Source organism: Sphingomonas yantingensis, from assembly GCF_014199325.1.
In the GTDB taxonomy this organism is placed as follows: Bacteria; Pseudomonadota; Alphaproteobacteria; order Sphingomonadales; family Sphingomonadaceae; genus Sphingomonas; species Sphingomonas yantingensis.
The window spans coordinates 1,000,409-1,112,883 of sequence record NZ_JACIJJ010000001.1 but is presented as its reverse complement, the minus strand read 5'-3'; the positions used below and the strand labels follow the sequence as shown (position 1 = coordinate 1,112,883).

The window sequence follows — 112,475 nt, the reverse complement described above, 5'->3', positions numbered from 1 at the left end:
GCGATCATCGCGAGGCCGAGCGCCAGCGCGCCCTTCTCGAACAATTCGCCCGACACCTTGCCCGACACGGCCTCGACCGATCCGACCTTGGCGCCCGGATAGGCCTGTTCGAGCGTGTTGCGCAGCTTTTGCGCGGCCTGGCTGGCCGATTGCGGTGTCTCGTTCTCGGGCACCGGCAAGCGGATGGCGATGTCGCGTGGGGACCCGAACTGCTGGATCGTCGATTCGCCGACGCCGAGGCTGTCGACCTTCGCGCGCAGCTGCTCGATCTCGACATTCTGCGAGAAAGTGACGCGGACGAGCTGGCCGCCGACGAAATCGATGCCGAAATTGAGCCCCTTGATCGCCAGCAATGCGATCGAGGCGATGACCATCACCGTCGAGATGACGGCGGCGATCTTTCGGAACGACATGAAGTCGATGTTGGTGTTGTCGGGAACGAGCTTGAGGGGACGCATGAGATTGTTCCTCAGATCACCAGCTCGCGCGGGCGCTTGGCAAGCCAGTTCGCGACCATCAGGCGGGTAAAGGTGACGGCGGTGAACACCGAGGTGACGATGCCGATGATGAGCACGACGGCGAAGCCGCGGACCGGGCCGGCGCCGAACACGAACATCATCACCGCGGCGATGGCGTTGGTGACGTTGGCGTCGAAGATCGCGCGCGTCGCTTCCTTGTAGCCAAACTCGACCGACGAATTGACGCTGCGCCCGCGCCGCCGCTCTTCGCGGATACGCTCGTTGATGAGCACGTTGGCGTCGACCGCCGCGCCGATCGTCAGCACGAAGCCGGCGATGCCCGGCAGCGTCAGCGTCGCGTTGAACAGCGCCATGACGCCGAGGATCATCAGCACGTTCACGACGAGCGCGATGTTGGCGTAGATGCCGAAGCGCAGATAGGCGAACAGCATCAGCACCGCGATGGCGAGCGTGCCGATCACGCCGGCGACGACGCCGCGCTGGATCGAATCGGCGCCGAGCTCGGGGCTGATCGTCGATTCCTCGATGATCGACAGGTCGACGGGCAGCTTGCCCGAGCGCAGCGCGATCGCGAGCTGGTTGGCGCTGTCGACGGTGAACCCGCCCGAAATGCTCGCCGCACCGCCCAGGATCTGTTCGTTGATGTTGGGGGCCGAGATGACCGAATTGTCGACGATGATCGCGAACGGCTTGCCCGTATTCTCCTGCGTCACGCGCGCGAAGCGGCGGCCGCCCTCGGCGTTGAAGCGGATGCCGACGATCGGCGCGCCGGTCTGGGGATCATATTCCTGACGCGCGTCGGCGATCTGGTCGCCCGAGATGATGACCGAGCGCTTGACCGCGATCGGCCCGCCGCTGGTCGGATAGGGAAGCACCTGGCTGCCGATCGGCGCCTGGCCGCGGGCGAGCTGAGCCGGATCCGCGCTGGTGTCGACCAGCTTGAATTCGAGCCGCGCGGTCTTGCCCAGCAATTCCTTCAGCGCCTTCGGGTCCTGAAGGCCCGGGACCTGCACGACGATGCGGTTCGATCCCTGGCGGATGATCGTCGGCTCGCGCGTGCCGAGCTCGTCGACGCGGCGGCGGACGACTTCGGTCGCATCGACCATCGCCTGCTCGGTCGCCTGGGCGATGCCGGCATCGGTCGGCGTCATCGTGACGGTGTTGGTGTCGCGGACGGCAATGTCCCAGTCGCGCTGGCCGGTGAGGCCCGCACCCGCGGTCAGCGGCAGAAGCCGCTCACGCACCGCGTCGATCTGGCTGGCGTCGCGGACCATGAAGCTGATCTGGCCGCCGCGCGTCGAAATGTCGCCGATGGCGATGCGGGGGGCGCGGCGCATCTCGCCGAGGATCGTATCGCGCATCGTCTCGAGCCGCTGGTTGCGCACGTCGCTCGTCTGCGCCTCGAGCAAGATGTAGCTGCCGCCGGCAAGGTCGAGGCCGAGATTGACCTTGGTCTTGTTCATCCAGGCGGGAAGCTGCGGCCTGATCGACGTGCCCGACAAGAGCGTCGGCACCGCCAGCAGCACGCCGACGATCACGGTGGCAAAGGTCAGCCACTTCTTCCACGAAGGAAAGTCGAGCATCAGTCGTTGGCCGGCTTGCCGCCGAGCGGCGTCACTTCGGCGATCGTCGCCTTGACGACGCGGACGCGCACGTTCGGCGCGATCTCGACCTCGACATGCCGGTCCTCGACGCGCGTCACCTTGCCGACCAGGCCGCCCGCCGTGACGACGGTGTCGTTCTTCTTGATGTTCGCAAGCGCGGTTTGAAGCACCTTCATCCGCTTCTGCTGCGGGCGAATCATCAGGAAGTAGAAGGCAATGAAGATGAGGACGAGCGGCGCGATGCCGAGGATCTGGCCGGCGACGCCGGGCGCCGAGGCGCCGGCGGACTGAGCAAAGGCAGGAGTTGCGAACATGATCGGGTCGGTTGCGCCTGTGTTCGGGGGCGGGGCGACACGCCCCGGTTCCAAGCGGCGCGCGCTATCATGCGGCCCGTCCCCGCGCAACACTCGCCGCGGGGCTCGCGATGGCGCTTGCACTCCCCGATCGATCCGCGTAGAGGCGCCCGCTCGGTCGGGACGTAGCGCAGCCTGGTAGCGCATCACACTGGGGGTGTGGGGGTCGCAGGTTCGAATCCTGTCGTCCCGACCAACTTAATCGAACAGCATCGGAACGCTTCGGCGGGGCCTTGTGGCACCGCCTGCATCGGCATAGCCTCTGGTTCGTCCGGGCAAGGGAGTGCGCCGATGAAGAGGATCGCCCTGGTCGCGTCGCTCGCGGTGCTGCCGCCGGCCGCCCTGCCCGCGCATCCGCCCAAAGCGGTGACGAGCTGGGGCAAGGCGGGCGTTGCCTTCGACACCTATCGCGCCGACGCGGTCGAATGCGGGCGCGAGGGCTATTTCGCCGACGTGTCAGATACCGAAGCGGCCAAGGTGTTCAAGGACGCCTCGAGGCGGCTGGAGAACAACGAGACCGCTTTGAGCATGGCCGCGCAGACCGGTGACATCAACCGCGTGGGCAACATCAACGCCATGTCGCAACACATCGTCAGCAGCACCCGCCCCCGCGAACGGATGCGCGAGGTGGCCGGGGTGCTGAACGGCACCGTGGCCGATTGCCTGACCAAGCGCGGCTATGTGCGCTTCACGCTGACCGAGGCGCAGGAGAAGGCTCTCAAGGCGTATCCGGCGGGGACCGAAGCGCGGCACCATTTCCTCCATTCGCTGGCGAGCGATGCAAAGGTGCTGGCGGCGCAGGGGAGCCCAAGCGCGATTTAGGCTCCTGAACGTCCGCTATGGGCAGGAAAGCGGACCGTCCGGTTGAAGCTGTTCGGGCCATAGCCGAGGCGCGTAAGGAAATTAAATCGCCTACCTGGTTCCCACTCCTTGTCGGCGAACAAATGCGCGCCCTGCAAACCAGATTGGCGGCCCTCGCGTGGATTGATATAGCCAAGCCAGTCGGTCGGACGCGGAATGCTGTCGAATGCCATTAATGTGCCCCCCCGCCCGCCGCGCCTAAGCGTCTTGCTTCTTGTTTATTGCAAAGCCGGTCAGCTCAGCTTCTATCATAGCTTCGCCAAAGACATTGGAACTCCGAACGACCTCACGCGCCCAATATGGATCACGCCACAGGTGCCGGTCGCCGATCGCCGCAAGACTGTAAGCCGGAACCGGGGGTGGGCTGACATTGTGATCATAGCGCCAGAATCCTCGACGGAAACCGTCGTCCATGTGCTCTTCGTAGTCATCGCCGTCCCACGCCAGTGTCGTACGATCGGGATCGATGCTGTCGATCAGCTGGCAGCAGACGAACCAGTAGAAGGTGTCGAACGGCGCCTCGCCCTTCTTGTGCACCATATCGACGGGCAGGAACTGATGAACGTCCGGCTCGAACCGTTCGACCAGATCGCGGAACCGGCCCGACACCAGCATGATTTCATTGTTACCAAAAGCATAATCGGGTGGCGGCAGCCGCCTGCTGGACCATAGCACCGTCTTCGGCGCACTGTCCGGCACGACGGGGTAGCCATAGCGCATCAGCGGATAGCGCCGCGCCCGCGCGATCCGATCGACCCGGTCCGGACGAAGAAACTCGACCTTCGCCCAGGCCTCGCCATCGACCACTTCGTGGCGGGGATCGGTATCGTAGGGACTCTTCTTGCCCAGCGAATAGACCATGAGTTCCCCGTCGCCTTTCAACGCCTTGCCGCCATTATCCGGTATGATTGCTACCAATGAACGACCGGTTTCCAGAGATGGTCTTGCAAGCCCGGATTGCCGGAACTGGATGGGAGCGGCCATTCGGTCAGTCCCGCAAACGAACCCGGAGTGGGGGGCGTGACCCGCCAATCGCGCCGTAAGCGGACAGGCTACTTACGCTGCCACCCTACCCGAACAACCGCCCCACGCTCCGCTCCAGCATCAACAGCTGCCACAGCGTCCGGCCGTGATCCGCGCGCCCGCTGCGATGCTCGCTCGCCAGCGTTTCGATTGCCGCCGGCTCGAACCATGACGCAAGGATCGGCGAGCGGGCCAGCGCCGCCGCCTCGCCCGCCAGCGCACCGCGGAACCAGGCGCTGACCGGGGTCACGAAGCCCATCTTGGGGCGATAGAGGATGTCGCGCGGCAGGTACGGCTCCATCGCCTTCTTCATCAGCCACTTGCCCTGCCCTGAGCGGATGCGCATCGCGGGGGGCAGCGTCGCAGCGAACTCGATCAGGCGGTGGTCGAGCAGCGGCTCGCGCGCCTCGAGGCTGACGGCCATGCTGGTGCGGTCGATCTTGGTCAGGATATCGCCGGGCAGCCAGTGCTTGAAATCGGCGTACTGCGCGGCATCGAGCGCATCGCGGCCGGGTGCGGTCTTCATCGTCCGCCAGTAGCGCACCTCGGCGGCATGATCGCCGAGCGCGCGCATCATCGCATCGGTATAGAGCCGCGCGCGAAGCTCGGGCCGGGTGACGCCGACCCCCTTGGCATAGGCGGCCGCGCCGTCCTCGGCGAGCGCGAGCAGCGTCGTCTTGGCGCGGAGCGGCCGGGGGGCCCAGTCGGCCTTGGGATAGACCGCGCCCAGCGCGCCGGCCGCGCGGCGCAGCGGGCCGGGCATCAGCCCCCTCACCCGCTCCTCGCCCGCATGGAAGCGATAGCGGCGATAGCCGGCCATCGCCTCGTCCGCACCGTCGCCCGATAGCGCAACGGTGACCTCGCCGCGCGCCAACTCGCACACGCGATAGGTGGCGAGTGCGGAGGCATCGGCGAACGGCTCGTCGAAGGCGGCGACGAGCGTGTCGATCAGCGCGAAGTCGTCGGCGGCGACCATGCGCTCGCGGTGGTCGGTGGCGAAGCGGCGGGCGATCGTGGTGGCGTAGGACCGCTCGTCATGCCCCGCCTCGTCGAAGCCGATCGTGCAGGTCTTGACCGCGTGCTTCGACACCTCCGCCATCAGCGCGACCACCGCCGAGCTGTCGACGCCGCCCGACAGGAACGCGCCAAGCGGCACGTCGGCGACCATGCGGCTGCGCACGCCGGCGCGCAGATGCTCCGTCAGTTCGGCGGCGAGGTCGGCGGTGCTGCCCTTGGCGCGTTTCGAGAAATCGACGTCCCACCACTGGCGGGGCGGCGGCACGGGCTTGCCGCGCTCGATCAACAGGAAGTGACCGGCGGGCAGCTTCCGTACCCCCGCAACGATGCAGGCGTCGTCGGGCACGTAGCCGAGCCCCATGAAATCCTCGATCGCGGTCGCGTCGAGTTCGCGCCGGACGAGCGGATGCGCGAGCAGGCCCTTCAATTCGCTGGCAAAGGCGAGTCCCCCGTCGGCGATCTCCACATAATGAAGCGGCTTCACCCCCATCCGGTCGCGCGCGAGGAACAGCGACTGCGTCCGCGCATCGTGGATCGCGAAGGCGAACATGCCGTTGAGGCGCGGCAAAAGGTCCGGCCCCCAGGCGCGCCAGCCGCGCAGCAGCACCTCGGTATCGCCCGCCGTCCGGAACCGCGCGCCCTTGGCCTCCAGCTCGGCGCGGACCTCGGCGAAGTTATAGATCTCGCCGTTGTAGGTGACGGTGATGTCGCCGTCGTCGGTCGCCATCGGCTGACGCCCGCCGGCCAGGTCGATGATCGACAGCCGCCGATGACCGAAACCGACGCCGGGCGCGGTCCATATGCCCGATCCGTCGGGGCCGCGATGCGCGAGCGCGTCGCACATCGCAGCGATGCGGCCGGGTTCGACGGGCTTGGGCGTGCCGGGGTAGAACAGCCCCGCGATGCCGCACATACTCTAACGACGCCCGGCGGCGCGGTCGGCCAAGGCCTCGATTGGGCCGAGCGCGCCTACGAACCGCTCGATCACCCTGCGCGTGTCGGTCGACCCCTGCTTCTCCGCCGCTACCAGCACCGCGACCGCGGCCTGGTCGCCCCCCGTCAATTTCACGCGCAACGTCTCCAGCTTCACCCGCTTCGGGTCGCCGGTCAGGATAGAGCCGATGCGCAGCCACGTCACCACTTCGCGCTCGACCGGGCCGGCATGGACGATCCGCATCGCCGCGCCGCCGTCAAGCGGGGCGAGATCGGCGACGCGCAGCCACTGCCCGTGTTCGACGATCGGGCCGATGTCGAAGCCGACGATCTCCTTGCCCTCGCGCTGGCTCGCCTGCACCGCGATCGCGAGGTCGACGGTCGCGCCCGACGCATCGGCATAGCGGCCGATCAGGAAATGGTCGGCGCCGGGATAGCTCGGCGTCCAGGGCGCGAGCGGGTCGATCGGCACGCGCCGCCAGCCGGGGACTTGCGGCAGCTCGATCCGCGCCGGGAGTGCGGCGGCGCGCACGTCGATGGCGTGCGCCCAGCCCGCCGCCGCCACCGCGATGCCGAGCGATGCTCCGGCGACCGGCAACAGCGCGGCAGCGAGGCGCGGCGCTGCCTGCAAGCGCGCCGGATCGAACCACGGCGCATCGGCGTCGCGATCGAACCACGGCCAGGCGAGCGCAAGGACCGCCGCCATCACGACGCCGAAGAAGATCCAGCCATAGACGATATGGTCGAATCCCGTCGCCGCCTCGAGCGAGGTCAGGTGCGCGGCATAGATGGTGCCCCATGCGCGCACGCCGTTGGCGAGCACCGGCGCTGCCAGCGCGAACGCCACGAACGCGATCCGCCGCGGCCACGTCCTGAAACAGACATTCGCCGCCAGCACCGCAAAGGCGAGCATCGCCAGGACGAAGCGCGCGCCCGAACACTCCTCCGCCACCTCGAACACGCCGTCGGGGGTGACGATCAGCACGCCGTCATAAGTGGCGGGCACGCCGGTCAGGTGAAGCAGCGGCATCACCTGTCGCACCGTGAGATCCTGAAGCGGCGCCTCGATCGACTGGCCGAAGGGCACGAGGAAGAACAGCCACGCGAGCGGAAAGGCGAGCGCACGGGCGATATTGGGGCCGAGGATGGCGATCGCGCTCCCCTGCACCATGACGACGAGGCCGAGGTGCCGCAGCACCGCCACCCCTGCCGCCGCACCGATCAGCCAGCACAGCGCCCCGCCGCCGACCACGGCGAGCCCCGGCCACCAGCCGGTCGGCGCAAGCTCCGCCAGCCCTTCGCGCCGCTGCCGCACCAGCCAGCCGAAGATGGGCAGGACGAGCAAGCAATGGCCGAAGGTTTCGGAGTGCCAGTAAATGCCGCCGAGATCGGCAACGTCCCGGTGAAAGAGCAGCGCAAGGCCGAACACGACCAGGCCGAGCAGCATCCCGTGCCGCCGCCATCCGGCATCGAACAGCATGGGCCGCGCGATCGCCGCGGCGGTCATGCCGCCATTGCCTTGCCATGCGGCCGGTCGAGGATCGCATCGAGCGCGGCGAGGCGCGCGGCCCAGCCGTAGCGGTCCTCGACACAGGCGCGCGCCGCCCTGCCCTGCGCCTCGGCCGCGTCACGATCGGCGAGCAGCGCGGCGATCCGGTCGGCGAAGGCATCCGCATCCGCGGCGACCGACAGCGTGCCGCGATGCTCGATCCCTTCGGCAGCGACGGCTGAGGCGACGATCGGGCGCGCCATCGCCATCGCTTCCAGGACCTTGTTCTGCACGCCTCGTGCGGTGAGCAGCGGCGCGACGACGAGCCGCGCGGCGGCGAGCCAGGGGCGGACGTCGGCGACCTCGCCCGTCACGCAGACATGCGGACCGGCAAGCGCCTGCACCGCTTTCGTCGCCGCGCGGCCGACGATGTTGAAGGGCAGGTCGATGCCACGCGCGGCAAGACGCGGCATGACTTCGCCCGCGAACCAGCATGCAGCCTCGACATTCGGGGCGTAATCCATCTGGCCGGTGAAGGTGAAGCCGGGCACCGCCGCACCGCGGTCGAACGCCGCGTCGGGGTCGAAAAAGGCGGTGTCGATGCCGTTCTCGACCACCGACACGCGCGGCGCGGGGCCGCCGGCGCGGAACAGCGCGGCTTCGGCTTCGCTGACGAACAGGCTGGCGTCGACGCGCGTCGCCACGTCATGCTCGAACGCGCTCAGCAGCCGCGCCTCTCGCGCCATCACCCAGCCCATCGGCGGGCCGGCGATCTCGGCGTAGGAAGCGAACTTCGCACTGTCGACGTCGCAGAAGTCCATGACGACGCGTGCGTCGGCCCGGTTGGGCAGATACTGCGCCATCTGGCCGGAAAAGACGAAGATCGTGTCGATGCCCCCGCGCGCCAGCAATTCGCGGACCCGCGCCGCGATGCCGGTGTCGGCGAAGGCGGTGAGCGAAACCGGCTGGCCGCTCGCCAATGCCTCAAGCCCCGCGCGCCATTGCGGCTTGCCGCGCCAGGCGACGTGGTGGCTGGCGCAGACCTCGCCCAACACCGCGCCGTGATGCAGGTCGCGGGGCTCGTCGGCAAAGGTAACGAGATGCACTGGGCCTCTGGCAGCCAGATGCCTGAGCAAATGCCAGCCGCGGATCTTGTCGCCGCGATCGGGGGGATACGGCACCCGATGCGCAAGGAACAGCGTGGCGCCCATCACCCCAGTCCGCGCGCGATCCACGGCCCGATCAGATTGGCGACGGGCAGCGGCAGCTTCTTCCACAGCTCGGTCTTGCGCGCATATTTGGGGTCCAGCGGATTGACCGTGCGCGGTGCAGCGCCGTCCAGCGTGCGGCGCCAGTAACCCAACGGACGCGGCAAATAGCCGAAGTTCTTCTTGAACGCCGCCGGTCCCGTCCCCGCCTTCGACCTGCCAAGGTCGAGCCGCCTGCACCCCCGGTCGAGCGCGTGGCAGGCATAGGCGTAGAACATGCGCTCGTTCCCGCGCAGCGCGCGCGCCTCGCGCACGCCGCCGCCCCAGAAGGGATACATCGTCCCCTTCCAGTAAAGGCTGAGCGTGGAGCCGATCGGCCGCTCCCCCTGCCAAACCGTCAGAATGTCCGCGCGCTCGCCCATGTCGGCGAGGATCGCGCGGAACAGTGCGCGCGGGAAGATCGGCGTCCCTAGGTTGCGGACGGACTCGGAATAGACGCGGTAATGCGCGGCTAAGTCGCGGTCGCCCCGCCCCACCGTCACGGTCAGGTCGTTGGCGAACGCCTTTCGCACCTCGGCGCGCTGTTTCTTCGGAATTGCGAGCAGTTCGCTTTCATGATCGGCGGTCAGGTCGCGCGCGAAGTCGAGATAGGTCGTGTCGTCGAGGTGCCAGCTCTCCCCCGACACGCGCCCGCCGCGCAGCTCGAAGGTCGGCGTGCCCAGCCGCTGCGCCAGCGCCCAGCCCGCCGCCTCCAGCGCGGTGTGAGTGATGTCGTCGTCGGCGAGGATCCCGCCCTCGACCCCGAACCCGACCGACGTCAGCGAGCGACCGACGACCCGCGAGCGAATGTCGATCAGCGGCAGCACGCCCGCGACGATCCCGCCGCGCTCGGCGATCAGGTAGTGAGGGCGCTGGCCGCATCCGCGCTCGATCGCGCGGCTCCAGCCCGGCAGGTGAAATGGCGTCGAGTCGCTCGCATCGGCGAGGAACGCCTCGATCGCGGCACTGTCGCGCGGGTCGGAAAGGTCGGCCTCGCGGATCGTCGCGGCGGGGGGCACGAAAGGGGCGTTCACGCCAGCGCCGCCGCGGCGCGCGCGGCAACCGTATCGGCGCGCCCCCACGCGTGATTGCCAGCAAGCCGCTTGAGCTTGCCTGCCATCGCGCCCAACCGGCTGTAATGGCGGAGGCGCGATTTGAGCGGCGCGCCCCGCACGCGCGGCTGGTCGGGATCGATCTCCCAGGGATGGAAATAGAAGATCGCCGGGTCGCCCGCGGCGTTGGTACGCACGATCGCCTTTTCGACGACGCTCGACGGCAACAGCCGGAAGAAGCCGCCCCCCGCGGTCACTTCGCGGCCCAGCACCGTCGCGACCGTCACGGGCAGCTCGACCAGCGGGCTTTCGGCGAGCGGCCGGAACGCCCGGCGGGGGGCGTCCGGCCAGCCATAATGATCGTGAGCCAGCGGCGCGATCGACGAGGAATAGGCATAGCCCGCCTCCGCCAGCACCGCATGTGCCCAGGGGGTGCGCGCATCGAACGAGAAGCTCGGCGCGCGATAACCCGTCACCGCCTGCCCGCCGGCATCCTCCAGCGCCGCGCGCGCGCGGGCAAGGTCGGCGCGGAACGCGTCGGGCGTCATGGTGAACACGCGGTCGTGATCCCAACCGTGGCTCGCGACCTCGTGCCCGGCCTCTGCGATCCGGCGGATCAGCTTTGGGTAATGATGCGCGACCCAGCCCAAGGTAAAGAACGTCGCCCGCACCCCCGCCGCCTCGAACAGCGCGAGCACGACGTCGGTATTCGCCTCGACCCGATGTTGCAATCGCGGCCAGTCGGCCTTGTCGATCACGCGCTCGAACGCGCCGACCTGGAACCAGTCCTCGACATCGACGGACATGACGTTGATCGGCCCGGCCCCGAGCGCGCGGTCGTGATACATCTGAAGCCTATCCCGCTCATGCGGCCGAACCGCGCAGCATCGCCTTTTCCGGCCGCGTGTCGTTTTCCACCCAGTCGACGAGCAGCGTCAAGACGCGGCGTAGCGCCGCATCCTGTGCCTCCAGCCGATCCTCGAGCTCGGCGACGCGGCGTTCCAGCATCGCCTCGGTGGCAAGCGGCTGCGACGGCGGCGGGGGCGGTCCCTCGGGCCGGATCGGGCGCGCGGCGGCGGCAACGTCGAGCGGGCGGACCACCGGCTCGGGCAACGGTGCGGGCGGGGCCATGTCCGCATCGAGCTCGGCGGTCACGTCCTCGACATGCCGCGCCTCGAAGCGCTCGACATTCTCGATCGCGCCGTGGAGCATCAGCCGGGCGGCCAGCTGGTTCAGCCGGCGCGGCACGCCGCCAGACCAGGCATGGAGCGCGACGATCGCGCCCTCGTCGAACGACGGATTGCCCGTCCAGCCGACGACCTTGAGCCGGTGGGTCAGATAGGCCTCCACCTCCTCGACGCCCATCGGCTCGAGGTGGTGCATCGCGATGACGCGCTGGCGCAGCTGCTCGAGGCTGCCCGCACCGTGCAGGACGTGGCGAAACTCGGGCTGACCGAGCAGGAAGATCTGGAGCAGCGGATAGCCGCCCGCCTGGAAGTTGGAGAGCATCCGCAGCTCCTCCAGGCTCTGAACCGGCAGCGACTGCGCCTCGTCGACGATCAGAAGGGTGCGCTTGCCGCCGCGTGCGACCGCGTGCAGCCCGCGCTCGATCGCGGTCAGGAGCTGCGCCTTGGGCTGGTTCGCCGCGATGCCGAGGCCGGCAGCGACGAGGCCGAGCAGGTCGGCGGCATCCACCTGTGTCGAAACGATGTGGATGACGTGCAGCCGCTCGCGGTCGATCCGGCCCATCAGGTGGCCGACCAGCGTCGTCTTGCCCGCGCCCGGATCGCCGGTGATGACGATGAAGCCCTCACCCTGCGCCAGGCCATAGCCGAGATAGGCCATCGCCTTTCGGTGGGTGGCGGTATCGAACCAGAAACCCGGATCGGGCGTCAGCTGAAAGGGCCGTCCCGTCAGCCCGTAATGCGTGTCGTACATCGCAGCCCCCGTCAGAACCGATAGCCGAGGCCGATCAGCGCCTGTGCCACCACGTCCGCGTCGCTGAGCGACTGGTCGGAGACATAGACGCCCGCCGACGCAGTCGCGTCGAGCCGGCCCCAATTGTGATAATAGGCGCCCGTCGCGCCCGCGCCCTGCGTCTCGAACCCGCCCAGGCCGCCGCGATACCAGTTGTAGAAGACGTCGCCCGTCACGCCCGAATTGCCATCGAGCTGGCGGCTGGCGAACGCCTGGACATAGGCGCTTTCGTCCTCGATCCCCTCGAGGTTCACGCCCGCCGTGTTGCCCGGCGCAAAGAAGCGCCGGTTGGCATAACCCGCACCCGCACCCAACCGCAGTCGTCCTTGCGTGACGGCATAGACCGCGTCGATGCCGCGCGCGCGATAGTTGGCGGTCGATACCGACTGGAACACCGAATTGAGGCAGCCGCCCGCCGCGCCGCCCTCGGTGCCGAAGATGCACCCGTTATAGGCGTTGCCCTGGCCGGTGAACGGGTTGTTGAAGCTGGTCGGCAGTGCCGAGATGCCGTCGCCGAGCTGGCGGCCGAAGCTCTGCACGCTGTCGTAAACGACGACCTGAAGCGCGTCGGTCTCGTTCATCTGCCAGTTGAGGCTGCCGGTGCCGCTGAACGTGCCGTACCGCTCGCCCAGATGCACTTCGACCGTCGTGCGCGGGCTGGGGCGCCAGACGACGCCCGCGTCGTAGAACACCCCGTCGATGTCGTAGGCGAGCCGCCGCGGCGACGCATCGTCGGTGACGAACCGGCCGTTGCCGTCGACCACGACGTTGCCGCCCGCATCGAGCAGCGCGTCGCGCTGGCTGATCTGGATGCGCTCGTATCCTACGCCCGCGGTCAGCGCGAGCGTGCCCGAGACGGGCAGCAGCACGTCGCCGCGCCCGAACCACCCCTCGTAACGCTGGTCGAGCTGGCCCGCATCTTCGCCCTCATACTGGCCCGACAGCGTGACGCCGACGGGCAGGATCGTATCGGCGCGCGTACCAATGCTGGCGGTGACGAGATGGCTGAGCGAGTCGTCGTAATAGTCGAGCCGCGGCTGCCCCGCGACGAGGCCGACGCCGCTGTCGGGCACCTCGACCTTGGTATAGCCGATGCGATAGGCCGCGTTGAGCGCGAACTGGTCGATCTGCTTGGTAAACGTCGGCCCGCCATAGACGCCGTAGAGCTGGCTGATGTTGGCGACGTTGCCGACCAGCAGGCCGGGCGCCGCGCCGCGGATGTCGCTGCGCGCGCGCGTCGCGATGCCGCCGACCTCAAACCCGATGCTCGGCGTCAGCTGCATATTCACGCGCGCCAGGCCGCTATGGATGCTGGTGTCGTCGAGATTGTCGTCCCAGGCGAAGCGATGCTCGTAATTGTAGCTCAGCTGCGCCTGCGTGCGCCGCGTCTGCACCGTCGCGTCGATGCCGGCCTGCACGCTCGAATAGGTCAGCACATCGTTGCCGTTGCTGAGGTCAGCGACGAGCACCTGGCTGAGATTGATATAGGGCGACACGTCGACGCGCGAGCCGCCGCCGCGCGCGGCGGGGCTGCCCGCCGGCAGGTCCTGGGCCGCCGCCGGCAGCGCTAGGCCGCAGGCCAGCGCCGTCGCGGCGAGAAGGGTCGCGCGCATCACGCCTCACTCCCGTAAGCATAATAGTCGCCGTAGCGGTTGCCGCCCGGCCGCAAGGAAACCGAATTGAGGACGAGCGACACGCGCTCGCACGCCGCCAGCTGCGCCACCGCCTCGCGAAGATCGCCCTCGCTGGTCCGGTCGGCGCGCACGACCAGCATCACCTGCCCGACAAGGCCGGCAAGCACGCCCGCGGGGCTGGCCGCCAGCACCGGCGGCGAATCGAACAGGACGATGCGGCGCGGATTGGCGCGGGCGAGCCCGCCGATCACCTGCCGCGCGCGGGTCGAGGCGAGCAGCTCGGTATCGGCATGGCCGCGGGTGCCCGCGCGCAGGATCTGAAGCTGTGGGATATCGGTGTCGAGGACCAGGCTCTCCACGTCCAGCGACGGATCGCCGATCGCATCGAGCAGGCCGGGGCCATGCTCGAAGCCCAGCACGCGTGGCACGTCGGGCTTCGCCACGTCGGCATCGACCAGCAACACCTCGACATCGCGCTCCGCCGCCAGGCTGAGCGCGAGGTTGGCGGCGCTGAACGTCTTGCCATCACCCGGCCGCGCCGAACAGACGAGGATCGCGCGCGCCTTGACGCTGTCGCTTTTGGCGACCTCGTCGGCAGCGATCAGCAACTGGCGCTTGATGAGGCGGAACTCTTCGGCAAGCGGCGTCACCGCCGCGCCGGGGATCAGCATGCCGCGGCCGGCCAGCATCTCGCGGTCGATCGACACGCGCTCGCGGTCCACGGGAAGCGGCACGAACGCCGGCTCCTCGGCCAGCGGCGGCGCGGCCTCGAACGGCGGCGGCACGGGGTCGTGCCGCGGCGCGCTCGCGGGCGGCGGCGGGGCGTAGTCGAACCAGTCGCTGGCCCGTTCGAGCAGCGAGGCGCGCGGCGGGCGATGGGGATCGACGGCGGTCATCTTCTCGTTCTCCGTCACGCCACCAGCCCGCGCTGGAGGAACTCGATGCTCATCAGGATCAGGAAGGCACCGGCGAGTGCCCCCGCCCCGCCCGCGAACAGCTTGAGCTGGCGGCGGCGCGCGGTGCGTACGGTATCGCTCACCACCTCGCCGATGCTGCCGAGCACCGTCATGCCGCTCGCTTTTTCGAGGCGCTGAACCGTGGGATAGGTGGTCTGGAGCTTCGACAGCCCCCAGGCCGCCGCCGCGCCGCCGCCCAGCCCGACGATGAGCACCCCGAAAAGCAGGAGCGGCCGGTTGGGCGCGGTCGGTTTGCGCGGGGACGTCGGCGGATCGATCACGCTGATCTTGACGCTGTCGGCCTCGTTGTTCGCCTGCGCGCGGATGCGCACCTGCTCGCGGCTGGCCAGCAGCTTGTCGTACTGGTCCTTGAGGACGAGATAGTCGCGGTCGATCGACGCCTGCTCGGCCGCCACAGCGGGCTGTGCGCCCATCGTGCCGTCGAGGCGCGAGAGATCGGCCTCGAGCTGGCCCTTACGCTGGGTGAGCGCCGCAACCTGGGCCGCGCGGTCGGCCTGCATCGAGCGCAGGCTGAGGTAGAGCGGATTGGGCGCGCCGCCGTCGCCGCCCGCCATCGGCTCGCCGCGCGCGGCGGCATTGGCGATGGCAAGCTGGTTCTTGAGCGCGATCACGTCGGGATGGCTGTCGGTCCAGCCGCGCCCGCGCGCTTCGGCCAGCTGGCCCTGGATCGTCGCGACGCGCGCGCGCGCCGGCCCCATCGCGCTGGCGGCGGTACCGGGCAGCGAGGGCTGCGTCCCCGCCATCTGGCCGTTGACCGCGGCAAGCCCCGACTGCGCGGCGGCGAGGTCGGAATTGACCTGCGCCAGCTGGTTGCGCGCCGCGGCGACGCGCTCCTCGAGGCTGCCGGTGCCGGGCAGTGAGCCCATGTACTTGGACTGGAACTCGGCCTTCTTGCCCTCGGCGTCCTGAAGCTGACGCTGGCGCTGGTCGATCTGCTCGTCGAGGAACTTCAATGACTGGCTCGCCTCGTCGCGCGTACCGGCCAGGTTGGTTTCGACGAAGATGTCGATCAGCTTTTGCACCACCTCGCGCGCCAGCTTGGCGTTCGAGGCGTCCGACGCCCCGCCATTGGCGATCGTCGCCGACACCTCGAAGATGTTGGTGTCGGGCTGCGCAGTGATCTTGATCGCCTTTTGCAGCGCGGCCACGCGATCGGCGACGTCGCGGTCGCTCGACACCGAATTGGCGATCGAGGTGCCGCGCACGACCTTTTCGAGGTTCACTGCCGAGAGCAGCGTCTGGCGCACGCGATCGACGTCGCGCTGCTGGTCGACCTGCGCCATCGGGTTGTCCTGACCGGGCAGCACGCTGCGAAGCTGTACCGACACCCGGGCGGAGGAGACGTACTGGTTCGGGATCTGCGACACGACGAGCCAGCCCGCCAGGCAGATGCCCCAGGCGATGGCGAGCGCCAGCCAGCGGCGACGCCAGACGGCGTGCAGTCCGACCCTGATCTCGTCGTAAATCGCGTCCATCAGAACATGCTCTGCGGAATGATGATGACGTCGCCGGCCTCTAGCCGGACGTTCGCCGAAGTATCGCCGTCCTTCAGTAGCTTGCCGAGGCGGACGGCATATTCGCGCTGCTTACCCGTCTCGCGGTCGAAGCGCACCAGCCGTGCCTTGTTACCTGCCGCATATTGGGACAGTCCGCCGACCGCGATCATCGCGTCGAGCAAGGTCATGTTGGCGCGATAGGGGATCGAGGCGGGCTTCTCAGTCGCGCCGACGATGCGGATCTGCTGGCTGAACGTCCCTTGGAACTGGTCGACGATGACTGAGACGATCGGGTCCTTGATATATTCCTTGAGCGCGATCTTCATGTCGTCGGCGAGCATCGACGGCGTCTTGCCGACCGCGGGCATGTCGGCGATCAGCGGCGTGGTGATGCGGCCGTCGGGGCGCACCTGGACCTTCGCCGACAGCTCCGGATTGCGCCAGACGAAGATCTGGAGCGAATCGAGCGGGCCGATGACATATTCCTCGCCCGGCCCCTCCTTCGACGCGACGAACTGCGCGGGCGGAAGCTCGGGCCGGCTGCTGGAGGTACAACCCGACACCAGCACGGCGGCGGCACCCGTCATCAGCGCCGTCTTGGCCTTCACGCGAACACGCATCGATCATCTCCGTCGGCGCGCCGGCCGCGCGGACAAGGGTCCACGCGCCGGTGCAGAAACGAGGATGCTATGCGGGGTGAGAGGTTAAATTAGCGTTCAGCGTGGCACCGCAGCACGACGCCGCAGGGGATCAGAGCGTCGCCAGCGCCTGCTCGACGCCGTCCATCGTGAACGGCTTGGCCAGCACCGGGCGGTCGGCGTGCGCGGGCGCCAGCGTGTCACCGCCGGTCGCGAGGACGAAGGGGATGCCCCGCTCGGCCAGCGCATCGGCGACGGGCCAGCTCTTCTCGCCCCCGCGCAGGTTGACGTCGAGGATCGCGGCATCGACGCCGCCCTTGGCGACTTCCTCGAGCGCGGTCGACACCGTCTCGGCGGTCCCCGCCACGTCCTTGCCCAGCGCATCGAGGAAATCCTCGAGCATCATGGCGATCAGGGGCTCGTCCTCGACGATAAGGATACGCATGCGCTCGGTCATCGGGCCGTCATAAGCACGCCCCGCGCAATGCGCCAAGCCCTGATTACGCCGTGCCCATCACACCGCCCACCGCTTCGGTCAGTTGCTGCACCGAAAACGGCTTGGGCAGGAAGGCGACGTTGTCGAGGTCGATCGAGCGGCGAAGCTGTTCCTCGGCATAGCCCGACATGAACAGGATCGGCAGGTCGGGATAGCGCTCGCGCACTTTCGCGACCATTGTCGGCCCGTCCATCATCGGCATGACCACGTCGGAGACGAGCAGGTCGGGCCGCTCGCACCGGGCGATCAGCTCCAGCGCCGCCTCGCCATTCTCGGCGGTCAGCACCTTGTACCCCTGCCGCACCAGCGCGCGTTCGGCGACGGCGCGGACCATTGCCTCGTCCTCGACCAGCACGACGGTGCCCGTGCCCCAGCCGGCGGGGCGCTTCGGCGCCTTGGGCGCGACCTTCGGCGCCGGCGCCTCGGCCGAGGTGTTGACGGGCAGGTAGATGGTGAACCGCGCGCCCTGCCCCGGCGGTGATTCGGCGAAGATGTAGCCGCCCGACTGCTTGACGATGCCATAGACGGTCGAGAGGCCGAGGCCGGTGCCCTTGCCCACTTCCTTGGTTGTGAAGAACGGCTCGAAGATCTTGGGCAGGATTTCGGGCGGGATGCCGGTGCCGGTGTCGGTGATGCGAAGCACCGCGTAGTCGCCGACCGGCAGCACGTCGTCGCCCATCCGCTTCACCGCCGCGCGCCCGACCGCCAGCGTCTCGATCGTCAGCGTGCCGCCGCCCGCTGGATTGGCCGCGACCATCGCGTCGCGGGCGTTGACCGCCAAATTGACGATCACCTGTTCGAGCTGCCCCGGATCGGCGCGCACGCTGCCCAGGCCGCGGCCGTGCTTGACCTCCAGCCGTACCGTCTCGCCGAGCAGGCGGGTGAGGAGGTTCGACACCTCCGACACCACGTCGGGCAGTTGGAGGACCTGCGGCCGCAGCGTCTGCTGGCGCGAGAAGGCGAGCAGCTGGCGGGTCAGCGCGGCGGCGCGGTTGGCGTTGGCGCGCACCTGCTGGATGTCGTCATGGTCGCTGTCGCCGGGCGAATGGCGCATCAGCATCAGGTCGCAATGCCCGATGATCGCGGTCAGGATGTTGTTGAAGTCGTGCGCGACGCCGCCCGCCAGCTGGCCGACCGCCTGCATCTTCGTCGCCTGCGCCACCTGCCGCTTGAGCTGCCCCTCCTCGCCGGTTTCCTTGAGGCAGAGGATCACCGATGCGTCGCCCAACCCCCGCGCACCCGCGAGCGTCAGCGCGACCGGCTCGTCGGGCCGCGCGGCGAGGCGCACCTGCATGTCGGCGACATGGCTCGCCCCGCCGGAGAAGCGGCGGATCGCGTCGGCGAGCGCGGCCTTGTCCTCGCGCACCACCAGGTCGCCGGGATAGAGCGGCGGTGCGGCGGCGTTGACCGCGGTGGCCGAGGCAAAGGCGGCGTTGATGTGGACGAAGCGCCCGTCGCGATCGACCATCGCCAGCCCGATAGGGAGCAGGCCGACCAGCGCGCGGACATGCGCCGCCACATCGTCGCCCAGCCCCACGGTGAACCCCGCATCTTCCTCGTCGATCAGCGCCAGCACGATGGGCGCGTCGGCGCTCTCACCCAGCGGCAGCTGGATCAGACGCAGCGGATTGCCGCCGCCGCCCTCCCGCTCGAACCGCACATGGCCGGTCGGCTCGGCCAGCATCAGGCGGGCGAAGTCACGGCCCTCGACATTGGCCTCGGCGCTGCCCGTCGCGCGCGCGGCGAAGACGCGGTTCGCCGCCTCGATCCGGCCATCGGGCTGGATCGCGACCGCCATCACGCCCGCGGCGCCCAGCCGCTCGCCGACCGGCCCGGCGATCGCGGAGATCGCGGCGGGCAGCGGATTGGCGGCGCCCGTGCCGCCCTCCCCGCGCGCGGCAACGAAATGCCAGAGGAGCATGTCGTCGCCCGCGCGCGCGATCCGCGCATCGAGCGTGCGCCCGCGCCGCGCGAGCGCCGCGACCTGTCCCTCGCCATCCCGCCATGCGGTGCGCCCCGCGGCACCCAGCCGCGATTCCCCGTCCCCCTCGAACGGAAGCGACGGCGGCGTCGGCAGCCCGTCGAACAGCCGGCGATAGGCATCGTTGGCACAGACCAGCCGCCCCGAACGGTCGGTAACCGCCAGCGGCCCGTCGCTCGCCTCGGCCAGCGCGTGGGCGAGCGCCCAGTCCTCGTTCGCCTCGGTCGCGGCGGCGCTGCGCGACAGGCGCCAGAAAGCGAGGAGGCCGCCCGCGATCAGCAGCGCGGCGGCAAGGAAGCCGGCGGCCAGCTGCCAGTCGCCGATCAGCCCTAGGATGACGAGCGCGGCGGCCACGCCGCCGGCGCCGGCGATCAGCATCGACCGGCGGGGGGCATCGTTTCGGGGGGGCGACAGGGGGGACGTGGCCATGGCGATGCTGTCGGCGCACCTCGGGCCATCGTCAAGCATGTCCCCTCCGCCCAACGGGCGATTGAGCCGGCCCGCGCTTTGCGTTAGGCGAGCGGCATGGATCGTCGCCCGTTCGAGCCCATCGCATGAGCGCGACAACCGCGCCGGCACCGCGCAGCGCCACGATCGCGCTGGTCGACGACGACCGGAACATCCTGACCTCGGTCTCGATCGCCCTTCAGGCCGAGGGGTTCCTGACCCGTGTGTATTCGGACGGAGAGGCAGCGCTGAAGGCGCTGATCGACAATCCGCCCGACCTGGCCGTGCTCGACATCAAGATGCCGCGGCTCGACGGGCTGGAGCTGCTGCGCCGCCTGCGCGAGAAGTCGGCGATCCCGGTCATTTTCCTAACAAGCAAGGACGACGAGCTCGACGAGGCTCTCGGCCTTGCCATGGGTGCCGACGACTATATCGCCAAGCCATTCAGCCAGCGGCTGCTCATCGCCCGCATCCGCGCGATCCTGCGCCGAACCGAGGCGGCGGGCGGCGGCGGCGAAGCGGGCGAGGAGCCGCCCGCTCCCGTGCTCGACCGCGGCCGGCTGTCGATGGACCCCGCGCGACACAAGGTGACGTGGGACGGCGCGAACGTCACGCTGACCGTCACCGAATTCATGATCCTCGAAACGCTGGCGCAGCGCCCCGGCATCGTGCGGACGCGCAACCAGCTCATGGATGCGGCCTATCAGGACGACATCTACGTCGACGACCGCACGATCGACAGCCACATCAAGCGCGTCCGCCGCAAGTTCCGGCAGGTCGATCCGAAGTTCGACGCGATCGAGACGCTGTATGGAGCGGGCTATCGCTTCTCCGACGAGTGAAGAAGCCGCCCTGTCGCGCAGCGACGATACGGCGCTTTCGCTGCGCTGGTCGGGGCGGATCAGCCTCACCCCGCGCATCCTCGCGGTCAACAGCATCGCGCTCGCCATGCTGGCGGGCGGGTTCTTCTATCTCGACAGCTATCGCACGCGTCTGATCGACGACCGGCTCGAACAGGCGAGCCGGGAAGCGCGGCTGATCGCACAGGCGCTGATGGCGACGCGGATGAGCGACGAGGAAGTGCTCGTCACCCGCCTCGCCCGCCAGACGGAAACGCGCATCCGCACCTATGCCCGCGACGGGAACGAGCGGAGCGACAGCCGCCGCCTCGGCGTCGCCAATTTCCGCCTGCGCGATCCCGACAAGCAGCCGGTGGGACAGGCAATCGGCCGGTTCCTCGACGCCGGCATCGACACCGTCGTCGGCGCCGACCGCGCGCCCCTTTATCGCGAGCGCCCCCGCAATCGCGGCTTTCGCTGGCCCGACGTCGCCCGCGCGGTGACGACGCACGAGGCCCCGGCGACCCTTTGGCGCGCGCCCGATCGCACGCCCGTCATCACCGCCGCCGCGCCATTGGGCGCGCGCGGCGCGCTGATGACGACGGTCAACGCCGCGGACATCACCTCGGTCGTGCGCGCCGAGCGATGGCGGCTCGCGATCGTGCTGGCGAGCGTATTCCTCGCCTCGCTCCTCCTGTCGCTGTTCCTTGCACGCACGATCGTCCGGCCGCTCCGGATGCTGGCGCGCGCCGCGGTCCGCGTCCGCCTCGGCCGCGCGCGCGAGGTGGTGGTGCCGCGCCTGCCCAGCCGGCGCGACGAGATCGGCATGCTCGCGCGCGCGGTTTCGGACATGAGCCAGGCGCTGCGCGTCCGCATCGACGCGACCGAGGCGTTCGCCGCCGACGTGACGCACGAACTCAAGAACCCGCTCGCCTCGCTCCGGTCGGCGGTCGAGAGCCTCGGTTCGGTCCGCGACCCGGCGCTACAGGCGCAATTGCTCGACATTGTCCGCGACGACGTCCGCCGCCTCGACCGGCTCATCACCGAGATATCCGACGCCTCGCGCCTCGACGCGCAGTTGAGCCGCGCGGCGTTCGAGCCGCTCGACATGGCCGCGATGCTCGGCGCGATCGTCGACGGGCGGCGCGCGCGCGACCTGCCGCGCGGCATCCGCCTCCGGCTCGACCTGCCGGGTGCCGAGCCGCTGGTCGTCAACGCCGACGGATCGCGGCTGGCCCGGGTGTTCGAGAACCTGATCGACAACGCGCTTTCCTTCTCCCCCGACGATGCGGTGGTCAGCGTGGCGGCTAGCGACGGCGGCCCGCTCGTCACGATCCGTGTCGAGGACGAGGGGCCGGGCGTGCCGGATGCCGCGCGCGAGGCGATCTTCCGCCGCTTCCACTCGATCCGGCCGGAGGGCGAGGCATTCGGCGCGCATTCGGGGCTCGGCCTTGCCATCGCGCGGACGATCGTCGAAGGCCACGGCGGTACGATCCACGTCGAATCGCGCGAGGATCGGGTGAGCGGCGCGCGCTTCGTGGTGCGCCTGCCACGGGCAATCGGGGACGGGAACCGGATCGAGCCATGACCGCGCTGTCTTCCGAAACGCTGCACGCGTCCTGCGTCGCCATTGGCGGCCGCGCCGTGCTGATCGAGGGGCGATCGGGCTCCGGTAAGTCCGACCTAGCGCTGCGCCTGATCGACCGCGGTGCCTCGCTCGTCAGCGACGACTACACGCTGCTGCGCCGGTCGGGCACCGCGCTCCTCGCCTCCGCGCCCGCCACGATCGCCGGGCGGATCGAGGTGCGCGGGCTGGGGATCGTCGAGATGGCATGCGCCGCCGACGTGCCGGTCGCGCTGATCGTCACCCCCGACCCGGCGCCCGACCGGATGCCGCTCGACGCGCGGGTGCGCCGCATCGCCGGGATCGACATCCCCTGCGTCGCGCTGGCCGCGCTTGAACCCTCCGCCCCGATCAAGGTCGAGCTGGCGCTGGCCCGGACGCCGGCGCGATGACCGCGCCGCGCCGCATCCTGCTCGTCACCGGCATGTCGGGCGCGGGCAAGTCGACGACGCTGCGCACGCTCGAGGATTTGGGCTGGGAGATCGTCGACAATCTGCCGTTGAGCCTGCTCGACGCCCTGCTCGAGATCGCCCCCGCCGCAGGCGGTGCCGCCGACGACCGGCCGCTGGCGATCGGCATCGGCATTCGCACGCGCGACTTCGATCCCGTCCGCATCGCCGCGATGGTGCAGGAGCGGAACCAGGGCGGGCAGGAAGTGTCGCTCCTCTATCTCGACTGCGGCGGGACCGAGCTCGAGCGCCGCTATTCGGAGACGCGCCGCCGCCATCCGCTGGCGCAGGATCGCCCCGCCACCGACGGCATCGTCCGCGAGCGCGAACTCCTCGAACCGCTGAAGCGCTGGGCCGGGCGGCTGATCGACACGACGACGCTGTCCGCGAACGCGCTGGCGCAGGAAGTGCGCGATCTGTTCGGCGGCAAGGGGCTGGGCGAGCCCACGCTGTCGGTCATGTCGTTCGGCTTCGCCCGCGGTATCCCGCGCAGCGCCGACCTTGTCTTCGACATGCGATATCTGCGCAACCCGCACTGGGTGCCCTCGCTGCGCCCCGGCACCGGCCTCGATCCCGACGTGGCCGATTATGTCCGCGCCGATCCCGCCTATGCCGCGTCGGTCGAAAGCATCGAGAATTTGCTGCTGATGCTGCTTCCGCGGTACCGGGCGGAGGGCAAATCCTATGTCACCGTCGCGTTCGGCTGCACCGGCGGCCGGCATCGCTCGGTCCACGTCGCCGCGCGGGTGGCCGCACGGTTGCGCGACGAGGGTTTTTCGCCCACGGTGCAGCATCGCGACCTCGGCACCGCGCCGCAGGACTCGCTGGAAGGCGCGCCCGCCAAGACATGAAGGTTATGACGGAAAATCCCCTGATCGGTCTGGTCCTCGTGACCCATGGGCGCCTGGCCGAAGAGTTCGTGGTCGCGATGGAGCATGTCGTCGGCAAGCAGCCGGCGATCGCCACCATCTGCATCGGCCCCGAGGACGACATGGAAGAGCGCCGCGCCGACATCGCCCGCGCGATCGGCGAGGTCGATGACGGCCGCGGCGTGATCGTGCTGACCGACCTGTTCGGCGGCACGCCGTCGAACCTCGCCATCTCGCTGCTGGAAACCGGCCGGGTCGAGGTGATTGCCGGGATCAACCTGCCGATGCTGATCCGCCTGGGCGGCGCGCGCAAGACGATGAAGGTGACGGACGCCGTCGCTGCCGCGCGAGAAGCGGGGCGCAAATACATCTCCGTCGCGTCCGAAGTGCTCGGCGAGGCCGCGGCATGAGCGTCCGGCGCGAGGTTCGCATCACCAATCGTCGCGGCCTCCACGCCCGCGCCAGCGCCAAGTTCGTGACCCTCGCCAGCAGCCAGCCGACCGAGATCACGGTGGAAAAGGATGGCTCGCGTGTCACCGGCACGTCGATCATGGGCCTGATGATGCTCGGCGCCGCGATGGGCGACACGATCGTCATTTCCGCCGAGGGCGACGCCGCCGACGAAGCCGTCACCGCGCTCTGCACCCTGGTCGAGGACCGCTTCGGCGAGGAATGAGCGGGGCGGCCGCTTAGCCGAATACCATAGCGAGGCCACACACCAGCAGCGTAAGCGCCGACGGATAGAAAGTCAGGACGAAGCCGAAGAACCTGGCTGTGGCGCTGTGGCGATACCCCAGCATGAAAAGCAACCGGCCGATGACGAAAAGGCCGATCAGCCCGCGGACCACCATCTCGATCCGGTTGAGCGTCGCAGCAAGTACGAGATGCGCGGTCACTGCAGGCACGACCTGCTCCAGCGTGTCCTGGAGCACCGCATTGGCGCGGACCTTATGCTTGCTGTCGCCGTCCCCTGCGGCCCCGCCAAAGTCCCATTGGGAAAAGAAGCGCAGCCGGGCGAGGTTGCCGATCGCTGCAACAAGCCACAGCGTGACCATCAGATCGGCGCGCAGCACGAATTGGAGACGCTCGGAAAATGTTAATATCGGCGCGTCGTAATCAATTGACGACGCCCAGTTGAGCGTTGCCGACGACATCAGCATTGCGCAGGATGTGCCGAGGGCGACAATCAACTGATCGTCCGTCAATCGCAACCTTTTCATGATCGGTGTCCTCGCTGCATCGATGCTCTGGCGACAGCGTCTGCGTTCGCCGCAGCCAAGGGCAGGACGTCGGCGCACCATGACCGCCCTTACAATTCGCCGCCCCCGTAACTATATTGCTTTCACCACCGGGACACCCAATCCGTAGGCACCCGTGGCTGAGAGACCATCGCGCTCCCGCTTACGATGCGTGGGAGTCCGACGTTTGGACCTCAACTATCTTCTTTCCCGTCACCAGATTTCGCTGATGCGTGCCGACAATTCGGCCTGTTCGTCCTCGCGCCGGTCGCATCAGGGCCTTGCCGCTGGCTATGCCGCGCGCATCCGCACGATTCAGGCCGGCAAGACCGGCTCCAGCCCCGTCATCGGCAGCCTAGGCGCCGCCTTTGTCTAAGGAAGGGCTGATGACCCTCGACGGGCATGTCGAGGAAATGCTGCCCGATGGCCGGTTTCGCATCATGCTGGCGAACGGCCATCGCATCACCGCCTATACGGCCGGCAAGATGCGGCGTTTCCGCATTCGCACCGTCATCGGCGATACGGTACAGGTCGAGATGTCGCCCTACGACCTCGACAAGGGCCGCCTGATCTATCGCGACCGCGGCCCCGGGGGCGGCGGCGCAGCAAGGGGAGCACGACGCCGATGACCGATACGATCCAGCCCGCACCGGAAGTCGACACGCCGGCCGAGACCCAGACCGAGACCAAGCCGCGCCGCTCCGGCTTCCAGCCGCGCCGCATGATGAAGAAGATGGACCCCGTCGCTGCCGAGCGGCAGGGGCGCATCACGATGCTCGCTTGGAAAAAGCTGGGCAACGAAAACGCGATCGCCTTCCTCAACGCGCATGACGAGGCGCTGGGCGGCCGCCCGCTCGATCTTGCGGTGGCGAGCGAGGAAGGGCTCGGCGCGGTCGAGCGCGCGATCGAATCGCGGGCGGCCGCCTGACCGCATCGGTCGCGGCATGATCGAACATCGCGGCAGTTGCCATTGCGGGCGCATCGCGCTCGCGCTGCGCGATACGCCGGTCGAGGCGACCGCGTGCAACTGCTCCGTCTGTCGGCGGATCGCGGGTCTCTGGCACTACCCCGCCTCCTCGGTCGTCACCGTGACGGGCGAGGGCATCGCCTATCGTCAGGGCGACGGCGCGCTCGACCTGTGGCATTGCCCGGTCTGCGGCTGCACGACGCACTGGACGCCGACCGACCCGGCCTATCCGCGGATGGGCGTCAACCTTCGCATGTTCGATCCAGCGCTGTGGCGGTCCCTGCCCGTTCGGCGCGTCGACGGCGCGAGCCACTAGCGCCCCCTTGCCCCCGCCGCCCCCGCTGGGGCAAAGCGCGCGGCGATGCCGCGTCAGATTACCGCCTACTCCAATCCCGCCGTCAAGGCCGCACGCGAGCTTCGCGACAAGAAGCACCGCCGCGCCCAGGGTCGATTCCTCGCCGAGGGGCTGCGCATCCTGACCGAGGCGCGCGAGGGCGGCCGCCTGCCCAAACAGGTCTTCTTCGCCGCCGACAGCGCCGCGCACCCGCTGGTGATCGCGCTGGTCGATGCCGTGGAAGCCGCGGGCGGCGACGCGATCGAAACGACGCCCGACATTCTTTCCAAGCTCTCCGGCAAGGACAATCCCGGCGCCGTCGTCGGCGTCTTCGCCGAGTTCGAGCGCGCGCTCGCCGACCTCGACCGCACGAGCGCGGGCATCTGGCTGGTGGCGGAGCGGCTGCGCGATCCGGGCAATCTCGGCACGATCCTGCGCACCGGCGATGCGGTGGGCGCGGGCGGCCTGATCCTGATCGACGACTGCGTCGATCCCTTCTCGGTCGAGGCGGTGCGCGCGAGCATGGGGGCGCTGTTCACCGTGCCGATCGTCCGCGCACCCTGGGCCGATTTCATCGCCTGGCTGCGAAATGGGCCGGGGCAGCTCGTGGCGCTCAGCCTCGACACCGATCTCGACTATCAGCAGCCCGCCTATGCCGCGCCCACCTTTCTGTTGACGGGCAACGAGGCGCAGGGGCTTCCCCCCGCCTATGCCGCCGCGTGCGACGTGCGGGTCAAGATGCCGATGCTGGGCAAGGCCGACAGCCTCAACGCCGCCGTCGCCACCGCGGTGATGGCGTATGAGGTGCTGAACCAGCAGCGCCGCCGCTGATGCTGGGCGCCCATGCGGCGGACCTCGACGCGCTCGGCGCGATCGGGCGGCGACGGGTGCTCAGCGCCCGCGCTGGCATCGACTTCGCCTCGAACGACTATCTCGGGCTCGCCGCCTCCCCCCGCCTCGCCGACGCGGCGCGCGGCGCGATCGAGCGGGGTGTGCCGGTGGGCTCGGGCGGATCGCGGCTGCTGCGCGGCAACCACGAGGAGATCGAGGCGCTGGAGGCCGAGGCGGCGGCCTATTACGGGCATGAAGCGGCGCTTTGGCTGTCGAGCGGCTTCACCGCCAATGTCGCGCTCCTGTCCACCCTGCCCCAGCGCGGCGACCTGATCGTTCACGACGCGCTGATCCATGCCAGCGCACACGACGGGATACGCCTGTCGCGCGCCGAAGCCGTCTCGGCCGGGTATAACGACGCCACTGCCTTTCACGACGCTATCGCAAGCTGGCGGCGCGCAGGCGGCACGGGCACGCCGTGGATCGCGGTCGAGAGCCTCTACAGCATGGACGGCGACCGCGCACCGCTGGCCGAACTAGCTGAAGTCGCCCGCCGGCACGACGCGATGCTGCTGGTGGACGAGGCGCATGCAACCGGCGTGTTCGGCCCCGGCGGGCGCGGGCTTGCCCACGGCCTCGCGCCCGAGCGGACGATCGCGCTCCACACCTGCGGCAAGGCGCTGGGGGCGGAGGGGGCGCTGCTGACCGGCCCCGCGATCACGCGCGACTTCATCGTCAATCGCGGGCGCGGCTTCATCTTCTCGACCGCGCCCTCTCCCTTGATGGCGGCGGTGGTGCGCGAGAGCCTGCGCATCCTCGCCGACGAACCCGAGCGGCGCGAGGCGCTGTGGCAGCGGATCGCCGCGGCCGAAGCGGCGCTGGGGATCGCCACCGGCTCGCAGATCCTGCCGCTGATCCTCGGCGACGATGCCCGCACGATGGCCGTCGCGGGCCGCTTGCAGGCTGCCGGTTTCGACGTGCGCGGCATCCGCCCGCCGACCGTCGCGCCAGGCACCGCACGGCTGCGCATCTCGATCACCAACAATGCCGGGCTCGCCGACATCGACGCGCTCGGCACGCTCCTGAAGGAAATCCTGTGAGCCGTTTCGTCATCGCCGGTACCGACACCAGCATCGGCAAGACCGTCTTCGCCGCGGCACTGACCGGCGCGATCGGCGCGACCTACTGGAAACCCGTCCAGTCGGGCTTGGACGACGGCACCGACACGGCCAGCGTCGCCGACCTGTCGGGTGCGACGCCCAATCGTCTGCTGCCCGAGGCCTATCGGCTCGTCACGCCATGTTCGCCGCATCGCGCCGCCGAGATCGACGGGGTGACGATCAACCCGGCCCGGCTGGTGCCGCCGCCCGCCGATCCGCTGGTGGTCGAACTGGCCGGCGGCCTCATGGTGCCGCTGACGCGCGACCTGCTGACCATCGACCTCGTGGCGACCTGGGGCTTGCCCGTCATCCTCGTCGCGCGCACCGCGCTCGGCACGATCAACCACAGCCTGTTGTCGATCGAGGCGATGCGCGCCCGCGGCATCGCGATCCACGGCCTCGCCTTCGTCGGCGACGCCGTACCGGACAGCGAGGAAACGATCGCCGCGATGGGCCGCGTCCGCCGCCTCGGCCGGCTGGACGTAGTGGAACCGCTGACCCGCGACACGCTCGCCGCCGCCTTCGCGCGGGGGTTCGACAAGGCCGACTTCGCATGACCCGGACGCGCATCTGGCACCCCTTCACCCAGCATGGGCTTGGCGAGCCGATCCCCAATATCGTCCGGACCGGGGGCGCCTATCTCTGGACCGACCGCGGCGAGCGACTGATCGACGCGATCTCGAGCTGGTGGGTGACGACGCACGGCCACGCCCACCCGCGCATCGCCGCCGCAATCGCCGAGGCGGCGGCGACAACCGACCAGATCATCTTCGCCGGCTACACGCATCCGCAGGCCGAAGCAGTGGCCGACGGCCTCGCCGCGCTGTTTCCGCCCGACCTCGCGCACGTCTTCTTTAGCGACTCCGGCTCCACCGCGGTCGAGGTGGCGCTCAAGATGGTGCTCGGCTTCTGGGCCGCGCGGGGCGAGGCGCGGCACCGCATTCTCGTGCTCGAGGGGAGCTATCACGGCGACACGATCGGCGCGATGTCGATCGGCGCACGCGGCGTGTTCAACGCGCCCTATGCGCCGCTCCTGTTCGACGTCGGCACGGTCCCCTTCCCCGGCAACGACGACGCCCTTGACGCGCTGGAGGCAGCGTGCCGCGAGCGGCCCGCCGCGCTGATCGTCGAGCCGCTGGTGCTCGGCGCGGGGGGGATGCGGATGTACGCGCCCGAGCGGCTGGCGGCGATGGCGGCGATCTGTGCCCGCCACGGCGTCCTGTTCATCGCCGACGAGGTGATGACCGGCTGGGGCCGCACGGGGACGCTCACCGCCTGCGAGCAGGCGGGCGTCGTCTCCGACATCATGTGCCTGTCAAAGGGGCTGACCGGCGGCAGCCTGCCGCTTGCCGTCACGCTGGCGAGCGAGGCGATCTACGACGCACACTATTCGCCCGACCGCGCGCGGATGTTCTTCCATTCGTCGAGCTACACCGCCAACCCGATTGCCTGCGCCGCTGCCGCCGCGAACCTGGCGATCTGGCGGGAGGAGCCGGTGCTGGAGCGCATCGCTTCGGTCGCGGCGATGCAGGGCGATTGGATCGACCGCGCCGCGCGCTGGCCGGGGGTCGTCAATGCCCGTGGTCTTGGCACGATCGCCGCGTTCGAGGTCGAGGATGCGCGGCCGGGCTATCTCTCCACGCTCGGCCCGTCGATCAAGGCGGCGTGCGCGGCGGCGGGGGTGTTGCTCCGCCCGCTCGGCAACACGGTCTATGTCATGCCGCCCTATTGTGTGACCGCCGACGATCTGGCGCAGGTCTATGGTGCGATCGAGGCCGCGATCACCGCCTGAACACGCAAAAACCGCGCGCAACGATCTTGCGCGGCGCTCGATTTGGGTTTAGGCGCGCAACCCTCAACGGCGGTCGTAGCTCAGTTGGTTAGAGCATCGGTTTGTGGTACCGAGGGTCGCGGGTTCAAGTCCCGTCGTCCGCCCCATCCTTCCCCATCCCCTCGCGATCGGCGGATTTGTCACGTGCTTACCGACTGGGGCTTTCCCGACTTCGACGACCATGAGGGCGTCCACCTGTTCACCGACCCGGCGACCGGCCTTCAGGCGGTCATCGCGGTGCATTCGACGGCGCTCGGGCCGGCGGCCGGCGGCGTGCGCTTCTGGCATTATGCCGATCCGCGCGCGGCGATCACCGATGCGCTGCGCCTTTCGCGGGGCATGAGCTTCAAGAACGCGATGGCCGACCTGCCGATGGGCGGGGGCAAGGGCGTGATCCTGGCCGACGCGAACCGTACCAAGACCGAAGAGATGCTCAAGGCATTCGGCCGCGCGGTCGACTCGCTCGGCGGTCGCTACGTCACGGCCGAGGATGTCGGCATTTCCGAGGCCAACCTCATCACCATCGCGGGCGAGACGCGCTACGCCTCCGGCCTGCCGGTCAAGGCGTCGGGCGGCGCCGGCGGCGATCCGGGTCCGTTCACCGCGCGCGGCGTCTATCTGGGCGTCCGGGCAGCGGCGAAGCGTGCGCTCGGCACCGACGACATGCGCGGCGTCCACGTCGCGATCCAGGGTCTGGGCAGCGTCGGTGGCGGCCTCGCCCGCCTGCTGGCCAAGGACGGGGCGCGCCTGACGCTCGCCGACGTGAACCGCGACCGCGCGGTGGCGATGGCCGAAGAACTGGGCGGCACGCTCGCCGATCCCGACACGATCCTCGCGACCGAAGCCGATATCGTCAGCCCCAATGCGCTGGGCGCGATCCTGACCGAGGCGTCGATCGCGGCGCTGCGTTGCAAGGCGGTGGCGGGCGGCGCCAACAATCAGCTCGCGACCCGGGCCGAGGGACAGGCGATTCACGATCGCGGCATCCTCTATGCCCCCGACTACGTCATCAACGCCGGCGGCATCATCAATGTCGGCCTCGAATATCTGGGCCAAGGCGACCGGGCCGAGGTCGATGCCCGCATCGACCGCATCCCCGAGCGGCTCGAAACCGTGTGGGCGGAGAGCGAGCGGACCGACACCCCGGCGGCACAGGTCGCCGATGCGCAGGCGATGCGCCTGATCGGACGCGGCTGACGATGACGAAGCGCGAGCGCGGCTGATGGGCTGGTTCGCGCTTGCCGCCATCGCGGCCGTTTCGCTCGGCCTAATGCTGCTGCTCCGGCTGCCGAAGACCGTGGTCGGCTTTGCCGGCGCGGCATTGATGCTGGGTGCTACGGGTTATGCATTGCAGGGGCAGCCAACCCTGCCCGCGTCGCCCGCCAATCCCGAAAAGCCCGTCGACGTCGCCGACGAGGAACTGGTCAAGATGCGCCAGCAGATGTTCGGCCGGTTCCAGTACAGCGACAGCTATTTCTTCATCGCCGACGCGCTGTCGCGTTCGGGTGACGAGCGCGCCGCGGCACAGGCGATGCTGGGCGGCGTCCGTTCCGCCCCCGACAGCCTGCCGCTCTGGACCGGCTTCGCGTTCGCGACGGCGGGTGCGGACGGGGCGATGTCGCCGACCGCGCGCATGGCGTTCCGCCGGGCGCACATGCTTAATCCGGAGCATCCAGGCCCCTATTTCTACGAGGGGTTGGCACAGATCCGCGCGGGCAACCTCGCCGCCGCGCGGCCGCTCTGGATCCAGGCGCTGCGCGTCTCGCCGCGCAACGCGCCGTGGCGAGAGAACATCGCCCTGCGCCTCGTCCTGCTAGACCGCTTCGTCGCGATGCAGGCAAGCGGACAGGGAATGCCGCGCTAGCCGCGCCCCAGCCGTACGGCCTCGGCCGCGTCGATCAGCCCCTGGCGCGCCATCGAGCGGGCGGCCGAATCGAGCCTCGGCGCATTGAGGAAGGCATGGCGTGCCAGCAGTGCGGCATCCGCGCCGTCATTGACCAGCCGCGCCATCGCCGGGTCGAACGCGATCAGTTCGAACACCCCGATCGCGCCTGCGGTACCGCGCCCGTCGCACGCGCCGCAGCCCGCGCTTTCATGGATCACCGCCCCCGGATCGAACCCGAGCAAGGCGGCGATGCGGTTGCTCGCCTGCACCGGGCGGCGGCAGACATGGCACAGCCGCTGCGCCAGCCGCTGGGCCGTCACCGCGCGCAGTTGCGCCGCCAGCGCCAGCCGATCGACCCTTAGCGCGCGCAAATGCTCGAACGCCGCGATCGCATCGGGCGCCTCGACCCGGGCCAGCACCCGCCGGCCGCTGGCGGCGACCTGAAAGGCGAGCGCCGCCGCGCCGCGATCGGCAAGGTCGCCGAGCGCGAGGATATCGGGATCCAGCGACAACGCCTGCTCGATCGCCGCCTGCCCCTGAAGCCCCGCAATCGTCAGCGCGCCGGGCAGCGCGAGATCCACCGTCACGACGCTGCGCGTGCGGGCCTCGCCGCCGAGGAGCGCGGCGATCGTCGACCGCCGGCCCGACCCGCGCGGGCCCGCGACGACGACTAGTCCGCCCGGCCGCTCGGTCATCCGGAAGATCGTCCGCGCCTGCGCCGGGACCATGCCGAGCGCCGCCAGTCCTTCGGCCAGATGGCCCGGCCGCTCGGCACGGAGGCGAAGCGCCAGCCGCTCGCCATCGGAATGGCTCGCCACCTGCCAATCGCCGAGGCGATCGGTACCGTTGCCGGCGACCGCCCATGCCGCCGCGCGCAGCCCGCCGGGCTCGAGCCGCGCGGGCACCCATTGCCGCAACCGCCCGTCGACGCGCAGCCGCACGCGCACCGCATCGACGTCGAGGTCGAGGTGCACGTCGCTCGCCCCCTGCGCCTGCGCATCGGCCGCCAGGGCCTGGATCGCCGCTTCGCTGCTCATACCGGCCCCTTTTCGTCGGTCATGACTGCGATGCGACGCGAACGTTACGCTTTCATGGCACGCTTCCCGCCGCGCGATCGCTCTGGCAGGAGAGCGCGATGACCCATCTCGGCTCGGGCCACCCCAGCGAACCCGTCATCGCCCATATCGCCGCGCGGCCCGGTGTGCAGAAGCTGCCGAGCCCAAAGCTGACGTTGTTCGTCGCGAAGGGCTTTCTCGACCCAGCGCACTGCACCGACCTGATCGCACTGATCGATCGCCACCGCCGCCCCTCGACAATCGCCGATGCCAACGGCGATGCGGCGTTTCGTACCAGCGAAACCTGCGACCTCGACCCAGCCGAGCCGGCAGTGGCACGTCTTGAAGCGGCTATCCTCGACTTTTGCGGGCTCGATCCCGCGCATGGCGAGCCGATCCAGGGCCAGCGTTATGCCGTGGGGCAGGAGTTCAAGGCGCACACCGACTATTTCGAGCCGCAGGGCGCCGATTTCGCGAAATTCTGTTCGGTCGCGGGCAACCGCACGTGGACGGTGATGCTCTACCTGAACGAGCCGGCGGCGGGCGGCGCGACGCGGTTCAAGGTGGTCGACAAGCTGGTCCAGCCCGAGACGGGCAAGCTGCTCGCCTGGAACAACCTGCGCCCCGACGGCACACCGAACCCCGCGACGCTGCACCACGGGATGAAGGTGCGCAGCGGCACGAAATACGTCATCACCAAGTGGTTTCGCGAACGCCCCTGGGGCTGGTGAAACGAGAAAGGGCCTCCGGCATCTTTGCCGAAAGCCCGATCCCCCTCTAACCGATGGCGGCGATCAGAGCCCGACGCTGACGCCGAAGCTGAAGATGCGACCCAGATTGTACGTGTTGACGTCGGCGCGGCTGCCGTTGTCGAACGTCTGGAACTCCTGATAGCGCGTCTTGGTCAGGTTGCGCGCCTCGAACTTCAGCTCGACCTGGTGATCGTCGCCGCTACCGATCGGAATGCCCTGACGCCACACCACGTCGAAGCGCCAGCCCGGCTTCTCTCGGATGTCGGGCAGGCGGACGCCGTTGACGATGGCGCCGCGGTTGGTGATCCGCTCGCTGGCATAGTTCACCAGCAGGGTCACCTGGCTCAGCATCTCGGTATCCTCGAGCCCGAACTGCGCGTTGACGAGGTGGTTGGACTGGCCGACCAGCGGGCTGCCGTCGACGAACAGCTGGTTCGCGGGGATCAGCGGGCCGGTGACGTTGATCGGATTGACGACCGGCTGGTCCTGCGCGTCGAGCTGCGACTTGGTATAGGTATAGTTGGCGATCAGCACCGCGCGCTTCGTCGCGAACGGGCCGCCCAGCGTATCGAGCGGGAAATACTTCACCAGTTCGACCTCGCCGCCATAGAGCTTGGCGCCCGGCGCGTTCGAGAAGCTGGTGAGCAACGACGAGCTGCCCGCGCCCGGCGAGCCGAAAGCCTCGATCGGGTTGTCAATCCGCTTGTAGAAGCCCGCCGCGGTCAGGCGCTGATCACGTGCGAAGAACCACTCGGCCCGCGCCTCCAGATTGTAGAGCTCGCTGTCGGTCAGGCGCGGGTTGCCGATGAACTGCCGGTTCGATTCGAAGTCGAGATAGATCTGCGGCGCCAGCTCGCGGAACTGCGGCCGGGCAATCGTCTTCGAGGCGTGCAGGCGAAGCTGCATGTTCTCGGCGAAGTTCCAGGTGATGGTCGAGGCGGGCAGCCAATAGCCGTTGTTGAGGCTGGTGCCCGTCAAGCCCGTTCCGCTCGGCAACACGCGCTGCTCGGCATCCTCGTACCGCACGCCGACCTGCGCGCGCAGCCCGTCGAGGATCTCGCTCTCGAGCTGGACATAGCCGGCATGGGTGCGCAGCGACGCGGTATAGGCCGCCGCCCCCTGAGACGTGGATTCGTTCTGAAGGACGATGTTGGCGAGCTGGACGTTGTAGTCGCTGAGCAGATAGTCGGGGCGCAGCTGCTGCTGCGCGAGGCTGAGGCCGTTCTGCGCCTGATAGCGGAACTGATAGCGGTACGAGCTGCGGTCGGCGTCCGAATAGGCATAGCCCGCCTGGACCGTCACCGGCCGGTCGAGGTCGAGATTGTAGCCGAGATCGACGCCGCCCGACCACAGATCCTCGTTCAACTCGCTGAACGCGATCTGCGCCAACGACTGGTTGGCGAGGTTGTTGATATAGTCGCCGACCTGCGGCGAGAAGAGATAGGTGAAGGTGCGCTCGTAAGGCGAATTGCGCTGCGTGTTGGCGTAGGCGCCGCGCAGATCGACGCTGAGGTCGCCGAACTTGAGCTCCGCCACGCCCTGCGTCGTGAACAGCTGCCGCTCGAACCAGTTGGTGTTCTGGTTGAGGAGGTCGAGGTTGTTCTGGTCGGTCCCCTTGCCGAGGATCGTCTGCTTCAGCGTGTCGTGGATGTAAAGGTTCGTCCAGCGGATGCGGTTGCGCCCGAACTCGGCCCCGACGCCGAACAGGCCGTTGACCAGCGCGCGGTGGTCGGTGGCGACGTTGCGGAAATCGCTGACCAGCGTGCCGTCCTGGTCAATCGCCACCTGCTGGATCGCGTCGCGCGTGCGCCAGGTGTTCGAGATACCGCCGCCCGCGATCAGGCCAATGCGGCCGGTGCCGACGTCGAACGACGTGCCCGCGCTCAGCTCGCCCGAGAAGTTCGCCGGGATGTTGCGGTTCTCGAACACGAGCGAGGTTTCGGCGTTGGTGAGCTGCGTCACCTGCGCCGCGGTCACGCCGGTGCCGTTGATGCCGGCATCCTTGATGAAGCCGGGGATGGTCCGCTCGCCGCTGTCATACCCCAGCCAGTCGTGCGAACCGCCGTCATAGGTGTAGCCGAGCTCCGCGGTGGTCGCGGTGTCGAACCCGACCGATCCGCCGATCTGAAGGAAGCTTTCCTTCGGCGTCGCCTTGGTCGTCAGGTTGATGACGCCGCCGCCGAACTCGCCGGGATAATTGGCCGAAAAGCTCTTCTGGACGAGGCTCGAGGCGATAACGTTGGTCGGGAAGATGTCGAGCGGCACGACGCGGCGCAGCGGTTCGGGGCTGGGCAGCGGCGAGCCGTTGAGCAGCGACGAGGAATAGCGATCGCCGAGGCCGCGGACGAACACGAAGCCGTTGCCGACGACGCTGAGGCCCGTCACGCGGCCGAGCGCGCCGGCGATGTCGCCCTCGCCCGTGCGCGCGATATCCTCGGTCGACAGGACCGAGACGACCTGCGCGGTGTTGCGGATGACGTTGGGAATGTTGCGGCCGATCACGACGATGTCGTCGCCCGCATCGCTCCCTGCGCCGGGGGCCGAAACCTCGACCTCCTGCTCGGCCGCCCCGCCGGCACCCGGGCCGGTGTCGGGCGGCGTGCCCTCCTGCGGCTGGCCGGCGGTCGGGGCGACCACCTGGCCGGCTGGCGCGCCCGTCGTCGTCTGCGCCAGCGCGGCGGGCGCGACCAGCGTCGTGGTGAGGAGGAGCAGGCTGCCGAAAGCCACAGGCTTTTTCATGTTTTCATTCCGCATTGGGGCGTCGCCGGACTGTCGAGGGTCCGCGACCGGGCACGGGGGGATGGCAGCCCCTTTCACTGCCATCCCCGCATCCTGGGTGCGCTTGCCTGTCAGGTGGTCGGGACGGCGATGCAGGCGCCGCTCGTCGAACCGAAATTGCCGCGGTTCGAGTTGCAGGTCCAACCCTGGTACCAGGTGTCGCCCGAGCCGTTGATCGCACCGATGTACGACGTCTGGACGAAGAAGCCCGAGCCCGCCGGGTTGAGCGTCGCGGCATTGAACGGCGTCACCGCCGCCGCGCCGGTGCCCGGCAGATAGGTCGAGGTATAGGCGTTGGCCGCGGTGCCGTTGGTGGTGTTGTTGGTGCCCGCGGTGAACAGCGCCGCCTGCTCGGCATTGGTGACGGTCACGCCGTTCTGCGTCGATTCGGCCGAGACCGAGCCGCACGCGAAGTAGACCGAGTTGAAGACCGGCGGGCCGTTCTCGTCGATCGCCGAATTGGCAGGCCGGATCGTCGACTTGCCGCCATTGTCGGTGGTGCTGGCGACGGTGTTGATGCACGCCTGCGGCGTCGTCATGATGCCGTTGACGAAGGTGAAGTCGGCGCCGCCGCGGATGCGGATGCCCGCGTTCGTCGCGGTCGAGGTATGGATGAAGGTGAAGTTCGAGATCCGGCCGTTCTGACGCGGCAGCGCGTCCTCGGCACCGTTCGAATCGATTTCCATCATGTAGTTGTCGGTCTGCGTGTTGTTCGGCTTCTGGATGCCGATCGCGAACTGGATGAAGCCCTTCCAACCCACATCGGTGTCGAAGCTGTCGTCATCGGCGCCGGTCACCACGAAGTAGCGCGCATTGTGCGTGCCGCCGAAGATCTCGATCCCGTCGTCCGAGCTGTTGTGGATCTGGATGTATTCGAGCCGTGTACCCGAACCGACGCCGCCGGTGGTCAGGCCCTGAAGCTCGTTGTTCGGCGTGATGACCGTGCCCGAATAGCGGATCTGGACATAGCGCATGATGCCCGAATTGTCGCCCGCGGCGTTGCCGCCGTAGAGCGCGTTGCCCGTGCCCTCGACGACGTTCTCGCAGTTCGCGGCGCCGCCCGAGACGCCCGACAGGTTGCAGTTCGACACCGGCGCGCGGCCGGCGAGGATGACGCCGCCCCACAGACCCTGCGATTCGTCGGTGACGTTGCCGGTCAGGTTCTGCTGCGCGGTGAAGATGATCGGCGCGTTGGCAAGGCCGTCGGCATTGATCGTCGACCCGCGATTGACGACGAGGAAGTCGTTGTCGGCGTTGGTCGTGTTGGCATAGACGATGACGCCCGGCTCGATCGTCAGGTTCGCCTGCGCGCCGCCGGTGCCCGAGCCGCCACGATCGACGCCCACATCGACACGTCCGTTGATCTCGTACGCGGTGCCCGCCCGGCGCGGCAGCGTCAGATTGCCAGAGACGAGGCTGGGAATGCGGCAGCTGCGGAAATTGCCGACGGTGCCGACATCGGTGGTGCCGGTGGGGCAACCCGTGGCGGGCGTGCCCGCGGTCGAGCTGGGCGTCGGCGTCGGGGTCGGCGCGGGCGTCGGGGCCGGCGTCACGATGATGCCGCCCTCACCCGGCGAGGCGACGCTCGACGCGCCGTCGCACGCCGCAAGCGTCGCGCCCGCGCAGCTCGTCAGCAGGATAAGGCTAAGGCGTTTGAAGTCGGCCATGAAGATCTCCGTTCCGGCAATTCCGGGTTGACGAGGAAGGGGCGCTTGCCCCCCGATCGACTCGGCTGTCCCCCTGTCGACCTCCACGCCCGGCTAGTGGCCGGACGTGACGTACGGATGCGGTTTCGAAGACGGTTCGGTTGCGGCCATGTGACGGAATGGTGACGGTTGTGACAAAGCGGTGACGAGCGCTGTTTAGCGCGTGCTTCGGCGGAAGCGGGAGCACGCCGCGCGTTCTGTAGCGCAAACGAAAAAGGGGCCGGCGGTCGCCCCGCCGGCCCCTTCGTTACTTCGGTCGAGCCGATCAGGCGATCAGAGCTCGCCCTCAAGCCATGCCTTCAGCCGGCCCTTGGGTTCGGCGCCGACCTTGGTCGCGGCGGGTTCGCCGTTCTTGAACAGGATCATCGTCGGGATGCCGCGCACGCCGTACTTGCCCGGCGCCTCGGGATTCTCGTCGATGTTGAGCTTGGTGATCGTCACCTGCTCGCCCAGTTCCTCGGACAGTTCCTCAAGGCTCGGGCCGATCATCTTGCACGGTCCGCACCACTCGGCCCAGAAATCGACGAGGACGGGCTTGTCGGCACCGAGGACATCGGTGGCGAAGCTCTGGTCGGTGACGGCCTTGGTCGGCATGATTCTAAACTCCTTGGTTGGGGTCCAATCTATGTGGCCGCCCTCGCCGGCTCAAGCGCGCGAGGGCAAGCTTTGCTCCGTCGCCGCCAAGCCGGGCTTGAGCGCGGCGAGCGCCTCGGCCGGCACTGCGATCAGCCGCGGCCCAGCGGTGTAGAGCAAAGCGGCCTCGATCCGCCGGTCGGGAAAGATGACGGCGAGCGCGGCGGCATAGGCGGCCATCTGGCGCGCATGATGCGGCGGCACCTCGCCCACGTCGGCGGGGACGCGGCGGCCGGTCTTGAAATCGATCAGGCGGACGCGATCACCCTCGACCAGCAGGCGGTCGACGGTGCCCGCGATCACCTGTCCGCCGACGACTGCGGCGATCGGCGCCTCGGCGAGCGCATCGGCGCCGAACATATCGGCGAAGTCGGGATGGTCGACGATCGACAGCGCGCGATCGACCAGCCCCTCGCCTAGCGGATTGCCCGCCAGCCACGCCTCGCCCGCGGCGCGGCGATGCTCGGGCGGCAACGCCGGCAGCCGCTCGAACAACCCGTGGAGCAGACGCCCGCGCTCGGCCGCGTCCTGCATCGCCGGGCCGGCGGGCGGCGGGTCGGCCACCTCGTCCTTACCCAGCGACGACGGCGCGAGCGGACGCGGCGGGCGCGCTTCCTCGGGCGCGGCGCGGCGTGCCCAGTCGGGGAGCGCCGGTCTCGCTGCGTCCCGAGCGGCCTCGGACACGGCGGGCGCGGGCGGCCGGTCGTCTGCCAGCACCCGCGTCTCGCCCGGCGACACGCCGAGGGCATCCATCGCCATCGCACTCGCGCGGTACCAGCTGAGCGGCGGCGGCTCGCCCTTTGCGCGCTCGGACAGGCTGCCGGCGATCACCAGCTGCTCCTCCGCACGCGTTGCGGCGACGTAGAAGAGCCGCCAATGCTCCTCCAGCTCGCGGCGGTCGCTGTCGGCCACCACGTCGTCGAGCGGCCCGCCGCGCTCGGCGCTGCGCGGGCGGAAGACGGGGATCGGCGGCTTGTCGGCGTCCGCCTGCCAGTCGAACAGGTCGCGGCGGTTCTGCGTCGGGTCGGCGGTCGCGTCGGCGAGGATGACGAGCGGCGCCTGCAATCCCTTGGCCCCGTGCGCGGTCATGACGCGCACCGCCGCCTGCGGCCGCGAGCTGTCGCGCACGATCTCCACATCGCCGCGATCGAACCAGTCGAGGAAGCGTTGTAGCGACGGCGTGGCATTCCGTTCGAAGCCGAGCGCCGCCGACAGCAGCTCCTCGATCGGGTCGCGCGCCTCCTCCCCCAGTCGCGCGATCAGGCGCCGGCGCCCGTCGAGTTCGCCCGAGAGAATGTCCTCGAGGAATCGATAGGGCGTCGCGTAATCGGCGCGGGCGAGCAGGTGGTAGAGCGGGGCCAGCCGCTCGGCCGGCTGCGTCGCGCGCAGGTGCCGCCACAATCCGCCCTTGCGATGCATGGCCGCCGCCATCAGCTCGTCCTGCGTCCACCCGATCAAGGGCGAGACGAGCAGGCTGGCGAGGCTCAGATCGTCGCCCGGTTGCAGGACGAAGCGGATCGCGGCGAGCAGGTCCTGCACGGCCAGCGGCGCATTGAGCCGCAGCCGATCGACGCCCGCGACCGGCACCCCTTCCGCATAAAGCCGCGCGACGATCAGCGAGGCGAGCTCGCCGCGCCGCTTGACGAGGATCATCACATCCTCTGGCCGGAGCGCGCGACCCTTCGACGCGAGCCTGTGCCCGCTATCGAGCCACTCGCGAACCTGACGTGCGATCCGGCGGGCGAGTTCGCGGACCTGATCGTCGACCCAGCCCTCCTCATCCTCCTCGCTCCCGCCCGCGATCACGGGGGGCATGAGGGTTACGCTGCCCGGCCCTGCCACCTGGCTGGCATGGCGCTGGCGGTCGTCAGTGCCCATGCCGGGTGCGGGCAGCGCGTCGAGCGCGGCATCGACGAACTTGAGCACTGTCGCGACCGAGCGGAAGCTTTCGATGAGCGCGACGGTGTCGAGCGGCCGGCGCTCCTCTGCCTCGATGGGCGGCGCGGCAGCCAGCCGGTCGTAGCGACGGTGCGCCGCGCGAAAGAAAATTGGGTCGGTGCCCTGGAAGCCGTAGATCGCCTGCTTCTCGTCACCGACGGTGAATAGCGTCCGCACCTTCGTGCCGCGTGTGCCCGCACCGGCAAAGAACTCGTCGGCGATCGCACTGACGATCCGCCACTGAGCAAGGTTGGTGTCCTGCGCCTCGTCGATCAGCACGTGCTCGGTCGCGAGGTCGAGCTTGTAGCGCACCCACTCGCCCATCCCCGGCGTCTCGAGCAAGCGGACGGTCGCGGCGATCAGGTCGTCGAAATCGACCGCGCCGGCCAGCCGCTTGGCATCGGCATAGGCGCGGGCATAGGCACGGCCCGCGGTGAGCGCGGAGGCGAGCGCATCGGCATAGGCGGCGCGGACCCGCAGCGCGAGGAGCTCGGCGCAACGCCCGTGCAGCCGCTCGGCGACCGGGGGATAGTCGTCGCCGGGCGGCACCTGTCCCTTCCCGCCGCGCGGATCGCCCTTACCCGTCGCCCAGACGAGGTGGAGGTCGCCCAGCGTAGACGCACGCGTGCGCGAATCGGCGGCGAGCCATGCGGCGATGACCTCGGCGCGCTCCAGCCCTCGCTTGGTCCCCCATGCCGCCTGCATCGCGGCCAGGTCGCGCAGGCTGTCGAGGTCGAACGCATCGTCGCCGCACGCCGCCTCGACATGCGCCGCAACGTCGCCGGTCGACAGATCGAGCGCACGGCGGATGTAGGGCTGGACGCCCTCGCCGATCGGCAACGCTTCCATCGCGTCGGGCCGCGCGGCGCACGCGTGGAGGAACGTCTCGGCCTTCTGCTCGCCGAGCCGCAGCGCCAGCGCGCCGATCGCCTCGGCGATGGCGACCCGCCCCTCGCGCGCCTCGTCCTCCAGCAGGCGGGCGAGCGCTTCGCGCTGGAGCAGCACCTGCTCGCGCGGTTCGAGCGGGCGGAAACCGGGCACCAGCCCCGCCTCCGCCGGGAAGGCGGAGAGCAGGCTCTGGCAGAAGCCGTGAATCGTCAGGATGCGCAGGCCGCCAGGCGCATCGAGCACGCGAGCGAACAGCGTCCGCGCCCGCTCGACCTGTTCAGGCGTCGCCGGCTCGCCGAGGCCGCGCAATTCGGCGAACAGGTCGTTCCGGTCGAGCCGCACCCAGCGCGCCAGCGTTCCCGCGATCCGTTCGGCCATCTCCGCCGCGCCCGCCTTGGTAAAGGTGAGGCACAGGATCGCCTCGGGCCGGCTGCCCGCCAGCAGCAGCCGGAACACGCGCGCGGCGAGCACCTGCGTCTTGCCCGTGCCGGCAGAGGCCGCGAGCCAGACGTGGCGGTCGGGCCGACTCGCATCGCGCTGCGCGCCGCGAAGGGGGTGGAGGGGTTTACTCACGGCCGTACCACTCGTCGCGGCGCATCAACTGGTCGTACTCGGCATAGGGCGCCATTTCCGGCACCAGCTTGGCCGTGAAGGCACGGTCGCCGGTCAACCAGTGGCCCGCCGCTTCAACAAACTGATTGTACGCCTTCCCAACGAAATCCTCGGCTGCGATGCCGCTGCGACCGCCGACCGGACTCTGAATATAGCCGAACGCCTCACCCTTCTTCGCCAATGACCAGTATTCGAAGCCAGTCGCCTTGCCTGCGATCCGATCGAACCCGCCACGCTCGGCAATAAGACCAATGAGGCCGAGCTGAAGGCTGTAGCCCTCCGCGACGGCCTTTGGACTCGGCGGCTTGCCGGTCTTGTAGTCGACGATGCCGAGGCCGCCGCCGGGCAGCCGGTCGATGCGGTCGTACTTGCCCGTCAGCGTGACGCCCGCGATCTCGATCGCCCCCGCTTCCTCCACCCCCAGCACCTGCCGCCCCCCGGCCACCTGCGCGGCAAGCTCCCCAGCAATCCACTCGACCGCGGCGATCAGGCGCGGGCGCCACAACGCGCGAACGATCGGGTGCGTGCGCGTGTCATCGAGCATCGCGTGCGCGCGGGCGACAAGGCGGGCGGGGTCGTGGCCGTCATGCTTCGACCATGCCTCCAGGATCGAATGCACCGCGGTCCCACGCCAAGCCGCGCTCGGATCGGCATCGACCGGATCGAGCGGCGACAGGCCGAGCATCCGCCGGGCGTAAAAGGCATAGGGGTCTGCCTTCAGCCGGTCGACTTCGGTCACCGACAGCTTGCGCGGACGATCCTCGACGCGGGGCGATGGCGCGGGTCGGCTGTCGGGCACATGCGGCGCGGTGTCGAGCACGCGCGCCCAGCCGGCCAGGCCGGCCGCAGGCTCCAGCCCCTCGGCCAGCGCCTCCAGCCGCAGCCAGAAGCGCGACGGGATTGTCGGCCCCGAGCCGTCGCGCCGCGACCGGGTCAGCAACACCTCGCGCGCGCCAAGGCCCTGCGCGAAATCCTGTGCCGACAGCCCGATCCGCCGTTCGAGCGCGGGCAGGCCGAGTTCGGTGCGGATTCGCGGCGCCAGCCACGGGTCGGGCGCAGGCAGCGCCGGCCACGACCCTTCGTTGAGGCCGCCGAGGATGACGAGATCGGCACTCTGCAACTGCGCCTCGACCAGGCCGTAGATCGCCAGCCGCGGATGCCCGCCCTGCGGCGGGCGGATCGCGATCTCGTCGAGCAGGCTGCGCATCAGCGGCAGCAGCGCGCCCGCCGACACCGCGCGCGGCCCCTCCCCGCCGTCGCTCTCCAGCGCGGTCAGCAAGTCGGCGGCCGCGCGCCCCTCCGCCCGCGCCCAGGCGGCGTCGCCCGCCAGCAGCGTCGCCGCTTCGCGTAGTAGCCGGGCATGGTCGTCGAGCGGCCGGTCGCCCCCCTCCGCCATCGCCGCGATGGGCGCGAAGCAGGCCTTGGCCTCGTCCCACCACGCCCGCGCTGCCTCTCGAAGGCCGGCGGTGCGCGGCTCGCCGGTCGCCAGATGCGCGTCGATCCCCTCGATCCCCGGCGCGGGCCGGGGGCCACGCAACGCGAGGTCTAGGCGGCGCGCACCCTCCAGCCATTTCAGCCGCCGCTCGGGATCGGTCGATGCAACCAGCGGATGCTTGAGGAGCGCGAGCAGCGCCATCGGCGCAAATCGCTGCCCCGCCGCCTCAATGATCGCGAGGAGGAGCGTGCCCGGCGCCAGCATCGAAAGCGGCCGCCCCGCCGAATCGTCGATCGCGACCCCCCAGCGCGCCAGATGCGCGGCGACCCGCGCGGCGAGGTTGCGGTCGGGCGTCACCAGCGCGGCGGTCCTGCCCGGCGTCTCCAGCACCTCGCGCAGTTTGAGCGCGATCCCCTGTGCCTCCTCGGCCGGGGTGGCGACCTCGAGCGCGGTGACGCCCTCAAACCGCCGCTCGGCTTTGGGCAGCGTCGGCCAGCGATGCGTAAGGATTGCGGGCAGCATCGCGCTGTCGATCGCCTTGCTGCGTGCGGGCGGCGCGTCGAGCTCGCTCGCGACGCGCCACGGCCGCACTTCCGCGCGCGCGACGCCCATGCGGTCGAGCAGCAGCTTCAGCGCAAATTGCGGGTGCGTCTCGACCGACCGGCGAACTTCGCCGGCAACGGGATGGGGCGCGTGCGGGCCGAGCGTGTCCCACGCCACCTCGTCCAGCCCGGTCGCAAGGCCCGGCAGCACGACGAACCCGTCGGGCAGCCCCGCGACACAGCGCAGCAGCCGCGCAACTGAGGGGACTGGCGAGGTCACGCCCGCCGCACAGACGAACCGCGCCGGGCTCGCCCGCTCCCACGCGCGGCACGCGCGATCGAGCAGCCGGCGGCGGCGCTCGACCAGGTCGATCGCGCTCAACCGCTCGAGTTCACCCGGCCAGCGGTCGAGCACCACCTCGAACGTCGACAGCGCCGTCGCCCAATGCTTCGACAGCTCGCCCGACAGGTCGATCGCTCGCAGCGCCGCGGGGGCGATCTCCTCGACCTGCAACTGATCGAGCGTGCGGGCGAGGTCGCCCGCCAGCCGCACCGCTTCCGCCGGATCGAGACCGGGCCGCGTTTCCTGAAGCAATCGCGCGAGGATCAGGCGGCGCTTCAATGGATCGACCGCGGGCGGCACCGGCGCGGCATCGGCGGGATCGAAGAACGGGCCGACCGCCTCGTCCAGATCGGGATCGCCGACCGCGACGATTCGCGGCAGAAGGAGGCCGCCGTCACTCAGCCGGACGAAGGCGTCGTTGACGGCGCGGGCGGCTCGGCTCGTCGGAACGATGACGACACCTCGCGCGAGGCCCATCGGCTCGCGCCCGAAACGGCGGATCAGGCCGATCGCGAGCGTGTCGGCGAACGCCTTGTGCGCGGGGATGGTGAAGACCTGAGGGTGTCGGTCCCCCTCAGCCATCGGCGAGCAGCGCCTCGGTCATGCCGATCGACGACGGGCTGCCGACGTCGAACCACAGCCCCTCGTGCGTGACGCCGTACGCGCGCCCCGCTTGAATCGCGCGGTTCCAGAACAGGTTGGTCGAGAACGGCCCCTCGGGATAATCGCGGATGATCGCGGGGTTCAGGATCTGCACGCCGGTATAGACGAACGGCGCCAACCGGCCCGAGGCGCGGCGGCGCACGATGCGCCCCTCGGCATCGAGGTGGAAGTCGCCGCGCCCCGCATGGCCGTTGGCGCGGGCGAGCGGCACCATCAGCAGGAGCACGTCCATGCGCGCCGGGTCCCACATCTGCGCCAGCCGGACGATCGCGTCGACCGGCCCGTCGACCCACAGATTGTCGCTGTTGACGCACAGTATCGGCGCGTCGCCCAGCAACTCGCGCGCCCTGACCAGCCCGCCGCCGGTCTCGAGCAGCTGCGCCCGCTCGTCGGAGACTGCGATCTCGATCCCCTTTACCCGGTGCGTCAGATGCGCCTCGAGCACGTCGGCGAGATAGTGGACATTGACCACCGCCCGCTCGACCCCCGCCGACCGCAGCCGGTCGAAGACGTGGTCGATCAGCGGCTTGCCCGCGACCTCGACCAGCGGCTTGGGCCGCGTGGCGGTCAGCGGGCGCATCCGTTTGCCCAGGCCCGCAGCCATGACCATCGCGGTCTTCGGCACCGCGACGGCGGGATTGGGGCGGATCGCGCGGGTCGTGGCCATCAGCGGATCAGCTCGATCGGATCGCCGCGCAGGTGCGGCGGAATGTTGGCATCGAACCACGCCGCCACGGGCGCGAGCGCCGGATGCGCGAGGTCGCGTTCCAGATAACCCCAGACGCGCGGGCACAGCGTCGGATAGCGTGGCTTGCCGTCGCGCTGCCACAGCCGGGTGAAGATGCCGACGATCTTGGCGTTCCGCTGCGCGCCGAGCACGTGATAGGCGACCGCGAAGCTGTCGTCGGCGCCGACCGTGCGGACATAGAGGTCGAGCATCGCTGCCTCCACCGACGCAGGCACATCGCGCCGCGCATCCTGAAGCAAGGAAACGAGGTCGTAAGCCGGATGCCCCGCCAGCGCGTCCTGAAAATCGAGCAGGCCGAGCGTCTCGGCACCCTCGATCAGCATCAGATTTTCGGCGTGATAGTCGCGCAGCACCGTCACGCTCGGCGGTGAAAGCGGGCGGAGCACTTGTTCCCAGGCCCGCTCATACCCCGCCAGATCGACGTCGAGGCCAACTGCCGGCGCGTACCATTCGACCAGCAACCGCGCCTCGCGCAGATAGACCTCGAGGTCGTAGGGCGGCAGGTCCATCGGCGCATGATCGCGAAGCCGGATGAGGAGGCGGACGGCCTCCTCATACAGCCGCAGCTCGCTCTCGGGCGCGGCATCGACGGTCTCGCGCATCCGGGCGTTGCCGAAATCCTGGAGGAGGACGAGGCCGCGCTCCAAGTCCTCACCATGGATCTCGGGCGCGGCGAACCCGCGGTCGGTCAGCCAGCGCGCCACTGACAGGAACGGGCGCGGGTCCTCGTGCGGCGGCGGCGCGTCCATCAGGATCGCGTGGCGGCCGGGCGCGACGATGCGGAAATAGCGGCGGAACGAGGCGTCGCCGGCGATCGGCTCAATCTCCGCATCGCCCCAGCCGATCGAGGCGAGGAAGTCGCGTGCCGCAGCCGGCGGATTCAGGTCAGGGGCCATCGCCCTTCCCATGCCGCCGGCACCTCGGCTGTCAAGCGCCGCGCGCCATCCGCGGCGACGATCAGCGTCAGGCGGAGGGCGTCCGGAAAGACGCGGGCACTCACCCGTTCGGGCCATTCGACCAGCAGCGCGCCGTCATAGCGTGCATCGTCGAGCCCGAGTTCCAGCAGGTCGCCCTCCTCCTCGATCCGATAGAGGTCGACATGCAGCACCGGCAATCGCACCTCGGGCGGGGCATAGCTCTGCACGATCGCATAGCTCGGGCTCGGCGCCTCCCCCTCCAGCCCCAGCGCCGCCAGCAGGCCGCGGGCGATCGTCGTCTTGCCCGCCCCCAGCGGCCCCGACAGCGTGATGGCATCGCCGGGTCGCAGCACCGCAGCCAATCTGCGGCCGAACGCCAATGCGGCGGCTTCGTCGGGCAGGTCGATCATCGCCGCGGCAGCTCGATCGTCACGAGCGTCCCCTGTCCCGGCTCGGACAACAGCGTCACGGTGCCGCCATGCGCCTCGACCAGTTGACGCGCGATCGGCAGGCCGAGGTCGAGTGCCCGCTCGCCGCGATCTCCCGAGCCATGCCGCGCGAAACGGTCGAAGGCATGCGCCTGCGCCTCTGCCGACATGCCGGGGCCGTTATCGGACACGACGATCCGCGCGCGATCTTTGTCGCCGTCGACATGCAGAAGGACGCGGCCGCCCGCCGGCGTGTGCGCGATCGCGTGGCGCAGGACATGCTCCACCGCCTGACGGATGCGCCGCCCCTCCGCCTGAACCTTGCCCGCGCTGCCCTGCACCTCTGTCGCAAGGTCGATGCGCTTCTCGCCCGCCAGCGGCGCGACCGCGGCGGCGGCGGTCTCCGCGGCGTCGCCGACGCTGAGCGCCTCGCGCACCGGCGGCTGGTCAGCAAGCGTCAGGTCGAGCACGTCGTCGACCAGCGCGCCCAGCCGCTCGACCGATTCGAGGATCGCGCCGGTATAGCTCTGTCCCGTCTCGGTCAGCGCGCCGGCATAGCCCGCGCCCAGCATCTCGGCGAACCCCTTGATCGAGGTGAGCGGGGTGCGAAGCTCGTAGCTCATGTTTGCGACGAACGCGGTCTTGACCTTGTCCGCCGCCTCCAGCGCCTCGGCGCGGTCGCGCAGCGCCTGCTCGATCTTCCGGCTGTCGGAAATGTCGAGCATCGTCAGCAGCGCATTGCCGTCGGGCAGCGGCACCGCCCCGAACTCGAAATGCCGCCCGTCGGCAAAGGCAACGCGCCCGCCGCGCTGGAGCCGGTCCGCGGTGGCCGAGCGGACGAGCTCGGCCATCAGCGCCGCGCGCGACGGATTGGCGAGCCGCGGCGCGATATCGCGGGCCAGCGCATCGACGCGCGGATGCTCGCCGAGCAGCGATTCGTCGAGGCCGAAGACGGTGCGGAACTTGTTGTTCCAGTGCTGCACCCGCCCGTCCGCGCCGAACACCGCGATCGCCTCGAACAAATTCTCGATCGTCGCGGTGCGCACGCGCAGCAGTGTGTCGCGCGCACTCGCAAGCTGCACCTGCTCGGTCCGATCCTCGAACACGAGGAGCAGCCCGCCATCGGGCAGCGGCTGCGCGACGACGCGCAGGTGGGTGCCGCCCGCCAGCAGCCAGCTTTCCTCGATCTGCGCATCGGTCGAGGTGAACCAGCCGCGCCGCTCGTTCTTCCAACCGGGGAAGTCGCGCACCTCGGGAATCCGCCCGCCCTCGCGCATCCGTTCGAGGATGCGATCGAACTCGGGCCGGTCGGCCAGCCACTCGCCGCGCATCGCGAACATGCGGCGGAACGGCTGGTTGCAGAAGACGAGCGCGCGGTCGGGGCCGAACTGCGCCACCCCGGCGGAGATGCGGTCGAGCATTGCCCGCTGCGCCTCGCCGAACCGCTTGATCCCGGTGCGCGCCTGTTCCAGCTCCTCGATGTCGATCGCGAAGCCGGCGATGCCGCCATCGGCGAGCGGCACGTCGTGGACGCGCAGCATCCGACGCTGGCCGCCGATCGTCGCGGGCATCGCGGTGGCGCGCGGGCTCCCCGCCTCGCGCGCGGCGAGGGCCTGGGGCGGCGGTGCGCCGGGGGCGCCCATCTCGACCAGCTCGACCTGGCGCGCGACGGCGTCGTCCGCATCGCTCGCCTCGACCGCGGCGACATAGGCCGAGTTGACGAGCGCGAGGCGAAGGTCGCCGCTGCGATACCACATCGGCATCGGCGCCGCCTCGATCAGGCCCTTCAGCGCCTGATACGCATCGCGCAGCAGCTCGACCCGCTCGGACAGGCGCTGGACCTCCCCTTGCGTTTCGGTCGCGTCGAAGAACCAGACGATGACACCGGCATCGCGGGTGAGCGCCGCGGACGCCCGCTCGCCCGCCGCCATCAACAGGCGATCGCTGCCGGCGGCGCGGACGGGTACCCGGAACGGGATCGCGGCACGGCGCGCGCCCTCGACCGCGGCGGCCAGCCGCTCGGCATCCTCGACCACCAGCCCCGCCTCACCCGTCGACAGTCCGGCAAGCTCGCGGGGGGCGGCGGCGAGGCCCAGCCAGTCGAGCAGCTGGCTCGACAATTCGATCCGCCCGTCGCCGCGCACCACCATCGCGCGCGCCGGGGCCGAGCGGATCAGCGCCCAGAGGCGGGCATTGTCCGCCTTGACGCCCTTCGCCCCGGCACGCAGCTTGAGGCCCAGATAGAGCGCGTAGGCGGCGCCCGCGACGAGCACCGCCAGCACCGCGCCCGCCAGGGCCATCTGTCCGGTCGACTCGATCATGTCCGCCGCCGGCGTGGCGGTGCGCCGACGCGCCCCTGTTCCATGCACATAGCCCTAGTGCCGCAGGCGGACGGACGGAAGAGGGCATCGGAACCCTTGCCATTCAGCAACCGCTAATCGACGATGCGGCACAGATCGTCGCGCGCGAGCCGTGGATAAAAGCTTCGGCCCCATGCGTTCACAAATGATCGGGTGCGCCCCCTCGCATCCAGACCGGAGAGTTCGAATGTCCAAGTTCCTTGCGCGTCGGATCGGCCCCGTTGCACTGGTCGTGGCTGGCGCGGTTTCCCTGTCGGCTTGCGCGACGCCGACCCCCTATCGGCCGATCAACGGCCAGGGCAGCTATCGCACCGGCTTCTTCGACGAACAGATCGAGCAAAACCGCTTCCGCGTCGGCTTCGCGGGCAACAGCCTCACCTCGCGCGAGACGGTCGAGCGCTATCTCCTGTTCCGCGCGGCGCAGCTGACGCTGGAGCGGGGCTTTGACCATTTCACGCTGGTCGACCGCGATACCGAGCGCAAGACCGACACCCGCGTCTATGACGACCCCTTCTGGGGCGGTCCCGGGTTCGGCGGCTGGGGCGGCTGGGGCCCGCGCTGGCGTTATTACCGCCCGGGCTTCGGCTGGGGTGGTTGGGGCGGCTGGGGCGGCGGCTTCGGCGGCGGTATCACCGACGTGCGCCAGATCGACCGGTACGAGGCGCAGGCCGAGATCCTGACCGGCCGCGGTCCGAAGCCCAAGGACGTGCGCAGCTTCGATGCGCGCCAGGTGATCGAGAACCTCGGTCCCAACATCCGCATGCCGGACGAGCGCGGCCGCTGACGCCGCGAAGTCGTTGCAAAATGGGGCGGGGTCATCGGCATCGATGGCCCCGCCCTTGTTTTGTAGGCCTTTAGTCCACAGCTTTCTGTGTCACGCCCCGCACCACGACTTGCACAGTCGCTTGCTGCACGGCACCATGAATTGGACGGCATGTTGCCGCCGCTGGAAAGACCAATGCTCGACGAAGCCGAGTTCGACCGCGAAGACGCCGCCCCCATCGACATGCTCGAAAGCTATTTCGCCGCGCATGGATGGAGCCACGAGCGCGAGGACGACGAGATCGTCGCCAAGTTCAAGGGCAGCTGGACCGAATACGAACTGCGCGCGATCTGGCGCGAGGAGGACGGTGTCCTCCAGTTCCTCGCACTGCCCGACATCCGCATTGCAGAGGAACGGCGCGCGTCGATCTACGAGACGATCGGGCTGGTCAACGAACAGCTCTGGATCGGCCATTTCGAGCTCTGGTCGTCGAGCGGCATCCTCCTCTATCGCCACGCCGCGATGATGAGCGACGAGGAGGATGGCGCGACATTGAGCCTCGACCGCGCCGAACTGCTGGTGGAGACCGCGATCGACGAGTGCGAGCGCTTTTATCCCGTGTTCCAGTTCGTCTTGTGGGGCGGCAAGAGCCCCAAGGAAGCCATCGCCGCCGCGCTCATCGAGACTCAGGGCGAAGCATGAGCGAAGCGAACGAACCGGCCCGCTTCTGGCTGGTCGGTGCGGGCAACATGGGCGGCGCGATGCTCCGCCGCTGGGTCGCGAGCGGCATTGCGGCTGAGCGCATCATCGTCATTGATCCGGGCAGCCCGGTGGTGCCGGACGGCGTACAGGTGGTCGCGAACGCACCGGAAGGCCCTGCCCCCGACATCCTGATCCTCGCGGTCAAGCCGCAGATGATCGACGCCGTCGCCCCCGCGATCCGCGCCGCGAAGGCGGCGATGCTCGTTTCGATCCTCGCTGGCGTCGAGATCGCCGACCTGCGGTCGCGTTTCGCCGCGCGGGCGATCGTGCGGGCGATGCCCAACCTGCCCGTCGCGATCGGCAAGGGCGTCGTCGCGCTCCATACCGACAGCGACGCAGCTCCGGTGCGCGCGGCGGCCGAGGCACTGATGGCGCCGCTCGGTCATGTCGAATGGGTCGATCCGTCGCTGTTCGACGTGGTGACGGCGTTGTCGGGCAGCGGGCCGGGCTTCACCTATCGCTTTATCGACGCGCTGGCGAAGGGGGGCGAGGCGCTGGGCCTGCCCGCCGATCAGTCGCTCCGCCTCGCCCGCGCGACGGTCGAGGGGTCGGCGATGCTGGCGGCGGGTGCGGACGATACGCCAGCGGTCCTCGCCGATCGCGTTGCCAGTCCGGGCGGCTCGACGCGCGAAGGGTTGAACGTGCTCGACGCCGACGAGGCGCTCGTCCGACTGCTGACCGAGACGCTCGCCGCAGCCACGCGTCGCAACGCCGAAATGGCCGCCGCCGCACGGGGCTGATCGGAACGTCCAGCGTGCTCAATAGGTTGTGAGGGTTATCGGACCCTCGCAATCGAAGGAGCAAGCGCAATGACGACCGCCCCCACCACCGAGAAACCCACCAATCATCAGAGCAATCTGGGCGTCATCGCCGGTGCCGCTACCGCCGGCGCCGCGATCGGCGTGCTGGCGATGCTGGGGCGCAAGGCCGCGGTACAGGCGCCCAGCGCGCTTGCCGCCAACTGGGTCGCGGCGCTCACTGCCGAGCACAAGGCGGTGCTCAAGATCTTCGACGCGCTCGAGGCGACCGAGAGCCGCAATACGACCAAGCGCGCGATCCTGCTGGCGCAGCTCAAGCACGCGCTCGCCAAGCACGATGTCGAGGAAGGCAACGTCGTCTACCCTGCGCTGCGCGAAGCGGGGCGGACCGAGGAGGCCGATCACCTCACCAAGGATCACGGCTATGTGAAGCAGTATCTCTACGAGCTCGACAACATGCCCCGCGACAGCGCCGAGTTTCCCGCCAAGCTGCGCAAGTTCCGCGCGGACCTCGAAAAGCACATGACCGAGGAGGAGACGGACCTGTTTCCCTCCCTGCGCGCGCAGTTGTCCGATGAGAAGAACAAGGCGCTGGCGGCGGCGATGAACAAGGAAGGGTTCAAGGTCGCTTAATAATCACGGGGAGCGCCGACCCGGCGCTCCCCGCTCGCGTTACAGCTTGATCGTCAGCGACGTACCGATCACGTCGGCATTGCCCGTGTTCGTCGACACGATTCGCGCCTGCGTCGCCGCGGCGGTGCCCGCGAACAGCGTGTCGGTGCGGTTCAACTTCTCCTCGCTCACAAACACGTGCGCATAGCTCACATTCACGTCGAGCCGGTCGTTGAGTTTCCACGTGGCGCCCGCGGTCGCCCAGATGCGGTCGCCGTCGGGCACCCGCGTCGTGCGGAACGCATCCTGCGTCGGCGTGGTGTCGTACAGCCCGCCCGCGCGCAGCGTCAGGCGGTCGGTCGCGTCGAACTCGACCGCGCCATGACCCGACCAGCTATCCTTGTAGTTCTGCTCGTTGACCACTGCCGGGCGGCCGAGCGGCTGCACCGTGATCGCCTCGAACCGCGACCAGTTGAACCACTGGCCCGTGGCCATCAGGCGCACGCGGTCGCCGACGCCGTACATCGCGCTGACCGTCACGCTCTCGGGAATGTCGAGCGGCGCGGTCGCGAAGGTGCGCGTGTTGGCACCCGCCAGCGGGCCGATCAGCCCCGACACCTGGTAGGTGCCGTCGAGCCGGTGCGAAACCTTTGAGCGGTAATGCGCGCCCAGCCGGGCCTTGCCGAAGCTCAGCAGCACACCCGCATTCCAGCCGACCGACAGGTCGTCACCCGAGATGTTGAGCTCCCCGTCGCCCGCGCTAGGGACGAGGTTGGGGAGCGCGTTGCGCAGCTTCACGTCGATCTGCTGGATATCGACGCCGCCGCCGATCGAGACGTTGTCATTAAGCGCATAGCCGAAGCTCGGCTGGATGTTGACCGTCTTCACCTCGGACTTGAGCGAGTCGTACCGCCCGAAAAAGCCCTGATCGTACTCGACCTTCAGGCCGAAGGGCGCGCTAATGCCGAGGCCGAACCACAGCCGGTCGCTCGCCCGGAACGCGGCATAGCCGGTGGGGACGATCACTGGCTGGTCGAACGGATTGCCGCCGTTGTTGCCGGTGACGGGGATCGCGGTCGGGCGGCCCGGCACGGTCAGCGTGGTGCCGTCATTTTGCTGGGCGCTGTCGACGAACAGGAAATGGCTGTTGAGCGAGACCTGGCTGCGCTCCAGCTTGGTCATGCCGGCGGGGTTGTAGAAGATGATCGAGGCATCGTCGGCCGCTGCTGCGCCGCCCGCGAACGCCCGGCCTGTTTCCTTGGCCGACTGTTCCTTGAGCGAGAAGCCGCTCGCCTCGGCAGCGCCCGTCCACGCCAGCACGCCGGCCGACACCGCGGCCAATCCCAAAGCCTTACGCCACATAACCTTGCCCTCTCAGAAGCGACCCGCCGGCATTTTGCCGGTTCGGTTGGGGGAGCGCCCATGCACCGGGTCCGTTCCGAAAGGCAACCGATTGATTCTGCGTGTTGCGATGGGGCAACGCCCGCGCGCGGCGACTGATTGCACCCCCCGTCCCCATCCGGTATAGGCGCGCACTCACCTGCCCCGGCGCGCGGACCCCGCTGCCGGGGCCGATCGTTTCAGGAACACGCGCATGGCTCGCCGCCGTCAGATCTACGAGGGCAAGGCAAAGATCCTCTACGAGGGTCCCGAACCCGGCACGCTCATCCAGTATTTCAAGGACGACGCAACCGCGTTCAATGCCCAGAAAAAGGGCACGATCAACGGCAAGGGCGTGCTCAACAACCGGATTTCCGAGCATATCTTCACGATGCTCGGCAATATCGGCGTACCGACGCACTTCCTGCGCCGCCTCAACATGCGCGAGCAGCTGATCCGGCAGGTCGAGATCGTGCCGATCGAGGTCGTGGTGCGCAACGTCGCCGCTGGGTCGATGTCAAAGCGCCTCGGCATCGAGGAAGGCACGCAGCTGCCGCGCACGGTCATCGAATATTACCTCAAGGATGACGCGCTCGGCGATCCGCTCATTACCGACGAGCACATCCTGTGCTTCGGCTGGGCGAGCCAAGAGGAGTTGCATGACATCGCCGATCTGGCGGTGCGCGTGAACGATTTCATGTCGGGGCTGTTCGCCGGAATCGGCATCAAGCTCGTCGACTTCAAGCTCGAGTTCGGCCGCATTTGGGACAACGACTATGCCCGGATCATCCTTGCCGACGAGATCAGCCCGGACAATTGCCGGCTGTGGGACGCGACGACGGGCGAGAAGCTCGACAAGGACCGTTTCCGCCGCGACCTGGGCGGCGAGGTGGAGGCGTATCAGGAGGTCGCCCGTCGCCTTGGCCTGATGCCCGAGGGCGCCGATTCGGCGGTCCTCGACCTCGAAACGCATCGCAAGCGTCGCGGCAAGTAAGCGCGCCGCGGTCGCTTCGGACAAAAAAAGGGGCGCCCCGCGGGGCGCCCCTTGTTCGTTCGGGTCCGGGCGATCAGCTCGGCTTACCAGCCTTGGCCTGCACGGCGGCAGCGACCTTGGCCTGAAGCGCCGGATCCTTGCTCAGCGACTGGCCGATCGTGTTGAACCGCTCGGGCGTCAGGCCGGCGGAGGTGACGGCGGCGGCCATCTTCGCCTGCTTCTCGGTCGCCGGCGTGGCGGCGTCCTTGTTGATCTTGTCCACTTCGGCGAGCGCGGTGGCGAACTGCGTCACCTCGACATCGCTGACCGTCGTCGCGGTCGCACCAGCCGTCGGTGCCGCCTCCTGTGCGGGCGCAGCTTCCTGCGTGGGCGCAGTGCCGGTAGCCGGCGTTTCCTGGGCCGTGGCGGCAACCGCGAAGGTGCTGGCGATCGCGGCGGCGGCGATGGTGAATGTACGCATGGAAAAACTCCGTCGTCGTTGAATTACCCGACCAACATCGGGTTTGAGCGTCGCGGCACAACCGAAACGGTGACGGATTGTGGCCGGAATACGGCCTGTCGTGCTGCCCGCCGACGAGCCGAGCCGGACCGGGGGACGAGGTGAGCGGCCGATTGCGCGCAGCGTCATCCCAGCGAAAGCTGGGATCGCTGGCAATCGTAAGTGAACCGGGCGATCCCAGCCTTCGCCGGGATAACGACGAGGGTGGAAGGCATCGCATAAACGAAAAAGGCCCGCCGCGGCATTGCCGGGCGGGCCTGATCCATGGTGGGCGCGACAGGGATTGAACCTGTGACCCCACCCGTGTGAAGGGTGTGCTCTACCGCTGAGCTACGCGCCCGATGCCTTGCCCCATGGGGTGTTGGCAAAATCGGAGCCGGGCGTTTAGGCGGCGTCGCCGCCCCTGTAAAGCCCGGAAATCGGCCCGGCCGCGACAATCGCGCGCCGGGGCCGGCGGATCAGTTGACCGAGTCCTTCAGGACCTTGCCCGCCTTGAACTTCGGCTGCGACGACGCCTTGATCGTCATCGGCTCGCCGGTGCGCGGGTTGCGGCCGGTCGACGCCTTGCGCTTGCTGACCGAGAAGGTGCCGAAACCGACGAGACGGACCTCGTCACCCTTTTTGAGCGCGGCGGAGATCGAATCGAACACGGCCTCCACGGCCTTGCTCGCATCGCCTTTGGCCAGGCCCGACAAGTCGGCGACCTGCGCGATCAGCTCTTGCTTGTTCATTGCCCTCTACACCCCTGTGTTGTTTTTTAGGATAAATCGGAACGGATTCGCCGTGGCCGGCGAGCGCGCGGCAGTAGGCCCATCCCCGCCCGCGCTGTCAAAGAAAAAGCGGCTGTTTGCGGCAGGATGCGGCGCAGCATAGACCCCAAAACCGCGAAACGGGGAGCGCCGCGGCGCGCCCCGTCCCGGTCCGGGTCATATCAATGGCGTACCGGGTCCGCCGCGGGCGCGACGCCCGCGGGCGGCTGTGCCGCCAGCTCGTCCGAGTCGCTCCAGTCGATCGCCGTCAGCGGCTCGGTCAGGGCAAGGCGCAGCACCTCGTCGACATGCGCCACGGGGATGATCTTCAGCCCGTCGCGGATGACCGCGGGAATCTCCGCCAGGTCCTTTTCGTTCTCCTCGGGAATCAGCACCGTGGTGATGCCGCCGCGCAGCGCCGCGAGCAGCTTTTCCTTGAGGCCGCCGATCGGCAGCACGCGCCCCCTCAGGGTCACCTCGCCGGTCATCGCAATGTCCTTACGCACCGACACGCCGGTCAGCGTCGAGACGATCGAAGTGACCAGGCCGATGCCCGCCGACGGCCCGTCCTTGGGCACCGCACCCTCGGGCAGGTGGACGTGGATATCCTTGCGCAGGAACAGGCTGGGCTTGATGCCGAAGGTCGGTGCGCGCGCCTTGACGAAGCTCATCGCCGCCTCGACGCTTTCCTTCATCACGTCGCCGAGCTTGCCGGTCGTCTTGATCGCGCCCTTGCCCGGCACGGTGACGCTCTCGATCGTCAGCAACTCGCCGCCGACCTCGGTCCAGGCAAGACCCGTCACCGCACCGATCTGATGCTCCTCCTCGCCGATGCCGAAGCGGTACTTCCGTACCCCGGCGAACTCGTGGAGGTTCTCGGGTGTCACCGTGACCTGCACCGCCTTGCCCTCGAGGATGCGGCGCAGCGCCTTCCTCGCGAGCTTGGCGATCTCGCGCTCCAGCGTGCGGACGCCCGCCTCTCGCGTGTAATAGCGGATCAGGTCGCGCAGGCCCGCATTGGTGAGCTCGAACTCGCCTTCCTTCAGGCCATGCGCGTCGATCTGCTTGGCGATCAGGTGCCGCTCGGCGATCTCGACCTTCTCGTCCTCTGTATAGCCCTCGAGGCGGATGATCTCCATCCGATCGAGCAGCGGCTGCGGCAGGTTCAGCGTGTTCGCGGTGCACACGAACATCACGTCGGACAGATCGATGTCGATCTCGAGATAATGGTCGTTGAACTTGGCGTTCTGCTCGGGATCGAGCACCTCGAGCAGCGCAGAGGCGGGATCACCGCGAAAGTCCTGGCCCAGCTTGTCGATCTCGTCGAGCAGGAACAGCGGGTTCGACGCACCGGCCTTCTTCAGGTTGGTGACGATCTTGCCCGGCAGCGAGCCGATATACGTCCGCCGGTGGCCGCGAATCTCGGCCTCGTCGCGCACGCCGCCCAGCGACTGGCGGATGAACTCGCGCCCCGTCGCCTTGGCGATCGACTGGCCCAGGCTCGTCTTGCCGACGCCCGGCGGGCCGACGAGGCACAGGATCGGCCCCTTCAGCTTGTTGGTCCGCGCCTGCACCGCCAGATACTCGACGATCCGGTCCTTGACCTTCTCCAGCGCATAATGATCGCCGTTCAGGATATTCTCGGCCTCGACCAAATCCTTCTTGAGCTTCGACTTCTTGCCCCAGGGCAGGCCGAGCAACACGTCGAGATAATTGCGCACGACGGTGGCCTCGGCCGACATTGGCGCCATCGTCTTGAGCTTCTTGAGCTCGCCCTGCGCCTTGGCGCGCGCTTCCTTCGACAGCTTGAGCGTCGCGATCTTCTGCGTCAGCTCGGCGAGCTCGTCGCCCTCGCCTTCCTCGCCCTCGTTACCGAGTTCGCGCTGGATCGCCTTCAGCTGCTCGTTGAGGTAATATTCGCGCTGCGTCTTCTCCATCTGCCGCTTCACGCGGCTGCGGATCTTCTTCTCGACCTGCAGCACGCCGAGCTCGCCCTCCATGAAGGCGAAGACCATCTCCAGCCGCTTGCGCGGATCGGTTTCGACCAAGAGCGACTGCTTGTCGGCGACCTTGACCGCGATGTTGCCCGCGACCGCATCGGCGAGGCGTGAGGGATCGTCCAACTCACCGAGTTGCACCGCAGTTTCTGCGGGCAGCTTGCGGTTGAGCTTGGCGTAATTCTCGAACTGGTCGACGACCGAGCGCATCAGCGCCTGCACCTCGGTGCCATCAGCCTCGCTCTCCTCGACTGCGGAGACCGTCGCCTGGACGAAGCCGTCGTTGGTCGTCAGCGTATCGAGGTTCGCACGCTCGCGCCCGCCTACCAGCACGCGAACGGTGCCGTCGGGCAGCTTCAGGAGCTGGAGCACCTCGGCGGTGACGCCGGTGTCGTAAAGGTCGTCGCGGCCGGGATCGTCGTTGGCGGGATCGAGCTGCGCGACGAGGAAGATCATCTTGTCGTCGGCCATGGCGGCCTCGAGCGCGGCGACCGACTTGTCGCGGCCGACGAACAGCGGCACGATCATGTGCGGGAAAACGACGATATCGCGCAGTGGCAATACGGGGTAGCTGGACTTCATGTATTCTCCGACGGCACCCGAAGGGGGCACCACTTGCAGCCTATATGGGGTGCGCGCGCAAGCCATCAATCGGGTGATCGCCGGGGCGTTCGTCGCACTCGCGCTGACCGCCGCCGCGCCCGATCCGGGCAAGCCGCCGCTCACCGCGCAGACCGCGCTGTCGGGCGGGCCGATCGACCCCGAACAGGCGAAGCTGACGTTCGAAACCGCCGACCTGTCGTTCGAGATATTCCCCGAGCGACAGGCGCTGAGCGGCGTCGCGCTCCTCACCTTCACCGCGAAGGCACCGCTGACCAAGCTCGTCATCGACCTCGACCGCAACCTGCCGGTCGCCGCGATCGCGATCGACGGGCGGGCGCTGGCGAAAGGCGCGTGGCGGAATCCGGAGGGGCGGATGACAATCGACTTGCCCCGTCCTGTCGCGGCCGGCACGAAGGTGACGGCGCGCATCGCCTATGGCGGCGCGCCGCACGTCGCGGTGCGCGCGCCGTGGGACGGCGGCTTCATCTGGTCGAAGGCGCCGACCGGCGAACCCTGGATCGCGACCGCGGTGCAGGGTGAGGGCTGCGACCTGTTCTGGCCGTGCATCGACGCGCCCACGTTCGAGCCGAAGAACGTCGACCTGCACATCACCGTGCCGAGGGGACTGTCGGCCCCGTCGAACGGCCGGCTGGTCGGCGTCGACACGCTGCCCGACGGCCGCACCCGCTGGAACTGGCGGGCCAAGAACCCCAACACCTACGCGATCGCGCTCAACATCGGCCCCTATGAGGAGATGAAGGGCACGCACCGCAGCGCCTATGGCAACGACATCCCGCTCCGTTTCTGGCACCTCAAAGGCAATGCCGAAAAAGCGCGCGGACTGTTTGCCGAGTTCGGCCCGACGATCGACTTCTTCGAGCGCGAGGTCGGCCCCTACCCCTTCGCCGAGGAGAAGGTGGGCGTGGTCGAGACCCCGCATCTCGGCATGGAGCACCAGACGATCAACGCCTATGGCAACGGCTACAAGCCGTCGGCCGAGGGGTTCGACTGGCTGTTCCATCACGAGTTCGCGCACGAATGGTTCGCCAACCAGATGACGGTGTCGAACTGGGACGATTTCTGGCTGCATGAGGGGTACGCGCAATACATGCAGCCGCTCTACGGCCTGCGCCGCGAAGGCTATGCCCGCTATATCGCAATGTTGATCGAGGGGCGCGCGCGGGTCGCCAACCGCCATCCGATCGTCTCGGGCCAGCCGCGCGACGAGGAAGCGGTCTACAACGACAAGGACGGGCCGGGCGGCGACATCTATTTCAAGGGCGCGTGGATGCTCCACACGCTGCGCGGGTATGTTGGCGACAAGGCGTTCGGGCAGATCACCCGCCGCCTCGTCTATGGCCGCCCCGATCCGAAGCCGGGCGATTTCGTACCGCGCTACACCTCGACCGCCGAATATCGTCGGATCGTTCGAGAGGTGACGGGGCGCGACATGGACTGGTTCCTCGACGCCTATCTCCGCCAAGCAGCGCTCCCCGACCTTGTCGAGACGCGCACGCCCGGCCGCCTGTCGCTCGAATGGCGCGTACCGGGCGGCAAGCCTTTCCCGCTGCCTGTCGAGGTCGAGGTGGACGGCCGGATCGAGAAGCTGCCGATGACTAATAGCCGCGGCAGCATCGCCGTCCCCGCTGGCGCGGCGGTCACGATCGACCCGATGATGCGCGTCCTCCGCCGCCTGCCCGCCTACGAGCGGATGCAGGAAGCTAGGGCACGATCGTCGTGAACAGGAACGTCGCGAAGATGAGGAGATGGACGACGCCCTGAAGCACCGTCGTCCGCCCCGTACCCAGCGACAGCACCGCGACGATCATCGACAGCGCGAGCAGCGTGATCTCCCGCGCGTCGATGCCGAGCGCGATCGGCAGTTCGAGGTACAGCGATGCTATCGCCACGCTGGGGATCGTCAGCCCGATCGTCGCCAATGCCGACCCCAGCGCGAGGTTGAGGCTGGTCTGAAGGCGGTTGCGCCGCGCCGCATTGACCGCCGCCAAACTCTCCGGTGCCAGCACCAGCGCGGCGATCGCGACGCCCACCAGCGCGATCGGCAGGCCCGCGCCCAGCACCGCGGCCTCCAGCGTCGGCGCCAGCGCCTTGGCGAGTAGCACGACCGAAATCAGCGCTAGGACCAGCATCCCGAACGCCACCAGCGCCTGTGCATTGGTCGGCGGCTCGGCATGGCTGTCCTCGTCCTCGCCGGTATCCCCGGCGGGCAGGAAATAGTCGCGGTGCCGCACCGTCTGGATCAGCACGAACGTCGCATAGAGCGCGAGCGAGACACAAGCGGTGAAGATGAGCTGTGAGGTCGTGAAGAACGGCCCCGCCGCCGACAGCGTGTAGTTGGGCAGGATCAGGCTCAACGTCGCCATCGCCGCCAGCACGCACAGGGCGGCGCTCACGCCCTTCAGCCCGAACGCCTGCTCGTGATGCCGGACGCCGCCAACGAGCAGGCAGATGCCGACGATGCCGTTGAGGATAATCATGATCGCCGCGAACACCGTGTCGCGCGCCAGTGTCGCCGCATCGCCCCCGCCCGAGGTCATCAGCGAGATGATGAGTGACACCTCGATCACCGTCACCGCGACGGCGAGGACGAGCGTGCCGAACGGCTCGCCCACCCGGTGCGCCACGACCTCGGCATGATGCACCGCCGCGACGACCGCGCCGATCAGGATGAGGCCCGCCGCCGCGACACCGAACGATCCCATTTTCGCAAGCGAAATCACGATCGCGATGGCGCCGAGGATCGGCATCGCCAGCGACCATGCGGGCAGGATGTGCTTGTCGAGCAGCTTTCGCGCCGGGGCGGGCGCGGCGGTCGGCATGTCGTCGGCCACCGTGTCGATCATGATGTCTCCGTCTTGAATCCTCGGAAAACGAATGTCCCGCTCGCGCGTTGGTTTCGTAACGAAGTGTGAAAGGGCGCGAACATGGCGAACTGGAAGGGAAGAGCCGGCGAGATGGCCGCGACCTTCATGATCGGCGACGGCCTGCTGGGACTCTTGCAGCCGCGGCGCCACGTCGCTTTGTGGGAGGCGGATGCGATGGGTGCCGAGACGCTCGTTGCGCCGTTTCGCGGCCACCCGAACCGCCGCCGCGCCTATGCCGCCATCCAGCTGGCCGCCGGCCTGTTGCTTGCATCGCGCCAGCGTCCGTGATCGAGAAGGACCCATGATCGCATCCCTCCTCCTGATAAGCCTTGCCGCCCCTGCCCAGGGCTATACCACCCGCGACATCGGCGAATGGAAGATCACCGCCGCGCGCGACGGCGACGGCTGCTTCATGACGCGCATCTATCCGCGCGAGGGCGACACGACGCTGTTGTTCGGCCTGTCCGCCGATGGGTCGAACCGGCTGACGCTGCTCAACGCGAACTGGTCGATCAAGCCGCAGGACCGGCTGACGCTCGACTATCGCCTGTCGAACCGCCGCTTGCCGAAACAGCCGGCGATCGGCCTCGCCTCGGGCGGCAAGCAGGGGTTCGTCGCGGCGTTCGATGCAAAGTTCCCCGGACAATTCGCCGCCGCCACCAGCCTCGCAATCTTCCGCGGCAACACGCCGGTAGAGCGGCTTACGCTGGAGGGCACCGGGGCCGCGATCGCCGAGCTGAAGCGCTGCGTTGCGGCTTCGAAAGCTGGCCCGGCGGCCCGTCCAGCGACCGACGACACGATTCCCCTCGACCCGTTCGCCGAGTCGAAGCCGAAACGAAAGAAGTAAGCCTGCGACGGAACGCCCCCGTTCCGAGCCCTGTCGTTTCGTGATTTCGACTGGCCGGAGAAGTAGCACGTCCGGTCAGATGACGGATTGCCCGACCGCAGCCGCTCGGGCTCTCACGCGTAGAGCGGTTTCATTTCGAAAGGTTTCCGATGTCCGTACTTGCGTCCAAGCCCCTCCTCGCCATCGCCGTGCTGGCCGGCGCCGTCAGCGTCAGCGGCTGCGCCACCAAGAAGTATGTGCGTGAGCAGATCGCGCCCGTGAGCGAGCGCGTCGCCACGATCGAGACGCAGCTGCAGCAGACCGATGGTACCGCCAAGCAGGCGCTGGCAGAGGCACAGGCGGCTTCGGGCCAGGCGCAGCAGAACGGCCAGCGCATCGACCAGCTGACCGGTCGCGTCGACAGCGCCGAGCAGCGCCTGACCACCGTCGAGCAGCGCCCCGCGCGCCGTCCGCGTCACTGATCGCCCCCTGATCGCCTGACACGGCCTGTTTCGGCCGGCCTTCCTTGACAGGAGGGCCGGCCTTTTTCTTGAGTGCTGCCATGAAGACCCTGATCCTGCCGCTGATGGCACTCGCCCTGATCGCGCCCGCCGACGCCCAGACCAAGAAGAAGCCGAAAGCGAAGCCCAAGGCGCCCGTCGCGGCAAAGGTCGAGGTGCCGATCCTTCCCTCGCCCGAGGTCGCACGCGTCGCCGCTTGGGTTGGCACGTCCGGCGACAATCGCGGCCTGCCCTATGCGATCGTCGACAAGGTGAACGCCGCGCTCTTCATGTTCGACGGCAAGGGCAAGCAGGTGGCCGCCGTCCCCGTGCTGATCGGCATCATGGCGGGGGACGAAGCCTCCCCCGGCGTCGGCACGAAGAAACTCGCCGACCTCGGCCCGGCGGAAAAGACGACGCCGGCGGGTCGCTATCTCGCGAAGTTTGGGCTGCCGGTGGCGGGGCAGCGAGTGCTGTGGGTCGACTATGCGACTTCAGTGGCGCTGCACCCCATTCCTGCCGACGCGGGCGCAAAGGAAAAGCGGCGCGAGCGGATGCTGTCGCCGACGCCCGAGGACAACCGCATCACCTTCGGCTGCATCAACGTGCCGCGCGGCTTCTATGCGCAGCAGCTCGCGCCCGGTTTCCGGCGCAAGGGCGGCTATGTCTATATCCTGCCCGACACCAAGCCGGTCGAGGCGGTATTCCCCCGCCTGCACACGGTGCCGCCAGTCACCTGAATCCTCCCCCGTCAGGGGGAGGTGGCACGCGCAGCGTGACGGACGGGGGCGGCCGCGAGCGCATCGCCGGTGGCCCGCCCCCTCCACCGCCTGCGGCTGTCCCCCTCCCCGTTCCGGAGAGGAAGATGAGTCATTCCCCCGCGCGCGCGACCAGATCCCGCTCGACCAGCACCTGCGCTCGGCCGGCACCCTTCGCGGCATAGAGCGCGGCGTCAGCGCGCTCGGCGGTCCGCTCGATCGGCTCGCTGCCCGCCTCCACCAGCCCGGCCGAGAACGTCACGGGCGGCAGGCCCGGCGGTCCGACCGGGCTGTCGGAAATGCCCGCCAGCATCGCATCCAGCGTCGCCCTGGCGGCGGCCTCGTCCGTGCGCGGGAAGTAGACCACGAACTCCTCCCCGCCCCACCGTGCGACGATCGCGTCGCGCGGACAGGTGGCGCTGAGGCGATTGGCGAAGTCGCGCAGCACCTGATCGCCCGCCGGATGGCCGAAGCGGTCGTTGATCGCCTTGAATCGGTCGAGATCGAGGATTGCGAACGCCCCGCCGATATGCGCCGCGAACAAGGGGTCGATCTCGGCAAAGAAACCGCGGCGATTGAGCAGGCCGGTCAGTGGATCGCGGTGCGCGGCCTGGTCGAGCATCGACAGGCGCGAATGCACCGACGCCGCCGCCTCGTTCACCCGGCGCAACAGCTCGCTGATCTCGTCGGGGCCGGCGATGGAACCGATCTTGACCGGCTCGCCCCGCCCGATCGACGTGACGCCCTCGATCGACAGCTTGAGCGGCGAGAGCAGCGCATGGATGCCATAGAGCGCACCGGCCGTGCCGATCAGCGTCGCGACCAGCAGGATGCCGATATCGCCCCACGCCACCTGCCCCCGAATCGCCTCGCGCGCGACGAAGCTGAGCAGCGGGATATGCGTGCCGATGAAGCAGATCGCGAAGATCCGCATCCGAAGGCTTTGCGGCACGAGGAAGCCGCCGGACGAGGTGATACCCAAGACGAACGCCCTTCACGCCAGCACCGACGATGCGTGCCGGCAGGTCGCGTCTTCAGACGGACGCACTTAACGCGAGCCGACCGTTTATGGTTAAAACGGAGCGGATCAGGGCAGCGCACCGTCATTTCGGATGAAGTGCGCAGGCTTCAAACTATCGAGCAAATAAAAGAGGGTGGCGGCCAATAGACCACCACCCCTCTTCGCTTAATCGGTATCAAGCCAAATCAGGCGGCACCGCCGGCCTTTTCCTTCTTGGCATAGACGCGGACGGGTTCCTTGCGGCCCTCGACCACGTCCTTGTCGACCATCACCTCGTCGACGCCGTCCATGCTGGGCAGATCGAACATCGTATCGAGCAGGATGCCCTCGAGGATCGAGCGAAGCCCGCGAGCGCCGGTCTTGCGCTCGATCGCGCGCTTCGACACGGCATTGAGCGCGTCGTCGTTGAAGCCGAGCTTCACGCCCTCCATGTCGAACAGCTTCTGATACTGTTTGACCAGCGCGTTCTTCGGCTCGGTCAGGATCTTGACCAACGCCGAGATGTCGAGGTCCTCCAGCGTTGCGATCACCGGCAGGCGGCCGACGAACTCGGGGATCAGGCCGAACTTGAGCAGATCCTCGGGCTCGACCTGGCGCAGCACCTCGCCCGTCCGGCGCTCTTCCGGCGCGGCGACATAGGCGCCGAAGCCGATCGACTTGCCCTGAAGCCGATCGCCGATGATCTTGTCGAGGCCACTGAACGCGCCGCCGCAAATGAACAGGATGTTCGTCGTGTCGACCTGCAGAAACTCCTGCTGCGGGTGCTTGCGCCCGCCCTGCGGCGGCACGGAGGCGGTGGTGCCCTCCATCAGCTTCAGGAGCGCCTGCTGCACGCCCTCGCCGGACACGTCGCGCGTGATCGACGGGTTCTCGGCCTTGCGGCTGATCTTGTCGATCTCGTCGATATAGACGATGCCGCGCTGCGCCCGCTCGACATTATAGTCCGACGCCTGGAGCAGCTTGAGGATGATGTTCTCGACATCCTCGCCGACATAGCCCGCCTCGGTCAGCGTCGTCGCATCGGCCATCGTGAACGGCACGTCGAGGATGCGCGCCAGCGTCTGCGCCAGCAGCGTCTTGCCGCAGCCGGTCGGGCCGACGAGCAGGATGTTCGACTTCGACAGTTCGACATCGGCGCCCTTGGCCCCGTGGTTCAGCCGCTTGTAGTGGTTGTGCACCGCCACCGACAGCACGCGCTTGGCGCGCTTCTGGCCGATGACGTAATCGTCTAACACGTCGCAGATTTCCTGCGGCGTCGGCACGCCGCCGTCCTTCTTGCTGACGAGCGCCGACTTGGTCTCCTCGCGGATAATGTCGTTGCACAGCTCGACGCACTCGTCGCAGATGAACACCGTCGGGCCGGCGATCAGCTTGCGCACCTCATGCTGCGACTTGCCGCAGAACGAGCAGTAAAGGGTGCTCTTGCTGTCGCCGCCGCTCAATTTCGTCATTCAGTCACCATCTGCGCCGGCATGGCGGCGCAACCTTTCAGCCCCTGATCCGGCGAGGCGCCCGTAAGTCCCGATCCCGGCGTGTCGGCCGGTCAGATATGCCGCTCGACACTACACACACGATGCCGGGGGACAATCAACAAAATGTGGATGCCCCCCAGCCACGTCAAGCAGCGGCTCAGGTCGCCGACGCGTCCTCGGCCGGCTGCGGCCGCTTCTCGTACACCTCGTCGACCAGGCCGAAGGCCTTGGCCTCGTCGGCCTCCAGGAAGGTGTCGCGATCCATCGCCCGCTCGATCTCTTCCAGCGACTTGCCGGTGTACTTGACGTAGAGGTCGTTCATTCGCCGCTTGATGCGCAGGATTTCCTTGGCCTGGATCTCGATGTCCGACGCCATGCCCTGTGCCCCGCCCGAGGGCTGGTGGATCATGATGCGAGCATTGGTGAGCGCGACGCGCAGCCCCGGCTCACCCGCGGCGAGGAGGAAGCTGCCCATCGAGGCGGCCTGACCGATGCAGACGGTGCCGACGCGCGGGCGGATGTACTGCATGGTATCGTGGATCGCCATGCCCGCGGTCACCACGCCGCCTGGCGAGTTGATGTACATCCAGATGTCCTTCTTCGGATTTTCCGATTCGAGGAACAGGAGCTGGGCGGTGATGAGCGAGGCCATGTGGTCCTCGACGGGGCCGACGACGAAGATGATCCGCTCGCGCAGCAGGCGCGAATAGATGTCGAAGCTGCGCTCGCCGCGGCTCGACTGCTCGATGACGATGGGAACGAGGGCGTTCTGGAGAGCGCTCAAAGGGTCGTGCATGGAAATCCCGCTCGGTTGTGTGTCGCCCGCCTACATCGGCGCTCGGGTGAAACCGCGCAAGGGTGCGTCGATCAATCCGCCGTCCCGGGCGCCGGATGCGCCAGATAGGCGAGCCGCCGCACCTCGCGCCGACCGCGCACCACGGTGTCGAGGATCAGTCCTGCAAAGCCGCAAAGCGAGGCCAGGATGATGAGGCCGGTTGCGAGGATCGCCGTCGGGAAGCGCGGCACCAAGCCGGTCTGGAGATAGGTAAACACCAGCGGCAGCGCGAGCAGCACCGCGACCAGCGCGAGGAGCCCGCCGATTGCACCGAAGAACAACAGCGGCCGCTCGATCCGATAGAGCGTCGCGATCGTCGTCGCGATCCGCCAGCCATCGCCATAAGTGGACAGCTTCGATGCCGACCCCTCGGGCCGCGCGAAATAGGGCGTGGACACCTCCGCCACCGGCATCTTGAGTTCGAGCGCGTGGACGCTGATTTCGGTTTCGATCTCGAACCCCGCCGACAGCGCGGGGAAGCTCTTGACGAACCGGCGCGAGAAGACGCGGTAGCCGGACAGGATATCGGTGAAGCTGCGCCCGAACAGGCGAGCGAGCATCCCCGTCAGCGCCTTGTTCCCGAACTGGTGCCCGCGGCGATAGGCGGCGGCGGCCTCGTGCACGCGGCTGCCGACGACCATGTCGAGCTGCTCATCGAGCAGGCGGGCGACCAGCGCGGGAGCCGAGGCGGCGTCATAGGTCGCGTCGCCGTCGGCCATCACATAGACGTCGGCATCGACGTCGGCGAACATCCGCCGCACCACCGCGCCCTTGCCCTGCACGCGCTCGGTCCGCACGATCGCCCCGGCGGCGCGGGCCACCTCGACCGTCCGGTCGCGGCTGTTATTGTCATAGACATAGATGCGCGCGGTGGGCAGCGCGGCGCGAAAACCTGCCACGGTCTGCGCGATCGCGGCTTCCTCGTTATAGCAGGGTAGGATCACCGCGATGCGGGGTTCGGCCACGTCTTTCACCCCCAAACCTTCTCCCTCGACGGGAGAAGGATAGCGCAGCTTGGTCGCGCCAACGACCTAGCGAAGCTTGGATGAGGGTGGGGCCGCGGGCGGCGCGTCTGCGGCATCCCCCTCTCCCGCTGCAACTAGGCGGCATCGCCGCCAAGTCTCGCCGCCCTCCCCCCTCGCGGGAAGAGGGCGGGCAATCACTCCGCCGCCTTCTTCTTGGCCGGCGCCTTCTTCTTCGGGGCTTCGGCCTCGGCGGGGGCATCGCCCTCGGCGGCTTCGGCCTTCTTCTTGGGCGCAGCCTTCTTCTTCGGCGCTTCCTCGGTGGCCGGAGCCTCCTCGGCGGTGGTCTCGGCAGCCTTCTTGGCCGCGGCCTTCTTCTTCGGCGCAGGCGCTTCCTCGGCCTCGGCCTCGGTCACGTCGTCGGCCTTGGCCTTCTTGGCCGCCGCCTTCTTCTTGACGGGCTTGTGGTCGTGATCGTGGTCATGGTCGCAGTCGGGGCCATGGACGTGCGGCACCTGACCGTCCTCGGCCTCGATCGCGGCTTCCAGCTCCTCGCGCGTCACTTCGCGGTCGGTGACCTCGGCCTTGTCGAACAGGAAGTCGACGACCTTGTCCTCATAGAGCGGGGCACGCAGCTGGGCGGCGGCCATCGGCTCCTGCTGGATATACTGGACGAACCGCTCGCGGTCCTCCGGGCGATACTGCTGCGCGGCCTGCGCGATCAGGCGCTGCATCTCGGCCTGGCTGACCTCGACGCCGTTCGCCTGGCCGATCTCCGACAGGAGCAGGCCCAAGCGCACGCGGCGCTCGGCGATCTTGCGATAGTCGCCCCGCTCGCTCTCGAGCTCCTTCATCGCCGCCTCGGGATCGGCCTCGTGACCGGCCTCATGCTCCAGCTGCTGCCAGATCTGCGCGAACTCTGCCTCGACCATCGAGGGGGGCACCTCGAAGTCGTGACCCTCGGCGAGCTGGTCGAGCAGCTTGCGCTTCATGTGCGTGCGGGTGAGCTGACCGGTCTCGTTCTCGAGCTGGCCGCGGAGCAGACCCTTGAGCTGGTCGAGACCCTCGAGCCCCAGCGACTTGGCGAAATCGTCGTCGATCACGGTCTCACCCGCGGTCTTCACCGACTTGATCGTCAGGTCGAAGGTCGCCTGCTTGCCCGACAGCGTGTCGACGCCGTAATCCTCGGGGAAGGTCACTTCGATCTGCTTCTCGTCGCCAGCCTTCACCCCGACGAGCTGGTCCTCGAAGCCGGGGATCAGGCGACCGGTGCCGATCTCGACCGACATGTCCTCGCCCGTGCCGCCGTCGAAGGGCGTGCCGTCGACCTTGCCGACGAAGTCCATGACGACCATGTCGCCGGTCTCCGCCGCACGGCCCTCGGCATCTTCCCACTGCTTCTGACCGCTGGCGAGCTGCGCGACCTGCTCGTCGACGCGCTCGTCGGCGACCGGCACCACGAGGCGCTCGAGCTTCAGGCCGTCGATCTTGGGCGCGGGCACCTGCGGCAGCACCTCCAGCTCGACCTTCACTTCGGCGTCCTTGCCGGGCGCATAGCCCTCCGTCAGCTCGACCGACGGCTGCATCGCGGGACGCAGCTGCTTTTCGGCGATCAGCTTCTGGATGCCTTCCTGAATCGAGGTGTTGAGCGCTTCCTGCGCGATCGCCTCGCCGTGCATCTTGCGCACGAGGTTGGCGGGCACCTTGCCGGGGCGGAAGCCGGGCATGCGGATCTGCGGGGCGACGCGCTTCACCTCGGCATCGACACGGCCGTCGATCTCGCCGGCGGTGATGGTGAGCGTGTAGGCGCGCTTCAGCCCCTCGTTCAACGTCTCGACAGTCTGCATTCTTCGGGCTCGCGCTTTCGTCTGGTTGAAACCGGGATGGCGGTGCATCCCCCTCGTCAAGGGGCGGAGACTGGTGCGGGCGAAGGGACTCGAACCCCCACATCTTGCGATGGCAGGACCTAAACCTGCTGCGTCTACCAGTTCCGCCACGCCCGCATGAGAGAGGACACCGCCGGTCAAGCGCGGCTCTATAGCAGCAAGCGGACCACAGACAAGGGCGGCGGCAACCACCGTTCGCGGGGATCGTTGGCGGGGTGAAGGAGAAGAGCAGATGCCCGTCGAACCGCCAATCCCGCAGGAAGCGCCCGCAGAGCCCTCGCAGCCCGGCCAGCCCACCGCACCCCCGTCCGAGGCACCGCCGCATCCCGGCACCCCCGCCGAGCCGAACAACCCCGGTATCCCGGAGACACCGCCCGCAGAAACGCCGCCGGTCGCTCCCGACATCGACGTGCCCTCGCCTCAGCCGGGCGGCCCGGGCATCGCGCCGGGCCAGCCGGTCGCCTGAACATTCGGCCGGGGTGACGCGCCTGCGTCACCCCGCTATGCGCGGCCGAATGCAGACGCTCACCGACCTTGCCGACGAATATGGCTTCCTCGACAGCGACGACCGCTATCGCCTGCTCATCGACCTCGGCCGCGATCTCGAGCCGATGCCCGACGCGCTGAAGACCGACGCGACTCTGGTCCGCGGCTGCTCTGCGTCGGTCTGGGTCTATCCGACCCCGCGCGACGACGGGACGCTTCACTTCCTCGCTGACAGCAATGCCGCGATCACCAAGGGGATCATCGCGCTGGTGCTGCTGGCGGTGCAGGACAAGGTGCCGCAGGCGATCCTGGCGACCGATATCGAGGGCGAGCTTGCCCCGTTCGACCTGCGCAACCAGCTCAGCTCCAACCGAACGCAGGGCATTCCCAACATGATCGCGCTGATCCGCGAGACGGCGGCACGCCAGGCCGCCTGAAACGGGGCCATTCCCCCCGCCCCCAAACTGGTCTATCCCGCGCGCCGACTGATCGCCTCCGGGGTAACCATGCGTTTTCTTCTTTCGATTCTCGCGCTTGTCGGTCTTGGCGCCGCGATGCCTGCTGCCGCCCAGATCGTCGACAACCCCGTGCCCGGCCGAAAGGCGCCGCCGGCGACCACCGACAAGGAGAATCTGTGGCTGCTTGACCTGTCGACGGGCGGGCGCGTCACCATCTGGCTGCGCCCCGACGTCGCGCCGCAGATGGTCGAGCGGATCAAAACGCTCACCCGCCGCAAATTCTATGACGGTGTCCTGTTTCACCGCGTGATCGAGGGGTTCATGGCCCAGTCGGGCGATCCCAAGGGCGACGGCTCGGGCGGCTCGGACCTGCCCGACCTGCCCGCCGAGTTCAGCTATCTGCCGCACGTCCGCGGCGCCGTCTCGGCCGCGCGCCAGGGCGCGCCCGAAGACGCGACGCCCGAGCAGAAGAAGGCCGCGCAGAACACCGCCAACAGCCAGTTCTTCATCATGTTCGTGCCGCGCCTCAGCCTCGACAAGGACTATAGCGTGTTCGGCCGCGTCATCGACGGCATGCAATATGTCGATTCGATCCCGCGCGGCGAGCCGCCTGCGAACCCGGCACGCATCCTCCACGCCTATATCGCCGCGGACAATCCGCCGGCCTATCAGGCGCCCGCCGCCCCCGCCGCGGGCCTCCCCGCCGGCGAGAAGGAAGTGACGCTGCCCGGCACGAAGTAATGCAGGTCGACCTGTTCGATTTCGCGCTGCCGCCCGAGCGGATCGCGCTTCGCCCCGCCTCCCCGCGCGACGCCGCGCGGATGCTGGTGGTGGAAGGCGGCGAGGTGCGCGACGCGATCGTCCGCGATTTGCCTGGCTGCCTGCGTCCCGGCGACTGCCTCGTCTTCAACGACACGCGGGTCATTCCCGCCCAGTTGGAGGGGACGCGCGGCGACGCTCGGATCGGCGCCACGCTTCATAAGCGGGAGGGGCCGCGCCGCTGGCGCGCCTTCGTCCGCAATGCCAAGCGGCTGCGCGAGGGGGACGCGATCGACTTCGGCGCGGGCGTCACCGCGACTGCCAGCGACCGCTCGGCGGACGGCAGCTTCGCGCTCGACTTCGCCGGGGACGAGCCGGTCGAGCTTCTGCTCGAACGCGCGGGGCGGATGCCGCTCCCGCCCTATATCGCGGCCAAGCGCCCCACCGACGCGCGCGACGCCGACGATTACCAGACGATGTTCGCGCGCGAAGCCGGCGCCGTCGCCGCCCCCACCGCAGCGCTGCATTTCACGCCCGAGCTTTTGTCGGCACTCGACGCGGCAGGAATCGGCCACGCGACGCTCACGCTCCACGTCGGCGCGGGTACCTTCCTGCCGGTCAAGGCGGACGACACCGACGACCACGCCATGCACGCAGAATGGGGCCGCATCGATGCGGCCACGGCCGACCGCCTCAACGCCGTCCGCGCCAGCGGCGGCCGCGTGATCGCCGTCGGCACCACGAGCCTCCGCCTCATCGAAAGCGCCGCGGGCGAAGACCGCGTCATCCGCCCGTTCGAGGGCGACACCGCGATCTTCATCACCCCCGGCTATCGCTTTCGCGGCATCGACGGCCTGATGACCAACTTCCACCTGCCGCGCTCGACGCTGTTCATGCTGGTCTCTGCGCTGATGGGGCTGGAGACGATGCAGGCCGCTTACGCGCATGCGATCGCGAACGACTATCGCTTCTATTCCTATGGGGACGCCTCGCTGCTGCTGCCGTAGCGGCGGGCGTCCCCGCGGGACTTACTTCAGCGTTGCCAGGTATTTGATGATCGCCGCGCGCTTGGCGGGGTCCTTGATACCCTGGTACATCATCTTGTTGCCCGGCGCCCAGGCGCGCGGGTCGGTGAGGAAGGCGTCGAGATTGGCGGGCGTCCACGCCGCCGTGCCCTTGGCCTTCAGCGCCGGCGAATAGGCGAAGCCCGGCGCGCTCGCGACCTTGCGACCGACCACGCCGTGCAGCGACGGGCCGACGCGCTTGGTGCCCGGTGTGATCGCATGACAGGCCGCACAGGGCGCGAACGCCTGCTTGCCGGGGTCGGGTGCCGCCTGCCCCGCCAGTGCCGGCGTGCTCGCCATCAGGGCCAGGCCCAGCTTCGCGATCGTCGATCCACGCATCCGCAACATCCTTTCAATGTTCGTTTTATTCTGCGGTCGCTTTGATACGCCCGCGCGCTTGAACGCAAGCTGCATACGTCGTCTCGCCGCCCCGCGGCGCGCGGGCCTGTGCGCGATAGCGGACACAGCCTGCTAAGCCTTTGGCAACGCTCCGCCGTTAAGCCGGGCCGGATGAGTGCGGGGCAAATCTTGAGCGGCGGCGGCGCGGCGGCGATCAGCCTTGCGCTCCTTTGCTGTGCCGCGGCGATGCTCGTCCTCTGGAATGTCGAGCGGCGGCGGATGCGCCGCCTGATCGTCGCCGCAAGCGCGGTGATCGGCGGCGAGCGGGCCGCCCGCTCCCCCGACGCGCTGCTGCGCCGGATTGGCGAACTCGCCGACCTGCGCGGCCGGGCTGCCCAGATCCACGGCGTTACCGGACTGCCCACGCGGGAGCCGCTGATCGCGCGGATGCACGCCGATAGACGCGGCACGCTGGCGATCTTTGCCCTGGCCGACGTCAATCGCCTGAGCGCGTTCGACCCCGATCTGGGGGACGAGGTGCTGCGCCTGCTGGCGCACCGGATGGTCGCGATGATCGGGGCGCGCCGCCTGGTGGCGCAGGTCGATCGCAGCCACGTCGCCGTCTGGATCGACGCAGCCCCCGCTGCCGCAATCGCTGAGATCGAGGCGCTGGCCTATGCGATGGGCGACCGGTTGTCGGCGGGCGGGCGCGAGATCGTGCCGGCGATCGGCGTCCGGCACGCGGTGCTGGGCGGCGGCGATCCTGCGCCCGAACTGATCCTGACCCGCACGCTCGCGGCCTTCTCGGCCCCGATCGGGGCCGCCGACGCCCAGCCGATCGACATCCAGGCGATCGCGCGCGAACGCTATCGGATGGAGCAGGACCTGCGCCACGCGGTCCAGCGCGGCGAGCTTCGCCTCGACTTCCAGCCGCTGATCGATGCCGAGACCGCGCGCGTCGTGGGAGCAGAGGCGCTGATCCGCTGGCGCCATCCGGTCCGCGGCCTCGTCTCTCCTGGCCAGTTCGTGCCGGTGATGGAGGCAAGCGGCCTCGCGCCGGAAATCGGCACCTGGGCGCTCAACACCGCGATCCGCCATGCCGCGGCGTGGCGGCGCGAGGGGCTGGGCCGGTTGCGCATCGCGGTCAACGTGTCGGGTCGCCAGCTCGAGGCGCACGATCTCGACCGGCTGGTCGCGCGCACGCTCGCCCGCCACAATGTCGGTCCTGACGCGGTCGAGATCGAACTGACCGAGAGCGTCGCCTTGGGCGACGGCGCGGCGGGGCGCGCGACCTTCGACGCCTTGCGCGCGATGGGCGTGCGCGTCGCGATCGACGATTTCGGCACCGGTTATTCGAGTTTCAGCACGCTGCGCACGCTCGCCTTCGACAAGATCAAGATCGACCGCGAGTTCGTCAGCCACGTCGATTCGAGCCGTGAGCGGCAGGCTATCTGCCAGAGCATCCTTGCGCTGGGGCGCGGCCTCGGCATCCGGGTACTGGCCGAGGGCGTGGAGCGGGCGGAGGAAGTCGCCTGGCTCCACCGCCACGGCTGCCGCCATTTCCAGGGCTATTTCTTTGCCGCGCCGCTCGATCCCGCGAGCTTTGCGGCCTTCGTTCGCGACCAGGATGCGCTGTCGGCGCGGCTGGCGTCCGCGATCGACAAACCGACAGTTGAGGAGCGTTTATGGGCATGACGTGGCGGACGATGGGGGCGGCATCGCTCGCGCTGGCATTGGCGGCGTGCGGCGGCGGTCCGCGCGTCGAGAAGGCGGCCCCGCCGCCCCCCGCCGGCGCCAGTGTCGCCGCCGAGGTCGACGCGATCGCGGCGATGCTCGATCGCGGCGAGGCGAAGTTCGCGCGCAAGCGGATCGCCGCGGCGCTGAAGCGTGATCCCATGAACGCGAGCCTGTTGCTGCTGCGCGATTCGATCGAGCGTGATCCCGTCGACCTGCTCGGGCCGCAAAGCTATCCCTATGTGACGAAGCCGGGCGACACGATGCAGGGTCTGGCCGCGCGGCTCCTCGGCAACCGGCTGAAGGCGTATCAGCTCGCCCGCTACAACAGGATCGAGGTGCCCGCGTCGCTGGCTGTCGGCACAGCGCTGCGCATCCCCGGCCAGCCGCCGCGGCCGCCGGCGCCCGCGCCGGTGCGCCGTCCCGATCCGGCGCCGACGCGCCCGGCCCCCGCCCCGGCGGCACGGCCGAAGCCAGCGCCTGCCGCCCCCGCGACGCCAGCGCGCAATCCCGCCGCGGCGGCCCGCGCGCGTGGTGCCGGTCTTGCGGCGTTGAACTCGGGCAAGGCGGGTCAGGCGGTCGGCCTGCTGCGCCGCGCCGCCGCGCTCGATCCGGGCAATCCGGCGATCGCGCGCGACCTCGCCCGCGCCGAACGGATCGCCGCAGCGGTCAGGGCGCGGCGGTAAGACGATCTAAACACGGCATTGATAATGCCGGCACTTCGGATGGCCGCGTATCGGGCCGGAGGGGAACGGCATGCAGACGCTGGGACGGTATCGGATCGAGGGATTGCTGGGCGAAGGCGCGATGGCGGAAGTCTATCGCGCCCACGATCCCGACATCGGCCGTGCCGTTGCGGTCAAGATCCTGAAGCCCGACTTCGCCCGCGATGCCGACCTAGAGGCGCGCTTCCTTCGCGAGGCACGGGCGGCGGGCGCGCTCAGCCACCAGAACATCGCCACCATCTATGACGCGGGCGAGGCGTCGGGCGTCGCCTATATCGCGATGGAACTGGTCGAGGGGCAGCCGCTCGACGCGCTCCTCGCCGCGCAGGGGCGCCTGCCCTATGAGCGGGTGCTGTCAATCGCGCGCCAGCTGGCCGACGCGCTCGCCTATGCGCATCGCGCGGGCATCGTCCACCGCGACGTGAAGCCATCGAACATCCTAGTGACCGCCGACGGGCGACAGGTGAAGCTCGTCGATTTCGGCGTCGCCCGGCTGGGAGAGGCGGATGCGGGGCAACTCGGCCGTACCCATGCCGGCCAGCTCGTCGGCACGCCGCGCTACATGAGCCCCGAACAGGCGCTTGGCCTGCCCGTCGATCACCGCGCCGATCTGTTTTCGCTCGGCGTCGTCCTTTACGAGATGATGACCGGCAAGGTCGCCTTCCCCGGCACCGGCCTTGCCACCATCGCGATCCAGATCGCGCAGGAGCGGGTCGAGCCGGTCGGCCGCATCGTCGGCGACTGCCCGCCGGGCCTGTCCTTCATCATCGACAAACTCCTGTCGAAGAAGCCCGAGGCGCGGTTCCAGGACGGCACGCAGCTCGTCGCGGCACTCGACCGCGAGATCGGCCAGGCGAAGGAAGCAGAGCCCACGCGCCGCGGCCTGCCACTCCGCGTCAAGCTGCCGCTCGCGCTGGCCACCGTCACCGCGATCGCGCTGGCAGGTAGCATCGTGCCGATCCTCGACCGGCAGGAAAGTGCGCTCGACCGGATGGCCGTGGTATCGGGCGAGACGATCGCCTCGTTCGTCACCAGCAACGCCGCCGTCCTCGCCGCGGACAATGCTGGGTTGCCGGCCGAGCAGCAGGACTGGACCCCGCTCCAGGCCTTCGTCGCCGCCGCCGCACGCGATGCGAACGTGCGCGAGATCGTCGTCGCCGACGCGAACGGCACCGTCCGCGCTGCCACCGATCCGAGACGCGTCGGCACCCCCTATGCCGCCCCCTCAAGCGAGCCGCCATTCGGCGGCGACGCGACGCAGGCCACGGATCGTGGGCGCGGCCCCGGCATCCGCTTCGTCCGGCCGATCGACTATGCCGGGATCGAGTTCGGCCGCGTCGATCTGGTCCTCAAGCGCACCGCGCTCGACGGCGCGGTGGCGCAGGCGCGCACGATGCTGGCGCTGCTGGCGGGCATCGTCATGCTGGCGGTGCTCGGCGTCGGTTATCTTAGCGGCGCACTGGTCGCCCGGCCGCTGCGCCGGTTGCGTAGCGCCCTTGTCGAGGCGGCTGGGAGCGGCTTTGCCCTTCGCATCTCGCACCGTCGGCGCGACGAGTTCGGCGCGGTGTTCGATGCGTTCAACAAGACGGCCGAGGCGATGGAAACGCGTCTGTCGGCCGCGCCCGTCGCTTCGGTCCCCGATCTTCGCGCGACCTGTGTCGTCGCACGCGCCGCCTGAGGCCAGCCGATGTATCTCCTTCAACTCTATGACGATGCCGCCTCCCCCGATCCGGTCGAAGCGCGGCTGCTGGGCGAAGGCAGCCTGATGCTTGGCCGCGATGGCGAGGCTGACTGGACAGTCGCCGACCCCGACTGTGCGCTGTCGCGCCGTCACTGCCGCCTGAGTGCGGTACGCGGGGCGCTCAGTCTCGAAGTGCTGGGGACCAACGGCATGATCGACGAGGCGACGGGCGAGCGGGTGGCCGAGGACGGCCCCGCGCTGGTCGCCACCCCCGCCGCGTGGCGGCTCGGCCGCTTCCGCCTGGTGGCAACGCGGGCGCCGATGGCCGACACCGGGCACGACGCCAGCCGCACACTCGTATCGCTGCCGCCGCTTGATGCGACGCTGCCCGTTCCCGCGGACTGGCAGGACGCGGCGCCCGTCCAGCCCTATACCGAGGGCTCGCTGCTCGAGGCGTTCTGTGAGGGCGCTGGCCTCGACGCCTCGCTCCTGTCTAGCGAGGAGCCGGAGGAGATCATGCGCCGCGCGGGCGCGCTCTATCGCCAGATGCTGCTCGGCGTCGGCGACCTTATGTCCGAGCGAGACAAGGCACGCGCCCGCTACAGCCTTGCCCGCACGACGATCGGGGGCGAGGGCAACAATCCGTTCAAATGGGCGCCGTCGCAGCGGCTCGCTATCGATCTGCTGCTCGCCGGCCCCAGCGGCTTCCTGTCGGGTCCGGCCGCGCTCAAGGCATCGTTCGAGGATGTGAAACGCCACCTCGTCGCGACGTTTGCGGGGCTTCAGGCGAGTCTGCGCGCCGCGATCGACAGCTTCGAGCCGGCCAAGCTCGACGAGGGGAGCAAGCGCGGCCTGTTCGCCGGCCGGGGCGCCGGCCTGCGCGATGCCGTAGCTGAACGCCACGCGGCGCTGACCAGGGAAGTCGAGGGCGGCGAGCCTGGCTCGCTCGATCGCGCCTTCGTCGAAGGATACGACCGGACCGAACGCGAGCTCGGGCGTCGGCGCGGGTGATCGCGATCCTCGGCCGCCTGCGCCGCGCCGCGCCGCCCGCGCCGCACACCGGCGCATTCGCCTCCGCCGCCGCCAGCCATGTCGGGCGCGTCCGGCGCGTGAACGAGGACCGGACGCTGGATCGGCCCGACCGCGGGCTTTGGGCCGTCGCCGACGGCATGGGCGGGATGGCACGCGGCGACCTTGCCGCCGAAACCGCGATCGCGGCGCTGTCGGCCCTCGCCGATCGCGGCGCAGTGGACGAGGAGGGCGTGGCCGATGCGATCGCAGAAGCCGACCATCGCCTGCGCGCCGATCCGGCGATGCAGGGCGGCGGCACCACGATCGTCGTCCTGCTGGCAACCGCGGCGGGCGCGACGCTCTTCTGGGCCGGTGACAGCCGCGCTTATCGGCTGGAGGCGGCGCGTGCGGTGCCGCTGACGCGCGACCACAGCCTCGTCGCCGACCTCGTCGCCGCCGGCCTGATCGAGGCGGTGGCGGCCGACAACCACCCGCAGGCCAACGTCGTCACCCGCGCGCTCGGCGCCGGCGATCCGGCGCCGGTCGAGCGCCTCCGCATCGACTTCGCCCCCGGCGAGCGACTGATGCTCGCGAGCGATGGCTGCTACCGCTCGCTCGCCCCCGGCGACGCGCCGCTCAATCTCGGCATCGAGGATTGTGCGGCGCGTCTCGTCGCCAACGCTGTCGCCCGTGACGGTAGCGATAATGCGAGCTGCGTGGTGGTCGAGCGGCGGGCCTAGCCTTTCTTCCCTCCCTGGAAGGGATGGGCTTGACGTCCGGGAACCCTAAATCTGCACCAGATTGTTGAGGTTGATGATCGGCAGCAGGATCGCCAGCACCATCATCAGCACCAGTCCGCCCATCAACAGCAGCACCATCGGCTCAACTAGCGCGACCAGCGTCGCGACTAGCGCGTCGAGCTCGCGCTCCAGCTCGCCCGATGCGCGGCCGAGCGCCGGGGCCAGCCGCCCGCTCGATTCGCCCGACGCGACGATCGCGACGAGCATCGACGGGAACACCCCGCTCTCGGCCATCGCCGCGCGCAGGCTGATCCCCTCGCGCACCCGCGCGGCGATCGCGAGCGCCTTTTCGCGCACGAACAGGTTGGGGGTGACTGCCGCTGCGGCCTGAAGCGCCTCGACCAGTGGCACCGCGCTCTCGACCAGCGTCGCGAGGCTGCCGGCGAAGCGCGCGGCGTTGAACTGACGGCTGAACCGCGCGAACGGCCGCGTCTCGCTGAAGAAGCGATGCACGCGCAGGCGATTGGCCGGCACCCGCGCCCAGCGGCCATAGAGCAGGAACGTCGTCGCGGCGGCGAGCAAGACATAGAGCCCGTAATGCTGGATGAACGCGCTCACCGCGATCAGCGCGCGGGTCAGGAACGGCAGCTCCGCCCCGCGCGACACGAACACGCGGACGATGTCGGGGACGACATAGACCATGAGCAACACCATCATCCCGAAACTGACGCACGCCAGCAGGGCGGGATAGAGCAGCGCCAGTTGCAGCTTCTGTCCGTTCGCCTGCCGGTTCTCGACAAACTCGGCGAGGTGATCGAGCACGCTCGCCAGCCGCCCCGACTGCTCCCCCGCCGCCACCGACGCGCGATAGAATTCGGGGAACGCGCGCGGATGGAGGCCGAGCGCCGCGGCGAAACTGCGCCCGTCGAGGATCGCGCCGCGCACGTCGGTCAGCAGCGCGGTGACGGCGGGCACCTCGGACTGCTGCGCCACCAGCCGCAGCGATTCCTCGATCGTGATGTCGGAGCCGACGAGCGTCGAAATCTGCCGCGTCACCGTCGCCAGTTGCCGCGCCGACAGCCCGCGGCGGCGGAGCGACGGCAGCTTGAGCCCGCCCACCGCCGGCCCGGCATCGTTCGCCGGCTCGACCGACAAGGGCAGCAGCGCCTGCTCGCGCAGGAGCGCGCGCGCCGCGGCGGGCGACGACGCCTCGATGATCCCCTTGCGCGAGCTCCCCTCTCGAGTCGCGGCGCGATAGGCATAGGCGGTCATGCGCGCGGGGCTTCGGGGCGGGCCATGCGCGCGTTGCTAATGGGGAACGCGGCGCCCCGCAATTCGCCGTTTGCGCCGCCGTCGCCCCGCGCTAACGCAAGTGCGATGGCAAAGAGCGCGATCAAGCAGAAACCCGGCGGCTGGGGCCGGCGCATCTCGGGCTGGCTGGCGAAGGCGGCGATCGCGTTCGTGCTGCTCAGCCTCGCCTTCGTCGCGCTCTATCGCTTCGTGCCGCCACCCTTCACGCTCACCATGGCGGGCGACATCCTCGCCGGGCGCAGCGTGACCAAGGACTGGCGCTCGCTGGACGAGATAGACCCCGACATGGCGCGCGCGGTCATCGCGGGCGAGGACAGCGCGTTCTGCGCGCACCACGGCTTCGACTATACCGCGATCGCGGCGGCGGCGATCCGCAATGCCAGCGGCGGCAGGATCCGCGGCGGCTCGACGATCAGCCAGCAGACCGCGAAGAACGTCTTCCTGTGGCAGGGCGGCGGCTATGCGCGTAAGGCGGCAGAGGCGTGGTTCACCGTCCTGATCGAGGCGATCTGGGGCAAGCGCCGGATCATGGAAGTCTATCTGAACGTCGCCGAGACGGGAATCGGCACTTACGGCGTCGAGGCCGGCGCGCGCCGCTATTTCGGCCATGGCGCCGACCGCCTGACCGAGCGGGAGGCCGCACGGATCGCCGCGGTCCTGCCGCTGCCGAAAAAAAGGGCGGGTGTCGCCCCTCAGGGTTTCACCCGCCGTTATGGCAATACGATCACGCGCCGCATCGGCATCGTCCGGCGCGAGCGCCTCGACGCCTGCGTGCGCGGTTGAGGTTTACTCGACCGCCTTCTGCGCGGCGTCGCCAACCTTCTTGGCGCCGTCGCTGACGCTCTCGGCCGCGCCGGTGATCGCCTTGGTCTGCGCGCTCTCGTTGCGGTTCTGGTTCATGAGGTAGAAGGCGCCGATGATGACCGCGATCAGCAGAACCACGCCGATCAGGATCGTGCCGCCCCCGCCGCTCTTGCGCTCGATCACGGTCGTGGTGTGCGGCTGGTCGCTATAGGTCGTGCGTTCCTCGATCATGTCTCGGTTCCCTCCGTTGATGAATGAGCCAACAACCGAACGTGAAAAAGAATGTTCCCGGCGCGGAATGTTCGCCTTGACAAGCGGATGGCGGAAACCTTCAACCAACTTGCTGGTTCAGGTAAAGCCAGCTTGCCGCCCCTGCGGCGGGCCGACGAATATTGCCATTTCCGGGGGAAGATCATGCGTGAGACCGTCGCCGTCCTTGCCATCGCCACCACGGCGGTCGCCGTCGCCAGCGTCGCGATCGGTGCGCCGCAGAACCAGCGTGCGGCGCTGAAGGCCGCGGTCGCGGCCCCGACGCGCACCCCCGCCAACGTCGCCCGCGACGGCGCGCGCCACCCGGTCGAGACGCTGTCCTTCTTCGGCGTGCAACCCAACGACACCGTGGTCGAGCTCTATCCCGGCGGCGGTTGGTACACCGAAATCCTCGCGCCCTATCTGAAGGACAAGGGCCAGCTCTGGGTCGCCGCGCCCGAAAAAGCGCTGGGCGGTGTGCAGAAGCTGATCGCGGCGAACAACGCCGTCTATGGCAAGGTCAAGCTCGCAAACGGGTTCGACGCCGTGCCCGCGGGCAGTGCCGATGTCGTCCTCACCTTCCGCAACGTCCACAACTGGCGCTTCGGCGGTCAGGACGCGGCGCAGCAGGTGTTCAATTCGGCCTTCCGGATGCTGAAGCCCGGCGGCACGCTCGGCGTGGTCGAGCACCGCCTGCCCGAGGCGCGCGACGCCGCCGCCGAAGAGAAGAGCGGCTATATGAAAACCTCCTCGGTCATCGGCTTTGCCAAGAAGGCCGGGTTCGAAGTCCTCGGCCAGAGCGAGGTCAACGCCAACCCCAAGGATACCGCCGACTGGCCGGGCGGCGTCTGGACGCTCCCCCCGACGCTCGCGCTCAAGGATCAGGACCGCGCGAAATACATCGCGATCGGCGAGAGCGACCGCATGACGATCCGGTTCCGCAAGCCGAAGAAGTAAGCGAGAAGCGGGAGCTCGGCTCAGGGGCAGGGTGACGGTCGAGGTCGAAGCGGTCGGTTTTCCCACGTCATCCCGGACTTGATCCGGGATCCCGCTTCTTTTCTCCGGCCGGTCAATCGGCTCGATTGTTGATAATCTCAAACGCGGTCGCGCAGATCGGCTTCCGTCCACGCGGCTCCCAGCTCCAGCCCTCATATAGCAAGCCGGCCCCCGAGGCCGCTTCCATGAGTGCCGGAACGCGGTCCGCCACCCAGTTTAGGGTCGGACGGGCTTGCTCCCACGCTTCCAGCCGATCGGCTGCGAATTCAAGGCCGATTGCGACGAACCGCGGCGTCAGAGCAGCGTAAGTGCGCTCGACGCTGGCGTGCTCGGGATCAACAGGGTCGATCTCACTGAAATGATGGCAGACCGGCTGGAGGGTGTCGGCGTTGGGATCGCCCGCGATCTGCGCAATCGCCGTTCGGCTGGCCGTGAGATGCCGGTCCAGCGTCCAGGGTCCAGCGTCATCATGGAGCTGCATCACGCGCTCATCCCTTCAGCTGCACATACAGCTCGCGCGAACACCGCCACCCCTCGCCGCCCTCCCGCCATTCGGCGAGGTAGGTGCCCGCCAGCCCCGCGTTGCTGCGCCACCGCCCGAGTTCCGCCGCGACGCCCTCGCCCGCCTCGACCCGCTCGACCTCCCGCACGAAGCGGGCGCCGTCCGCCAACTGCCGCCGCCACGCGCGCACGATCGCCGGGCGGCCGACCAGCGGCTCGCCGCCCGCCGGCACCAAGACGCAATCGCGCGTGACCGGCCCGACCGCGCCCTCCACGTCGTCCGCCGCGATCGCGGCGTTCCAGTGGAGGCGCGCGGTGCGGATCGCGCTTTCCGTCGGACTCACGGCTGGAGCGGCACCACCGCCCCGCCCTTCATGACGAACGCCACCGACTTGAGCACGCGCACGTCGCTCAGAGGATCGCCCGCCACCGCGATCAGGTCGGCGGCCTTGCCCGGCTCCAGCGAGCCGATCTCGCTTGCCAGCCCCAGCAGTTCGGCGGCGTTCACCGTCGCCGCCTGGATCGCCTGTACCGGGGCCATGCCGTGCTGAACCATCAGTTCGAACTCGTCGGCGTTGCGGCCGTGCTTCGACACGCCGGCATCGGTGCCGAAGGCGATGCGCACGCCCGCGGGCACTGCTTTCTCCAGCGCCTTGCCGGTGATCGAAATGCGCCAGTCGATCTTCTTGCGCACCTCGGGCGGATAGGCGTTCGGGTCGCGCGCGATCCGCTCCTTGTAGCCGTTCACCGTCGACAGCGTGGGGATGTAGAAGGCGCCGGCCTTCTTCATCATCGCGATCGCCTCGTCGTCCATCAGCGTGCCGTGCTCGATCGAGTCCGCGCCCGCCGCCATCGCCACCTTGATCCCGTCGGCGCCGTGCGCGTGGACCGCGACCTTCTTGCCATAGAGGTGCGCGGTCTGGACGATCGCATTCGCCTCGTCGTTGAACATCTGGGCGCCGAGGCCCGCGCCGATGCGGCTGTTGACGCCGCCGGTCGTCGCGATCTTGATGACGTCCGCCCCGCGGCCGATCTGGGTGCGGACGGCCTTGCGGCATTCCTCGACCCCGTCGCACAGATTGTCGGTATGCGGATGATCGCGCAGATCGTCGTTGAGGCCGAGGCGCGCATCCATATGGCCCGACGTGGTCGAGATCGACCGCCCCGCATCGACGATCCGCGGCCCCGTCGTCCACCCCCGCGCGATCGCATCGCGCAGCGCCAGCGTCGCGCCGTCGTCGCCCAGATTGCGCACGGTGGTGAAGCCTGCGCGCAGCGTCTTCATGCCGTTCCACTGCGCCTCATAGGCATGCATCTGCGGCCCCTCGGTGAACTCGGACAGCAGCCCCTCCTGCCCCGCCCGGTCGGAGGCGAGGTGGACATGCGCGTCGATCAGGCCGGGCAGGACCGTCTGGCTCGACAGGTCGATGACGCCGCCGCGGTCGGCGGGCGGCCGGTGGCCGTCGATCAGTTCGACGATCCGCCCGTCCCGCACCACGATCGTCGTCGCCCCGCGCGCGGGCCTGCCCGGCCGGTCGATGACCCGACCCGCGAGGATATAAGTCGTGGCGGGCACAGGCGCCGCGGCGGGCGACACGACCTGAAGCGCGAGCGGCAGGAACAACGGCATCTGGAAACTCCCCAAAATCGCCCGCGGTTATGCGCGGTGCGGATGCCGTGGTTGTTCCTGAGTGCGGGTGCGGTGGCAAGCCGCCAGCGCAGCCAATTGCGAGCCTCGAGAGCTGTGCTAGCGTTGCGCGATGATCGCCCTTCCCCAAACCTCGCAACCGGCCACAGAGCAGGTCATCTCTCAAACGCTGGAGAGGTGCGGCCTTCAGAAGACGGGCTTCAAAGTCAGCTTCAAAGACGAGTTGCAAAGCGTGCTTATCGAGATCAGCGCTACGGCCGGCGCGTCCGCGGCGAACCTGGATTGTATCGGAAGGGCGGCTGGCCTCGAAATCGTCTTGTTCGCCGATCGCGACCTTCAGCAAGCATATCAGGCGCGACAGCTAGAGGCCGCTCGGCCGGCGATGCTGGCGGACGCGCGAGCAGAACTCAAGAAATACGGGGTTTCCGATAATATTCCCGACCGCTCGACGTTCAAATCTGACAAGGCGTTTACCGAAGCGCTGGAGCGCCATTGCGGATTGGCCCCCGGATCAGTCTTCAAGCAAGGGACTGCGGGCGTGATTGCTCAACCCCGCCTCGAGTATCGAAACAAAGCAGAAGAAAATCGGGTCTCGTGCGTGATCGCAGCGCTGATGTACGTCACAGCGCGAGGCGACGACGTAAAGCTCGGTTTCATCGGCAACGAGGCATTAGCCGAGGATAGGTAGGTTACCTCGCCTAAACCGCCTCCACCGCCACCACCTCGATCGCCCCCTCCCGGCCCTGATAGTCCACTGCTTCGCCCGGTTCTGCATCCATCATCGCCTGTGCAATCGGCGCGGTGAACGGGATGGCGCCGTCGGTCACATCGGCCTCGTCGCTGCCGACGAGCGTCACCGTGCGGGTCTGGCCGTTGAGGCGGTACGTCACGCGCGTACCGAAGGCCACGGCATCCCCGGCCGGCAGCGGCTGCACCTCGGCCGTGCTCGCGCGGGCGTGCCAGTAGCGCAGGTCGCGGCGGAGCGCCTTTTGCTCGTCGTCCGACGCCGCCTCGACCGCCGCTTCCAGTTCCGCCACCCGCGCCTCGATCAGCGAAAGGCCGCGTGCGGTGACGAGGTTGGGGCCGGGCGGCAGCGGCAGTTCGAAGGTCGGCTCGCGGTGCGCGTCGTCGTCCTCCCGGCGGAACGCGACGCTCATATCGGCTGGTTGAACGTGTCGCAGGCGGCGGGATTGCCGCTCTGCAAGCCCACGCGCAGCCACTTCACGCGCTGGGCCGAGGTGCCATGCGTGAAGCTGTCCGGCACCACCGTGCCGCCCGCCTCGCGCTGGAGCGTGTCGTCGCCGATCGCGTTGGCGGCGCGCAGCCCCTCCTCGATATCGCCGGGTTCCAGCCGGTCCCTGTTCTGCGCGGCCCAGACGCCGGCATAGCAATCGGCCTGAAGCTCGAGCCGCACCGACTGCGCATTGCCCTGCGCCTCGGGCAGCGTGCGCTGCGCCTGGCTGACGCGCTGCGCATCGCCGGTCAGGTTCTGGATGTGGTGGCCGACCTCATGCGCGATGACATAGGCCTGAGCGAAATCACCCGCCGCGCCGAACTTGGTCTGAAGCTCGTCGAAGAAGCTGGTGTCGAGATAGACGCCCTGGTCGGGCGGGCAATAGAACGGCCCCGCCGCCGAGGTCGCCGACCCGCACCCGGTCGAGACGCCGCGCTGATAGAAGTTGAGCGTCGGCTCGCGATAGGTCTGCCCCTGCGCCTGGAACAGCTTGCCCCAGGTCTGCTCGGTCGAGGCGAGCACCTGGCACGAGAAGCGCCGCTCGGCAGTGTTGCAGACGCTCGCCCCGCTGGTCGGCGCGCCGCTCTTCGTCGTCGGCGCCTGCCCGCCGCCGGTCAGGCCGCCGAGGCCGCCCATCGACAGGAAGATGATCCCCACGACGACGAGCAGGCCGATGCCGCCGCAACCCATGCCGCGCCCGAGGAAAAGGGGGAGCAGCCCGAGCAGCGGAAACCCGCCGCCCCCGCCACCGCCGGAGCCCAGGTCGCGGACATTGTCGCTGGGATCGAAATCGTCGAGGCGCATCGGCCCGCCCTTTATCTGGTTTGATCGTTACGCCCTCAAATGCTTGAGCAACCCTCGCCGTTGCAAGGCACATGACCGATTTTTCATCCGCCCCGCCATTGCCGCGTCGCAGCATCGAACCCATAACCCCTGCCATGGCCGATGCCGAAGCGCCCCCGCCCGCGAAACGCCGCCGCACGGCCGCGATGCCGCTCCCTGATTGCGTGGCGCTGGTGCTTCAGGGCGGCGGCGCACTTGGCAGTTTCCAGGCGGGCGTGATCGAGGCGCTGGCGGCGAGCGAGGTCGAGATCGACTGGGTCGCGGGCATCTCGATCGGCGCGGTCAACGCCGCGATCGTCGCGGGCAATCCGCCGGAGCAGCGTGTCGAGCGCCTTCGCGCTTTCTGGGACACGGTGACGGGCGCGCTGCCGAGCTTCCCCATCTATGAGGACGAGCGCATCCGCGAGGCCGTCCACGAATGGTCGGCGCTGGCGGTGGCAAGCTTCGGCGTCCCCGGCTTCTTTCGCCCGCGCGCCTGGCCGCCGGCGCTGGCGGTGCCCGGCACCTGCGGCGCGCTCAGCTTCTATGACACCGCGCCGCTGGTCGAGACACTGAACAGGCTGGTCGATTGGGACCTGCTCAACGACGGGCCGGTACGCGTGTCGGTGGGCGCGGTCGAGATCCAGTCGGGCAATTTCCGCTACTTCGACAATCGCCTCGGCGATCGGCTCGACGCGCGGCACATCATGGCCTCGGGCGCGCTGCCGCCGGGGTTCGCGCCGGTGGAGATCGACGGCAAGCTGTATTGGGACGGCGGCCTCGTTTCGAACACCCCGCTGACCCACGTGCTCGACCATCAGGATCAGCCGATGCTGGTGTTCCAGTGCGACCTCTTCTCCTCCACCGCCGAGCCGCCGCGCACGCTGATGGACGTGATGGCCCGCGAAAAGGAGATCCGGTATTCGAGCCGCACCCGCTGGGTCTCGGCAGAGGCGGTGCGCCGCCGCGATGTGCGCGACGCGATCCGCCGCGTGCTGGACAAGCTGCCGGGCGGCATGGCGGACGATCCCGATGTCGAGGCGCTGGCCGCGCTCGCCACCGAACACCCGCTGTCACTCGTCCAGCTCATCCACCGCGCCAATGCGTGGGAGGGCGGCAGCCGCGACTACGAGTTTTCGCAGCGCACGATGCGCGAGCATTGGCAGGCGGGCCGCAACGCCGTTGCCGACACGATGGCGAACAGCCGCGTGCTCGCCGAAAACATCGTCGACGGCCGCACCGCCGCCTTCGACCTCACACCCCGTCATCCCCACGGCTAAGGAAGCGTCCCCATGTTCCTCAAGGGCAAGACCGCCATCGTCACCGGCTCCACCTCGGGCATCGGCCTGGCCTATGCCAAGGCACTGGCGGCCGAGGGGGCGAGCGTCGTCATCAACGGTTTCGGCGATGCGGACGCGATCGAGAAGGAGCGCGCCGCGCTCGAAGCCACGAGCGGGGCAAAGGCGCTCTACGATGCCGCCGACATGACCAAGCCCGATCAGATCGCGGCGATGGTCCAGCGCGCGCATGACGAACTGGGCGGCCCCGACATCGTCATCAACAATGCCGGCATCCAGCACGTGTCGAAGATCGAGGATTTCCCGATCGACAAATGGGATGCGGTCATCGCGATCAACCTCACCTCCGCCTTCCACGTCATCCGCGCCGCGGTGCCGTTCATGAAGGAGAAGAAGTGGGGCCGGATCATCTCCACCGCCTCCGCTCACTCGAAGGTCGCCAGCCCCAACAAGGCCGCCTACGTCGCGGCCAAGCACGGCATCGCCGGCCTGACCAAGACCGTGGCGCTGGAAACCGCGACTTATGGCATCACCGCCAACGCGATCTCGCCCGGCTATGTCTGGACCCCGCTGGTTGAGGCGCAGATCCCCGACACCATGTCGACGCGCGGCCTGACCCGCGAGCAGGTCATCAACGACGTGCTCTTGGAGGCGCAGCCGACCAAGGAGTTCGTCACCGCCGAACAGGTCGCCGCCTTCGCGCTGTTCCTCTGCCGCGACGAAGCCGCGCAGATCACCGGCGCCAACCTGTCGATCGACGGCGGCTGGACGGCGTAACGTTTGAGCGTACCCCGGCGAAGGCCGGGGTCCAGTTGGGCGAGCTCGCGCTTCTTTCGAGACGATCCGCCACTGGACACCGGCCTGCGCCGGGGTATGGCCAATGAAAGCGCCGTCGGAAATGCACGATTGACCCCGGCGCACCGGGCGTCATGATAGCGCCCGTGCGTACCCATTTTTTGAAAAGAGCCGCCGTCCTCGGCGTTCCCCTTGCGATCGCCGCGTGCGGCGGTGGCGGCGACCGGACCGAGGTTCGGAGCGCGACCGCGAAGCCCGCGCCGATCAGGAATGCGACCGCCACCGACTGGCGCGTCGTCGCCACTGACGCCGACCGCGACCGCATCCGCCGCTGGCGCGATGCCTGGATGGCGGCGCTCCCCGCCGCGCGCCGCGCCAACCCGGCTGAAGTTACGGCGCAGGGCGCGCTCTTCGACCCCGATCGCGCGCTCGCCGACCCCGCCCCGCCCTCCGGCCGCTATCGCTGCCGCGTGTTCAAGCTCGGCTCGGCGAGCGCCAGCGGCCTTGCCTATGTCGCCTATCCCTATTTCGATTGCCGCGTCGGCGACGAGGGTGAGCTCAAGAGCCTGTTCAAGGAAACCGGGTCGCAGCGCCCCGTCGGCTTGCTCTTTCCCGACAGCCCGACACGTCAGGTGTTCCTCGGCACGCTGGTTCTCGGCGACGAAAGCCGCGCGCTCGACTATGGTCAGGACGCCGATCGCGACATGGCGGGCGTGATCGAGCGTGTCGGCGAGAAACGCTGGCGCCTGACGCTCCCTTGGCCGCGGTTCGAATCGCAGGTCGACGTGGTCGAACTGGTGCCCGCCGCCTGAGCGATCAGGCCACGCGGCGCTCACCCGATAACAGGGCACTGCCGTCCCCGGCGATCAGTCGCTCGGACAGCGCAGGCCAGTCGATAAAGGCCCAGTCGAGCGGATATTCCTCGCTCATGATCTGATCGCCCGACAGGTTTTCCTCGGGTACCAGTTCCTCCAGCAGCAGCGGCGCCCGCGCCCGGCAGTCCCAGAACACCCGCACTCTCGGCCGGGAAGCACGCCGCCCGTTCGGCAACGTCACCGCCAGCCGGTTCGACCGCATCCGGACGAGCAGCCCCGGTGGAAACACGCCCACCGTCTTCATGAAGGCAAACAGGATCTCACGATCGAAATGCCCAATCCATTCGACCATGCGCGCGATCGCATCGGCGGGCGACCAGGCCTTTTTATAGACGCGGGCAGAGGTGAGCGCGTCATAGACGTCGCAGACCGCCGCGATCCGCGCCCAGCGGCTGATCGCCTCGCCCTTCAGCTGGAAGGGATAGCCCGATCCGTCGATCCGCTCATGGTGATGGCGACACACGTCGAGGATGATCTCGCTCATGCCCCCGTGCCGGCTGAGCAGCAGATAGCCCTGTTCGGGATGCGTGCGGATGAGCGCGAATTCCTCATCGGTCAGCGAGGCGGGCTTGGTCAGGATGTGGTCGGGCACGACCATCTTGCCGATGTCGTGGAGCAGGCCCGCCAGCCCCAACTCGAACACCTCCTGCTCGGTCAGCCCCAGCGTTCGGGCAAGCCCAGTCATCAGCGCGCTGACCGCCAGCGAGTGAACATAGGTATATTCGTCGCGCTTCTTCAGCCGCGTGATCGCGATCAGCGCATAGGGATTGCGAGAGATCGAAGCGATGACGTCGGCGGCGATCGGCACGAAGGCGTCGAGGCGCAGCATCTCGCCCGCATGGGCCGAGGCGAACAGGCCCGCAATATCGCGGCTGGCGCTTGCCACCAAGGTCTGCGCCCGTGCGCGCTCGTCCTCGAAACTTGCCGCCGCGTGCGTCGCCAGCAGGGCGCGCGGCAGCGTTAACGGCTCCCGTTCCACCACAGGCGGCGGCAGCGCATCGCCAAGAGAGAGACCGCGCCGCTCGTCGATCACCACGCCCGCCACGTCGCTCGCCAGGACCCGGTCGAGGTCGCTCTGTTCGGTCAGGAGAAAGCGCGTCAGCCAGAACGGATGATCGGTCCACGATCCCTCGAACCCGTGGACGAACATGCCGAGGCACAATTGATCGGGAGCGATCGTTCGAAGGGCGGTCGTGCGCATGGTCCATTTCGGACTAGCCGAAATCGATTAAGGGACGATTGAACCCATTCAGCGTGAACGGCACGATATCGTACCCTCGCTCACGGCCCCTCGAACTTATGCCCCGGCCCGAGGATCGATAGCGCCCCCCTTCCCCGCGGCCCGCCCCCTTGCTAAGGCCCGCTCGAATCTTCGCATTCGCAACATCGCCGGTTGCGCCCGCGCGGCCCCCTGGCCGCCTCCCCGCCGCGACCGGACACGACCGGGAAGGCATTGAATGACCGCCATCGGCAACGACACGCTCGGCACGCGCGACACCCTCACCGTCGGCGGCAAGTCCTACGAATATTACAGCCTGGCCAAGGCCGCGGCGAAGCTCGGTGACGTCAGCCGACTGCCCTTCTCGATGAAGGTGCTGCTCGAGAACATGCTGCGCTTCGAGGACGGCGTGACAGTGACGCCCGACGACGCGCAGGCGATCGTCGACTGGCAGAAGGAGCGCCGCTCGACCCGCGAGATCCAGTACCGCCCCGCGCGCGTGCTGATGCAGGACTTCACCGGCGTTCCCTGCGTCGTCGATCTGGCGGCGATGCGCGATGCGATCACCAAGCTTGGCGGCGACGCGGCCAAGATCAACCCGCAGGTTCCCGTCCACCTCGTCATCGATCACTCGGTCATGGTCGACGAGTTCGGCACGCCAAAGGCGTTCGAGAACAATGTCGAGATCGAGTATCAGCGCAACGGCGAGCGGTACGAGTTCCTGAAGTGGGGATCGAAGGCGCTCGACAATTTCTCGGTCGTGCCGCCGGGCACCGGCATCTGCCATCAGGTGAACCTCGAGTACGTCAGCCAGGCGATCTGGTCGTCGACCGCCCCTGACGGCGCGACCATCGCCTATCCCGATACGCTCGTCGGCACCGACAGCCACACGACGATGGTCAACGGCCTGGGCGTGCTCGGCTGGGGCGTCGGCGGGATCGAGGCGGAGGCGGCGATGCTCGGCCAGCCGGTCTCGATGCTGATCCCCGAGGTCGTCGGCTTCAAGCTGACGGGCAAGCTGGCCGAGGGCATCACCGCCACCGACCTCGTGCTCACGGTCACGCAGATGCTGCGCGCCAAGGGCGTCGTCGGCCGCTTCGTCGAGTTCTACGGCCCCGGCCTCGCCTCGATGAGCCTCGCGGATCGCGCGACGATCGCCAATATGGCGCCCGAATATGGCGCGACCTGCGGCTTCTTCCCCGTCGACGACCGCACGCTCGATTATATGCGCCTCACCGCGCGCTCGGAAGAGAATGTCGCGCTGGTCGAGGCCTATGCCAAGGCCAACGGCTTCTGGCGCCATGACGATGCCGAGGATCCCGTTTTCACCGACACGCTCGAGCTCGACATGTCGACCGTGGTGCCGAGCCTTGCCGGGCCGAAGCGTCCGCAGGACCGGGTGCCGCTGACGGATGTGGACGACGTGTTCAACGGCGACCTCGCCAGCGTCTACAAGAAGGACGCGCCCGCCCGCGTCGGCGTCGAGGGCAAGGACCACGACATCGGCGACGGCGATGTGGTGATCGCCGCGATCACTAGCTGCACCAACACCTCGAACCCCTCGGTGCTCGTCGCCGCCGGCCTCGTCGCTCGCAAGGCGCGCGCGCTCGGCATCAAGCCCAAGCCCTGGGTCAAGACCAGCCTCGCGCCGGGCAGCCAGGTCGTCACCGACTATCTCGACAAGGCAGGGCTGAGCGAAGACCTCGACGCGGTCGGCTTCAACCTCGTCGGCTATGGCTGCACCACCTGCATCGGCAATTCGGGGCCGCTGGCCGAGCCGATTTCGGCCGCAATCAATGGCAACGACATCGTCGCCGCCTCGGTCCTGTCGGGCAACCGCAACTTCGAGGGCCGCGTGTCGCCCGACGTGCGCGCCAACTTCCTCGCCTCGCCCCCGCTCGTCGTCGCCTATGCGCTGAAGGGCACGGTGACCGAGGATATCTACTCGACCCCGCTCGGCGAGGGAACGAACGGTCCCGTCTTCCTCAAGGACGTCTGGCCCTCGAACGACGAGGTTCGGGAGGTGATCGAGGCGAACATCGACGACGAGATGTTCCGCTCGCGTTACTCGAACGTCTATGCCGGCGACCGCCACTGGGCGGGCATCAGCGTCGAGGGGTCGGACACCTATGCCTGGCCGCCCGCTTCCACCTACATCGCCAACCCGCCCTATTTCGAGGGCATGGACATGACGCCTGCGCCGGTGGGCGACATCGTCGAGGCCAAGCCGCTCGCGATTCTCGGCGATTCGATCACCACCGACCACATCAGCCCCGCCGGCTCGATCAAGGCCGACAGCCCCGCGGGCAAGTGGCTGATGGAGCATCAGGTCTCGAAGGGCGACTTCAACAGCTACGGCGCGCGCCGCGGCCACCACGAAGTGATGATGCGCGGCACCTTCGCCAACATCCGCATCAAGAACGAGATGGTCCCCGGCATCGAGGGTGGCATGACCCGCTATGGCGCGGAAGTCATGCCGATCTATGACGCGGCGCAGCGGCACAAGGCGGACGGCACCCCGCTCGTCGTCATCGGCGGCAAGGAGTATGGCACCGGCTCGTCGCGCGACTGGGCGGCGAAGGGCACCAATCTGCTCGGCGTGCGCGCAGTCATCACCGAGAGCTTCGAGCGGATCCACCGCTCGAACCTCGTCGGCATGGGCGTGCTGCCGCTGGTCTTTGCCGAGGGCGTGACGCGCCAGACGCTGGGTCTGACCGGTGACGAGACGTTCACAATCCGCGGCGTCGCTTCGCTGAAGCCGCGGCAGGACGTCGAGGTCGAACTGACGCGTGCGGATGGGTCGAAGGAGACCTTCATGACCAAGTGCCGCATCGATACCGCCAACGAGCTGGAATATTTCCTCAACGGCGGCATCCTCCAGTACGTGCTGCGCAAGCTCGCCGCCTGAGGATTGCGGACGTGAAAAGGGGGCGGTCCGGTGAGAACCGGGCCGCCCCTTTTTCGTGCGCCGATCAGGCGAGCAGCTTGGCCCCGACGATTGCCAGCGTCCCCGCCAGCACGGTGCGCAGCACGCGGTCGGGCACACGATGCGCGGCAAGGCTGCCCAGCACGATGCCGGGCACCGACCCCAGCAGCAGCGACCCGAGCAGGCCGAGATCGACCGATCCCATCAGCCAGTGCCCCGTCCCCGCGATCAGCGTGAGCGGCACCGCATGCGCGATGTCCGACCCGACGAGGCGATTGGTCGGCAGTTCGGGATAGAGGATCAGCAGCACCGTCATCCCGAGCGCCCCCGCCCCGACCGAGGAAAGCGCGACCAGCACCCCGAGCAGCGCGCCGAGCACCACCGTCGCGATCGCCACCTGCCGCGCGGGCCGCGGCGGGCGCGAGCGAACGAACGCCGCAACGATCTGCGCGCGAAAGAAGATCGCGACCGCCGTCGCGATCAGCGCGAGGCCGAGCGTGACGGTAATCACATGCGCCGTCGCCCCGACCGTCACGTCCAGTCGGCTAAGCACCAGCAGCGTCAAGATCGTCGCAGGCACGCTGCCCGCCGCCATCCGCCGCACCACGCGCCAGTCGATCGTGCCGCCCGCCCCGTGGACGACCGTCCCCACCGACTTAGTGACCGATGCATACAGAAGATCGGTCCCGACCGCGGTCGCCGGATGGAAGCCGAAGGCAAGGACGAGCAGCGGCGTCATCAACGAGCCGCCCCCCACGCCAGTCAGGCCGACGAGGATACCGACCAACAGGCCGGCCACCGAATAGAGAAGATCGCCCTGCATCAACGCAGTCGTCCGGCTCCATGACCGGCATGCGTGCGCCCGTCGATGGTCATGCTCGGCGTCCCTCTATAGCGGTCTGGAACCCGGAACCTACATCGTCTGCGCGGATCGGCGCTGCGGCAATTCCTTGTCGGCGGCCAAGCCGCGCTCGCGGCGCGCGACCGTCGATCAGAAGGCGTAGACCAGCGATGCGCGGCTCGTTGTGTCGGTGCTCACCCGCCCCACCGGCGGCTGCGATTCATATTGCACCACATAGGAAAGCTGCATCTGCAGCGGCCCGAGCACTTTCGCGCTGAGCGCGGACACGCTCGAAATCGTGCTGTTCGCCGACTGGAGATAGGCCGAGGCGTCTTGACGGAACGACAGGCTGGGCGACAATTGCCAGTCGAAGTCGACCGACCCGCGCGCAGCGATGTTGTTTTCGAGCGTCTGGTCGATGAAGTCGGTGCGCCGGAACGCCGGCCCCAGTTCGACCTCCAGCGACATGCCCGTCCGCTTGATCGGCGTGTAGCCCGCGCCAACCGACGCCGAATAGCGGCTGGTATAGCCGAGGAAGCGATCCGCCTCGAACTGCGCCGCGCCATAGAAATAGAGGCGGTCGTCGACCTTGTAGTTGGGCTCGTACGCCGCGACGTAGCGCTCGCGCGAGACGACGCCGAAGCTTTCCTGATAGTCCGCCTGCGCCATCCATTTGTGGCGCCAGCGAAGCCCTTCGCGCGTCACTTCCAGCTTGGCGGAGACGCCGACATTGTCCGAATTGCCGCCCTGCTGGAACGCCGCGACCTCTGCCCGCCCCTTGATGAGCGAGAGGAAGTCCGCTTCGCGCAGCCGCTGCTGGGCGCTGGCATAGCGGTCGTTCTTCCACGCCTGCGCGATCCGCGCCATCGCCGGGGCGGCGGGGATCTTGGTCAGGTTGGCGTATTTGACGAGCGTGTCGACCTCGCCCTCGTTCCCGCTGGCGATCGCGGCGTCGAGCATCGCCTTGAGCTCGACCGGGATCGTCACCGGCTGCGCCTGCTGGATCGGGTCGTCGCCCGACACGATCGCCACGGCGACAAGGGGGAAGGATTGCAAGAGCGGCATCGTCGCCTCCTAACCGCCCAAAGGCGGCGACAGGATGACGCTAGGGCAAGCCCGCTCGATCAGCGAACCGATCCACCGTGCGTGCGGAGCGCTTCGCCGAAGATCGACAAGAGTTTTTTATAAAGGTCGCGCTTGAACGGCACGATCAGCTCCGGAAGCGCCTCCGGCTGGACCCAGCGCCAGGCGCGGAACTCGGGTTCGGCGGTCTGGATGTTCACATCAGCATCGGTGCCGGTGAAGCGGAACAGGAACCAGCGCTGCCGCTGCCCGCGCCACTTACCCTTCCAGATGCGGCCGATCAGCTCCTCGGGCAGGTCGTAGAAGAGCTCGTCCGGCGCCTCGGCCACCAGCTCGACCTTGTCGGGCGTGATCCCCACTTCCTCGCCCAATTCGCGGATCGCCGCGTCGAGCGGCGCTTCGCCCGGGTCGATCCCGCCCTGCGGCATCTGCCACGCCTCCACAACCGAATCGAGCCGCTGGCCGACGAACACCTCGCCCCGGTCGTTGAGCAGCATCACGCCGGCGCAGGGGCGATAGGGCAGGTCGGCGATGTCGGACATATCGGCTCCGGGGATTGGCGCGGGGGGCGTAGGGTGCCTAACTAGGGATGCGTGATCCCGATTGTCCACCACCCCGATTACGTCGCCCCCGCCCCCGTGCGCAGCGGATACCAGTGGAACAAGAACGGCCTCGTCCGCGACCTGCTCCGCGCGAGCGATGCCGCGCTCGACTGGCATGAACCCGAACCGATGCCGCGCCGCTGGCTGGAGGCGGCGCATGACGACGATTACGTCGCCGAAGTGATCGAGGCGCGCGTGCCGCCGCTCAAGGAACGGCGCATCGGCTTTCCGGTGACGCCCGCCGTCGCTGCCCGGTCGCAGGCCGTGCCGGGCGGCACGTACCTTGCCGCGCGGCTGGCGCTCGAACGCGGTTATGCGGCGAACACCGCGGGGGGCAGTCACCATGCGCTGGCGGACACGGGGGCGGGCTATTGCGTGTTCAACGACCTCGCCATCTCCGCCATCCGGCTGGTCGAGGAAGGGACGGTCGGGCGCGTGCTGATCGTCGATTGCGACGTGCATCAGGGCGACGGCACCGCCGCACTCACCGCCGGGCGACCGGGCATCGCCACCTATTCGATCCATGCGGAGAAGAACTTTCCGGTGCGGAAGGCGGTCTCGACGCTCGACGTGCCCCTGCCCGACGGCGTGACCGACGACGATTATCTGGCGACGCTTGAGGCGACGCTGACGCCGATGATCGACGGATTCGGTCCGGACCTGATCCTCTATCAGGCGGGCGTCGATCCGTTCGAGAGCGACCGGCTGGGTCGCCTGTCGCTCACCCTCGACGGCCTTGCCCGGCGCGAGCGGCTGATCGCCCGCCTCGCCCTGGCCCGCCGGCTGCCCGTCGCGAGCGCGCTCGGCGGCGGATACGGCAGCGACGGGATGGAGGTAGCGGCGCGCCACGTCGCCTCGATCCTGGCATTGGGCCAGGCGATGCTGGGCGATACCGCCCTTGGACCGGGTCGCGAGGCTGCGGGAACGGTTTAGGCCGACGGGCGTCGCCATCGCACGTCACGAAAGGCCCGCATGCCCGATCCCGTCATCCTCTGGTTCCGCCGCGACCTGCGCCTTGCCGACCAGCCGGCGCTTGCCGCGGCGTGTCAGGACGGGCCGGTCATCCCGGTCTACATTCTCGACGACGACGCGCCGAAGCATCACGCGATGGGCGGCGCGTCGCGCTGGTGGCTGCACCACAGCCTCGAAAGCCTCGCCGCCGATCTGAAGGACAAGGGATCGCGCCTGATCCTGCGCCGCGGTAAGTCGGCAGAGGTGCTGGCAAAGCTGGCGAAGGAAACCGGCGCCGCCCGCGTCCACTGCATCCGCCATTGGGAACCGTGGTGGCGCAATGCCGAGCGAGCGGTCGCGAAGGACCTCGAACTCTACTGCCACGACGGCAACTACCTCGCCCGCCCCGGCTCGGTCACGACGGGCGCGGGCAAGCCGTTCCGCATCTACACCCCCTTCTGGCGCGCGCTGAAGCAGCACATGCCGCCCGCCGATCCGCTCCAGCGACCGCGCGACATCCCCGCGCTGTCCAAATGGCCCGCCTCCGACCAGCTCGCCGACTGGGCGCTGCTGCCGTCCAAGCCCGACTGGGCGAAGGGATTCGCCGACTGGCAGCCGGGCGAGGACGGCGCGCACAAGCGACTCGACGCGTTTATTCGCCATGCGGGCAAGTATGATGAGGAACGCAACTTCCCATCGATCGAGGGCAGCTCGCGCCTCTCCCCGCATCTCCATTTCGGCGAGATTTCGGGTGCGCAGGCTTGGCACAAGACCGCGGACGCCGGCGGATCGGTCGAGACGTTCCTCTCCGAACTTGGCTGGCGGGACTATGCGCAGAACGTCATCCTGCAATTCCCCGCCTATGCGACCGAGAATGCGCGCGACAATTTCGACAAGCTGCCGTGGCGGACCGGCAAGGCCGCGAAGGACGATCTGAAAGCGTGGCAGCAGGGCCGCACCGGCTATCCGATCGTCGATGCCGGGATGCGCCAGCTCTGGCAGACGGGCTGGATGCACAACCGCGTGCGGATGATTACGGCGAGCTTTCTCATCAAGCATCTGCTGATCGACTGGCGCGAGGGCGAGCGGTGGTTCTGGGACTGCCTCGTCGATGCCGATTACGGGTCGAACGCGGTCAACTGGCAATGGACTGCCGGATCGGGAGTCGATTCGAACATGTTCGTGCGCATCATGGCCCCGCTCACCCAGTCGGAGAAGTTCGACGCCGCCGACTACATCCGCGAATGGGTGCCCGAGCTCAAGGACCTGAAGGACGCCGCGATCCACGATCCGGACGAGGCGGGATGCCGACCGAGGGCCTATCCGCCCAAGATCATCGGCCACCGCGAGGCCCGCGAGCGCGCGCTGGAGGCGGCGAAGAAAACGAAGTGATTGCCTAACCCGCCCCTGCTGGCCCAAGGGGCGGCGGATGAGCGGGATGCTTCGCAACAGGGGACGCCGGACGGGCGAGGTCAACCGGACGCTGCTCGGTGGCCTCGACCGATTGTTCGTGCCGCTGCTCGACCGCATCGACCGCGGGCTGGCGACCGGATCGCTCGACGTGACGCTGCCGGGCGGCGGGTTTCGCCGGATGGGAGGGCGGGCGCCGGGCGCGGCGGCGGTGGTCGACCTTCGCCACTGGCGCGCGCTCTATCGCCTTGCCACCGGCGGCTCGTCGGGCTGGTACGAAGCGTGGGTGGCTGGCGAATGGGCCAGCCCCGATCCGACCGCGCTGTTCGAGCTGTTCGTCGCCAATCGGCAGGGCCTCGGCGACACCGCCCGCGCGCGCCCTTGGTCGCGGCTCGCGCGCCGGATCGCGCATCTGGCGCGCCGCAACGACCGCAAGGGCGCGCGTCAGAACGTCGCCTATCACTACGACCTCGGCAACGACTTCTACGCCGCGTGGCTCGACGAGACGCTGACCTATTCGAGCGCGATCTTCGCCGACCCCGCCGAGCCGCTGGAGGCCGCGCAGCACCGCAAGCTCGCCGCGATCCTCAACCGGACGGCGACGAGGCCCGGCGACCGCATCCTCGAAATCGGCTGCGGCTGGGGATCGTTCGCGCGCACCGCCAGCGAGGGCGGGCGGCATGTCCACGGCCTGACGCTCTCGACCGAGCAGGCGGCGCACGTCCGCGCGCTCGGCCTTCCCAATGTCGAGGTGTCGCTGACCGACTATCGCGACGCGACCGGCACCTATGACGCGATCGCCAGCATCGAGATGGTCGAGGCGGTGGGTGAGGCCTATTGGCCCGACTATCTCGCCGCCGTCGCGCGCCTGTTGAAACCCGGCGGCCGCGCGGCGATCCAGTATATCGCGATCGACGATGCGATCTTCGCGGCATACGCACGCAACGTCGACTTCATCCAGAGCTATGTCTTCCCCGGCGGGATGCTGATCTCCGAAAGCCGCTTCCGCGCGATCGCCGAGCGCGCGGGCCTCGAATGGCGGGACGCCCACGCCTTCGGCCTCGATTATGCCGAAACGCTGCATCGCTGGCGCACCGCATTCGACCGCGCGGAGGCCGAGGGGCGGCTCCCCGCCGACCTCGACGCCGCGTTCCGCAATCTCTGGCGCTATTACCTCATGTATTGCGAGGGCGGCTTCCGCGGCGGCGGCATCACCGTGGCACAGGTGACATTGGTGAAGCCCGCCGCCTGACGCCTCAGTGCTGCCCCGCCTTTATCTGCCGCCGAAACCGATGCAGCAGCGGCTCGGTATAGCCGTTGGGCTGATGCCCACCCTCGAACACCAGCGCGCGCGCCGCCTGAAAGGCGAGGCTGTCCTCCCAGTGCCCCGCCATCGGGCGATAGGCCGGATCGCTCGCATTCTGCGCATCGACCTTCGCCGCCATGCGCCGGAGCGCCGCCTCGATCTCCTCCTCGCTCGCGATACCGTGACGCAGCCAGTTGGCGAGGATCTGCGACGAGATGCGCAGCGTCGCGCGGTCCTCCATCAGTCCCACATCGTTGATGTCGGGCACCTTCGAACAGCCGACGCCCTGATCGACCCAGCGCACGACATAGCCGAGGATGCCTTGGGCATTGTTGTCGAGCTCCCGCGCGATCTCCTCGCGCGACCAGTTGCGGCCCGTCGCCAGCGGCACGTCGAGCAACTTGCCCAGCCCCGGCACCGGCTCCTCCGCCCGCGCCGCCTGCCGCGCGGCCACGTCGACCTCGTGATAGTGCATCGCGTGCAGCGTCGCGGCGGTCGGGCTCGGCACCCAGGCGGTCGACGCGCCCGATTGCGGGTGCGCGACCTTCTCGCGCAGCATGTCGGCCATCCGGTCGGGCGCCGCCCACATGCCCTTGCCGATCTGCGCCCGTCCGCCAAGGCCGTGGCGAAGGCCGATCAGAACATTACGATCCTCATAGGCCTTGATCCACGCGCTCCCCTTCATCTCGCCCTTGGGGATCACTGCGCCGCCCGCCATCGCGGTATGGATCTCGTCGCCGGTGCGGTCGAGGAAGCCGGTGTTGATGAAGACGATCCGGTCCTTCACCGCATGGATGCAGGCGGCGAGATTGGCGGAGGTTCGCCGCTCCTCGTCCATCACGCCCACCTTGATCGTGTGGCGGCCCAGGCCGAGCAGATCCTCGACCGCGTCGAACAGGCGGTTGGTGAACGCCGCCTCGTCCGGCCCGTGCATCTTGGGCTTCACGATGTAGATCGAGCCCGCGCGGCTGTTGCGAAAGCGGCCGAGCCCGCGCAGGTCGTAGAGGCCGATTAGGCTGGTGACGATCGCATCGAGAATACCCTCGGGCGCCTCGGTCCCGTCGGCCAGATGCACCGCTGGCGTCGTCATCAGGTGGCCGACATTGCGCACGAAGAGCAGGCTGCGACCCGGCAGCGTCAGCGGCTGGTCGCCGACCCGGTATTCGCGGTCGGGATTGAGCGCCCGGGTGACGGTCCGCCCGCCCTTGTCGAACGTCTCCTCCAGGTCACCCTTCATCAGGCCCAGCCAGTTGGCATAGGCGGCGACCTTGTCCTCCGCATCCACCGCCGCGACCGAATCCTCGAGGTCGACGATCGTCGTCAGCGCCGATTCGAGGATCACGTCGGCGATCCCCGCCGGATCGTCGCGGCCGACCGGGTGGCTGCGGTCGATCACCACCTCGATATGCAGGCCGTGGTGGCGCAGCAGCAGGTTCGCGCCGTTCTGCCCCACGAACTGCGCAGGATCGGCGAGGATCAGCGCGCCTTCTGTGTGTTCGGCCCAGCTTTTGCCCACCAGCGGCACCGCCCGGTCGAGGAACGCCTTGGCCGCCGCGACGACCTGTGCCCCGCGTTCGGCGTCATACCCGCCGGGCTGCGCCTCGCCGGGCAGTGCGTCGGTGCCGTAAAGCGCGTCGTACAAGCTCCCCCACCGCGCATTGGCGGCGTTTAGCAGGAAGCGGGCGTTGAGGACCGGCACGACGAGCTGCGGCCCGGCAAGCGTCGCCACCTCTGCGTCCACATTCTCGGTGCCGATCGTGAAGTCGCCGGGTTCGGGGACGATATAGCCGATCTCGCGCAAGAACGCCTGATAGTCTGCCGGGTCGATCGGCTGGCCCGCATGGTCGCCATGCCAGCCATCGAGCCGCGCCTGCATCTCGTCGCGCGTGTCGAGCAGCGAGCGATTCTCGGGCACAAATTGCTCGAAGATCGCCGCCGCCCCGGCCCAGAACGCCTCGGGCGCGATTTCCAGCCCCGGCAGCACCCGGTCCTCGATGAAACGGGCGAGCGGTTCGGCCACCGACAGGGCGGCACGCGAAGTCATGACGGTCACAGGGGTCGGCTCCTCGGCAATGAATCATCGACGCCTGGGGAGGCCCGACGACTTGGAGCACGCCCGGCGCGCGCGATCAAGCCGGTCAGACGGACAGGCCGGCGCCCTCCGCCATCGCCGCCGGTGCGATCGCCGACACCGCCTGCTCGACGCGGATCAGCATGTCGCGAAGCTGTACGCGCTCGGCATCGCTGAACCCGGCGAACAGCGCCCGCTCCATCTCCAGCGCCTTGGGCGCGACCGCGGCATAGAGCTCGCGCCCCGAATCGGTGAGGTTAAGGACGCGGCTGCGCTGGTCGCCCGGATTGGGGACGCGTGCGACGAGCCCCCGCTCGGCCAGCGCGATCGCCGCGCGGCTGACCGTTACCTTGTCCATCTGCGTCCGGACGCCAAGCGCCTGCTGCGTCATGCCCTTCCCCTCGGCCAGCACACAGACGAGCCGCCATTCGGGCACGCGCAGCCCGAACATCGACTGATAGATGGTGGCGATCGCGCTCGACACCGTGTTGGACGCGAGCGAGAGGCGGTAGGGCAGGAAAGCGTCGAGATCGAGAACGGTCACTTGGCGTCATCCCCCGGAAATCACGCGAGTCGGACGACGTGCATAGCGCGGGCCGGGTGTATTTGTCGAAGCATACACCGATCCCGTTTCGGCGCGATCCGGCTTGCCAATCGCGCGCGCGCGACCCATTGCCGTCCGAACCATGCCCATGTCGCCGCCCCCCGATCTCGCCAGCCTCTCCCTTGCCGACATCGCGCGGCTGGCGGAGGCGGACAAGCTGCCGCCCGTCGACAAGTGGAACCCCGCGCATTGCGGCGACAGCGAGATGCGCATCGCCCGCGACGGCAGCTGGACGCATCAGGGCAGTCCCATCTCGCGCCAGGAGATGGTGCGCCTGTTTTCGACGATTCTGCGCCGCGAGCCGGAGGGGAACTACGTCCTCGTCACCCCGGTCGAGAAGCTCGACATCGAGGTCGAGGACGCGCCCTTCGTCGCGGTCGAGATGAAGGCCGAAGGGTCGGGCGAGGCGATGCGGATCGCGTTTCGGCTGAACACCGGCGACCTCGTGACCGCCGGCCCCAACCATCCGCTGCGCTTCACCGACGGGCCGGAGGGACCGCGCCCCTATCTCCTCGTCCGCGGGGGGCTGGAGGCGCTGGTCGCGCGGACGGTCTATTACGAGCTGGTCGAGATCGCGCTGGCGAACGGTACGCCGCCCGGCGTCTGGAGCGACGGCAGCTTCTTTCCCGTGAACGCCGGCGACGGCGCGGTCGCGGCGTGACGCTGGCCGAGCGGCTGGCCGCGGCGATGGCCCGCGCGCCGGCCGATGGCGAGCCGCCGATCCCCGGCGATGCCGCGCTGGGTGCCGCAGACCTCGACCCCGGCGGCGATCCGATGCCCGCCGCGGTGCTGATTGCGGTCACCGATCGGCCAGAGCCCGGCGTGCTGCTGACTCGCCGCACCGACAGCCTGTCGCGCCATGCGGGCCAGGTCGCCTTTCCCGGTGGCCGGATCGACGCGGACGACGCCGACGCGGTCGCCGCGGCGCTGCGCGAGGCGGAGGAGGAAGTCGCCCTGCCCCGCCACACCGCGCAGGTCGTTGGCGTCGCCGATCCCTATCGCACGATCACGGGGTTTCAGGTGACGCCCGTCCTTGCCGTGGTCCCCCCCGACCTGCCGCTCCGCCCACAACCGGGCGAGGTCGCGGCGATCTTCGAGCCGCCGCTTGCCTTCCTGCTGGATCCCGCCAGCCGCGAATGGCGCGACATGGACTGGCGCGGGCGGACGCGGCGGGTGATGGAGATCAACTGGCAGGGCCACCGCATCTGGGGCGCGACCGCCGCGATGCTCGTCAACCTCTCGCGCCGGCTGGACCGATGGCAGCACTGAACCCCGCCGACACGCCCTGGGCCGCGCGCGCGGGCTTCGCCGCGCTGATCGAGGCGCTTGGGCCCGAGGACACGCGCGTCGTCGGCGGCGCGGTGCGCGACACATTGCTCGGTCTGCCCGTCGCCGACCTCGACCTCGCCACCCGGCACCGGCCCGAGGAGGTCGTGCGCCGGCTCGAGAACGCGGGCATTCGCGCGGTGCCCACCGGCATCGCGCACGGCACCGTTACCGCTGTGCTGTCCGGCGGCCCGGTCGAGGTGACGACGCTCCGCCGCGACGTATCGACCGACGGCCGCCACGCGACGGTCGCGTTCAGCGACGACTGGCGCGAGGATGCCGCGCGCCGCGACTTCACGATGAACGCGCTCTACGCCGATCCCGTCACCGGCGGGCTGTTCGACTATTTCGGCGGCCTCGACGACCTGGAGGCGCGCCGCGTGCGCTTCATCGGTGATCCGCTCCAGCGCATTGCCGAGGATCATCTGCGCATCCTGCGCTTCTTCCGCTTCCTCGCGCGGTTCGGCGATTCGCCGGATGCCGAGGGGCTGGCCGCGTGTACCGCCCGTGCGCGCGACCTGATGGCGCTGTCGCGTGAGCGGATCGCCGACGAGCTGCTGAAACTGCTGGTCGCGCGCGATGCGGTTCCCGTGACGGCCCTGATGGTAGAACGCGGCCTGTTCGCGCCCGTCCTGCCCGAAGTGACGGCGGACGGTGCCGCCCGCCTCGCCGACCTCGCGACGGCCGAAGCGGCGGCGGGTGTGCCGCCTCACGCGATCCGCCGTCTTGCCGCGCTCATCCCCGCTGATTCGGCGGTCGCAGCCGATATCGGCGCGCGGCTGCGCTTGTCGAACGCCCAGCGCAAGCGGCTGGAGAGCGCGGCGCTACCGGCCGAGGGCGATGCCCGTGCGCTTGCCTATCGCATCGGCCACGATCAGGCGGTCGACCGCCTGCTGTTGGCCGGCCGGTCGATTGATCCGATCCGGGACTGGACGCCGCCGCGCTTCCCGCTGTCGGGCGGCGTGCTGGTGGCGCAGGGGGTTCGCAAAGGGCCGCTGGTGGCCGCGACTCTCAAGGCGATCGAGGATCGCTGGATCGCCGAGGACTTTCCCGGCGAGGCACGACTGACCGCCCTCACCGCCGAGGCGGTGGATCAGGCGTTGAGCAGCGACAACAGCCGCAGCGCCTGATCGGCGGGAAGCGGCTTCGAATAGAGGAACCCCTGCCCGTACCCACAGCCGAGCGCGGCCAGCGTCTGGGCCAGTTCGGGTGTCTCGATCCCCTCCGCCGTCGTCTGCATGCCGAGCGCCTGGGCGAGGCCCAGGATTGCGCGCACGATCGCCACCTTGTCGCGGTCGGCGAGCATACCCGAGACGAAGCTGCGATCGATTTTGAGCACGTCGATCGGCAGCCGCTGAAGATAGGCGAGGTTCGAATAGCCCGTGCCGAAATCGTCCATCGCCAGCGTCGTGCCGAGGTCCTTCAGTGCCCGGATCGCCACCGACACGCCGTCGGGATCGGCGACGATCGCGCTTTCGGTCAGCTCGAGCGTCAGTCGCCGCCCGTCGAGCCCGTGATCGGCCAGCGCCTGTTCGACCACCGCGGCGACGTTGTCGCGCTGCAACTGGATCGCCGACAGGTTGACCGCGACGTTGACGCCGCAATTGCCGCCGCGCGCCGCGTCCCATCCGGCGAGCGTCCGTGCCGCCTGATTGATCGCCCAGCGGCCAAGCGGCACGATCAGTCCTGCTTCCTCTGCCACCGGGATGAAATCGACGGGCGAGATCGCCTGCCCCCGCTCGTTCGTCCACCGCGACAGCGCCTCGAACGAGGTAACGCGGCCGGTCGCGAGATCGCAGATCGGCTGCATGTATAGTTCGAGCGCGCCGGCATCGATCGCCCGGCGCAATTCGGTCTCGATCCCGAACTGACGGCGCGCAGCGTCGAAAGCGCGGGTCTGGTAGATTTCGGTGCGGCCCGACTTTTTCGACCGCTTCACCGCGAACTGTGCGTGGCGGACGATTTCCTCGGCATCGTTCTTGTCGTCGTCGGCCAGCGCGATGCCGATCGAGCAATCGACGCGAATCTCGAAATCCGACAGGCGGAACGGCGTCGCGAGCGAATCCTCGATCCGCCGCGCGAGCTGAAGGACCTCGCCCGGCCCCTCGTCGATCGTCATGAGGATCGCGAACTCGTCGCCGCCGGTGCGCGCGATCAGGTCGCGCGCGCGCAGCGCGCCCTTCAAGCGGCGCGCGACCGAAATCAGCAGCTCGTCGCCCGCCAGGCCGCCCATGCAGGCATTGACCCGGCTGAACCGGTCGAGATTGACCGCCAGCACGGCATAGCTTTCGCGCCCGCGCTCGGCGATCGCGGCCTCCAGATGATCGGTGAACCCCGCACGATTCGGCAACCCGGTCAGGCTGTCGGTCATCATCTCGCGGCGAAGGCTGTCCTCGGTACGGTACTGGCCGGTGCGGTCGAGCAGCGTCAGCAGGCAGCGATGCTCGATCCCCTGCACCGGCGGGCGCGACAGGCGGACGCTGAAATAGCGGCAATCGACATGATCGCCGAACTGCCAGTCGAATTCCTCTGCGCGGGTCTCCCCGGCCAGGAACCCGAGAACGCGCGCGCCAAGGAGCCGCACCAGCGGCGACTGGTCGGCGACGACGCCGAGGCCCGCACCGCGGAAACTGCTGTTCACCGCCTCGAACGCCAACCCCCCGTCGCCCAGCGTCAGGATCGCCGCCGGGATCGGCAGCATCTCGAGCAGCAGCGCACTCGCCTGCGGCCCGTGCGAATGCGGGTCCACCTCGCCCAGCCAGCGACCGAGCGATTCGGGGAAGGTCAAGGCTTCGACCGGATACATCGACGACCGGACTAGGCCCGAGTCGTTAAGACGCGTTGAACTCCGATGATGCCTTGGGGTGAGGCACGACTAAAAAACGTGCGTCAGTCGAACCGGTTGTTGCGCGGAAATCCCTGTGGCGGGGTGCGCCCCGCGGCACCGCGCGCGGCGCGCCACGGCTGCATGTCGGCCTCGGTCCGGGTCCGCCCCGCCTCGCCGCCCATCGCCCAGGACAGGCCGTCGGCAAAATGGAAGGTCCGCACGTCGGCCAGCCCGCCTTCGCGGAACCGCTGGAGCTGGACGCCCTGTCCGCGCGACATCTCGGCCACCTCGCTCAAGGGGAAGACGCACAGCTTGCGATTGTCGCCCGAGGCGGCAACGTAATCGTCCCCCGGCGACACGCGGCGCACGACCTTGAGCTTTGCACCCGTGCGCGGGCTGACGATCTGCTTGCCCTTGCGCGTCTCGGCGAAGACGTCGCTCTCGCGCACCACGAAACCGCGGCCGTCGCTGGCGGCGACCAGCAGTTTCGCATCCGCCCCGCCCGCCTTGGCCACCGACACGATCGCGCCGCCGCCATCGAGGTCGATCATCAGACTGAGCGGCTCGCCGAAGCCGCGCCCGCCGGGCAGCTTGTCGGCGCCCAGCGTGAAGAACCGCCCGCTCTCGGTCGCTACGATCAGCTTGTCAGTCGTCTGCGCGTGAAAGGCGAAGCGCGCGCCGTCGCCCTCGCGGAACTTCATCGCCTCGGTCGAGGCGAGGTCCACATGCCCCTTCATCGCACGGATCCAGCCGCGCTGCGAGACGATCACCGTCACCGGCTCGCGCTCGATCATCGCTTCCAGCGGGATTTCGCGCGCGGGGGCGGCTTCCTCGATCGTCGTGCGGCGCGCGCCGAGCGCGGTTTCGCGCCCGTAGCGCTCGCCGATCTTCTTGAGGTCGCGCTTCAGCCGGGTGCGCTGCTTCCCCTCGCTGGCGAGCAGCGCGGTCAGGTCCGCCTGCTCCTTGTCGAGCGCATCGCGCTCGCGCCGCAGCTCCATTTCCTCCAGCCGGCGCAGCGAGCGCAGGCGCATGTTTAGGATCGCCTCGGCCTGTCGGTCGGTCAGCTCGAACTCGGCCATCATCACGGCCTTGGGCTCGTCCTCGGTGCGGATGATCTCGATCACCCGGTCGAGATTGAGGAACGCGATGATGTAGCCGTCGAGCAGCTCGATTCGGTCGGCGATCTTGTCCAGCCGGTGCTGCGACCGGCGGCGGAGCACGACGAACTGATGGTCGACCCAGGCCGACAGCGCCTCGCGCAGGCTCATCACGCGCGGCGTGCGCTGATGGTCGAGCACGTTGAGGTTCAGCGGCACGCGCGTTTCGAGGTCGGTCAGCCGGAACAGCCCGTCCATCAGCGTGGAGGGATCGACAGTGCGCGATCGCGGTTCGAGGACGATGCGGATCTCGGCATCCGATTCGTCGCGCACATCGGCGAGGATCGGGAACTTCTTGTCGTTGATGAGCGCGGCGATCGCCTCGATCAGCTTGCCCTTCTGCACGCCGTACGGGATCTCCGTGACGACGACCTGCCAGCCGCCGCCCTTCTCCCGCTCGATCGTGTAGCGCGCGCGGACGCGAAACCCGCCGCGGCCGGTGGTGTAGCTCTCCGCGATCGCGCCGGGGCTGTCGACGACGATGCCGCCGGTGGGAAAATCGGGGCCGGTCACGTGTTGCAGGACCGCGGCGTCGTCCGCCTCGGGCCGGTCGATCAGCATGATCGCCGCATCAATCAGCTCGGCGGCGTTGTGCGGCGGGATGCTCGTCGCCATGCCGACCGCGATGCCGCTGGCACCGTTGGCGAGCAGGTTGGGGAACAGCCCCGGAAACAGCTCGGGCTCCTGCTCCTCGCCATTATAGGTCGGGCGATAGTCGACCGCGTCCTCGTCGAGGCCAGACATCAGGTCGATCGCGACCTGTGTCAGCCGCGCCTCGGTATAGCGGTATGCGGCGGCGTTATCGCCGTCGATGTTGCCGAAATTACCCTGCCCGTCGACCAGCGGATAGCGAAGCGCGAACGTCTGGGCGAGGCGAACCATCGCGTCATAGACCGACTGATCGCCATGCGGATGGTATTTGCCGATCACGTCGCCGACGACGCGCGCGCACTTCTTGTACCCGCTGGCCGGGTCGAGCTTGAGCAGCCGCATCGCCCAGAGGAGGCGGCGATGCACCGGCTTCAGGCCATCGCGCACGTCGGGCAGCGACCGCGCGGTGATCGTCGACATCGCATAGACGAGGTATCGCTCGGAAAGCGCACTGTCGAAGGGCGCATCGAGGATGCCGATGGGCGGATTATCAAGCGGATCGTCGATGTCGGTGGCCATTGCGGCTCTGGCTAGCAGAGCGCCGCGTCGCTTTCCAGCGAACCCGCGGGCGGGGGTGACGCCGCGCTTCCCCCGCGCTACCAGCCGGGCATGGAGAGACTGACCCCGGTGGAACGCGCGGCCGTCGAGCACGTCGCGGACGCCCCGATGCGCGAACAGGTGGAAGCGTGGTGCGCGATCAATTCGGGCACGCGCAACCTTGAGGGCGTGGCGGCGATGGGCGGCGTGCTGGCGGACGCCTTCGCCGCGCTGCCCGGCGAGATCGCGATGGTCGAGCCCGCGGCGGTCGAGGCGGTGGAGCCCGACGGCCGTGTCGTGGGTATCGATCATGGCCGGCACCTGCACCTGACCGTCCGGCCCGATGCGCCCGTCCAGATGCTGTTCACCGGCCACATGGACACCGTCTATCCCGCCGACCATCCGTTCCAGTCGCTGACCATCCGCGACGACGGCGCGATCAACGCGCCGGGATCGGCGGACATGAAGGGCGGGCTGTCGCTGATGCTCGCCGCGCTAAAGGCCCTCGAGGCGAGCCCGCTTGGCCCTCGGATCGGCTATGAGGTCGTCATCAATTCGGACGAGGAAACGGGCAGCTTCGCTTCCGCCGCGCTGCTCGCGCGGGCGGCGCGAGGCAAGGTCGCTGCGCTCACCTACGAACCCGCGCTCGCCGACGGGACGCTCGCCGGCCCGCGCGGGGGCACGGGTAATTTCGCGCTCGTCGTCACCGGCCGCAGCGCCCATGCCGGCCGCAACCCGCACGAGGGGCGCAACGCGATCGTCGCCGCCGCCGACCTCGCGCTGCGCCTGGCCAAGGCGGGCCGCGAGGGGCTGAGCGTCAATCCCGCGCGGATCGACGGCGGCGGGCCGAACAACGTCGTCCCCGACCACGCCGTCCTCCGCATCAATTTCCGCCCGCGCGACGCCGCCGCGATCGAAGCGGCACAGGCCGCGCTCGATCTCGCCATCGCCGAGGTTGCGGCGAGCCACGACGTGCGCGTCGACCTGCACGGCAGTTTCAACCGCCCGCCCAAACCGCTCGATGCCGGCGCCGAACGCCTCTTCGGTCTCGTCAAACAGGTCGGCGCCGATCTCGGCGTACCGATCGCCTGGCAATTCTCGGGCGGCGTCTGCGACGGCAACAACATCGCGGCGTGCGGGGTCCCCGTCGTCGACACCATGGGCGCCCGCGGCGGCGCCATCCATTCAGCCCAGGAGTTCCTCATTCCCGAAAGCCTGCCCGAGCGCGCCGCCCTGTCGGCGCTGACGATCCTGCGCATCGCCGAAAAGGGTCGCCCATGAGCTTTCGCATCCGCGCCGCCCGCGATGAGGATCTTCAGCCGCTCTACGAGATGGCGAAGCTGACCGGCGGCGGCTTCACCAACCTGCCCCCCGACAAGCCCGCGCTAAAGGCGAAGCTGGAGCGCAGCCACGAGGCGTTCGGCCGCACCGATGATGCGGTGCGCGACGACCTCTACGTCCTCGTCCTCGAAAATGCGGAAACGGGCGAGGTGCGCGGCACCTGCCAGATCTTCACGCAGGTGGGGCAACGCTGGCCCTTCTACAGTTATCGCATCGGCACGATCACAAAGCGCAGCGAAGAGCTCGGCCGCACCTTCCGCTCCGAAACGCTCAATCTCGTCAACGACCTCGAGGGGGCGAGCGAGGTTGGCGGGCTGTTCCTGCATCCGGGCGAACGCGCCGGGGGCCTGGGCATGCTGCTCGCGCGCAGCCGCTATCTGTTCATCGCCGCACACCGCGCGCGCTTCGCCGACCGCATCCTCGCCGAGCTTCGCGGGGTGATCGACGAGGCGGGCGGCTCGCCCTTCTGGGACGGGGTCGCCGGCCGCTTCTTCGGGATGAATTTCCAGGCCGCGGACGAGTTCAACGCGACCCACGGCAACCAGTTCATCGCCGACCTGATGCCCAAGCACCCCATCTATATCGCGATGCTGTCGGAGACCGCGCGCGCCTCGATCGGCCTGCCGCACCCCAGCGGCCGCGCGGCGATGCGGATGCTGGAGGGCGAGGGGTTCGCGCATGACGGCTATGTCGACATCTTCGATGGCGGCCCGACCATGACCGCGCGCACCGACGCGGTGAAGAGCATCCGCGAGGCCACCGCGGCCCCCGTCGCGGCGCTCGCGGATGACGGCGACTCGAAGCTGGTCGCGACCGGACGGCTTGCCGAGTTCCGCTGCGCCTTCGGCAAGGTCGCGACGAGCGAGGGCGGCGTGACGCTCGACCCGGCGTGCGCCGGGCTGCTCGGGATCGAGCCGGGCGCGACTGTCCTGCATGTGGAGCGCTGAGATGGCGTCGCTGGAAATCAACTTCGACGGGCTGATCGGCCCCAGCCACAATTATGCCGGGCTCAGCCCCGGCAATCTCGCCGCCACGCGCAACGCGGGCGCGGTGTCGCAGCCGCGCGCGGCCGCGCTGCAGGGCATCGCCAAGATGCGTGCGAATATCCGCCTCGGGCTCCGCCAAGGCATCCTCCTGCCCCACGCGCGCCCCGACCGGCGATGGCTGGCGAGCCTGTCGACCGACTTCGACGCCGCCGCGCCGCATCTGCAGGCGCAGGCGCTGTCCGCCTCGGCGATGTGGGCGGCCAATGCCGCCACCGTCTCGCCCGCGCCCGACACCGCGGACGGGCGCTGCCACCTGTCGGTCGCCAATCTCGTGACGATGCCGCATCGCAGCCACGAGTGGCCCGGCACGCTCGCGCAGCTTCGCCTCGCCTTCGCGAGCGATGCGTTCGCCGTCCACGGCCCCGTCCCCGCACCGTTCGGCGACGAGGGCGCGGCGAATCACATGCGGCTTTGCCCACGCCACGGCGAGGCGGGGGTCGAGGTCTTCGTCTACGGCGTCTCGGGCGGCCCCTTCCCCGCGCGCCAGCATCGCGACGCGAGCGAAGCCGTCGCCCGCGCCCACGGCCTCGATCCCGTGCGCACGCTGTTCGTTCAGCAGTCGGTCGAAGCGATTGCCGCCGGTGCGTTCCACAACGACGTGGTGGCCGTCGCCAACGAGCGCGTACTGTTCGCGCACGAACACGCCTTTGCCGACAAGGCGGGCTTCTATGCCGACCTCACTCGCCTGATGCCGGAGGTGGAGATCGTCGAGGTACCCGCCGACCGCGTGACGCTCGGTGATGCGATCACCTCCTATCTCTTCAACGCCCAGTTCGTGACGCCGCCCGACGGCCTGCCCACGCTGATCGTGCCCACAGAGGCGCGCGACAACGCCGCCGTCTGGGGCTGGCTTCAGGACCATCTTGCCGGCAACGGCGCGATCCGGCGGGTCGAGGTGGTGGACGTGCGCCAGTCGATGGCGAACGGCGGCGGCCCGGCGTGCCTGCGCCTGCGCGTCGTCGCCGATCCGTCGACGATCGACCCGCGGTTCCTCGTCGATGAGGGCAAGCTCGACCGGCTCGCCGCGGTGGTCGAGGCGCACTGGCCGGAGGCGATCGGCGCCGACAACATCGGCGACCCGGCACTGATCGGGCGGATCGAGGCGGCGCGGCGCGCGCTGCTGGAGACGCTCGGCCTTGTCGAGTTACTTGACAGTTAACCCTGCTCGGTAACGCCAAAATGGCGGCTTTCCGGGTCTGGTACGCATTTTGCAGAACGCTTTGCCATGTGGCAGAGCGTATCCCGGCTGTTCGTCA

At 68.9% G+C, this 112,475-nt stretch carries 108 protein-coding genes and 4 tRNA genes (2 of these 112 running past the window's edge); 56 read left to right on the top strand and 56 right to left on the bottom strand.

Annotated elements, in window-relative coordinates; all coding sequences use genetic code 11:
- The 3 genes in view from secF to yajC are tightly spaced (at most 11 nt apart) and all read right to left on the bottom strand, a layout consistent with a single transcriptional unit that may run on beyond the window.
- A protein-coding gene (gene secF / locus FHR19_RS05645) for a protein translocase subunit SecF (protein WP_184025394.1) crosses the window boundary here: on the bottom strand, positions 1–458 show its beginning. It extends 511 nt beyond the left edge of the window; 458 of the gene's 969 nt are visible here — the first part of the coding sequence; its start codon is at positions 456–458; its stop codon lies beyond the left edge, outside the window.
- 11 nt (positions 459–469) lie between these two features.
- Complete coding sequence (secD, locus tag FHR19_RS05640) at positions 470–2,062, bottom strand: protein translocase subunit SecD (protein WP_184025391.1); 1,593 nt, start codon at positions 2,060–2,062, stop codon at positions 470–472.
- Positions 2,062–2,397 carry a preprotein translocase subunit YajC gene (yajC, locus tag FHR19_RS05635; protein WP_184025389.1) on the bottom strand — a complete coding sequence of 112 codons (336 nt, stop codon included), beginning with the start codon at positions 2,395–2,397 and terminating at the stop codon, positions 2,062–2,064. The genes secD and yajC overlap by 1 nt, the downstream gene beginning before the upstream one ends.
- A gap of 158 nt (positions 2,398–2,555) precedes the next feature.
- Between yajC and FHR19_RS05630 the strand changes: the two genes are divergently transcribed.
- Together FHR19_RS05630 and FHR19_RS05625 are read left to right on the top strand one after the other, a co-directional pair.
- Positions 2,556–2,632: transfer RNA gene (locus FHR19_RS05630), tRNA-Pro, on the top strand.
- Positions 2,633–2,727: 95 nt separating this feature from the next.
- Positions 2,728–3,258, top strand: a complete 531-nt coding sequence (locus tag FHR19_RS05625) for a hypothetical protein (protein ID WP_184025386.1) — start codon at positions 2,728–2,730, stop codon at positions 3,256–3,258.
- Here FHR19_RS05625 and FHR19_RS05620 read toward each other — a convergent pair.
- From FHR19_RS05620 to FHR19_RS05555, 14 genes are all read right to left on the bottom strand, one after another.
- On the bottom strand, positions 3,255–3,470 hold the full coding sequence (locus tag FHR19_RS05620; protein WP_184025384.1) for a hypothetical protein: 216 nt from the start codon (positions 3,468–3,470) through the stop codon (positions 3,255–3,257). The two genes, FHR19_RS05625 and FHR19_RS05620, sit on opposite strands and share 4 nt — an antisense overlap.
- 25 nt (positions 3,471–3,495) lie before the next feature.
- Positions 3,496–4,281, bottom strand: coding sequence for an imm11 family protein (locus FHR19_RS05615; protein WP_184025382.1), 786 nt, complete (start codon positions 4,279–4,281; stop codon positions 3,496–3,498).
- Between the two features lie 85 nt (positions 4,282–4,366).
- Entirely contained in the window at positions 4,367–6,250 is a 1,884-nt protein-coding gene (locus tag FHR19_RS05610) for an XrtA/PEP-CTERM system amidotransferase (RefSeq protein ID WP_184025380.1), read from the bottom strand.
- Between the two features lie 3 nt (positions 6,251–6,253).
- Positions 6,254–7,777: an exosortase A gene (xrtA, locus tag FHR19_RS05605; protein ID WP_184025377.1), complete on the bottom strand. Its 1,524-nt coding sequence runs from the start codon at positions 7,775–7,777 to the stop codon at positions 6,254–6,256.
- On the bottom strand, positions 7,774–8,970 hold the full coding sequence (locus tag FHR19_RS05600) for a TIGR03087 family PEP-CTERM/XrtA system glycosyltransferase (protein ID WP_184025956.1): 1,197 nt from the start codon (positions 8,968–8,970) through the stop codon (positions 7,774–7,776). The genes xrtA and FHR19_RS05600 overlap by 4 nt, the downstream gene beginning before the upstream one ends.
- Entirely contained in the window at positions 8,970–10,040 is a 1,071-nt protein-coding gene (locus FHR19_RS05595) for a FemAB family XrtA/PEP-CTERM system-associated protein (RefSeq protein WP_184025375.1), read from the bottom strand. The genes FHR19_RS05600 and FHR19_RS05595 overlap by 1 nt, the downstream gene beginning before the upstream one ends.
- Complete coding sequence (locus tag FHR19_RS05590) at positions 10,037–10,906, bottom strand: XrtA system polysaccharide deacetylase (protein WP_246359291.1); 870 nt, start codon at positions 10,904–10,906, stop codon at positions 10,037–10,039. The genes FHR19_RS05595 and FHR19_RS05590 overlap by 4 nt, the downstream gene beginning before the upstream one ends.
- A gap of 16 nt (positions 10,907–10,922) precedes the next feature.
- On the bottom strand, positions 10,923–11,996 hold the full coding sequence (locus tag FHR19_RS05585; protein ID WP_184025373.1) for an ExeA family protein: 1,074 nt from the start codon (positions 11,994–11,996) through the stop codon (positions 10,923–10,925).
- An 11-nt stretch (positions 11,997–12,007) separates the two neighbouring features.
- Positions 12,008–13,648: a hypothetical protein gene (locus FHR19_RS05580; protein ID WP_184025371.1), complete on the bottom strand. Its 1,641-nt coding sequence runs from the start codon at positions 13,646–13,648 to the stop codon at positions 12,008–12,010.
- Positions 13,648–14,565, bottom strand: a complete 918-nt coding sequence (locus FHR19_RS05575) for a P-loop NTPase (protein WP_184025369.1) — start codon at positions 14,563–14,565, stop codon at positions 13,648–13,650. Before FHR19_RS05575 ends, FHR19_RS05580 begins: the two co-directional genes overlap by 1 nt.
- A gap of 14 nt (positions 14,566–14,579) precedes the next feature.
- Positions 14,580–16,121 carry an XrtA system polysaccharide chain length determinant gene (locus FHR19_RS05570; RefSeq protein ID WP_184025365.1) on the bottom strand — a complete coding sequence of 514 codons (1,542 nt, stop codon included), beginning with the start codon at positions 16,119–16,121 and terminating at the stop codon, positions 14,580–14,582.
- Positions 16,121–16,762 (bottom strand): XrtA/PEP-CTERM system exopolysaccharide export protein, encoded by a 642-nt coding sequence (locus tag FHR19_RS05565; protein WP_184025363.1) that lies wholly within the window; start codon positions 16,760–16,762, stop codon positions 16,121–16,123. The genes FHR19_RS05570 and FHR19_RS05565 overlap by 1 nt, the downstream gene beginning before the upstream one ends.
- Positions 16,763–16,892: 130 nt before the next feature.
- The gene (locus FHR19_RS05560) at positions 16,893–17,225 is read right to left on the bottom strand and encodes a response regulator (protein ID WP_425505942.1); all 333 of its coding nucleotides are present in this window, start codon (positions 17,223–17,225) and stop codon (positions 16,893–16,895) included.
- A gap of 55 nt (positions 17,226–17,280) precedes the next feature.
- A complete protein-coding gene (locus FHR19_RS05555; RefSeq protein ID WP_184025360.1) occupies positions 17,281–19,686 on the bottom strand; it encodes a hybrid sensor histidine kinase/response regulator in 2,406 nt (801 codons plus the stop codon).
- Between the two features lie 125 nt (positions 19,687–19,811).
- Between FHR19_RS05555 and FHR19_RS05550 the strand changes: the two genes are divergently transcribed.
- Genes FHR19_RS05550 through FHR19_RS05525 form a run of 6 tightly spaced genes read left to right on the top strand, consistent with a single transcriptional unit; the run spans position 19,812 to position 24,161 of the window.
- Positions 19,812–20,546, top strand: a complete 735-nt coding sequence (locus FHR19_RS05550) for a response regulator transcription factor (protein ID WP_184025358.1) — start codon at positions 19,812–19,814, stop codon at positions 20,544–20,546.
- Positions 20,515–22,131 carry a sensor histidine kinase gene (locus FHR19_RS05545; protein WP_184025355.1) on the top strand — a complete coding sequence of 539 codons (1,617 nt, stop codon included), beginning with the start codon at positions 20,515–20,517 and terminating at the stop codon, positions 22,129–22,131. Before FHR19_RS05550 ends, FHR19_RS05545 begins: the two co-directional genes overlap by 32 nt.
- Entirely contained in the window at positions 22,128–22,559 is a 432-nt protein-coding gene (locus FHR19_RS05540; RefSeq protein ID WP_184025352.1) for an HPr kinase/phosphorylase, read from the top strand. Before FHR19_RS05545 ends, FHR19_RS05540 begins: the two co-directional genes overlap by 4 nt.
- On the top strand, positions 22,556–23,467 hold the full coding sequence (gene rapZ / locus FHR19_RS05535) for an RNase adapter RapZ (protein ID WP_184025349.1): 912 nt from the start codon (positions 22,556–22,558) through the stop codon (positions 23,465–23,467). Before FHR19_RS05540 ends, rapZ begins: the two co-directional genes overlap by 4 nt.
- Positions 23,468–23,487: 20 nt before the next feature.
- The gene (locus FHR19_RS05530) at positions 23,488–23,895 is read left to right on the top strand and encodes a PTS sugar transporter subunit IIA (RefSeq protein WP_184025951.1); all 408 of its coding nucleotides are present in this window, start codon (positions 23,488–23,490) and stop codon (positions 23,893–23,895) included.
- On the top strand, positions 23,892–24,161 hold the full coding sequence (locus tag FHR19_RS05525; protein WP_184025346.1) for an HPr family phosphocarrier protein: 270 nt from the start codon (positions 23,892–23,894) through the stop codon (positions 24,159–24,161). The genes FHR19_RS05530 and FHR19_RS05525 overlap by 4 nt, the downstream gene beginning before the upstream one ends.
- Before the next feature lie 13 nt (positions 24,162–24,174).
- Here FHR19_RS05525 and FHR19_RS05520 read toward each other — a convergent pair whose 3' ends face one another.
- On the bottom strand, positions 24,175–24,705 hold the full coding sequence (locus FHR19_RS05520; protein ID WP_184025344.1) for an MAPEG family protein: 531 nt from the start codon (positions 24,703–24,705) through the stop codon (positions 24,175–24,177).
- 247 nt (positions 24,706–24,952) lie between these two features.
- Between FHR19_RS05520 and FHR19_RS05515 the strand changes: the two genes are divergently transcribed.
- From FHR19_RS05515 to FHR19_RS05465, 11 genes are all read left to right on the top strand, one after another.
- On the top strand, positions 24,953–25,099 hold the full coding sequence (locus tag FHR19_RS05515; RefSeq protein WP_246359290.1) for a hypothetical protein: 147 nt from the start codon (positions 24,953–24,955) through the stop codon (positions 25,097–25,099).
- Positions 25,092–25,352, top strand: a complete 261-nt coding sequence (infA, locus tag FHR19_RS05510; protein WP_184025338.1) for a translation initiation factor IF-1 — start codon at positions 25,092–25,094, stop codon at positions 25,350–25,352. The genes FHR19_RS05515 and infA overlap by 8 nt, the downstream gene beginning before the upstream one ends.
- Positions 25,349–25,651: a hypothetical protein gene (locus FHR19_RS05505; protein ID WP_184025335.1), complete on the top strand. Its 303-nt coding sequence runs from the start codon at positions 25,349–25,351 to the stop codon at positions 25,649–25,651. Before infA ends, FHR19_RS05505 begins: the two co-directional genes overlap by 4 nt.
- A 16-nt stretch (positions 25,652–25,667) precedes the next feature.
- A complete protein-coding gene (locus tag FHR19_RS05500) occupies positions 25,668–26,006 on the top strand; it encodes a GFA family protein (protein WP_184025332.1) in 339 nt (112 codons plus the stop codon).
- A 45-nt stretch (positions 26,007–26,051) separates the two neighbouring features.
- The gene (locus FHR19_RS05495; RefSeq protein ID WP_184025329.1) at positions 26,052–26,855 is read left to right on the top strand and encodes a TrmH family RNA methyltransferase; all 804 of its coding nucleotides are present in this window, start codon (positions 26,052–26,054) and stop codon (positions 26,853–26,855) included.
- Positions 26,855–27,955: an 8-amino-7-oxononanoate synthase gene (locus tag FHR19_RS05490; RefSeq protein ID WP_184025326.1), complete on the top strand. Its 1,101-nt coding sequence runs from the start codon at positions 26,855–26,857 to the stop codon at positions 27,953–27,955. The genes FHR19_RS05495 and FHR19_RS05490 overlap by 1 nt, the downstream gene beginning before the upstream one ends.
- A complete protein-coding gene (gene bioD, locus FHR19_RS05485; protein WP_184025323.1) occupies positions 27,952–28,572 on the top strand; it encodes a dethiobiotin synthase in 621 nt (206 codons plus the stop codon). Before FHR19_RS05490 ends, bioD begins: the two co-directional genes overlap by 4 nt.
- Positions 28,569–29,807, top strand: coding sequence for an adenosylmethionine--8-amino-7-oxononanoate transaminase (locus FHR19_RS05480; protein ID WP_184025320.1), 1,239 nt, complete (start codon positions 28,569–28,571; stop codon positions 29,805–29,807). The genes bioD and FHR19_RS05480 overlap by 4 nt, the downstream gene beginning before the upstream one ends.
- A gap of 69 nt (positions 29,808–29,876) precedes the next feature.
- A tRNA-His gene (locus tag FHR19_RS05475) sits at positions 29,877–29,953 on the top strand.
- Between the two features lie 37 nt (positions 29,954–29,990).
- A complete protein-coding gene (locus tag FHR19_RS05470) occupies positions 29,991–31,043 on the top strand; it encodes a Glu/Leu/Phe/Val dehydrogenase (protein ID WP_184025317.1) in 1,053 nt (350 codons plus the stop codon).
- A 25-nt stretch (positions 31,044–31,068) separates the two neighbouring features.
- Entirely contained in the window at positions 31,069–31,710 is a 642-nt protein-coding gene (locus FHR19_RS05465; RefSeq protein ID WP_184025314.1) for a tetratricopeptide repeat protein, read from the top strand.
- On the opposite strand, the gene FHR19_RS05460 is transcribed toward FHR19_RS05465, so the two are convergent.
- The gene (locus FHR19_RS05460; RefSeq protein ID WP_184025311.1) at positions 31,707–32,768 is read right to left on the bottom strand and encodes an ATPase, T2SS/T4P/T4SS family; all 1,062 of its coding nucleotides are present in this window, start codon (positions 32,766–32,768) and stop codon (positions 31,707–31,709) included. The two genes, FHR19_RS05465 and FHR19_RS05460, sit on opposite strands and share 4 nt — an antisense overlap.
- Before the next feature lie 98 nt (positions 32,769–32,866).
- Here FHR19_RS05460 and FHR19_RS05455 point away from each other — a divergent pair, with 98 nt between their 5' ends.
- The gene (locus tag FHR19_RS05455) at positions 32,867–33,517 is read left to right on the top strand and encodes a prolyl hydroxylase family protein (protein ID WP_184025308.1); all 651 of its coding nucleotides are present in this window, start codon (positions 32,867–32,869) and stop codon (positions 33,515–33,517) included.
- A gap of 63 nt (positions 33,518–33,580) precedes the next feature.
- On the opposite strand, the gene FHR19_RS05450 is transcribed toward FHR19_RS05455, so the two are convergent.
- The 9 genes from FHR19_RS05450 to FHR19_RS05410 all read right to left on the bottom strand — a co-directional run bounded on the left by FHR19_RS05450 (position 33,581) and on the right by FHR19_RS05410 (position 49,490).
- Positions 33,581–36,277 (bottom strand): TonB-dependent receptor domain-containing protein, encoded by a 2,697-nt coding sequence (locus tag FHR19_RS05450; RefSeq protein WP_184025304.1) that lies wholly within the window; start codon positions 36,275–36,277, stop codon positions 33,581–33,583.
- 110 nt (positions 36,278–36,387) lie between these two features.
- A complete protein-coding gene (locus tag FHR19_RS05445) occupies positions 36,388–37,983 on the bottom strand; it encodes a hypothetical protein (RefSeq protein WP_184025301.1) in 1,596 nt (531 codons plus the stop codon).
- Positions 37,984–38,295: 312 nt separating this feature from the next.
- Positions 38,296–38,616 carry a thioredoxin TrxA gene (gene trxA / locus FHR19_RS05440; RefSeq protein WP_184025298.1) on the bottom strand — a complete coding sequence of 107 codons (321 nt, stop codon included), beginning with the start codon at positions 38,614–38,616 and terminating at the stop codon, positions 38,296–38,298.
- Positions 38,617–38,667: 51 nt separating this feature from the next.
- Positions 38,668–42,054 carry a double-strand break repair helicase AddA gene (gene addA, locus FHR19_RS05435; RefSeq protein ID WP_184025295.1) on the bottom strand — a complete coding sequence of 1,129 codons (3,387 nt, stop codon included), beginning with the start codon at positions 42,052–42,054 and terminating at the stop codon, positions 38,668–38,670.
- A complete protein-coding gene (gene addB, locus FHR19_RS05430; RefSeq protein ID WP_184025293.1) occupies positions 42,047–44,995 on the bottom strand; it encodes a double-strand break repair protein AddB in 2,949 nt (982 codons plus the stop codon). The genes addA and addB overlap by 8 nt, the downstream gene beginning before the upstream one ends.
- Entirely contained in the window at positions 44,988–45,743 is a 756-nt protein-coding gene (locus tag FHR19_RS05425; RefSeq protein ID WP_184025289.1) for a nucleotidyltransferase family protein, read from the bottom strand. The genes addB and FHR19_RS05425 overlap by 8 nt, the downstream gene beginning before the upstream one ends.
- Positions 45,743–46,708, bottom strand: a complete 966-nt coding sequence (locus FHR19_RS05420) for an aminoglycoside phosphotransferase family protein (protein ID WP_184025948.1) — start codon at positions 46,706–46,708, stop codon at positions 45,743–45,745. The genes FHR19_RS05425 and FHR19_RS05420 overlap by 1 nt, the downstream gene beginning before the upstream one ends.
- Positions 46,705–47,151 (bottom strand): tRNA (adenosine(37)-N6)-threonylcarbamoyltransferase complex ATPase subunit type 1 TsaE, encoded by a 447-nt coding sequence (gene tsaE, locus FHR19_RS05415; RefSeq protein WP_184025286.1) that lies wholly within the window; start codon positions 47,149–47,151, stop codon positions 46,705–46,707. Before tsaE ends, FHR19_RS05420 begins: the two co-directional genes overlap by 4 nt.
- The gene (locus FHR19_RS05410) at positions 47,148–49,490 is read right to left on the bottom strand and encodes a sensor histidine kinase (RefSeq protein ID WP_184025283.1); all 2,343 of its coding nucleotides are present in this window, start codon (positions 49,488–49,490) and stop codon (positions 47,148–47,150) included. The genes tsaE and FHR19_RS05410 overlap by 4 nt, the downstream gene beginning before the upstream one ends.
- A gap of 226 nt (positions 49,491–49,716) precedes the next feature.
- Between FHR19_RS05410 and FHR19_RS05405 the strand changes: the two genes are divergently transcribed.
- The 4 genes from FHR19_RS05405 (at position 49,717) to FHR19_RS05390 (ending at position 52,445) form a co-directional block, all read left to right on the top strand.
- Positions 49,717–50,313 (top strand): CC0125/CC1285 family lipoprotein, encoded by a 597-nt coding sequence (locus FHR19_RS05405; RefSeq protein WP_184025280.1) that lies wholly within the window; start codon positions 49,717–49,719, stop codon positions 50,311–50,313.
- A gap of 174 nt (positions 50,314–50,487) precedes the next feature.
- Entirely contained in the window at positions 50,488–50,994 is a 507-nt protein-coding gene (locus FHR19_RS05400) for a type III secretion system chaperone family protein (protein WP_184025277.1), read from the top strand.
- Complete coding sequence (proC, locus tag FHR19_RS05395) at positions 50,991–51,794, top strand: pyrroline-5-carboxylate reductase (RefSeq protein ID WP_184025274.1); 804 nt, start codon at positions 50,991–50,993, stop codon at positions 51,792–51,794. The genes FHR19_RS05400 and proC overlap by 4 nt, the downstream gene beginning before the upstream one ends.
- 69 nt (positions 51,795–51,863) lie before the next feature.
- On the top strand, positions 51,864–52,445 hold the full coding sequence (locus FHR19_RS05390) for a hemerythrin domain-containing protein (protein ID WP_184025271.1): 582 nt from the start codon (positions 51,864–51,866) through the stop codon (positions 52,443–52,445).
- 39 nt (positions 52,446–52,484) lie between these two features.
- On the opposite strand, the gene FHR19_RS05385 is transcribed toward FHR19_RS05390, so the two are convergent.
- Entirely contained in the window at positions 52,485–53,756 is a 1,272-nt protein-coding gene (locus FHR19_RS05385; protein WP_343053181.1) for an OmpP1/FadL family transporter, read from the bottom strand.
- A gap of 262 nt (positions 53,757–54,018) precedes the next feature.
- Between FHR19_RS05385 and purC the strand changes: the two genes are divergently transcribed.
- Positions 54,019–54,798 carry a phosphoribosylaminoimidazolesuccinocarboxamide synthase gene (gene purC / locus FHR19_RS05380; RefSeq protein WP_184025265.1) on the top strand — a complete coding sequence of 260 codons (780 nt, stop codon included), beginning with the start codon at positions 54,019–54,021 and terminating at the stop codon, positions 54,796–54,798.
- A 73-nt stretch (positions 54,799–54,871) separates the two neighbouring features.
- On the opposite strand, the gene FHR19_RS05375 is transcribed toward purC, so the two are convergent.
- From FHR19_RS05375 to lon, 4 genes are all read right to left on the bottom strand, one after another.
- Positions 54,872–55,258, bottom strand: coding sequence for a DUF4168 domain-containing protein (locus FHR19_RS05375; RefSeq protein ID WP_184025262.1), 387 nt, complete (start codon positions 55,256–55,258; stop codon positions 54,872–54,874).
- Between the two features lie 304 nt (positions 55,259–55,562).
- A tRNA-Val gene (locus FHR19_RS05370) sits at positions 55,563–55,637 on the bottom strand.
- A gap of 118 nt (positions 55,638–55,755) precedes the next feature.
- On the bottom strand, positions 55,756–56,028 hold the full coding sequence (locus FHR19_RS05365; protein WP_184025259.1) for an HU family DNA-binding protein: 273 nt from the start codon (positions 56,026–56,028) through the stop codon (positions 55,756–55,758).
- Positions 56,029–56,228: 200 nt separating this feature from the next.
- Positions 56,229–58,625: an endopeptidase La gene (lon, locus tag FHR19_RS05360; RefSeq protein ID WP_184025256.1), complete on the bottom strand. Its 2,397-nt coding sequence runs from the start codon at positions 58,623–58,625 to the stop codon at positions 56,229–56,231.
- A 49-nt stretch (positions 58,626–58,674) separates the two neighbouring features.
- On the opposite strand from lon, the gene FHR19_RS05355 reads away from it, so the two are divergent.
- Complete coding sequence (locus FHR19_RS05355; RefSeq protein ID WP_343053170.1) at positions 58,675–60,387, top strand: M1 family metallopeptidase; 1,713 nt, start codon at positions 58,675–58,677, stop codon at positions 60,385–60,387.
- Here the strand turns inward: FHR19_RS05355 and FHR19_RS05350 are convergent.
- A complete protein-coding gene (locus FHR19_RS05350; RefSeq protein ID WP_246359289.1) occupies positions 60,368–61,510 on the bottom strand; it encodes a calcium:cation antiporter in 1,143 nt (380 codons plus the stop codon). The genes FHR19_RS05355 and FHR19_RS05350 overlap by 20 nt on opposite strands.
- 81 nt (positions 61,511–61,591) lie before the next feature.
- Here FHR19_RS05350 and FHR19_RS05345 point away from each other — a divergent pair, with 81 nt between their 5' ends.
- The 4 genes from FHR19_RS05345 to FHR19_RS05330 all read left to right on the top strand — a co-directional run bounded on the left by FHR19_RS05345 (position 61,592) and on the right by FHR19_RS05330 (position 63,597).
- Positions 61,592–61,819 (top strand): hypothetical protein, encoded by a 228-nt coding sequence (locus tag FHR19_RS05345; protein WP_184025250.1) that lies wholly within the window; start codon positions 61,592–61,594, stop codon positions 61,817–61,819.
- A 13-nt stretch (positions 61,820–61,832) separates the two neighbouring features.
- Complete coding sequence (locus FHR19_RS05340; RefSeq protein WP_184025247.1) at positions 61,833–62,378, top strand: hypothetical protein; 546 nt, start codon at positions 61,833–61,835, stop codon at positions 62,376–62,378.
- Between the two features lie 149 nt (positions 62,379–62,527).
- On the top strand, positions 62,528–62,839 hold the full coding sequence (locus FHR19_RS05335; protein WP_184025244.1) for a hypothetical protein: 312 nt from the start codon (positions 62,528–62,530) through the stop codon (positions 62,837–62,839).
- A gap of 80 nt (positions 62,840–62,919) precedes the next feature.
- A complete protein-coding gene (locus FHR19_RS05330; protein WP_184025241.1) occupies positions 62,920–63,597 on the top strand; it encodes a hypothetical protein in 678 nt (225 codons plus the stop codon).
- A 130-nt stretch (positions 63,598–63,727) separates the two neighbouring features.
- On the opposite strand, the gene FHR19_RS05325 is transcribed toward FHR19_RS05330, so the two are convergent.
- The 6 genes from FHR19_RS05325 to FHR19_RS05300 form a co-directional block, all read right to left on the bottom strand.
- Positions 63,728–64,597 (bottom strand): sensor domain-containing diguanylate cyclase, encoded by an 870-nt coding sequence (locus FHR19_RS05325; RefSeq protein ID WP_184025238.1) that lies wholly within the window; start codon positions 64,595–64,597, stop codon positions 63,728–63,730.
- 224 nt (positions 64,598–64,821) lie between these two features.
- Positions 64,822–66,087 (bottom strand): ATP-dependent Clp protease ATP-binding subunit ClpX, encoded by a 1,266-nt coding sequence (gene clpX / locus FHR19_RS05320; protein ID WP_184025235.1) that lies wholly within the window; start codon positions 66,085–66,087, stop codon positions 64,822–64,824.
- 178 nt (positions 66,088–66,265) lie between these two features.
- A complete protein-coding gene (locus FHR19_RS05315) occupies positions 66,266–66,904 on the bottom strand; it encodes an ATP-dependent Clp protease proteolytic subunit (protein ID WP_184025232.1) in 639 nt (212 codons plus the stop codon).
- A 71-nt stretch (positions 66,905–66,975) separates the two neighbouring features.
- Positions 66,976–67,917: a glycosyltransferase gene (locus FHR19_RS05310; protein ID WP_184025229.1), complete on the bottom strand. Its 942-nt coding sequence runs from the start codon at positions 67,915–67,917 to the stop codon at positions 66,976–66,978.
- A 185-nt stretch (positions 67,918–68,102) separates the two neighbouring features.
- The gene (gene tig / locus FHR19_RS05305) at positions 68,103–69,752 is read right to left on the bottom strand and encodes a trigger factor (RefSeq protein ID WP_184025226.1); all 1,650 of its coding nucleotides are present in this window, start codon (positions 69,750–69,752) and stop codon (positions 68,103–68,105) included.
- A gap of 71 nt (positions 69,753–69,823) precedes the next feature.
- A tRNA-Leu gene (locus FHR19_RS05300) sits at positions 69,824–69,908 on the bottom strand.
- Between the two features lie 115 nt (positions 69,909–70,023).
- Here FHR19_RS05300 and FHR19_RS05295 point away from each other — a divergent pair.
- From FHR19_RS05295 to queA, 4 genes are all read left to right on the top strand, one after another.
- Entirely contained in the window at positions 70,024–70,257 is a 234-nt protein-coding gene (locus FHR19_RS05295) for a hypothetical protein (protein WP_184025223.1), read from the top strand.
- Between the two features lie 49 nt (positions 70,258–70,306).
- Positions 70,307–70,714, top strand: coding sequence for a SufE family protein (locus FHR19_RS05290; protein WP_184025220.1), 408 nt, complete (start codon positions 70,307–70,309; stop codon positions 70,712–70,714).
- A 69-nt stretch (positions 70,715–70,783) separates the two neighbouring features.
- Complete coding sequence (locus tag FHR19_RS05285) at positions 70,784–71,476, top strand: peptidylprolyl isomerase (RefSeq protein WP_184025217.1); 693 nt, start codon at positions 70,784–70,786, stop codon at positions 71,474–71,476.
- Positions 71,476–72,501 carry a tRNA preQ1(34) S-adenosylmethionine ribosyltransferase-isomerase QueA gene (gene queA, locus FHR19_RS05280; protein WP_184025214.1) on the top strand — a complete coding sequence of 342 codons (1,026 nt, stop codon included), beginning with the start codon at positions 71,476–71,478 and terminating at the stop codon, positions 72,499–72,501. Before FHR19_RS05285 ends, queA begins: the two co-directional genes overlap by 1 nt.
- A 21-nt stretch (positions 72,502–72,522) precedes the next feature.
- On the opposite strand, the gene FHR19_RS05275 is transcribed toward queA, so the two are convergent.
- Positions 72,523–72,897: a c-type cytochrome gene (locus FHR19_RS05275; protein ID WP_184025211.1), complete on the bottom strand. Its 375-nt coding sequence runs from the start codon at positions 72,895–72,897 to the stop codon at positions 72,523–72,525.
- 171 nt (positions 72,898–73,068) lie between these two features.
- Between FHR19_RS05275 and FHR19_RS05270 the strand changes: the two genes are divergently transcribed.
- The 5 genes from FHR19_RS05270 to FHR19_RS05250 all read left to right on the top strand — a co-directional run bounded on the left by FHR19_RS05270 (position 73,069) and on the right by FHR19_RS05250 (position 78,788).
- Complete coding sequence (locus tag FHR19_RS05270; protein ID WP_184025208.1) at positions 73,069–74,592, top strand: bifunctional diguanylate cyclase/phosphodiesterase; 1,524 nt, start codon at positions 73,069–73,071, stop codon at positions 74,590–74,592.
- Complete coding sequence (locus FHR19_RS05265; protein WP_184025206.1) at positions 74,589–75,317, top strand: LysM peptidoglycan-binding domain-containing protein; 729 nt, start codon at positions 74,589–74,591, stop codon at positions 75,315–75,317. The genes FHR19_RS05270 and FHR19_RS05265 overlap by 4 nt, the downstream gene beginning before the upstream one ends.
- Positions 75,318–75,387: 70 nt before the next feature.
- On the top strand, positions 75,388–77,034 hold the full coding sequence (locus tag FHR19_RS05260; RefSeq protein WP_184025203.1) for a serine/threonine-protein kinase: 1,647 nt from the start codon (positions 75,388–75,390) through the stop codon (positions 77,032–77,034).
- Positions 77,035–77,043: 9 nt separating this feature from the next.
- On the top strand, positions 77,044–78,048 hold the full coding sequence (locus FHR19_RS05255; RefSeq protein ID WP_184025200.1) for a type VI secretion system-associated FHA domain protein: 1,005 nt from the start codon (positions 77,044–77,046) through the stop codon (positions 78,046–78,048).
- Positions 78,045–78,788 carry a protein phosphatase 2C domain-containing protein gene (locus FHR19_RS05250; RefSeq protein WP_184025197.1) on the top strand — a complete coding sequence of 248 codons (744 nt, stop codon included), beginning with the start codon at positions 78,045–78,047 and terminating at the stop codon, positions 78,786–78,788. The genes FHR19_RS05255 and FHR19_RS05250 overlap by 4 nt, the downstream gene beginning before the upstream one ends.
- Positions 78,789–78,833: 45 nt before the next feature.
- Here the strand turns inward: FHR19_RS05250 and FHR19_RS05245 are convergent, their stop codons facing one another.
- On the bottom strand, positions 78,834–80,060 hold the full coding sequence (locus tag FHR19_RS05245; protein WP_184025194.1) for a type II secretion system F family protein: 1,227 nt from the start codon (positions 80,058–80,060) through the stop codon (positions 78,834–78,836).
- 105 nt (positions 80,061–80,165) lie between these two features.
- On the opposite strand from FHR19_RS05245, the gene mtgA reads away from it, so the two are divergent.
- The gene (mtgA, locus tag FHR19_RS05240; protein ID WP_184025191.1) at positions 80,166–80,882 is read left to right on the top strand and encodes a monofunctional biosynthetic peptidoglycan transglycosylase; all 717 of its coding nucleotides are present in this window, start codon (positions 80,166–80,168) and stop codon (positions 80,880–80,882) included.
- A gap of 3 nt (positions 80,883–80,885) precedes the next feature.
- On the opposite strand, the gene FHR19_RS05235 is transcribed toward mtgA, so the two are convergent.
- The gene (locus FHR19_RS05235; RefSeq protein ID WP_221228350.1) at positions 80,886–81,134 is read right to left on the bottom strand and encodes a hypothetical protein; all 249 of its coding nucleotides are present in this window, start codon (positions 81,132–81,134) and stop codon (positions 80,886–80,888) included.
- A gap of 183 nt (positions 81,135–81,317) precedes the next feature.
- On the opposite strand from FHR19_RS05235, the gene FHR19_RS05230 reads away from it, so the two are divergent.
- Positions 81,318–82,109 (top strand): class I SAM-dependent methyltransferase, encoded by a 792-nt coding sequence (locus FHR19_RS05230; RefSeq protein ID WP_184025189.1) that lies wholly within the window; start codon positions 81,318–81,320, stop codon positions 82,107–82,109.
- Positions 82,110–82,221: 112 nt separating this feature from the next.
- Here FHR19_RS05230 and FHR19_RS05225 read toward each other — a convergent pair whose 3' ends face one another.
- The 3 genes from FHR19_RS05225 to FHR19_RS05215 are packed head-to-tail and all read right to left on the bottom strand — an operon-like array spanning position 82,222 to position 84,279.
- A complete protein-coding gene (locus FHR19_RS05225) occupies positions 82,222–82,632 on the bottom strand; it encodes a hypothetical protein (protein WP_184025186.1) in 411 nt (136 codons plus the stop codon).
- 4 nt (positions 82,633–82,636) lie between these two features.
- Positions 82,637–82,993, bottom strand: a complete 357-nt coding sequence (locus tag FHR19_RS05220) for a DUF4440 domain-containing protein (RefSeq protein WP_184025183.1) — start codon at positions 82,991–82,993, stop codon at positions 82,637–82,639.
- Positions 82,990–84,279, bottom strand: coding sequence for a metal-dependent hydrolase family protein (locus FHR19_RS05215; protein WP_184025181.1), 1,290 nt, complete (start codon positions 84,277–84,279; stop codon positions 82,990–82,992). The genes FHR19_RS05220 and FHR19_RS05215 overlap by 4 nt, the downstream gene beginning before the upstream one ends.
- Positions 84,280–84,409: 130 nt before the next feature.
- On the opposite strand from FHR19_RS05215, the gene FHR19_RS05210 reads away from it, so the two are divergent.
- Positions 84,410–84,985 carry a hypothetical protein gene (locus tag FHR19_RS05210; RefSeq protein ID WP_184025179.1) on the top strand — a complete coding sequence of 192 codons (576 nt, stop codon included), beginning with the start codon at positions 84,410–84,412 and terminating at the stop codon, positions 84,983–84,985.
- A 10-nt stretch (positions 84,986–84,995) separates the two neighbouring features.
- Here the strand turns inward: FHR19_RS05210 and FHR19_RS05205 are convergent, their stop codons facing one another.
- Positions 84,996–85,454 carry a GreA/GreB family elongation factor gene (locus FHR19_RS05205; RefSeq protein WP_184025177.1) on the bottom strand — a complete coding sequence of 153 codons (459 nt, stop codon included), beginning with the start codon at positions 85,452–85,454 and terminating at the stop codon, positions 84,996–84,998.
- Positions 85,451–86,335, bottom strand: a complete 885-nt coding sequence (gene ypfJ, locus FHR19_RS05200) for a KPN_02809 family neutral zinc metallopeptidase (RefSeq protein WP_184025175.1) — start codon at positions 86,333–86,335, stop codon at positions 85,451–85,453. The genes FHR19_RS05205 and ypfJ overlap by 4 nt, the downstream gene beginning before the upstream one ends.
- 134 nt (positions 86,336–86,469) lie before the next feature.
- Here ypfJ and FHR19_RS05195 point away from each other — a divergent pair, with 134 nt between their 5' ends.
- The 3 genes from FHR19_RS05195 (at position 86,470) to FHR19_RS05185 (ending at position 89,258) form a co-directional block, all read left to right on the top strand.
- A complete protein-coding gene (locus FHR19_RS05195) occupies positions 86,470–87,633 on the top strand; it encodes a patatin-like phospholipase family protein (RefSeq protein ID WP_184025172.1) in 1,164 nt (387 codons plus the stop codon).
- A 12-nt stretch (positions 87,634–87,645) separates the two neighbouring features.
- Positions 87,646–88,428 carry a 3-hydroxybutyrate dehydrogenase gene (locus FHR19_RS05190; protein WP_184025169.1) on the top strand — a complete coding sequence of 261 codons (783 nt, stop codon included), beginning with the start codon at positions 87,646–87,648 and terminating at the stop codon, positions 88,426–88,428.
- 164 nt (positions 88,429–88,592) lie between these two features.
- On the top strand, positions 88,593–89,258 hold the full coding sequence (locus FHR19_RS05185) for a DUF4893 domain-containing protein (RefSeq protein ID WP_343053168.1): 666 nt from the start codon (positions 88,593–88,595) through the stop codon (positions 89,256–89,258).
- Between the two features lie 4 nt (positions 89,259–89,262).
- On the opposite strand, the gene FHR19_RS05180 is transcribed toward FHR19_RS05185, so the two are convergent.
- Positions 89,263–90,522 (bottom strand): HD-GYP domain-containing protein, encoded by a 1,260-nt coding sequence (locus FHR19_RS05180; RefSeq protein ID WP_184025163.1) that lies wholly within the window; start codon positions 90,520–90,522, stop codon positions 89,263–89,265.
- Positions 90,523–90,778: 256 nt separating this feature from the next.
- On the opposite strand from FHR19_RS05180, the gene acnA reads away from it, so the two are divergent.
- Complete coding sequence (acnA, locus tag FHR19_RS05175) at positions 90,779–93,448, top strand: aconitate hydratase AcnA (protein ID WP_184025160.1); 2,670 nt, start codon at positions 90,779–90,781, stop codon at positions 93,446–93,448.
- Positions 93,449–93,512: 64 nt separating this feature from the next.
- Here the strand turns inward: acnA and FHR19_RS05170 are convergent, their stop codons facing one another.
- The 3 genes from FHR19_RS05170 to FHR19_RS05160 all read right to left on the bottom strand — a co-directional run bounded on the left by FHR19_RS05170 (position 93,513) and on the right by FHR19_RS05160 (position 95,932).
- A complete protein-coding gene (locus tag FHR19_RS05170; RefSeq protein WP_184025157.1) occupies positions 93,513–94,289 on the bottom strand; it encodes a sulfite exporter TauE/SafE family protein in 777 nt (258 codons plus the stop codon).
- 168 nt (positions 94,290–94,457) lie between these two features.
- On the bottom strand, positions 94,458–95,372 hold the full coding sequence (locus tag FHR19_RS05165; protein WP_184025154.1) for a DUF481 domain-containing protein: 915 nt from the start codon (positions 95,370–95,372) through the stop codon (positions 94,458–94,460).
- 59 nt (positions 95,373–95,431) lie between these two features.
- Positions 95,432–95,932: an RNA pyrophosphohydrolase gene (locus tag FHR19_RS05160; RefSeq protein WP_184025151.1), complete on the bottom strand. Its 501-nt coding sequence runs from the start codon at positions 95,930–95,932 to the stop codon at positions 95,432–95,434.
- A 51-nt stretch (positions 95,933–95,983) separates the two neighbouring features.
- On the opposite strand from FHR19_RS05160, the gene FHR19_RS05155 reads away from it, so the two are divergent.
- The 3 genes from FHR19_RS05155 to FHR19_RS05145 are packed head-to-tail and all read left to right on the top strand — an operon-like array spanning position 95,984 to position 99,605.
- Positions 95,984–96,925, top strand: coding sequence for an arginase family protein (locus tag FHR19_RS05155; RefSeq protein ID WP_184025148.1), 942 nt, complete (start codon positions 95,984–95,986; stop codon positions 96,923–96,925).
- A gap of 39 nt (positions 96,926–96,964) precedes the next feature.
- The gene (locus FHR19_RS05150; protein ID WP_184025145.1) at positions 96,965–98,335 is read left to right on the top strand and encodes a cryptochrome/photolyase family protein; all 1,371 of its coding nucleotides are present in this window, start codon (positions 96,965–96,967) and stop codon (positions 98,333–98,335) included.
- A 37-nt stretch (positions 98,336–98,372) separates the two neighbouring features.
- Positions 98,373–99,605 carry an SAM-dependent methyltransferase gene (locus FHR19_RS05145; RefSeq protein ID WP_184025142.1) on the top strand — a complete coding sequence of 411 codons (1,233 nt, stop codon included), beginning with the start codon at positions 98,373–98,375 and terminating at the stop codon, positions 99,603–99,605.
- Between the two features lie 4 nt (positions 99,606–99,609).
- Here FHR19_RS05145 and FHR19_RS05140 read toward each other — a convergent pair whose 3' ends face one another.
- Positions 99,610–101,703, bottom strand: a complete 2,094-nt coding sequence (locus FHR19_RS05140; protein ID WP_184025938.1) for a malate synthase G — start codon at positions 101,701–101,703, stop codon at positions 99,610–99,612.
- A 94-nt stretch (positions 101,704–101,797) separates the two neighbouring features.
- Positions 101,798–102,274, bottom strand: coding sequence for a MarR family winged helix-turn-helix transcriptional regulator (locus FHR19_RS05135; RefSeq protein WP_184025139.1), 477 nt, complete (start codon positions 102,272–102,274; stop codon positions 101,798–101,800).
- A 142-nt stretch (positions 102,275–102,416) separates the two neighbouring features.
- On the opposite strand from FHR19_RS05135, the gene FHR19_RS05130 reads away from it, so the two are divergent.
- Genes FHR19_RS05130 through FHR19_RS05120 form a run of 3 tightly spaced genes read left to right on the top strand, consistent with a single transcriptional unit; the run spans position 102,417 to position 104,790 of the window.
- Positions 102,417–102,995, top strand: coding sequence for a DUF1285 domain-containing protein (locus tag FHR19_RS05130; RefSeq protein ID WP_184025137.1), 579 nt, complete (start codon positions 102,417–102,419; stop codon positions 102,993–102,995).
- Entirely contained in the window at positions 102,992–103,603 is a 612-nt protein-coding gene (locus tag FHR19_RS05125; RefSeq protein WP_343053167.1) for a CoA pyrophosphatase, read from the top strand. Before FHR19_RS05130 ends, FHR19_RS05125 begins: the two co-directional genes overlap by 4 nt.
- The gene (locus tag FHR19_RS05120) at positions 103,591–104,790 is read left to right on the top strand and encodes a CCA tRNA nucleotidyltransferase (protein WP_184025134.1); all 1,200 of its coding nucleotides are present in this window, start codon (positions 103,591–103,593) and stop codon (positions 104,788–104,790) included. The genes FHR19_RS05125 and FHR19_RS05120 overlap by 13 nt, the downstream gene beginning before the upstream one ends.
- Here the strand turns inward: FHR19_RS05120 and FHR19_RS05115 are convergent.
- Together FHR19_RS05115 and parC are read right to left on the bottom strand one after the other, a co-directional pair.
- Entirely contained in the window at positions 104,754–106,361 is a 1,608-nt protein-coding gene (locus FHR19_RS05115) for a putative bifunctional diguanylate cyclase/phosphodiesterase (protein ID WP_246359354.1), read from the bottom strand. The two genes, FHR19_RS05120 and FHR19_RS05115, sit on opposite strands and share 37 nt — an antisense overlap.
- A 188-nt stretch (positions 106,362–106,549) precedes the next feature.
- Complete coding sequence (parC, locus tag FHR19_RS05110) at positions 106,550–108,814, bottom strand: DNA topoisomerase IV subunit A (RefSeq protein ID WP_184025131.1); 2,265 nt, start codon at positions 108,812–108,814, stop codon at positions 106,550–106,552.
- 90 nt (positions 108,815–108,904) lie between these two features.
- Here parC and FHR19_RS05105 point away from each other — a divergent pair, with 90 nt between their 5' ends.
- The 4 genes from FHR19_RS05105 to FHR19_RS05090 all read left to right on the top strand — a co-directional run.
- Positions 108,905–110,113, top strand: a complete 1,209-nt coding sequence (locus tag FHR19_RS05105; protein ID WP_184025128.1) for a hydrolase — start codon at positions 108,905–108,907, stop codon at positions 110,111–110,113.
- On the top strand, positions 110,110–111,120 hold the full coding sequence (locus FHR19_RS05100; RefSeq protein ID WP_184025125.1) for an arginine N-succinyltransferase: 1,011 nt from the start codon (positions 110,110–110,112) through the stop codon (positions 111,118–111,120). Before FHR19_RS05105 ends, FHR19_RS05100 begins: the two co-directional genes overlap by 4 nt.
- Position 111,121: 1 nt before the next feature.
- On the top strand, positions 111,122–112,378 hold the full coding sequence (locus tag FHR19_RS05095; RefSeq protein WP_184025123.1) for an N-succinylarginine dihydrolase: 1,257 nt from the start codon (positions 111,122–111,124) through the stop codon (positions 112,376–112,378).
- Between the two features lie 66 nt (positions 112,379–112,444).
- Positions 112,445–112,475: the start of a hypothetical protein gene (locus FHR19_RS05090; protein ID WP_184025121.1), read on the top strand. Its footprint extends 188 nt past the window's final position; only the first 31 of its 219 coding nucleotides appear in the window; it begins with the start codon at positions 112,445–112,447; its stop codon lies beyond the right edge, outside the window.

Coding starts and splice junctions, on each gene's coding strand:
- secD (WP_184025391.1), bottom strand. CDS start 2,062: ATGCTCGACTTTCCTTCGTGGAAGAAGTGGCTGACCTTTGCCACCGTG.
- yajC (WP_184025389.1), bottom strand. CDS start 2,397: ATGTTCGCAACTCCTGCCTTTGCTCAGTCCGCCGGCGCCTCGGCGCCC.
- FHR19_RS05625 (WP_184025386.1), top strand. CDS start 2,728: ATGAAGAGGATCGCCCTGGTCGCGTCGCTCGCGGTGCTGCCGCCGGCC.
- FHR19_RS05620 (WP_184025384.1), bottom strand. CDS start 3,470: ATGGCATTCGACAGCATTCCGCGTCCGACCGACTGGCTTGGCTATATC.
- FHR19_RS05615 (WP_184025382.1), bottom strand. CDS start 4,281: ATGGCCGCTCCCATCCAGTTCCGGCAATCCGGGCTTGCAAGACCATCT.
- FHR19_RS05610 (WP_184025380.1), bottom strand. CDS start 6,250: ATGTGCGGCATCGCGGGGCTGTTCTACCCCGGCACGCCCAAGCCCGTC.
- xrtA (WP_184025377.1), bottom strand. CDS start 7,777: ATGACCGCCGCGGCGATCGCGCGGCCCATGCTGTTCGATGCCGGATGG.
- FHR19_RS05600 (WP_184025956.1), bottom strand. CDS start 8,970: ATGGGCGCCACGCTGTTCCTTGCGCATCGGGTGCCGTATCCCCCCGAT.
- FHR19_RS05590 (WP_246359291.1), bottom strand. CDS start 10,906: ATGTATCACGACCGCGCGCTCGGGGCCGGGCCGATCAACGTCATGTCC.
- FHR19_RS05585 (WP_184025373.1), bottom strand. CDS start 11,996: ATGTACGACACGCATTACGGGCTGACGGGACGGCCCTTTCAGCTGACG.
- FHR19_RS05580 (WP_184025371.1), bottom strand. CDS start 13,648: ATGCGCGCGACCCTTCTCGCCGCGACGGCGCTGGCCTGCGGCCTAGCG.
- FHR19_RS05575 (WP_184025369.1), bottom strand. CDS start 14,565: ATGACCGCCGTCGATCCCCATCGCCCGCCGCGCGCCTCGCTGCTCGAA.
- FHR19_RS05570 (WP_184025365.1), bottom strand. CDS start 16,121: ATGGACGCGATTTACGACGAGATCAGGGTCGGACTGCACGCCGTCTGG.
- FHR19_RS05565 (WP_184025363.1), bottom strand. CDS start 16,762: ATGCGTGTTCGCGTGAAGGCCAAGACGGCGCTGATGACGGGTGCCGCC.
- FHR19_RS05560 (WP_425505942.1), bottom strand. CDS start 17,225: ATGCGTATCCTTATCGTCGAGGACGAGCCCCTGATCGCCATGATGCTC.
- FHR19_RS05555 (WP_184025360.1), bottom strand. CDS start 19,686: ATGGCCACGTCCCCCCTGTCGCCCCCCCGAAACGATGCCCCCCGCCGG.
- FHR19_RS05550 (WP_184025358.1), top strand. CDS start 19,812: ATGAGCGCGACAACCGCGCCGGCACCGCGCAGCGCCACGATCGCGCTG.
- FHR19_RS05545 (WP_184025355.1), top strand. CDS start 20,515: ATGGAGCGGGCTATCGCTTCTCCGACGAGTGAAGAAGCCGCCCTGTCG.
- FHR19_RS05540 (WP_184025352.1), top strand. CDS start 22,128: ATGACCGCGCTGTCTTCCGAAACGCTGCACGCGTCCTGCGTCGCCATT.
- rapZ (WP_184025349.1), top strand. CDS start 22,556: ATGACCGCGCCGCGCCGCATCCTGCTCGTCACCGGCATGTCGGGCGCG.
- FHR19_RS05525 (WP_184025346.1), top strand. CDS start 23,892: ATGAGCGTCCGGCGCGAGGTTCGCATCACCAATCGTCGCGGCCTCCAC.
- FHR19_RS05520 (WP_184025344.1), bottom strand. CDS start 24,705: ATGAAAAGGTTGCGATTGACGGACGATCAGTTGATTGTCGCCCTCGGC.
- FHR19_RS05515 (WP_246359290.1), top strand. CDS start 24,953: ATGCGTGCCGACAATTCGGCCTGTTCGTCCTCGCGCCGGTCGCATCAG.
- FHR19_RS05505 (WP_184025335.1), top strand. CDS start 25,349: ATGACCGATACGATCCAGCCCGCACCGGAAGTCGACACGCCGGCCGAG.
- FHR19_RS05500 (WP_184025332.1), top strand. CDS start 25,668: ATGATCGAACATCGCGGCAGTTGCCATTGCGGGCGCATCGCGCTCGCG.
- FHR19_RS05495 (WP_184025329.1), top strand. CDS start 26,052: ATGCCGCGTCAGATTACCGCCTACTCCAATCCCGCCGTCAAGGCCGCA.
- FHR19_RS05490 (WP_184025326.1), top strand. CDS start 26,855: ATGCTGGGCGCCCATGCGGCGGACCTCGACGCGCTCGGCGCGATCGGG.
- FHR19_RS05480 (WP_184025320.1), top strand. CDS start 28,569: ATGACCCGGACGCGCATCTGGCACCCCTTCACCCAGCATGGGCTTGGC.
- FHR19_RS05465 (WP_184025314.1), top strand. CDS start 31,069: ATGGGCTGGTTCGCGCTTGCCGCCATCGCGGCCGTTTCGCTCGGCCTA.
- FHR19_RS05460 (WP_184025311.1), bottom strand. CDS start 32,768: ATGAGCAGCGAAGCGGCGATCCAGGCCCTGGCGGCCGATGCGCAGGCG.
- FHR19_RS05455 (WP_184025308.1), top strand. CDS start 32,867: ATGACCCATCTCGGCTCGGGCCACCCCAGCGAACCCGTCATCGCCCAT.
- FHR19_RS05450 (WP_184025304.1), bottom strand. CDS start 36,277: ATGAAAAAGCCTGTGGCTTTCGGCAGCCTGCTCCTCCTCACCACGACG.
- FHR19_RS05445 (WP_184025301.1), bottom strand. CDS start 37,983: ATGGCCGACTTCAAACGCCTTAGCCTTATCCTGCTGACGAGCTGCGCG.
- trxA (WP_184025298.1), bottom strand. CDS start 38,616: ATGCCGACCAAGGCCGTCACCGACCAGAGCTTCGCCACCGATGTCCTC.
- addB (WP_184025293.1), bottom strand. CDS start 44,995: ATGGCTGAGGGGGACCGACACCCTCAGGTCTTCACCATCCCCGCGCAC.
- FHR19_RS05425 (WP_184025289.1), bottom strand. CDS start 45,743: ATGGCCACGACCCGCGCGATCCGCCCCAATCCCGCCGTCGCGGTGCCG.
- tsaE (WP_184025286.1), bottom strand. CDS start 47,151: ATGATCGACCTGCCCGACGAAGCCGCCGCATTGGCGTTCGGCCGCAGA.
- FHR19_RS05410 (WP_184025283.1), bottom strand. CDS start 49,490: ATGATCGAGTCGACCGGACAGATGGCCCTGGCGGGCGCGGTGCTGGCG.
- FHR19_RS05405 (WP_184025280.1), top strand. CDS start 49,717: ATGTCCAAGTTCCTTGCGCGTCGGATCGGCCCCGTTGCACTGGTCGTG.
- FHR19_RS05400 (WP_184025277.1), top strand. CDS start 50,488: ATGCTCGACGAAGCCGAGTTCGACCGCGAAGACGCCGCCCCCATCGAC.
- proC (WP_184025274.1), top strand. CDS start 50,991: ATGAGCGAAGCGAACGAACCGGCCCGCTTCTGGCTGGTCGGTGCGGGC.
- FHR19_RS05390 (WP_184025271.1), top strand. CDS start 51,864: ATGACGACCGCCCCCACCACCGAGAAACCCACCAATCATCAGAGCAAT.
- purC (WP_184025265.1), top strand. CDS start 54,019: ATGGCTCGCCGCCGTCAGATCTACGAGGGCAAGGCAAAGATCCTCTAC.
- FHR19_RS05375 (WP_184025262.1), bottom strand. CDS start 55,258: ATGCGTACATTCACCATCGCCGCCGCCGCGATCGCCAGCACCTTCGCG.
- FHR19_RS05365 (WP_184025259.1), bottom strand. CDS start 56,028: ATGAACAAGCAAGAGCTGATCGCGCAGGTCGCCGACTTGTCGGGCCTG.
- lon (WP_184025256.1), bottom strand. CDS start 58,625: ATGAAGTCCAGCTACCCCGTATTGCCACTGCGCGATATCGTCGTTTTC.
- FHR19_RS05350 (WP_246359289.1), bottom strand. CDS start 61,510: ATGATCGACACGGTGGCCGACGACATGCCGACCGCCGCGCCCGCCCCG.
- FHR19_RS05345 (WP_184025250.1), top strand. CDS start 61,592: ATGGCGAACTGGAAGGGAAGAGCCGGCGAGATGGCCGCGACCTTCATG.
- FHR19_RS05340 (WP_184025247.1), top strand. CDS start 61,833: ATGATCGCATCCCTCCTCCTGATAAGCCTTGCCGCCCCTGCCCAGGGC.
- FHR19_RS05335 (WP_184025244.1), top strand. CDS start 62,528: ATGTCCGTACTTGCGTCCAAGCCCCTCCTCGCCATCGCCGTGCTGGCC.
- FHR19_RS05330 (WP_184025241.1), top strand. CDS start 62,920: ATGAAGACCCTGATCCTGCCGCTGATGGCACTCGCCCTGATCGCGCCC.
- clpX (WP_184025235.1), bottom strand. CDS start 66,087: ATGACGAAATTGAGCGGCGGCGACAGCAAGAGCACCCTTTACTGCTCG.
- FHR19_RS05315 (WP_184025232.1), bottom strand. CDS start 66,904: ATGCACGACCCTTTGAGCGCTCTCCAGAACGCCCTCGTTCCCATCGTC.
- tig (WP_184025226.1), bottom strand. CDS start 69,752: ATGCAGACTGTCGAGACGTTGAACGAGGGGCTGAAGCGCGCCTACACG.
- FHR19_RS05295 (WP_184025223.1), top strand. CDS start 70,024: ATGCCCGTCGAACCGCCAATCCCGCAGGAAGCGCCCGCAGAGCCCTCG.
- FHR19_RS05290 (WP_184025220.1), top strand. CDS start 70,307: ATGCAGACGCTCACCGACCTTGCCGACGAATATGGCTTCCTCGACAGC.
- FHR19_RS05285 (WP_184025217.1), top strand. CDS start 70,784: ATGCGTTTTCTTCTTTCGATTCTCGCGCTTGTCGGTCTTGGCGCCGCG.
- queA (WP_184025214.1), top strand. CDS start 71,476: ATGCAGGTCGACCTGTTCGATTTCGCGCTGCCGCCCGAGCGGATCGCG.
- FHR19_RS05275 (WP_184025211.1), bottom strand. CDS start 72,897: ATGCGTGGATCGACGATCGCGAAGCTGGGCCTGGCCCTGATGGCGAGC.
- FHR19_RS05270 (WP_184025208.1), top strand. CDS start 73,069: ATGAGTGCGGGGCAAATCTTGAGCGGCGGCGGCGCGGCGGCGATCAGC.
- FHR19_RS05265 (WP_184025206.1), top strand. CDS start 74,589: ATGACGTGGCGGACGATGGGGGCGGCATCGCTCGCGCTGGCATTGGCG.
- FHR19_RS05260 (WP_184025203.1), top strand. CDS start 75,388: ATGCAGACGCTGGGACGGTATCGGATCGAGGGATTGCTGGGCGAAGGC.
- FHR19_RS05255 (WP_184025200.1), top strand. CDS start 77,044: ATGTATCTCCTTCAACTCTATGACGATGCCGCCTCCCCCGATCCGGTC.
- FHR19_RS05245 (WP_184025194.1), bottom strand. CDS start 80,060: ATGACCGCCTATGCCTATCGCGCCGCGACTCGAGAGGGGAGCTCGCGC.
- mtgA (WP_184025191.1), top strand. CDS start 80,166: ATGGCAAAGAGCGCGATCAAGCAGAAACCCGGCGGCTGGGGCCGGCGC.
- FHR19_RS05235 (WP_221228350.1), bottom strand. CDS start 81,134: ATGATCGAGGAACGCACGACCTATAGCGACCAGCCGCACACCACGACC.
- FHR19_RS05230 (WP_184025189.1), top strand. CDS start 81,318: ATGCGTGAGACCGTCGCCGTCCTTGCCATCGCCACCACGGCGGTCGCC.
- FHR19_RS05215 (WP_184025181.1), bottom strand. CDS start 84,279: ATGCCGTTGTTCCTGCCGCTCGCGCTTCAGGTCGTGTCGCCCGCCGCG.
- FHR19_RS05210 (WP_184025179.1), top strand. CDS start 84,410: ATGATCGCCCTTCCCCAAACCTCGCAACCGGCCACAGAGCAGGTCATC.
- FHR19_RS05205 (WP_184025177.1), bottom strand. CDS start 85,454: ATGAGCGTCGCGTTCCGCCGGGAGGACGACGACGCGCACCGCGAGCCG.
- ypfJ (WP_184025175.1), bottom strand. CDS start 86,335: ATGCGCCTCGACGATTTCGATCCCAGCGACAATGTCCGCGACCTGGGC.
- FHR19_RS05195 (WP_184025172.1), top strand. CDS start 86,470: ATGGCCGATGCCGAAGCGCCCCCGCCCGCGAAACGCCGCCGCACGGCC.
- FHR19_RS05190 (WP_184025169.1), top strand. CDS start 87,646: ATGTTCCTCAAGGGCAAGACCGCCATCGTCACCGGCTCCACCTCGGGC.
- FHR19_RS05180 (WP_184025163.1), bottom strand. CDS start 90,522: ATGCGCACGACCGCCCTTCGAACGATCGCTCCCGATCAATTGTGCCTC.
- acnA (WP_184025160.1), top strand. CDS start 90,779: ATGACCGCCATCGGCAACGACACGCTCGGCACGCGCGACACCCTCACC.
- FHR19_RS05170 (WP_184025157.1), bottom strand. CDS start 94,289: ATGCAGGGCGATCTTCTCTATTCGGTGGCCGGCCTGTTGGTCGGTATC.
- FHR19_RS05165 (WP_184025154.1), bottom strand. CDS start 95,372: ATGCCGCTCTTGCAATCCTTCCCCCTTGTCGCCGTGGCGATCGTGTCG.
- FHR19_RS05160 (WP_184025151.1), bottom strand. CDS start 95,932: ATGTCCGACATCGCCGACCTGCCCTATCGCCCCTGCGCCGGCGTGATG.
- FHR19_RS05150 (WP_184025145.1), top strand. CDS start 96,965: ATGCCCGATCCCGTCATCCTCTGGTTCCGCCGCGACCTGCGCCTTGCC.
- FHR19_RS05145 (WP_184025142.1), top strand. CDS start 98,373: ATGAGCGGGATGCTTCGCAACAGGGGACGCCGGACGGGCGAGGTCAAC.
- FHR19_RS05140 (WP_184025938.1), bottom strand. CDS start 101,703: ATGACTTCGCGTGCCGCCCTGTCGGTGGCCGAACCGCTCGCCCGTTTC.
- FHR19_RS05130 (WP_184025137.1), top strand. CDS start 102,417: ATGCCCATGTCGCCGCCCCCCGATCTCGCCAGCCTCTCCCTTGCCGAC.
- FHR19_RS05120 (WP_184025134.1), top strand. CDS start 103,591: ATGGCAGCACTGAACCCCGCCGACACGCCCTGGGCCGCGCGCGCGGGC.
- FHR19_RS05115 (WP_246359354.1), bottom strand. CDS start 106,361: ATGCTGCCGATCCCGGCGGCGATCCTGACGCTGGGCGACGGGGGGTTG.
- parC (WP_184025131.1), bottom strand. CDS start 108,814: ATGGCCACCGACATCGACGATCCGCTTGATAATCCGCCCATCGGCATC.
- FHR19_RS05105 (WP_184025128.1), top strand. CDS start 108,905: ATGGAGAGACTGACCCCGGTGGAACGCGCGGCCGTCGAGCACGTCGCG.
- FHR19_RS05100 (WP_184025125.1), top strand. CDS start 110,110: ATGAGCTTTCGCATCCGCGCCGCCCGCGATGAGGATCTTCAGCCGCTC.
- FHR19_RS05095 (WP_184025123.1), top strand. CDS start 111,122: ATGGCGTCGCTGGAAATCAACTTCGACGGGCTGATCGGCCCCAGCCAC.